This window comes from Bacillus swezeyi (assembly GCF_001969815.1).
GTDB lineage: Bacteria > Bacillota > Bacilli > Bacillales > Bacillaceae > Bacillus > Bacillus swezeyi.
Genome location: NZ_MRBK01000019.1, coordinates 57,672 through 138,786, shown reverse-complemented (window position 1 = coordinate 138,786; position 81,115 = coordinate 57,672). Strand labels below are relative to the sequence as shown.

General features: G+C 46.3%; 79 protein-coding genes, 1 pseudogene, 3 riboswitches and 1 other annotated feature (1 of these 84 running past the window's edge). Of the genes and pseudogenes, 17 read left to right on the top strand and 63 right to left on the bottom strand.

Annotated elements, in window-relative coordinates; genetic code table 11:
• Positions 1 to 73: 73 nt before the first annotated feature.
• Entirely contained in the window at positions 74 to 247 is a 174-nt protein-coding gene (fbpA, locus tag BTA30_RS16295; protein WP_076762357.1) for a Fur-regulated basic protein FbpA, read from the bottom strand.
• Between the two features lie 109 nt (positions 248 to 356).
• Entirely contained in the window at positions 357 to 512 is a 156-nt protein-coding gene (locus BTA30_RS22795) for a hypothetical protein (protein WP_094777347.1), read from the bottom strand.
• A 191-nt stretch (positions 513 to 703) separates the two neighbouring features.
• Between BTA30_RS22795 and BTA30_RS16290 the strand changes: the two genes are divergently transcribed.
• Positions 704 to 1,036 (top strand): MerR family transcriptional regulator, encoded by a 333-nt coding sequence (locus BTA30_RS16290; RefSeq protein ID WP_076762356.1) that lies wholly within the window; start codon positions 704 to 706, stop codon positions 1,034 to 1,036.
• 31 nt (positions 1,037 to 1,067) lie between these two features.
• Here BTA30_RS16290 and BTA30_RS16285 read toward each other — a convergent pair whose 3' ends face one another.
• The 3 genes from BTA30_RS16285 to BTA30_RS23080 form a co-directional block, all read right to left on the bottom strand.
• Positions 1,068 to 1,457 (bottom strand): hypothetical protein, encoded by a 390-nt coding sequence (locus tag BTA30_RS16285; protein ID WP_076762355.1) that lies wholly within the window; start codon positions 1,455 to 1,457, stop codon positions 1,068 to 1,070.
• Positions 1,458 to 1,547: 90 nt separating this feature from the next.
• Entirely contained in the window at positions 1,548 to 2,903 is a 1,356-nt protein-coding gene (mgtE, locus tag BTA30_RS16280) for a magnesium transporter (RefSeq protein WP_076762354.1), read from the bottom strand.
• Positions 2,904 to 3,154: 251 nt separating this feature from the next.
• A riboswitch (M-box (ykoK) riboswitch) is annotated at positions 3,155 to 3,319 on the bottom strand.
• A gap of 138 nt (positions 3,320 to 3,457) precedes the next feature.
• Positions 3,458 to 3,616, bottom strand: coding sequence for a transcriptional regulator SplA domain-containing protein (locus BTA30_RS23080; protein ID WP_239693555.1), 159 nt, complete (start codon positions 3,614 to 3,616; stop codon positions 3,458 to 3,460).
• A 290-nt stretch (positions 3,617 to 3,906) separates the two neighbouring features.
• On the opposite strand from BTA30_RS23080, the gene BTA30_RS16275 reads away from it, so the two are divergent.
• The 4 genes from BTA30_RS16275 to BTA30_RS16260 all read left to right on the top strand — a co-directional run bounded on the left by BTA30_RS16275 (position 3,907) and on the right by BTA30_RS16260 (position 8,891).
• A complete protein-coding gene (locus tag BTA30_RS16275) occupies positions 3,907 to 4,860 on the top strand; it encodes a S8 family peptidase (RefSeq protein WP_076762353.1) in 954 nt (317 codons plus the stop codon).
• Positions 4,861 to 5,000: 140 nt separating this feature from the next.
• A riboswitch (cobalamin riboswitch) is annotated at positions 5,001 to 5,190 on the top strand.
• Between the two features lie 150 nt (positions 5,191 to 5,340).
• Positions 5,341 to 7,629: a 5-methyltetrahydropteroyltriglutamate--homocysteine S-methyltransferase gene (gene metE, locus BTA30_RS16270; RefSeq protein ID WP_076762352.1), complete on the top strand. Its 2,289-nt coding sequence runs from the start codon at positions 5,341 to 5,343 to the stop codon at positions 7,627 to 7,629.
• Positions 7,630 to 7,836: 207 nt separating this feature from the next.
• Positions 7,837 to 8,151, top strand: coding sequence for a DUF5082 domain-containing protein (locus BTA30_RS16265; RefSeq protein ID WP_076762351.1), 315 nt, complete (start codon positions 7,837 to 7,839; stop codon positions 8,149 to 8,151).
• Entirely contained in the window at positions 8,148 to 8,891 is a 744-nt protein-coding gene (locus BTA30_RS16260; RefSeq protein WP_076762350.1) for a hypothetical protein, read from the top strand. Before BTA30_RS16265 ends, BTA30_RS16260 begins: the two co-directional genes overlap by 4 nt.
• 62 nt (positions 8,892 to 8,953) lie before the next feature.
• Here BTA30_RS16260 and BTA30_RS16255 read toward each other — a convergent pair whose 3' ends face one another.
• Entirely contained in the window at positions 8,954 to 9,586 is a 633-nt protein-coding gene (locus BTA30_RS16255) for a histidine phosphatase family protein (protein WP_076762349.1), read from the bottom strand.
• Positions 9,587 to 9,734: 148 nt separating this feature from the next.
• Here BTA30_RS16255 and guaD point away from each other — a divergent pair, with 148 nt between their 5' ends.
• Positions 9,735 to 10,205 carry a guanine deaminase gene (guaD, locus tag BTA30_RS16250; RefSeq protein WP_076762348.1) on the top strand — a complete coding sequence of 157 codons (471 nt, stop codon included), beginning with the start codon at positions 9,735 to 9,737 and terminating at the stop codon, positions 10,203 to 10,205.
• A 58-nt stretch (positions 10,206 to 10,263) separates the two neighbouring features.
• Here guaD and BTA30_RS16245 read toward each other — a convergent pair whose 3' ends face one another.
• Positions 10,264 to 10,914, bottom strand: coding sequence for a hypothetical protein (locus BTA30_RS16245; RefSeq protein WP_076762347.1), 651 nt, complete (start codon positions 10,912 to 10,914; stop codon positions 10,264 to 10,266).
• A gap of 94 nt (positions 10,915 to 11,008) precedes the next feature.
• On the bottom strand, positions 11,009 to 11,422 hold the full coding sequence (gene ohrB, locus BTA30_RS16240) for an organic hydroperoxide resistance protein OhrB (protein WP_076762346.1): 414 nt from the start codon (positions 11,420 to 11,422) through the stop codon (positions 11,009 to 11,011).
• 174 nt (positions 11,423 to 11,596) lie between these two features.
• Between ohrB and BTA30_RS16235 the strand changes: the two genes are divergently transcribed.
• On the top strand, positions 11,597 to 12,043 hold the full coding sequence (locus tag BTA30_RS16235) for a MarR family winged helix-turn-helix transcriptional regulator (RefSeq protein WP_076762345.1): 447 nt from the start codon (positions 11,597 to 11,599) through the stop codon (positions 12,041 to 12,043).
• A 58-nt stretch (positions 12,044 to 12,101) separates the two neighbouring features.
• Here BTA30_RS16235 and BTA30_RS16230 read toward each other — a convergent pair whose 3' ends face one another.
• From BTA30_RS16230 to BTA30_RS16170, 13 genes are all read right to left on the bottom strand, one after another.
• A complete protein-coding gene (locus BTA30_RS16230; protein WP_076762344.1) occupies positions 12,102 to 12,527 on the bottom strand; it encodes an organic hydroperoxide resistance protein in 426 nt (141 codons plus the stop codon).
• 107 nt (positions 12,528 to 12,634) lie between these two features.
• Positions 12,635 to 13,882 carry a glutamate-5-semialdehyde dehydrogenase gene (locus BTA30_RS16225; RefSeq protein WP_076762343.1) on the bottom strand — a complete coding sequence of 416 codons (1,248 nt, stop codon included), beginning with the start codon at positions 13,880 to 13,882 and terminating at the stop codon, positions 12,635 to 12,637.
• 14 nt (positions 13,883 to 13,896) lie between these two features.
• Positions 13,897 to 14,994: a glutamate 5-kinase gene (gene proB, locus BTA30_RS16220; protein ID WP_076762372.1), complete on the bottom strand. Its 1,098-nt coding sequence runs from the start codon at positions 14,992 to 14,994 to the stop codon at positions 13,897 to 13,899.
• 60 nt (positions 14,995 to 15,054) lie between these two features.
• Positions 15,055 to 15,270: a binding site (T-box leader), on the bottom strand.
• A gap of 66 nt (positions 15,271 to 15,336) precedes the next feature.
• Positions 15,337 to 16,239, bottom strand: coding sequence for a formyltetrahydrofolate deformylase (gene purU, locus BTA30_RS16215; RefSeq protein WP_076762342.1), 903 nt, complete (start codon positions 16,237 to 16,239; stop codon positions 15,337 to 15,339).
• Positions 16,240 to 16,356: 117 nt separating this feature from the next.
• The gene (locus tag BTA30_RS16210; protein WP_076762341.1) at positions 16,357 to 16,671 is read right to left on the bottom strand and encodes a DMT family transporter; all 315 of its coding nucleotides are present in this window, start codon (positions 16,669 to 16,671) and stop codon (positions 16,357 to 16,359) included.
• A complete protein-coding gene (locus BTA30_RS16205; protein WP_076762340.1) occupies positions 16,671 to 17,000 on the bottom strand; it encodes a DMT family transporter in 330 nt (109 codons plus the stop codon). Before BTA30_RS16205 ends, BTA30_RS16210 begins: the two co-directional genes overlap by 1 nt.
• A 59-nt stretch (positions 17,001 to 17,059) precedes the next feature.
• Positions 17,060 to 17,159: riboswitch (guanidine-I (ykkC/yxkD leader) on the bottom strand.
• Positions 17,160 to 17,206: 47 nt separating this feature from the next.
• On the bottom strand, positions 17,207 to 17,728 hold the full coding sequence (locus BTA30_RS16200) for a DinB family protein (RefSeq protein ID WP_076762339.1): 522 nt from the start codon (positions 17,726 to 17,728) through the stop codon (positions 17,207 to 17,209).
• A gap of 4 nt (positions 17,729 to 17,732) precedes the next feature.
• Positions 17,733 to 18,230 (bottom strand): small multi-drug export protein, encoded by a 498-nt coding sequence (locus tag BTA30_RS16195; protein WP_076762338.1) that lies wholly within the window; start codon positions 18,228 to 18,230, stop codon positions 17,733 to 17,735.
• 79 nt (positions 18,231 to 18,309) lie between these two features.
• Complete coding sequence (locus BTA30_RS16190; RefSeq protein ID WP_076762337.1) at positions 18,310 to 19,059, bottom strand: HAAS domain-containing protein; 750 nt, start codon at positions 19,057 to 19,059, stop codon at positions 18,310 to 18,312.
• Positions 19,060 to 19,064: 5 nt separating this feature from the next.
• Positions 19,065 to 19,397 (bottom strand): PadR family transcriptional regulator, encoded by a 333-nt coding sequence (locus tag BTA30_RS16185; RefSeq protein ID WP_076762336.1) that lies wholly within the window; start codon positions 19,395 to 19,397, stop codon positions 19,065 to 19,067.
• Positions 19,398 to 19,516: 119 nt separating this feature from the next.
• The gene (locus BTA30_RS16180; RefSeq protein WP_076762335.1) at positions 19,517 to 20,824 is read right to left on the bottom strand and encodes a pectate lyase family protein; all 1,308 of its coding nucleotides are present in this window, start codon (positions 20,822 to 20,824) and stop codon (positions 19,517 to 19,519) included.
• A gap of 257 nt (positions 20,825 to 21,081) precedes the next feature.
• On the bottom strand, positions 21,082 to 21,819 hold the full coding sequence (locus tag BTA30_RS16175) for a DUF421 domain-containing protein (protein ID WP_076762334.1): 738 nt from the start codon (positions 21,817 to 21,819) through the stop codon (positions 21,082 to 21,084).
• A 131-nt stretch (positions 21,820 to 21,950) separates the two neighbouring features.
• Positions 21,951 to 22,469 (bottom strand): acyl-CoA thioesterase, encoded by a 519-nt coding sequence (locus BTA30_RS16170; RefSeq protein WP_076762333.1) that lies wholly within the window; start codon positions 22,467 to 22,469, stop codon positions 21,951 to 21,953.
• Between the two features lie 187 nt (positions 22,470 to 22,656).
• On the opposite strand from BTA30_RS16170, the gene BTA30_RS16165 reads away from it, so the two are divergent.
• Positions 22,657 to 23,523 carry a dimethylarginine dimethylaminohydrolase family protein gene (locus tag BTA30_RS16165; protein ID WP_076762332.1) on the top strand — a complete coding sequence of 289 codons (867 nt, stop codon included), beginning with the start codon at positions 22,657 to 22,659 and terminating at the stop codon, positions 23,521 to 23,523.
• An 81-nt stretch (positions 23,524 to 23,604) separates the two neighbouring features.
• Here BTA30_RS16165 and BTA30_RS16160 read toward each other — a convergent pair whose 3' ends face one another.
• The 10 genes from BTA30_RS16160 to proG all read right to left on the bottom strand — a co-directional run bounded on the left by BTA30_RS16160 (position 23,605) and on the right by proG (position 34,043).
• Positions 23,605 to 24,618: an ABC transporter ATP-binding protein gene (locus tag BTA30_RS16160; protein ID WP_094777346.1), complete on the bottom strand. Its 1,014-nt coding sequence runs from the start codon at positions 24,616 to 24,618 to the stop codon at positions 23,605 to 23,607.
• 21 nt (positions 24,619 to 24,639) lie between these two features.
• On the bottom strand, positions 24,640 to 25,527 hold the full coding sequence (locus tag BTA30_RS16155) for a C40 family peptidase (protein WP_076762331.1): 888 nt from the start codon (positions 25,525 to 25,527) through the stop codon (positions 24,640 to 24,642).
• Positions 25,524 to 26,621, bottom strand: a complete 1,098-nt coding sequence (locus BTA30_RS16150; RefSeq protein WP_076762330.1) for a mandelate racemase/muconate lactonizing enzyme family protein — start codon at positions 26,619 to 26,621, stop codon at positions 25,524 to 25,526. Before BTA30_RS16150 ends, BTA30_RS16155 begins: the two co-directional genes overlap by 4 nt.
• 19 nt (positions 26,622 to 26,640) lie before the next feature.
• Positions 26,641 to 27,564: a S66 peptidase family protein gene (locus BTA30_RS16145; protein WP_076762370.1), complete on the bottom strand. Its 924-nt coding sequence runs from the start codon at positions 27,562 to 27,564 to the stop codon at positions 26,641 to 26,643.
• Between the two features lie 89 nt (positions 27,565 to 27,653).
• On the bottom strand, positions 27,654 to 29,276 hold the full coding sequence (locus tag BTA30_RS16140) for a peptide ABC transporter substrate-binding protein (RefSeq protein WP_076762329.1): 1,623 nt from the start codon (positions 29,274 to 29,276) through the stop codon (positions 27,654 to 27,656).
• Between the two features lie 30 nt (positions 29,277 to 29,306).
• On the bottom strand, positions 29,307 to 30,305 hold the full coding sequence (locus BTA30_RS16135) for an ABC transporter ATP-binding protein (RefSeq protein ID WP_076762328.1): 999 nt from the start codon (positions 30,303 to 30,305) through the stop codon (positions 29,307 to 29,309).
• A 3-nt stretch (positions 30,306 to 30,308) separates the two neighbouring features.
• On the bottom strand, positions 30,309 to 31,271 hold the full coding sequence (locus tag BTA30_RS16130) for an ABC transporter permease (protein ID WP_076762327.1): 963 nt from the start codon (positions 31,269 to 31,271) through the stop codon (positions 30,309 to 30,311).
• Between the two features lie 5 nt (positions 31,272 to 31,276).
• Entirely contained in the window at positions 31,277 to 32,203 is a 927-nt protein-coding gene (locus BTA30_RS16125; RefSeq protein WP_076762326.1) for an ABC transporter permease, read from the bottom strand.
• Between the two features lie 16 nt (positions 32,204 to 32,219).
• Positions 32,220 to 33,044 carry a D-aminopeptidase DppA gene (gene dppA, locus BTA30_RS16120; RefSeq protein WP_076762325.1) on the bottom strand — a complete coding sequence of 275 codons (825 nt, stop codon included), beginning with the start codon at positions 33,042 to 33,044 and terminating at the stop codon, positions 32,220 to 32,222.
• 186 nt (positions 33,045 to 33,230) lie between these two features.
• Entirely contained in the window at positions 33,231 to 34,043 is an 813-nt protein-coding gene (gene proG, locus BTA30_RS16115; RefSeq protein ID WP_076762369.1) for a pyrroline-5-carboxylate reductase ProG, read from the bottom strand.
• Between the two features lie 169 nt (positions 34,044 to 34,212).
• On the opposite strand from proG, the gene BTA30_RS16110 reads away from it, so the two are divergent.
• Positions 34,213 to 35,514: a S1C family serine protease gene (locus BTA30_RS16110; RefSeq protein WP_076762324.1), complete on the top strand. Its 1,302-nt coding sequence runs from the start codon at positions 34,213 to 34,215 to the stop codon at positions 35,512 to 35,514.
• A 94-nt stretch (positions 35,515 to 35,608) separates the two neighbouring features.
• On the opposite strand, the gene BTA30_RS16105 is transcribed toward BTA30_RS16110, so the two are convergent.
• Positions 35,609 to 36,562 carry a ring-cleaving dioxygenase gene (locus BTA30_RS16105; RefSeq protein ID WP_076762323.1) on the bottom strand — a complete coding sequence of 318 codons (954 nt, stop codon included), beginning with the start codon at positions 36,560 to 36,562 and terminating at the stop codon, positions 35,609 to 35,611.
• A 378-nt stretch (positions 36,563 to 36,940) separates the two neighbouring features.
• On the opposite strand from BTA30_RS16105, the gene BTA30_RS16100 reads away from it, so the two are divergent.
• Positions 36,941 to 38,266, top strand: a complete 1,326-nt coding sequence (locus tag BTA30_RS16100; RefSeq protein ID WP_076762322.1) for an APC family permease — start codon at positions 36,941 to 36,943, stop codon at positions 38,264 to 38,266.
• Between the two features lie 38 nt (positions 38,267 to 38,304).
• Here BTA30_RS16100 and BTA30_RS16095 read toward each other — a convergent pair whose 3' ends face one another.
• From BTA30_RS16095 to ggt, 22 genes are all read right to left on the bottom strand, one after another.
• Positions 38,305 to 39,192, bottom strand: coding sequence for a carbohydrate ABC transporter permease (locus BTA30_RS16095; RefSeq protein WP_076762321.1), 888 nt, complete (start codon positions 39,190 to 39,192; stop codon positions 38,305 to 38,307).
• A gap of 18 nt (positions 39,193 to 39,210) precedes the next feature.
• Positions 39,211 to 40,164 carry an ABC transporter permease gene (locus tag BTA30_RS16090; protein WP_076762320.1) on the bottom strand — a complete coding sequence of 318 codons (954 nt, stop codon included), beginning with the start codon at positions 40,162 to 40,164 and terminating at the stop codon, positions 39,211 to 39,213.
• Positions 40,165 to 40,202: 38 nt separating this feature from the next.
• Positions 40,203 to 41,663 carry an extracellular solute-binding protein gene (locus BTA30_RS16085; protein ID WP_411813165.1) on the bottom strand — a complete coding sequence of 487 codons (1,461 nt, stop codon included), beginning with the start codon at positions 41,661 to 41,663 and terminating at the stop codon, positions 40,203 to 40,205.
• A gap of 144 nt (positions 41,664 to 41,807) precedes the next feature.
• A complete protein-coding gene (locus BTA30_RS16080) occupies positions 41,808 to 44,414 on the bottom strand; it encodes an exo-rhamnogalacturonan lyase family protein (RefSeq protein ID WP_076762318.1) in 2,607 nt (868 codons plus the stop codon).
• A 187-nt stretch (positions 44,415 to 44,601) separates the two neighbouring features.
• Positions 44,602 to 46,587, bottom strand: a complete 1,986-nt coding sequence (locus BTA30_RS16075) for a beta-galactosidase (RefSeq protein ID WP_076762317.1) — start codon at positions 46,585 to 46,587, stop codon at positions 44,602 to 44,604.
• Between the two features lie 2 nt (positions 46,588 to 46,589).
• Positions 46,590 to 47,234 carry a rhamnogalacturonan acetylesterase gene (locus tag BTA30_RS16070; protein ID WP_076762316.1) on the bottom strand — a complete coding sequence of 215 codons (645 nt, stop codon included), beginning with the start codon at positions 47,232 to 47,234 and terminating at the stop codon, positions 46,590 to 46,592.
• A gap of 376 nt (positions 47,235 to 47,610) precedes the next feature.
• Entirely contained in the window at positions 47,611 to 48,348 is a 738-nt protein-coding gene (locus BTA30_RS16065; RefSeq protein ID WP_076762315.1) for an MBL fold metallo-hydrolase, read from the bottom strand.
• A gap of 115 nt (positions 48,349 to 48,463) precedes the next feature.
• Positions 48,464 to 50,380 (bottom strand): rhamnogalacturonan lyase, encoded by a 1,917-nt coding sequence (locus BTA30_RS16060; RefSeq protein WP_076762314.1) that lies wholly within the window; start codon positions 50,378 to 50,380, stop codon positions 48,464 to 48,466.
• A gap of 69 nt (positions 50,381 to 50,449) precedes the next feature.
• Positions 50,450 to 52,081 carry a GDSL-type esterase/lipase family protein gene (locus BTA30_RS16055; RefSeq protein WP_239693556.1) on the bottom strand — a complete coding sequence of 544 codons (1,632 nt, stop codon included), beginning with the start codon at positions 52,079 to 52,081 and terminating at the stop codon, positions 50,450 to 50,452.
• Positions 52,078 to 53,973, bottom strand: coding sequence for a rhamnogalacturonan lyase (locus BTA30_RS16050; RefSeq protein ID WP_076762313.1), 1,896 nt, complete (start codon positions 53,971 to 53,973; stop codon positions 52,078 to 52,080). The genes BTA30_RS16055 and BTA30_RS16050 overlap by 4 nt, the downstream gene beginning before the upstream one ends.
• A 192-nt stretch (positions 53,974 to 54,165) precedes the next feature.
• Positions 54,166 to 54,777 (bottom strand): YesL family protein, encoded by a 612-nt coding sequence (locus BTA30_RS16045; RefSeq protein WP_076762312.1) that lies wholly within the window; start codon positions 54,775 to 54,777, stop codon positions 54,166 to 54,168.
• A 20-nt stretch (positions 54,778 to 54,797) separates the two neighbouring features.
• Positions 54,798 to 55,490: a DUF1961 family protein gene (locus tag BTA30_RS16040; protein WP_076762311.1), complete on the bottom strand. Its 693-nt coding sequence runs from the start codon at positions 55,488 to 55,490 to the stop codon at positions 54,798 to 54,800.
• On the bottom strand, positions 55,483 to 56,193 hold the full coding sequence (locus tag BTA30_RS16035; RefSeq protein WP_076762310.1) for a rhamnogalacturonan acetylesterase: 711 nt from the start codon (positions 56,191 to 56,193) through the stop codon (positions 55,483 to 55,485). The genes BTA30_RS16040 and BTA30_RS16035 overlap by 8 nt, the downstream gene beginning before the upstream one ends.
• A 14-nt stretch (positions 56,194 to 56,207) precedes the next feature.
• On the bottom strand, positions 56,208 to 58,514 hold the full coding sequence (locus BTA30_RS16030; RefSeq protein WP_076762309.1) for a helix-turn-helix domain-containing protein: 2,307 nt from the start codon (positions 58,512 to 58,514) through the stop codon (positions 56,208 to 56,210).
• Between the two features lie 46 nt (positions 58,515 to 58,560).
• Positions 58,561 to 59,595: a glycoside hydrolase family 88/105 protein gene (locus BTA30_RS16025; RefSeq protein WP_076762308.1), complete on the bottom strand. Its 1,035-nt coding sequence runs from the start codon at positions 59,593 to 59,595 to the stop codon at positions 58,561 to 58,563.
• Between the two features lie 16 nt (positions 59,596 to 59,611).
• The gene (locus BTA30_RS16020) at positions 59,612 to 60,505 is read right to left on the bottom strand and encodes a carbohydrate ABC transporter permease (protein ID WP_076762307.1); all 894 of its coding nucleotides are present in this window, start codon (positions 60,503 to 60,505) and stop codon (positions 59,612 to 59,614) included.
• Positions 60,506 to 60,508: 3 nt separating this feature from the next.
• The gene (locus BTA30_RS16015; RefSeq protein ID WP_192855958.1) at positions 60,509 to 61,432 is read right to left on the bottom strand and encodes a carbohydrate ABC transporter permease; all 924 of its coding nucleotides are present in this window, start codon (positions 61,430 to 61,432) and stop codon (positions 60,509 to 60,511) included.
• Between the two features lie 24 nt (positions 61,433 to 61,456).
• The gene (locus BTA30_RS16010; protein ID WP_083696824.1) at positions 61,457 to 62,761 is read right to left on the bottom strand and encodes an ABC transporter substrate-binding protein; all 1,305 of its coding nucleotides are present in this window, start codon (positions 62,759 to 62,761) and stop codon (positions 61,457 to 61,459) included.
• 146 nt (positions 62,762 to 62,907) lie between these two features.
• On the bottom strand, positions 62,908 to 64,086 hold the full coding sequence (locus tag BTA30_RS16005; protein WP_076762304.1) for a response regulator transcription factor: 1,179 nt from the start codon (positions 64,084 to 64,086) through the stop codon (positions 62,908 to 62,910).
• Positions 64,086 to 65,825, bottom strand: coding sequence for a cache domain-containing sensor histidine kinase (locus BTA30_RS16000; protein WP_076762303.1), 1,740 nt, complete (start codon positions 65,823 to 65,825; stop codon positions 64,086 to 64,088). The genes BTA30_RS16005 and BTA30_RS16000 overlap by 1 nt, the downstream gene beginning before the upstream one ends.
• Before the next feature lie 13 nt (positions 65,826 to 65,838).
• Positions 65,839 to 66,483, bottom strand: a complete 645-nt coding sequence (locus BTA30_RS15995) for a YesL family protein (protein WP_076762302.1) — start codon at positions 66,481 to 66,483, stop codon at positions 65,839 to 65,841.
• Between the two features lie 129 nt (positions 66,484 to 66,612).
• A complete protein-coding gene (ggt, locus tag BTA30_RS15990) occupies positions 66,613 to 68,364 on the bottom strand; it encodes a gamma-glutamyltransferase (protein WP_076762301.1) in 1,752 nt (583 codons plus the stop codon).
• A 331-nt stretch (positions 68,365 to 68,695) separates the two neighbouring features.
• On the opposite strand from ggt, the gene BTA30_RS15985 reads away from it, so the two are divergent.
• The 4 genes from BTA30_RS15985 to BTA30_RS15970 all read left to right on the top strand — a co-directional run bounded on the left by BTA30_RS15985 (position 68,696) and on the right by BTA30_RS15970 (position 71,351).
• Positions 68,696 to 69,313, top strand: coding sequence for a DUF47 domain-containing protein (locus tag BTA30_RS15985; RefSeq protein ID WP_076762300.1), 618 nt, complete (start codon positions 68,696 to 68,698; stop codon positions 69,311 to 69,313).
• Positions 69,314 to 69,325: 12 nt separating this feature from the next.
• Positions 69,326 to 70,324, top strand: coding sequence for an inorganic phosphate transporter (locus tag BTA30_RS15980; protein WP_076762299.1), 999 nt, complete (start codon positions 69,326 to 69,328; stop codon positions 70,322 to 70,324).
• A 106-nt stretch (positions 70,325 to 70,430) separates the two neighbouring features.
• Positions 70,431 to 71,177, top strand: coding sequence for a type II toxin-antitoxin system SpoIISA family toxin (locus tag BTA30_RS15975; RefSeq protein WP_076762298.1), 747 nt, complete (start codon positions 70,431 to 70,433; stop codon positions 71,175 to 71,177).
• Positions 71,178 to 71,351 carry a type II toxin-antitoxin system SpoIISB family antitoxin gene (locus BTA30_RS15970; protein WP_076762297.1) on the top strand — a complete coding sequence of 58 codons (174 nt, stop codon included), beginning with the start codon at positions 71,178 to 71,180 and terminating at the stop codon, positions 71,349 to 71,351.
• A gap of 578 nt (positions 71,352 to 71,929) precedes the next feature.
• Here BTA30_RS15970 and BTA30_RS15965 read toward each other — a convergent pair.
• The 6 genes from BTA30_RS15965 to BTA30_RS15940 are packed head-to-tail and all read right to left on the bottom strand — an operon-like array spanning position 71,930 to position 77,953.
• On the bottom strand, positions 71,930 to 73,204 hold the full coding sequence (locus BTA30_RS15965) for an MFS transporter (protein WP_076762296.1): 1,275 nt from the start codon (positions 73,202 to 73,204) through the stop codon (positions 71,930 to 71,932).
• Positions 73,205 to 73,256: 52 nt separating this feature from the next.
• Positions 73,257 to 74,270 (bottom strand): zinc-binding alcohol dehydrogenase family protein, encoded by a 1,014-nt coding sequence (locus tag BTA30_RS15960; RefSeq protein WP_076762295.1) that lies wholly within the window; start codon positions 74,268 to 74,270, stop codon positions 73,257 to 73,259.
• Positions 74,271 to 74,291: 21 nt separating this feature from the next.
• On the bottom strand, positions 74,292 to 75,140 hold the full coding sequence (locus tag BTA30_RS15955) for an SDR family oxidoreductase (RefSeq protein ID WP_076762367.1): 849 nt from the start codon (positions 75,138 to 75,140) through the stop codon (positions 74,292 to 74,294).
• Positions 75,116 to 76,213, bottom strand: coding sequence for a mannonate dehydratase (gene uxuA, locus BTA30_RS15950; RefSeq protein ID WP_076762294.1), 1,098 nt, complete (start codon positions 76,211 to 76,213; stop codon positions 75,116 to 75,118). Before uxuA ends, BTA30_RS15955 begins: the two co-directional genes overlap by 25 nt.
• Positions 76,214 to 76,234: 21 nt before the next feature.
• The gene (locus tag BTA30_RS15945; protein ID WP_076762293.1) at positions 76,235 to 77,251 is read right to left on the bottom strand and encodes a zinc-binding alcohol dehydrogenase family protein; all 1,017 of its coding nucleotides are present in this window, start codon (positions 77,249 to 77,251) and stop codon (positions 76,235 to 76,237) included.
• A gap of 24 nt (positions 77,252 to 77,275) precedes the next feature.
• A complete protein-coding gene (locus tag BTA30_RS15940; protein WP_076762292.1) occupies positions 77,276 to 77,953 on the bottom strand; it encodes a GntR family transcriptional regulator in 678 nt (225 codons plus the stop codon).
• Positions 77,954 to 78,395: 442 nt separating this feature from the next.
• Here BTA30_RS15940 and BTA30_RS24150 point away from each other — a divergent pair.
• The 3 genes and pseudogenes from BTA30_RS24150 to BTA30_RS15925 form a co-directional block, all read left to right on the top strand.
• A pseudogene (locus BTA30_RS24150) lies at positions 78,396 to 78,506 on the top strand (YolD-like family protein); the annotation flags it as partial.
• Between the two features lie 232 nt (positions 78,507 to 78,738).
• Positions 78,739 to 79,251: a hypothetical protein gene (locus BTA30_RS15930; protein WP_076762291.1), complete on the top strand. Its 513-nt coding sequence runs from the start codon at positions 78,739 to 78,741 to the stop codon at positions 79,249 to 79,251.
• 19 nt (positions 79,252 to 79,270) lie between these two features.
• Positions 79,271 to 79,465 carry a hypothetical protein gene (locus BTA30_RS15925; protein WP_076762290.1) on the top strand — a complete coding sequence of 65 codons (195 nt, stop codon included), beginning with the start codon at positions 79,271 to 79,273 and terminating at the stop codon, positions 79,463 to 79,465.
• A gap of 35 nt (positions 79,466 to 79,500) precedes the next feature.
• Here the strand turns inward: BTA30_RS15925 and BTA30_RS15920 are convergent, their stop codons facing one another.
• The 3 genes in view from BTA30_RS15920 to BTA30_RS15910 are tightly spaced (at most 47 nt apart) and all read right to left on the bottom strand, a layout consistent with a single transcriptional unit that may run on beyond the window.
• Positions 79,501 to 80,559: a peptidoglycan recognition protein family protein gene (locus BTA30_RS15920; protein ID WP_076762366.1), complete on the bottom strand. Its 1,059-nt coding sequence runs from the start codon at positions 80,557 to 80,559 to the stop codon at positions 79,501 to 79,503.
• Between the two features lie 47 nt (positions 80,560 to 80,606).
• A complete protein-coding gene (locus tag BTA30_RS15915; protein WP_076762289.1) occupies positions 80,607 to 80,870 on the bottom strand; it encodes a phage holin in 264 nt (87 codons plus the stop codon).
• Positions 80,871 to 80,884: 14 nt separating this feature from the next.
• Positions 80,885 to 81,115 carry the 3' portion of a hemolysin XhlA family protein gene (locus BTA30_RS15910; RefSeq protein WP_076762288.1) on the bottom strand. 39 nt of this gene lie beyond the right edge of the window, so only the last 231 of its 270 coding nucleotides appear in the window; the start codon falls outside the window, past its right edge; the stop codon is at positions 80,885 to 80,887.

Below are 81,115 nucleotides of genomic sequence, written 5' to 3'. Positions count from 1 at the left end.
TCGTTATACGAAAGAAAACTCCTGCTTATTTTTTTTAAGATATGAAAAAGAAGCCCGCATTTTTCAAAATGGCTTATTTTGAAAACGGGCGGGCTTTATGTTTTTGAAAAAAATAAAAATATTCGTTTCTGAGCTCTGTAATCGTCATCCTCTGTAAATGTTCCTGATGATAGACGCCAAGGGAAATCAGTTTTTTCGAATAGTGATTTCTCTCTTTTTCCAATGCGTTTTTTAATAATTTGCTCATAGCTTCTCCCTTCCTTTGTGTATCCTGTTATTCAAGAATACGACTTTTTTGTTAACTGAAAATAAAGGTCATGTAAAAATTGCACTTCTTTTCGCTCCCCTTTCCTGATTTAAGAGGATTTCTGATAAAAGCCGTTCTGCACCGCCCGCAGGAGCGGAAATGCATCCTTTCCGGCAAGCTTCATTAATGTCTCGAACAGTTCATCCCTTTTATTGTCTAACGCCACGATTTCTTTTGCGAGTGAGACAGCTTGGTGTTCCTTCATCATAAATTCCTCCTAATCTGCTCTGTTACCACAGCATACAAGACATATCTTCCCGCTGCACCTTTTCTGTAAACTTTTCTTCCGTATTTTTTTAAAAAATATTTAATTCATGTTAGATTTTCTTACAATCGCCAGGTTTTTTCTCGCATTTTCTTATATAATACAAAAAAAGTCATCTTAGGGGTGGGAAAATGACAGTCGAAGACCTTTCTTATAAAGATAAAAAGGTGATATCAATTGGCATCGTCAGCGAGCTCACAGGCTTATCAGTCAGGCAGATCCGCTACTATGAAGAACGGAAGCTGATCTATCCGCAGCGCTCTTCAAGAGGCACGCGAAAGTACTCCTTTGCCGATGTAGAACGGCTGATGGATATTGCAAACAAGCGCGAAGACGGCGTTCAAACGGCAGAAATTCTCAAGGACATGCGCAAAAAAGAACAAAGCAAAAAAAACGATCAGCAGCTGAGGAAAAAAATGCTCGAAGGGCAGCTTAACGCTCACTTTAAATACAGAAACCGCTAAAAAACGAATCATTCCCGCCGAATGATTCGCCTCATGATTTACTGCTGATTTGTCCGATAAAATCAATCATGATGCCTTTGTCGGGATCATCGCGAATCCGAAACGCGACCCTTCCGGACTCTCCGCTGTTTTCCATCTTGTAAGCGGCATGAAAAACGTGGATGCTTGCTTCAGATATTTGAAAATCATCGGCGTTAAGTCCGGAAATCCCCCATTTTTGCTTTTCTTTAAGGATCGTTTCCGGAGAAGGAACGGCTCCCTCAACGTACAACCGCTTCATTTCAGACAGGTCTTCCTTCAATATGGCCTCCAGCATGTTTTCAACGGCGGCCAGCCGCCGGTCTTTCCCCTCATCCTCATTCTGGCACCCGGTGATCACCGTAAAAGCCAAACATATCACAATCGCTGCTATCCTTTGCATGCCTCAACCTCCCTGATCTCTGCCTAAAATATATAAACTTTCAGGGCGGCTGGCAAGCAAAAACCCTCCTTTATGAGGAGGGCGGCTGTTTTATAATGCATGAATAAAAGCAGTTGCAATACCGAAGTAGATCAAAAGAGACAGGATGTCATTTAAGGTTGTGATCAGCGGTCCTGAAGCGATCGCAGGGTCGACATTGCATTTGTGGAGAATAATCGGGACGACCGTGCCGGCCATCGTTCCGATGATCAGCGTGGCAAAAAGCGAAGTTCCTACCACAAATCCTAGCAGCAAATTCCCCTGCCAGACAACCGCGATTCCTGTAATCACCACCGCACACACCAGACCGATAATGATGCCGGCTCTCAGCTCGCGGAAAATCAGACGAAAAATCGTTTTTTTGTTCAGTTCTTCTTTTGAAAGGCCTCTGATGACAACGGCTAAAGACTGGGTTCCTGTATTCCCTGTCATCCCGGCGATCATCGGCATAAAGAAGGCAAGCGCGACGACCCGCTGCAGCGTGTCTTCAAAATAGCTCATGATGCTTCCGGAGATCAAACCGATAAACAGAAGCAATATCAGCCAAGGCAGGCGCCGGTATGCGGCGACAAATGATTTTGTATCAAACGTGATCGCTTTACCTGAAGCTGCGAATTTTTCATAGTCTTCATTCGCTTCTTGGATAACGATGTCGATGATGTCATCCACCGTTACGATTCCGACAAGCTCGTGGTTTTTTTCCACCACGGGAATTGCCAGAAAATCATATCGTTCAATAAGCCTTGCGACCTCTTCCTGATCTTGGAGCGCCTCTGCCGAAATGACTCTCGTAAACATGAGATCCTGAACCTTTTCATCAGGTTCAGCTAAAATCAAATCGCGGTAGGATAAAACGCCGACGAGCTGTTTGTTCTCATTGATGACGTACAAATAGTTGATCGATTCGGCGATTTCGGCGAAGCTTTTCAGCTTTACAACGGCTTCTTTGACCGTATAATGTTGCGGAATCCACACATAGCGGTTTGTCATGATTCTTCCCGCCGTTTCCGGCGGATAATTCATCAGCACGCGGACCGCTTCTGATTCTTCCGCTTCCATGCTTGAAAGAAGCTGATCTTTGAGCTTCGGATCCATCTCCTCTAAGAGGGCGGCAAGATCGTCATTGTCCATCTTGTTCATCACATGGATCGCTTTTTCTTTGCCGACTTTGTTTAAAACGGACAGCTGCTCCTCTTTATCAAGCTCACCCATTAAATCGGTGATGTCTTCAACTGTTAAAAAAGACAGATACCGTCCGCGGTGTTTTTCAGGCATTTCCTTGAACAAAATCGCCATATCATACGGCTGCAGTTCTTCTAAAACGCTTTGAAACTCTTTTCGTTTTCCATCTCTAAGCAAAATAATAATTCGTAAAATCAGTTCATCATATGTCATGTTTTGTACCATGGCAATCTGTACCTCCTTTTTAGGAGATCCCTATACCACCATAGCAAAAGGGGTGATATGTATGGATCTCCTCACCGTGAATCAGTGTTTTGTGCCAAATAATGTTTCTCGTATGTTTAAACCGCCTCGAATGGGGAGAATCCATACTCACACCTCCTTGTATGATCCGGAAAGATTGACTTTCCTTAAAAAATAAAAAAACACCTATTTCATTAAATGAAGGTGTTAAAAGCCATACAAAAATAAAACCCTAACGCCTTCAATCGTAGAGCTTTAGCACTGTATGGCATAGGCAGCATGCCAGCTGCGTTAAAAACCACCTTATGTCGATGGTTCTTGTTGACCCATTGGCGTCTTTGGACATTTTTGGGCAGCAGCATATCTCCATACAGGAGCCTCACCTAACGAAGAGCTGTATTTACCGGACACAATGAGATTACAGAAAAAAAGGGTGACTGTCAATAAAAAAAACAACTTTAATACGTTCTTGGTCACGTTAATTCCCTTTTTCGTCAAAAATAAACCGGTTCTTCGTCAAGTGCAGCATTTTCCCGCTATTCTTCGCTTAGCTTTGGAATGTCTTCCTCTGACAGCAAATGATAGTTTTCATGCAGCAAAAGCGCATATTCTTCGTCAAATTTCGGATGGGGTACATATTGGGCTTGTTCGATTGAAAGCTCTTGCCTTTGGTGTTCTTCTTTTTCTTTCATCATCAGCCACCTCCTTTTTTCAATAGGATGGCCTTTTGCTCCCGATAATATGAGGAAATCAACTCTCATGGATCTAGTTATTCTTTCATCTCTTTTACCATTCGGCTCAGGTCTTATTGCTTACAATAACAGCATCATTTCCTATTATTCGACTTTCCTCACCTATTCTCTATTTTTAGATTTTTCATAAAATTCATACAAATGAACCTTTTTTTAGCAAAATAAATGTTTTAAAATATAATCACGCACCTTGTAACCCATCTAAAGCAACACAAAACAGGGAGGGCTTTGAAATGCAAATGCGATTAATTCCTTATGTCACTGACGCGAAGCTGATGGACGTGAATGAACTGCCGGAAGGAATCGATGCGATTAAGGCACCGGAGCTGTGGTCACAAGGTTTTAAAGGAAAAGATGTCACTGTCGCAGTGCTTGATACAGGCTGTGACGCAACCCATCCTGATTTAGCGGATAGAATTATCGGAGGCAAAAACTTCACTGACGATGACAACGGAAAAGAAGATCAGTTTAATGATTATAATGGACATGGCACCCATGTTGCGGGTACGATTGCTGCCAATGACAAAAACGGCGGGATTTCCGGTGTTGCCCCTGAGGCAAACCTTTTAATCGTTAAGGTGCTAGGCGGAGAAGACGGAAGCGGTGCATATGAATGGATTATCAACGGCATCAATTATGCCGTTGAACAAAAAGCGGACATTATTTCAATGTCGCTTGGCGGACCGGCCGATGTTCCCGAATTGAAAGAAGCTGTGGCAAATGCCGTCAATAGCGGTGTTCTCGTCGTCTGTGCAGCCGGAAATGAAGGCGACGGAAATGACCGTACAGAGGAATATTCATATCCGGCCGCGTACAATGAAGTGATTGCTGTCGGCTCTGTATCGCTGACGCGAGAATCGTCTGAATTTTCAAATGCTAATAAGGAAATAGATCTCGTCGCACCAGGCGAAGAAATCTTATCAACATTGCCTGGTCAGCAATACGGGAAGTTAACCGGAACGTCGATGGCCACTCCTCATGCCAGCGGCGCGCTTGCTCTTATAAAATCAATGGAAGAGGACGCATTTAAACGGAAACTGACAGAGCCGGAACTATACGCTCAGCTGATCCGCAGGACTCTTCCTCTCGATTATTCAAAGGCGCTGATCGGAAACGGATTTTTATATTTGACAGCTCCTGAGATTTTAGCTGAAAAGGCTGGCGAAACAAAACTTCTTTCCCTTTAACAACCGAGCCGCCGACATTGGTCGGCGGCTTTTTCATGATGTCGGATAATTCCCGGGCGATAATGAAGAATCTTTTTAATAGTAAGAATTCAAAAATTATTTTGACTAAAAGAACATGAGGGTATATAATCTACTAAACAATTTCAACACTAGGAACACGGTAATCTAATGCGAGGTTAGATTTTAAAAGGGAAGATTGGTGAAAATCCAACGCGGTCCCGCCACTGTAAATGAGTAGGTTATTTCAAAAAACCCACTGTTTCTATATGGGAAGGGTGAAATAACTGTTGATCCACGAGCCAGGAGAACTGCCTGTTCTGATGCACCATATACCTACGGTCGATAGGAGGTGTTCGAGTTGACGTAACAATAGGCTACGTTTATTTCTCGTTCGCAAAAATGCTGTATTAGGCATTCACCTTCAATCTGTCCGGAGAGTGAGTGTCTTTTTTTATTGAACATTAAAAGGAGGATACCTGAATGACAAATGTGAAAACAAGCAGCTTGGGATTTCCAAGAATCGGCTTGAACAGGGAATGGAAAAAATCGCTTGAGGCTTATTGGAAAGGAAAAACAGATCGCGAGACCTTTCTGAAAGAAATCGACGAACAATTTTTTGCAGCGCTCAAAACTCAGCTTGATCAGCAAATCGATATCATACCGGTTTCAGACTTTACGTTCTATGACCATGTTCTTGACACGGCGATTATGTTCAACTGGATTCCTGAAAGATTCAAGGATTTAAACGACCCGTTGGATACTTATTTTGCAATGGCAAGAGGAACAAAAGAAGCTGTATCGTGCGAAATGACGAAATGGTTCAACACAAACTATCACTACATCGTGCCTGAATACGAAAAAAATGCACAATACCGCTTAACAAAAAACAAACCGCTTGAAGATTATAAGAAAGCAAAAACGGCATTGGGCGTGGAAACGAAGCCCGTCATTCTTGGGCTCTACACTTTTGTAGCGCTGGCAAAAGGCTACGAGACACAAGACATCAAAGACATTTATCAGCAAATGATCCCGCTTTACACCCAACTTCTAAAAGAGCTTGAACAGGAAGGCGTCAAATGGGTGCAAATTGACGAACCCGCTCTTGTCACGGCTTCACCTGCTGAAGCAGCCGCTGCAAAAGAAATCTATGAGAAGATTAAAGATAACGTGTCAGGGCTGAATGTACTTCTGCAAACATACTTTGATTCAGTCGATGCCTATAAAGAACTGATTTCGTTTCCTGTTGAAGGAATCGGACTTGATTTCGTTCATGACAAAGGCAAAAACCTCGAGCACCTGAAAGCGCACGGCTTCCCGAAAGATAAAGTGCTTGCCGCGGGCATTTTAGACGGACGAAACATTTGGAAAGCCAATCTTGAAGAGCGTCTTGATTGGACGGCAGAGCTGATAAGCGGACTCGGGGCCAGCGAAATCTGGATTCAGCCTTCAAACAGCCTGCTCCATGTCCCGGTAGCAAAACACCCTGAAGAACAGCTTGCCGATGATTTGATCAACGGTTTATCCTTCGCTAAGGAAAAGCTTTCAGAACTTACGCTTCTGAAGGAAGGCTTAGTTTCCGGGAAAGCGGCCGTACAAAGCCAGATCAATGATGCAAACGAACACCTTCAAGCTCTAAAACGATACGGCGCCGCAACCAATACAGCTTTTGCCGAGGAACGAGACAAACTGACTGAGGAAGACTTTGCCCGTCCGACGGCATTTGAAGAAAGACTGCGGATTCAAAATGAATCTCTCGGCCTTCCTGTTCTGCCGACAACGACGATCGGAAGCTTCCCGCAAACTGCTGAAGTGCGAAGCGCCCGGCAAAAGTGGCGGAAACAAGAATGGTCAGACGAACAATACGGGTCGTTTATTAAAGAGGAAACAAAAAGATGGATTGACATTCAGGAAGACATCGGGCTTGATGTCCTTGTGCACGGAGAATTCGAACGGACTGACATGGTTGAATATTTCGGTGAAAAGCTTGGAGGATTCGCTTTTACCAAATACGCCTGGGTTCAGTCTTACGGCTCCCGCTGCGTCCGTCCGCCTGTGATTTATGGGGATGTTGAATTTAAAGAGCCGATGACGGTAAAAGAAACGGTTTATGCGCAGTCATTGACTTCTAAAAAAGTAAAGGGCATGCTGACAGGACCTGTGACGATTTTAAACTGGTCATTTGCCCGCTATGATCTGCCGAGAAAAGAAATCGCCTTCCAAATCGCGCATGCCCTTCGCAAAGAGGTCGAAGCGCTTGAAAAAGCCGGAATCCAAATCATCCAAGTCGATGAGCCTGCATTAAGGGAAGGTCTTCCGCTGAAAGAACGGGATTGGAATGAGTATCTCACATGGGCTGCCGAAGCTTTCAGACTGTCCACTTCATCTGTTCAAGACACAACGCAGATTCACACACATATGTGCTACAGCAACTTTGAAGATATCGTGGATACAATTGAAGACTTGGACGCAGACGTCATTACGATCGAACACAGCAGAAGCCACGGCGGATTCCTTGATTATCTTGAACAGCATCCTTATTTAAAAGGGCTCGGGCTCGGCGTTTATGATATTCACAGTCCGCGCGTCCCTCCTACAGAAGAAATGCTGACAATCATTGAGGATGCGCTGAAAGTTTGCCCGGCTGACCGTTTTTGGGTCAATCCTGATTGCGGATTAAAAACGAGACAGCCTGAAGAAACGATCGCCGCATTGAAAAACATGGTCGAAGCCGCTAAACAAGCAAGGGATAAACTGGCTCAGACTGTTTAATTTCACAAAAAATTCAGGAGGGAACCATCCGAATGAACGGATGGTTCTTTTTCTTGCCTGCCGCCCTGTTTAGATCAAAAGAACCATTATCCAAAGTCTGTTCAGCGAAAAAACATTAAGACTTTTGATTCATTCGTACGATTTTCTTCCGGATTCTTTTCTTTTAACATATTCATAGTAGATGATGGAAGGGAAGGAAAATATGTAGTGATTGACGATGGAAATGCCCAAGAACGGGAATTAAGAAGAAAAGCATACCAAGAAGACATTCATTCTCTTCAACATTATGTGAGAGATTTGAATTCTGCCATAGCTGAGCTGAGACAGGAAAGCTCCTGCATTCTCAAAGCTCATCAAATGTATATCAATGGCTGGCGGGGGCAGGCACGGAAAATGTATGATGCACTTTTGGATGATCTTGACCGCGCGGAATCTCGTGTGTATGACAAGCTGAGAATCATTAAACAGCAAGCCGCCGAGGAGATCGAACGGCTTCAGCTGGAAGCCGAGAAGCTGATATGAGCATTCGACTGAATGTAAATGATTTACATGCTCTCACCCGCCAATTTCGCCATTCTCATCAGAAAATCAGTGATCTGATGCATCTTTTGCATCGTCACCTTCATGTCCTGCTCTCAAGTGTGAAAGCAGCGAAAACAAGTGATATCGATCAGGCTCAAACCGAAATGGAATATGAACTGAAAGGATTTTTGCATACGCTTGATGACCTGGAGCATTTGCTCCGCTATACTGAAACCCATATGAAAAAAACAGATCAAATGCTTGCCGACCGGCTTTTTCAGAATGGAGGGCACCTTGCCGGCTACCCGCCCATCATGTCGTTTTTGGCGGCTTCCAAAAGCTCCGCTGACGGCTTCAAAATGACGGCGTCGCTTTTGTCTGAACCGCTGATTTTAATGAAACAATTGAAAGAAAACGGGCTGTCAGGCCTGTTCACGGGAAACAGGACGGCCTTATATATCCAGTTTGATGATCATGGAAAAGAGCGGCTGTGGTCTGTACGGCGCCTGTTAAGCCGCAACATCGCGGGGAACCTTTGCCTTTTGGCTTATCAGCAGGTTGCAAAAGGCCCTCTCTCCTATACGGCTTTCACGTTTGCCAAAAAAGCTGCCGTAACGGCCCTGTCCGATCTAAAAACCGTATGTCTTCACGAAAACCAAAAAAACGCCGCCGCCATCCTGGCAAGCTTCAGCGAAAAAGCAAAACAGGAGCAGAATGGCGTCAATCATCCCCATACATAATAAAAGCCTGACCCTGGGGTCAGGCTTTATGTCTTTATCCATCCACAGGAGCAAGTACAGCACTACCAAATGACATTCGTCTGTTTGATTCGATGCTCCCCGTCTCCTTCTTTTAAAATGACTGCACTTCCTTCTTCAGATATGCTGACAACTGCAAGCGCTGTATCATGGACATAGCTTGAGTTCCATAATTCACGAATCGGCCGCTTCTTAACAATATTCAAGAGCATCAAGATAAAAACAGAATGGCTGACAAGGAGAACATTCCCTTCCTTGTGCTTCTGGAGAATGAGGGTAAGCGCTTGTCTGACCCGCCTTTCAAAGTCCTGAAAACTCTCCCCTCCATTCGGCATGTACTGTTCAGGCGTTTGAAAATAGGCTTCCAGCATGGCAGGATCATGTTGTTTGATTTCGTCATATGTTTTTCCTTCCCAAGAGCCTAGGCCGATTTCTTTAAAGATATCGTCTTGAACGAAGGAAATGGAGCGGCCCTTTAGAATCGCCCGGGCAGAATCAACGGCGCGCCCGCTTGTGCTGACATAAGCCGCTTGAAATTGAACATCTTTCAGCTTTTCGCCGAGCGCCTTCGCATTTGCTAAACCGAGCGCTGTTAGATCGGAATTCTCCCAGCCTTGCATTCTCTTTTCAATATTCCACTCCGTCTGGCCGTGTCTTGCAATGTACAAGGTAAGCAAACAATCCTCTCCCGTCCTTATGATTCTAGCATTTATTGTATTCGATCAACGTCTTCGGATCAAATATAAAGAATATTCTGAACAATGTTTGTTTTACGGGAACCATCAGCTATAATAAAAAGGCAAGACAACCAAGGAGGATACAGACATGAATCACGAAACATTCTTACAGCGCGCAATCGACCTTGCAGTTGAAAGCGTGAAATCAGGAACAGGGGGGCCTTTTGGCGCTGTGATTGTCAAGGACGGCAAAATCATTGCCGAAGGAAAAAACAATGTGACAACCAGCAATGATCCAACTGCACATGCAGAAGTGACAGCCATTCGGCTTGCCTGTGAAGCACTTGGCGATTACCAGCTTGACGACTGCATTTTGTATACAAGCTGTGAACCTTGTCCGATGTGTTTAGGGGCGATATACTGGGCGAGGCCGAAAGAAGTATATTTTGCCGCAAAGCATTCTGATGCAGCATCAGCAGGCTTTGACGATACTTTTATTTATGAAGAAATCATGAAAAAACGAAGCGAACGAAACATTCCTTTTTATAAAATGGAGCTTCAGGATAAACTGGAGCCTTTCCTCACGTGGGAAAACACGGATAATAAAATAGAGTATTGATAAAGGAGCTTCCTTTTTTCGGGAAGCTCCTTTCAATTTACAAAGTTTCCGATACCGATCATTCTTTATACCAATCAAGTTTTTGATCTTCGGCTTCAAAATCCAGACTTTCCACTTTCCCATCCTTTTGGATCTCAAGCCTTACGGTTCTGCCTTTCAATTTTTCGGGCGCCTCGGCTATATCTCTTTCATAACCGGATGCTTTCTGATACGTTTTATCCCCCGCTTCGGTTTGGATCGTTACATCATGATCAGACTCACTGACAAGCGTTCCGATGACCTTTTGGCCGCCGTCAGCCTCCCGCTCATAGACGCCGTTTTCGTCAGCTTTCGCCTGGGGCATCAGCTCTGCCTCTTCCGCTTCCTGCGTCTTTCCGTCCACTTCTACTTGAATAAGCTTCCCTATTAAATCATCGTGATCTTCTTCACTTTTAAAATGCTTGCTTTTTGGAATAATCAATTCCCGATCTTTGATCTTGAGTGTCATTTGGTCATCTTCAGCATGAATAAGCTTTCCTATAAGATCAAAATCGTCTTCTGTACGGCTGTCTTGATCAAGAGAGTATTTTCTCAAATCAACTTTTTTGCGATCCGCTGTTTCTGCTGTTTTTTGATTCCCGCCATCCTCCTGTGCACCGCTTCCACAGGCTGTGATCATCGAGAACACAGCCAGACCGCAGAGCACGATCGCTGTTTTGAAATGTTTCATATGCTGCTCCTTTCAGGGCTTTGTTTTTTGCTGTCTCGTTTTAAAAAAGAAAGCAAACAAGCTTTTGTTTGCTTTCTCGGAATTAAGCTCGGGTTTATTTTACTTCAAGATCGACATCTATATTTCCTCTCGTCGCTTTGGAATATGGGCAAAAATCATGCGCGGCCTTGACAAGTTCCAGCGCCTTTTCTTTTTCAAGCCCGCCTGTGGAGACGAGCAGCTGAACGCCAAGCTTAAAGCCGCCGTCATTTTCATCTTTCAACAAACTGACGCGTCCTTCCACCTCAGAGTCAATCTCGATCCCTTGTTCTTTGGCGACATGCTCCAAAGCTCCGCCGAAGCATGCCGCATATCCTGCGGCAAACAGCTGTTCAGGATTTGTTCCCGATTCGCCCCCTGTTTTTTCATTCGGCATGACAATGTTGTGATCGAGCACACCGTCATCTGATTTAACATGTCCGCTTCTTCCGCCTTTTGCCGTTACTTTCGCTGTGAATAATGCAGTCATCATTTTTTCCTCCTTACGTTTTTTCCTTATTCTTTATATTTCACAAAATAAGCATTTTAAACATCGGCTTATGCATTTTAAGAAAACCCTTGCCCATTGTTTTTGTGCAAAGAATAGGAAAAGGGGAAAAAATCTTATACAATAAAAAAGAACAAAAAAAGAGTTGGTGAACTGATGGCAAATGAATTTGAACATATGAAGCTTGAACGGCAGCTGTGTTTTCTGCTTTATGCAAGCTCGCGCGAAATGACGAAACTGTACAAGCCGCTGCTTGACGAATTGAATATTACGTACCCCCAGTACCTAGCACTTCTTTTATTATGGGAACACGGAGAATTGAGCGTGAAAAAAATGGGGAAGCTCCTTTATCTCGATTCAGGAACGCTGACCCCGATGCTGAAAAGAATGGAACAGGGCGGACTGCTTACAAGAGAGCGGTCTCCTGAAGATGAACGGTCTGTGGTCGTGAAGCTTTCAGCAAGCGGCAAGTCGCTTCAACAAAAAGCAAGCCGCATTCCCGCTGATATGCTGAAGCAGACAGACTTGACGGATGAAGAGCTAAAAGATTTAAAACACTCGCTCCATTCTCTCCTTGCATCATTGACGAAAGAAAACAGCTGAACTGCGCAGTTCTTTAAAGAAATCAAGGCGCCTTCAATTGATATGAAGGCGCCTCTTTTTATGAAATGACTTCAAGACTCACGTCTAGATTACCGGAAATTGCTTTTGAATACGGGCAGACTGTGTGTGCTTTGTGAACGAGTTTTTCCAATTCGGCTTTTTCAATATCTGTGCCCTTCACTTGAAGTGCGACGCCAAGCTCATATCCCCCGTCAGCTTCATCTTTTAGAAGGCTCACATTTGCCGTTACCTCTGTTTCAATATGAAGGCGTGCTTTTTTGGCGGTCAATTGCAACGCACTGTCAAAGCATGCCGCATATCCTGCCGCAAACAGCTGTTCAGGATTGGTCGTTTTTTCTTGTTCTTTTGCTTTCGGTGTTCCTGGCATAGCAAGCTCCAATGCCAATACGCGATCTGAAGAGGTCACTTGTCCGTCTCTGCCTCCTTTGGCGGTTGCTTGAGCGGTAAGAAGCGGTTTAGTCATGATCATTCTCCTTTATTTTTAATTGTGCACAATTAAATTTTATACAAAATAAATAAATGTTGCAACAAAAAAACATCCTGCCCTTCTATAGGCAGGATGTCCGCTTTTCAACTGCGAATTTGTCCGTTCCCTTTAATGATGTATTTTGAGGAAGTCAGCGCCTCAAGACCCATCGGGCCTCTGGCGTGAAGCTTTTGCGTGCTGATGCCGATTTCGGCTCCGTATCCAAATTCAAACCCGTCGGTAAACCGGGTGGAAGCATTATGGTAAACCGCAGCCGCATCTACAGATGTTAAGAAAAAGCGGGCGTTTTCCTCATTTTCGGTCAGAATCGCTTCTGAATGCCTTGTTCCGTATCGGTGGATATGGCGGATTGCTTCATCAAGACTCTTGACGGTTTTAATGCTGATGAGAGGGGCTAAAAACTCTGTCTCCCAGTCAAGCTCTTCAGCAGGCTCCGCTGAAGGAAGCAGCTCGCAAACCGTCTGGTCTCCTTTGATTTTGACGCCTGCCTCCTCAAGCTTTTGAAGGAGATCTTTCGTATGCTGATCCGCCCAGTTTTCATGAATGAGCACCGTTTCGATCGCGTTGCAGACTGACGGCCGCTGTGTCTTCGCATTGATGACAACCTGCTGCGCCATAGCGGACTGTGCCGATTCATCAATAAAGAGATGGCAGTTCCCCGCTCCTGTCTCAAGCACCGGAACCGTCGATTCCCGGACAACCATATTGATGAGGTTTTTTCCGCCCCTTGGAATTAACACATCCAAACCATCATTTAAAGTAAACAGCTGTTTAGCCGTTTCTTTGCTCGTATCTTCGATCAGCTGGACGGCATCCTTTGGCAGCACCGAATTGTCCAGCGCTGCACGAATCACGCGGACGAGCGCTTTATTGCTGTTGATCGCAGATGAACTGCCGCGGAGCACACAAGCGTTTCCCGTTTTCAAACAAAGTGTGGCAGCATCAACCGTTACATTCGGACGAGCCTCATAGATCATCCCGACAACACCGAGCGGCACACGAACTTTTTCGATCAAAAGTCCGTTTTCTTTGCGAATGGTTTCAAGGCTGTCTCCCACGGGATCATTAAGCTTGATGAGAAGAGTGATGGCATCTGCGATATCATTCAGCCTTTCAGGACTTAAGGAAAGCCGGTCCAACAGCGCGGGTGAAAACCCCTTTTCTTTGCCCATTTCAATGTCTTTGCGGTTTTCCTCCAATATATCATCTTGATGGGAACGAAGCGCTTCGGCAATCAAGGAAAGCGCCTCGTTTTTATTTTCCGTCGTTTGGTGAACAAACTCTTCTTTTGCGGCATTCGCCTTTTTTGCTTTTTCAATCACTTCACTCATTATTGTTCAGCCCCTTATTCTTTTATGCTAATCCAGTCGTTTCGATGGATAACTTCAATTCCTTTTTCATAATGAAACTCATCACTTCGTTTTCCTTTCACCTGGAGAAGCTCTCGAGCGGAATAAAGCGTCTGGCCCTTCCCGGCCAATCCATTCGGACCGTACACTTCAACGACTGCATCCTTTGAAAAGTCCCCGCGTACATCCGTCACTCCCGCCGGCAGCAGGCTGCTTCCGTTCTCCGTAATCGCCAGTTCCGCTCCTTCATCAACGATGATTTTTCCTGAAACAGGCGAATGAAAGGCGATCCACTGCCTGTGATTATTGACAGAAGACAGGTCAGACTGGCCGATATATGTTCCGTCACCGTTCCCCTTTAATATCTGTATCAGCTTGTCTTCACCCGCTCCTGTACCGATGAAAACATTGACGCCTAACGAAAGAGCGGTTTTTGAAGCTAAAAGCTTTGATTTCATTCCGCCCGTTCCGACTTTTGAGCCGATGGAAGTCGCATAGTTTAAAAGATCGTCTGTTATTTCAGCGATATAATCAAAGCGCCGGGCATCCGGATGTTCAGCGGGATTCGCATCATAAAGGCCGTTAATGTCCGTTAAAATGATTAATTTGTCAGCATGTATCAATCCGCTCACTAAGGCGGAGAGCATATCATTATCACCGAATGTCAATTCTTCAACAGAAACCGAATCGTTTTCATTAATAATGGGAACAAGTCCTCTTTCAATCAATTCCGTGACGGTCGCATATGCATTTCGATACCGTTCTCTTTTGGCAAAGTCATTTCTAGTCAATAAGATTTGCGCAGGTATTAAATCGTGTTCTGCAAAATGCTGAATATATTGCTGCATTAAAAGGCTTTGTCCGACGGCAGCCGCAGCCTGTTTTCCTTTTAATGTGACCGGCCTTGCGGGATAGCCGAGCTGAAAAAAGCCGGCGGCGACAGCGCCGGAAGAAATAAAAATCACGTCGTGGCCTTCTTTTTTCAAAGCGGCAATCGCCCGGACATGGTCATTGACTTTTGCCTCGTCAATGCCGCCTTTTGAGTCCGTTAATGAACTGCTTCCGATTTTAATGACAATCCGTTGTTTTTTCACGTTTTTCCCCTCCGAGATGATCAGGCAGAAGCCAATAAAAAAAGCCCTTTTCGTCAAATAGAAAAGGACGAAAAGGGCTTTCCGCGGTACCACCTTCATTGAATGCGCAAAAAAAAGCACATTCCGCTTTCCCTGTAACGCAGGGTATGCGCCTAGGTTTTCCCCCTAAGACTCTGAGGCAGGTTCGGCAGGTTTCTTGTGGTGAAATGTTTCAGCATGCCATTTCACTCTCTTTCACAGAAAGATCTGCTTACTGGTCCTCTTCAACGCTCGCTGATTTTTTATTATTATGCCTAGGAAAAACACCGCTGTCAAGCACTTTTCTTTGATCGGCAGCAATTTTTAATTGAAGACGATGGTCTTGTTTTCATGCACGATAATCCGGTCTTCCAGATGCCATTTGACCGCTCTTGCAAGAACGCTTCTTTCAATCGTCCGGCCGATGTTTTTCAACGCCTCCACATGATCTCTGTGGTCAACGCGTTCAATGTCCTGCTCGATAATCGGACCTTCATCCAGTTCATTTGTTACATAGTGAGATGTCGCCCCGATCAATTTGACGCCTCTTTCGTATGCGCGCTTATATGGGTTGGCTCCGATAAATGCAGGCAGAAACGAGTGGTGGATATTGATGATTTTGTGCGGGTGCGCCGCAACAAAGTCAGGCGTTAAAATCTGCATATAGCGGGCAAGGACGATGACATCTACGCGATATTCTTCAAGCCACTCAAGCTGCTGTTTTTCAACTTCTTTGCGGATGTCTTTGTTTGCTTTCAAATAGAGAAACGGGATGTTCAGCGATTCAACGATTTCTCTGGCGTCTTCATGATTGCTGATAACCGCAGCAATTTCCGCCATCAAATTGCCGCTCTGCCATTCCCACAACAGCTCATGCAGACAGTGCAGTTCTTTTGAAACGAAGATGGCGACCCGTTTTAATTCACTTGCAGGTGTGATGCTCCACGTCATTTGGAAAGACTCCGCGACAGACGCGAATGTTTCTTTCATCTGTCCGATTTTTTCACGAATTCCTGCAGCTTCGAACTCGATTCTGAGAAAGAACCGGCCTCCTTCAGGATCTGTTGTATACTGGCTGGATTCAATAATGTTCGCGCCACTTTCAAATAAAAACGCGGAAACGGCTGCGACAATTCCCGGCTGATCCGGACAGCTGACGAGCAGTCGAGCCTTTTCATTATTGATGTCCTGATATTGCTTTAACTGTTGTTTCATATATGCTTTCATTTCGTAAAAACCCTCTTTGCTTGTAATTCGTAAACTATCTCTTCATTATACTTGAGTTCATTGAAAAATCAATTTGTGTACACCTATTTTATCAAAGACGGACGGGAGACCTTCCATTCAGCTCAGCAGCTTTAATCCGACGGCAGATCCCAATATAAGCGCGATAAAAAAGATGCGTTTTCCGTCTTTTGGTTCTTCGTAAAAAAGAATGCCGATAAGCGCGCCGCCGACGGTGCCGATTCCGGTCCATACCGCATAGGCCGTCCCCATCGGCAAAGCTTCCATGGCAAGGGAAAGCAAGAAAAATGAAGCGGCAAACCCAGCCATCAGCAAAAAGATCCATTTCAGCCGCTTATCTTTATGAAATTGGTTCATCATCGTCACACCGAGCATTTCCAGCAATCCGGCGGCAATTAAATAGATCCATTCCATTATGAAGCCTCCCCTTTCTCCTCATTTGTCACAAGCTTCAGTCCGATCACACCGGACAGCAAAACGCCAATCAGCACAAGCTTGGCAATATCTGCCGGTTCATGAAACAAAATGATTTCGCACAGAACCGTGCCCGCTGTACCGAGGCCGGTAAACACGGCATAAACGGTGCCGACCGGGAGCTTCTCGCCCGCTTTCACCAATATATAGAAGCTGGCCGCGACGGCAATCGCCGTTCCGATCCATTCAATAGCTGAATCGGCGTGTTTCAGCCCCATCACCCAAAAAATTTCAAACAAGGCTGCGAGTACAACACTGCCCCATCTCATATGCATTCCCTCCATTCATTTTCAGCCACAGAAAAAACCCGGGTTATCGATGGCAACGATACTCCCGGGCTTTTGTCCCTCCGTGTGCATATGAACTTCATATGTGTTTTCTCTCGGACCAGACCACATCCAATGCGCGGAACCCTAGAAAACTTTAACGATATGAAATTTGTTAACTAATATTATATCAAATTTTATGCAAAATATCAACTATCCTGTTTGCGGAATTCTTTGAGCAATGCCTGAATATGCGCCTGATGATAGCGGTTATGGTCTGACATATGCCAAATCCCCCAGCGGATTGTCGCAGTACCGTCTTCATACGGAACCTTCTTCAGCAAGTCGGTTTCCGAAAGCTTTTTAACGGTATGTTTCAAGAGCTCCAGCACATTGTCATAAAGTTCGATTAAAACGGAAAGAGGCACCCCTTTCACTTCAGGCAGAAGTCCGTCTTCATCCGTCATCGGCCCGTAGCTTTCTTCGAGTTCTCTTGGAAACTCTTCTTCTTTCAGCCTGTAAACCCAGCGAATGTCCACATTGATTAAATGATAGATCAGCTGCGCGATGCTGTTTTCACTGCCATACTCGCCTTTATACTCGAGCGCCTCTTGGCTGACGCCGGAGACGATCGACTTCAGGCGCTCGATATTTTCGTTGACCGCTGAAAAAAGAACAGCGACGGCAGGCGCCATTTCTTCATCGGTATGCAGATCTTTAACAAATGACATCCCTTCACTCCTCTTGTTTAAAGATATTTTTCAGGACTCCTTCATGCTCAGGAGCGAGAAAGCTGAATCCATAATAGGCGGCGATCGCGGATGCCGTCGTCCACAAAGCAAGACTTCCCGTCATCCACCAGGCGGTTCTCCTCCGTCCTGCCCCAAATCCCATGCACATAAAAGCGGTCAGGTGGGAGCCGATAAAAAAAGGGCCGATGAAGGAGAGGCCTGGCAGTCCATAAGTGTGCCAAATCTTCTTTGCCCTGCTTTTCCGCTTTGACAGCTTATCTTTCTGCACACTCTCCTTTCTTCTTCCGTTCAGCCACCGCTTCACTTTGTCAATCAACACAATGAGCATCAAAACGGTCAACAGATTTCCAAACAGAGCGATGACAGCGGAGGGAACGGGTTTGAGCCCGGCAATAATCGCCAGCGGAACGACTCCGATCACCTCAAACCAGGGAATCGCCGCTAAAATAAAGACGAGAATGTATCCCCATAAAATGTCCATTTATCAGTCACCTTTCATATTTTGATAGATTCAAACTGCTAAAAAAGCTCCTTTTAAAAATTTAAAGATTTCCGGTATTTCATTCATATTCAGCCGTTTTTTTGGAACGCTTGGCTTCAAAGGCCATAAGTACAATCAAGCCGATATAAGGGATATACGCTTCTGCAATCCCCCATGCCTCCGAATCCCATCCAAGGACTTGAAACATGACATGAACGCCGGCCAAAAGAACAGGCAGTGCGGCCAAAACTTTTACTTTCGCCCAGAAAGAAACAAGAACAATGCAGATGAAAGAAAGCCCCATAATCAGCCAGCGTCCCGCCCCGTCAATCGACAGAACCGGGGTGCCATATACGCGGTCGGCAAAGATGATGGCCAAGATGGAAGAAAACATAAAGATGGAGTAAATCGACATATACAAAACAGCGGTTTTCTTTGCTTTAAATGCTGAAATCCGGCCTAAAAAAGAAGTCAAAACAGCTCCCAGCAAAAGATAAATCGGATAGCCCGCCAGCACATAAAGCGAATATTCGAGGCTGTCATGAACAGCATCATTGAAAATAAAATAAGATACAGCGCCAAGAAAAATGATAAACACGATCTGCGCAATCTCCATCGGTCTTGATGAAAGCTCTTTTGAAATCTCTTGAACATATGCCTTTGGAGAGTCTCCGAAAATTTGCCGAACACTTTTTCCGTCCCTTTCGCCTTCCTCGGCATGAACCGTCAATTCATCCATGATCCCTTCAATTTCCCTGTCGCTTTTTCCTGCGGACATTAAGTATATTCTCATATCGTCTAAAACTTGCTGCATATCTTTAGACAGCACATGCTTCACTCCTCATCAACTGTTTTATCGAGCAATGCGTCTACGCTTTCAGACAACGTTTTCCACCGCGTAATGAAGGTGTGAAGCTCTTCTTCACCGCGGGGGGCAAGCGTATAATATTTTCTCTTCGGCCCGTTCGGCGACGCCTTCAGCTCTGTATTGACCCATTTCTCCTTTTGCATGCGCAAAAGTATCGGATATATGCTCCCTTCGCTAATATCCGAAAAACCGTATTTCGCAAGCACCTTTGTCATTTCATAGCCATAGATCTCCCCTTCCGAGATGACGGCCAGCAGACATCCTTCTAAGATTCCCTTCAGCATTTGTGTCGAACTCATCACAATCTCCTTCTTTCATTATCTTGCAATACAAGATACCTGAATCGTACCACACACTATTTTGCATTGCAAGATACCCAAAATAAAAAAACGGACATGCAAGCATGTCCGCCTTCCAGCTATTGCAATTTTCCCGCGCCGGCCTGTTCTTCGACAATTTCCGGAACATCTTCTGCGTCATCGATTTTTTCATACAGCTTAGGCGTCCAGCCCACTGATTTATTTATCGACGCATTTTTTTCTTTATTATATGTGCTGACAACATCAATCTTTGACACGCTTTGTTGATCATTCACCAGTGTGTCTTTTTCATATAATGCGTCACCTTTAAAGACTTTCATCAATTTGTAAGTCTTCGTTTCTTCCGGGAGATCAAAGTAATTGTCTTCAGCATAAATTTTTGAAGAATACCCTACACCCCATGAATAGTTGTAGCTTTCTTTCGTGCTTTTAAAATAGTTATTGTAAATGTGCACTTTGCCGTAACGTACACGCGGAGCGCGCTCCTTAATATTTTCGTACATATTATGGTGGAATGTCACTCTCAGATGCCCGTTGTCGGCTTTATAACTGTCGCTTGATCCGACAATCGTGTTTTTAGAGTGGCCTGAAAATACATTATAGGAAACAGTGATGAAGTCGGACTGCTTTTTAATATCCAGCAATCCGTCATGATGCTGGAATTCGCGTCCGAAATAAGTCTCGGTCTTTTCATCAGACTCGCTTCCGTCATTGAATGTGCAATGGTCGATCCAGATATGCTTAGATGATTCAATTAAGAGATTATCAAATTCCGAATTCCAGTTTCCGCTGCTTCCATCGGTCGGATCCCAGCCTGGGAAGAAATCGTAGGCATTTTCAAATTCGATGTTGCGGATAATGACATTTTCGGCGCCTTTGATATATAGACCGCCGCCGACGATTTTCGCATCTTCTCCAGCTCCAATGATGGTCGTATTTGAACCGACTCTAATGATCACGCGCTCTTTCTCGTTCTTTTCAGACCGGAGTCTTGCTTCTTCAAGCTTTCCTGACGGCTCTTTTTTTCCCCATTTCTTTGGATCATAAGTTTTTAAATACTTCTCAATGCTGTATTCAGAATCTTTATAGTTATCATAGCCTAAAGGCTTGTTTTTATCATCAACGCTAAGATCAATCGTTCCCTTCACATAGATGATTTTCGGCGTCTCATTGGTGCTGTTTTTGCTGTTATTTCCTCCCAATGCTTCAACAAGCTGCTTACGGTTTTCAGCTGTATAGACGTGGTCAGAGGAAGCGTCGGCTCCTCCGGTTGTTCCTTCTCCATAAGCGCCCCAGCCGTCTTTTGAGCCCAGGGTTTCACGTCCGTAGTCTTTCGCTTGGACGGACAAAGAAGAGCTGAGCAGCAGCATGGCAGACAGCATCATGAATCCAAAAAACTTTTTCATTATACTTGCTCCTTCTATCAAAATTTTTTCACAAAAACTAATATATTCTATTAAAATACAAAAAACAACATATTTTCCTCCTATCTTTTTTGTCATACTTCTGTCGATCAATGACATATTCCCCATCAAACACGAGGCATAACTTCCCGATAAACGGAGGTGAAGTGGCTGAAAACAAAGGATGAGGAAGAAGGGTAATATCGGATAAAATTGTCCGAAATAATAAAATAAAAAAAATCGCCTATTCGGCGATAGTTTTACTTGTCCCGGCCGGGTTTATAAAGATAAGGGCTGTTCGATAACGGAGCGCCGGTTTTTTCCATATCAATCATGAGTTCATTGTTTTCGTTTAAGGTTCCAAGTGTAACGGATGACAACTTAGCTTGCGATACTCCTTTTTCATCCAATTTTTCGAACAGCCATTCTTTCGTTCTTTTCAAATATTTTAAATTGTGTTCGATGATTTCACCGTCTAAAATCAGGGGAATCGGTACGAAGTTTCGTTCAGTCCTGATATTTAAATCACGCGGCTGAACCGGCCTCGCTTCAGATTTTGGGATGACGCTGATTTGACCTGATTCTTCGATCAATGCAAGATCGATGTCACTGGGATCGGCATATCCTTTTTCGCGCAGCTTGCCGAGCAGTTCATTAACGGTAAGCCGCTCCTTTTTCAAGCCCTTTTCATCAATATCCCCGTTTCTGATCAGAACGGTCGGGCTGACAACAAGAAACCACCTCCATTTATTGTGCAGTGACAGCTTTTCAACAGCCAAATAAAAGATAAGAAAAGTAAGTGCGTAATAAATGGACATCGAAATTTTAGAAGTAAGAATCGGTTCGCTGATAATCGTTCCGATGGCGAAGGTCAGCAAAAGATCAAAATTCGTCATTTGGGAAACGGCTTTCTTTCCTGCTATCCGAAAAAGAATATAGGCAATGGTGAACACTAAAGCCGGCTTGATCAAAAATATCCAAAAATGCCCAAAATTCATATTACATTTCTTCTTCCCTTTTTTGTCATTTCTTTTATGTTCAACTTTATTTGCGTGATATATTCAAAAAGCTGCTGAAACCGCAGTCCCTAGATAAGAGGGATGAGTTACAGCAGCTTACATTCAAATGTTTACCAAGGCTTGTCTACGGCAAGCGCCTGGGCAAGTGCTTTACTGTGTTTTCGATGACTTTTGCGTTCTTCCGCGCGCTGTTGGGCTGTTTGATGAAGCATGATTTCTTCTTCCGTCTCCGGCTCAACTTGCGGAACAGCCTGAGGATTTCCGTCTTTGTCAAGGGCCACGAATGTTAAAAAGGATGTGGCGGCAAGCTTTCGTTCGCCTGATAGTAAATGTTCTTTAATCACCTTCACAAATACCTCCATCGATGTTCTCCCGACCCAAGTCACATAAGATTCGAGGCAAACGGAATCTTCCTGGCGGATCGGCTCGAGAAAATCGACGGAATCCATTGAAGCTGTAACCGTTTCACACCTGGAATGGCGCGCCGCAGAAATCGAAGCAATATCGTCAATATAGCTCATCAGCTTTCCGCCGAACAAGGTGTTGTGATTGTTTGTATCGAGCGGAAATACGCGGCTTGTTTTGACAACTTTTGATTCCCGGCAGTATCTTTTTTCTGGTCCCTTCATATCCATTACTCCTTTGATGTCTGTGTCCTGTGTTTGTAAAGTGGAATTTTCTTTATTAAACACTATTAGAATTCATTTGTCTAAAGTTTTTTATCCGGATCACTTGTGAGATTTTCTTGCTAAAACGTTTATTTCCTTTGCTGGGAAGGGAATAATGAAAATATTAAAGAGAGACGGGAGAGAGAACATGGATTCAGCCGTACCGAAAAAAGACCATAAAGCAAACTGTACGAGCGAATATGACATTTTAGAAAAAGTTGTGCTATGCAGGCCGGAGTATATGGAAATTGCAGAAGTCATCAATGAAACGCAAAAATACTTCCATAAAGAAAATATCGATAAAACACTTGCTGTCCGCCAGCATGAAACACTGATTCAAGAACTGGAAAAACAACATGTTGAAGTGGTGCTGCTGCCGCCGTTGAGCCAATTTCCAGAGCAAGTATTCACCCGGGATATCGGGTTTATCGTCGGCGAAACCGTTTTTTCCTCTCGGCTATCAGCAGATATCCGCCAAGGCGAAGAAAATGTTCTGCAGGAATGGCTAGCAAAGGAAAGCATCACCTGCACCACCTTTAATCAGGGATATAAGATTGAAGGCGGGGACATTCTTATTGACCAAAACACGGTTTATGCCGGAATCAGCCATAGGACAACGTTTTCAGCGGTTCAAGAGCTGAAGCGACAGCTTCCTTCATATGAAGTGATTCCTGTGCCGTTTGAAGAAACATTTCTCCATTTGGATTGCGTCTTTAATATACTTTCTCCAACCGAAGCGCTCGTCTACCCAAAAGCCTTGGGAGAAAAAGAGTATCAGATGCTCAGCAAGCGCTACGATATGATTGAAATAACTGACGATGAACAGTTCACTCTCGGAACGAATGTGCTGTCCATCGGTCATAAAACCGTGATCAGCCTTCCCGATAATCAAGATGTCAACAAACAGCTCAGGAGACGAGGCTATACAGTCATTGAAATCGACCTGTCAGAGATTATAAAATCCGGCGGCTCTTTTAGATGCTGTGCAATGCCGATTGTCAGGAGCTGCAGGTGAGGGAGCCCGATAAGGCTCCTTTTTTATGTGAAATCAGACGGCCGATATCTTCCTTTATTCTTTCACACCACGGGTCGCGTTTTATCTGGCCTGCAGCGTCACCTTCATGCCGTCCGCTTCTTTCCCCACGTCTCCGTCATATAAATGACAGGCGACGAAATGGCCTTTGTCCGCTTCTTTTAACTCAGGCTTTTGCGCCGCGCAAATGTCCATGGCGGCCGGGCATCTCGTTCTGAAGACACAGCCGCTCGGCGGGTCGATCGGACTCGGAAGCTCGCCTTTTAAAATGATTCGCTTCCGTTTGTCTTCGATGTCGGGATCGGGAATCGGAATGGCCGATAAAAGGGCTTGCGTATACGGATGAAGCGGCTCTTTATAGAGCCGGGCGCTGTCTGTGATTTCAGCCATGTGTCCGAGGTACATGACGCCGATGCGGTCGCTGATATGCTTGACCATTGAGAGATCGTGGGCGATAAACAAAAAGGTGAGCCCTTTTTCTTTTTGCAATGTTTTCAGGAGATTAACGACTTGAGCCTGTACGGATACGTCAAGGGCTGAAATCGGCTCGTCCGCGATGATGAACTCCGGTTCAAGCGTGAGCGCCCTGGCAATGCCGATCCGCTGCCTTTGGCCGCCGCTGAATTCGTGCGGATAGCGATTGGCAAAACTCCTGTGCAAGCCGACTGCTTCCAAAAGCTCGTCCGCTTTTTCGAGACGCGCTCTTCTTCCCCCGTACAGATCGTGGATTTCCATCGGCTCCAGCATGATGTCCCTGACCGTTAGCCTCGGATTTAATGAAGCGTACGGGTCCTGAAAAATCATTTGGATTTTGCGTTTGTACTGAAACGCCTCTCTGTCATTCAAGTTGTGAATGTTGATCCCCCGGTATGTCACCTCACCTTCAGTCGGTTCGTAAAGGTGCATCAATACGCGGCCGGTTGTCGATTTACCGCACCCTGATTCACCGACAAGCCCGAATGTTTCCCCTTCTTTTATGTGAAAAGAAATGCCGTCAACCGCTTTAACTGTTTTGCCTTTTCCGACGTCAAAATGCATTTTCAGCCGGCTGACTTTTAATAAAGTGTCTCTGTTCAAGCCGATCTCCCCCGTTTTTGGTTAAAAGTAGCGCCTTATTGCGCACAATTCTTTTTCATATATCGTGTCTTTGAGAGATATGATTTCAATTGATTTTCCTGTTTTCGGAGAGTGCAGCATTTGGCCGTTTCCGCAGTAAATGCCGACATGGTGAACCCGTCCTTTGCCTTCTTCATATGCAAAAAACAGCAAATCCCCCTGCTCGGGACTGCTGAAGGAAATTTCTTTTCCTCCTTGCGCCTGGTCACCGGCATCCCGCGGCGCGTGATATCCGTTTGCTTTCAGCATATTGAAGGCAAAGCCTGAACAGTCATAGCCGAACCCGCTCATTCCTCCCCAAAGATACGGCAGGTTTAAGAAAGTTTTTCCTGTTTGAACAATGTCTTTTCCGGAGCCTTTGGCGCTTGCCGAGATTCTCGCATCTTCTTTTTTCAGCCATTTGCGGCCGAGTGGTGTAGCGACTTCAAACCAGGCTCTGTCTTCGGATAACATCGAAAGCTTTGTGAGAAAGCTCAATTCGAACTCTTTTGTTTTTTCTTCGTCATATAAAAAAGCTGTCGGTTTTTGAATGACGGCGAATGCTTCCGTCTGCGGTTCATGTGTTCTTGCCAGACAGTTTTTTGGAATCCAGCCCGGATAACCGCGCTTATCTTTTGCAGACGGCTGCCCGGGAATGACGACAGAGGCCCAGCCATCCTTTTCATCAAGCACCACTACTTTTTCGCCGAATAACACTTGTGTTTGAATAAGATTTTCCGTACAGAGCTCAAGACGGTCCTCATATGTTAACGAGTCAAGCCAGCTTCTGATTCGAACAGGCTGTGACAGCATCATTTCATCAACCTTGCGCGGCGCTCCCCGATGCGTCCAGACATTAGCCACTGATACAGCGGCTGTATAAACATTCACCCGTCATCCCCCCTTAACATTTTGATATGGTCAATCCCAAGTCCCGGAGCATCAGGCAATGTCATTTTTCTGCCTTCATAGCTGATACCGCCTTCAACGATATCTTCTTTCAGCATAAGCGGGGCATCAAAGTCACATCTTGTTACATTTTTTTGGCTTGCAGCAAAATGGGCTGCTGCTGTAATGCCGAGCCTCGTTTCGATCATGCTTCCGGTCATGCATTCCACCCCGCAGGCTTCTGCAATGGCATTGATCTTCAGCGCCTGCCGGATGCCGCCCGCTTTCATCAGCTTAATATTGATGAGATCAGCGCTTCTTGTTTTAAGCACTTGAAAAGCCTCTTCTGGGGTAAAGACGCTTTCGTCCGCCATAATCGGTGTATCTACTGCATCTGTTACTTGTTTTAAGCCTTCAAGATCATGCTTAGGGACAGGCTGTTCAACAAGCTCAATATCAAGGCCCTCATCCTCCATTTTCCGAATGGCTCTGACGGCCTGCTTTGCCGTCCAGCCTTGATTGGCATCAAGCCGAATTCGAATGTCGTTCCCCGCTTGTTTGCGGACTTCGCGGATGCGGACGAGATCTGTATGAATGTCGTCTTTTCCAACCTTTATTTTTAAAATACGAAACCCTTCTTTGATATAGCGGGCGGCATCTTCCGCCATTTCTTCAGGTGGATTGACGCTGACGGTAAAGTCCGTCTCAATTTCCCGCCTGTAACCTCCTAAAAATTGATACAAGGGCAGCCCGCACATCTGCGCTAAACAATCGTAAACGGCCATTTCTACAGCTGCCTTTGCGCTTGTATTGCCGATCATCAGCTTTTCGATGTCATGAAAAATCGCTTCCGCCCTTAATAAACTGCGGCCGATCAGCGCCGGGGCGAGCACCTCTTTGATCGCACCTTCGATACTGTCAAGGGTTTCACCGGTGATGACGGCGGTCGGGGGCGCTTCCCCCCAGCCCGCCGCCGCGTTCTCAGCCGACATTTTGACAATGACGGCCTCCAGTGTATGTACAGTTCTAAGCGCGGTTTTAAAAGGTTTTTTTAATGGAACAGCGATACGGTATGTGTTGATATCGGTAATTTTCATGCCGGCCTCCTTTTATGTTTCAAGAAATACCCGGTTCGATCGTCAGCTGTTTTTGATCGGCATCCAATACGGCTTCCGCTCCGAGCGGCACAGCGATGTTCGGTGATGAATGGCCGATTTTAAAGCCCGACAGCGACGGTTTTCCCTCAGAAACGATGTAGTCTTGGAAAATGTTTTGCAGTGTCAGTGATTCTTCGCGTTTTTTCGGTGTGCAATTGTGGAAATCACAAACCAGAATCCCGGCCGCCTCAGAAAATTTCCCGGCCATTTTCAGATGATTAAGCATCCGGTCAATTCGGTAAGGCTCCTCATCGACATCTTCAATCAATAACAGCTTCCCTCTCGTATCAATTTCAAACGGCGTACCGAGCGTTGTCACCAGGATGGCGAGATTTCCGCCGGTCAGCTCCCCTTTCACTTTTCCTTCCACAACCGTCTCTAAAGGCGTGATCTCATCTGTAAGGGTGAGCGTCATCTGTTGAAACAGCTGCTGAAAAGAGTATTTTGTCAGCGGGTGGACATCATCCCGTCCGATATCAGAGCTGAGCATTGGTCCGTGAAAGGTGATGAGACCGGTGTTCTGCCGGATGGCTGTATGTAAAAACGTAATATCTGAGTAGCCCCAGAATATTTTCGGGTTGTTTTTCAGCATCCGATAATCGATTTGCTGGGCGATTCTTGCCGTGCCATATCCTCCGCACGCGCAGATCACCGCTTTAATAGAAGGATCTTCAAACATATCATGCAAATCGCGCAGACGGTCTTCATCCTTTCCGGCCAAATAGCCGTGTTTTTTTGCAACGGCACGGCCCATTTTGACATGGAGCCCCAGGTTTTTTAAAAACCGGACGGCTGCATCAAGCTTCCCGGGATCAGGCGGACTGGCGGGTGCGATCACTCCGACCGCATCTCCTCTTTTTAATCCTTGAGGCGCAATTTTCAACACAGATTACCCCCTTTTGTGAAAAATCCGCCCGGCTCTTGTGCTAAAAGGTGCACAGAAGACCACAGGCGGACAAGGTTTCTTGCAGATTATTGCTTCTCGGCCCATTTCAACTCGATATAGCCGACCGGGTGGCGGATAATGCCTTTTACATTCTCCTTTTCCAAATGGACTTGATTATAGAAGTGGACCGGAATGATCGGCATTCCTGCAAATAACAGCTTTTCAGCCTGATGCATCAGCTCATGCCGTTTTTCTTCATCAGCTTCATTTTTCGCCGCATTGATCAGCTGATCATACTCTTTGCTGCTCCACCCGGTTCTGTTCATCGAATTATCGGTTTGAAAGCTTTCCAGAAAGTTGATTGGGTCTGCGTAATCCGGCAAAAAAGAACTTTGGGAAAATTGAAATTTCAGCGCCTTTTGCTGTTCAAGAAATGTGTTCCACTCCATATTTGCGAGTTTCACATTGACGTCAAGCGTACTTTTCAGCTTTTGCTGAATCGCTTCTGCCATTTTTTTATGCTCAGGCTTTGTGCTGTATGTCAATGTAACCGCAGGAAGCTTTTGATAATTTTCTTCCTTCATGCCTTTTTCCAACAGTTTTTTTGCTTCATCTGCATCGTATTTAACCAAATCGCCGCCTTCCTCGCGAAAGTCCTTGCCGTTCGGCCCCTTCATCCCGGGAGAAACAAAGCCATGCGCAGCTTTTTCCCCGTTTTTCGTGACATAATCAACGATTTCCTCCTGGTCAACGGCCATCGCGAACGCTGTTCTGATCTTTTCATTTTGGAACGGCTCCATATTGACATTGAACCTATAAAAATAAATCCCTGCCTGCTCGAAGACTTTCACCTGATCAGAGCCCATCAGCTTCTCGCTCATTTCTGCCGGTACATAGGATGTATCAAGCTCATTCGACTGGAACATTTGATAGTCGGTATTTCTGTCATCGACCATCGCCCATGTGACTTGATCAAGCTTTACAGTATCCTGATCCCAATACGTACCGCTTTTTTCCATTGTCAGGCTTTCATCATGCTTCCACTCTGTCAGCTTAAACGGTCCGTTCCCGACAAAAGTCTCGGCTTCCTCATGCCATTTTGGATTTTCTTCGGCGACTTTTTGATTGACAGGAAAGAACGCCGGATTGGCCACAATGTTTAAAAACGCTTTTTGCGGGCTTGTCAATGTGACTTTAAGTGTTTTTTCATCCAATGCTTCAACTTTCACATCATCTTTTGTGCCTTTTCCGCTGTTAAACGCTTCACCGCCCTCGATAACATAGCCTAAGAATGCGGCGGACGAACCTGTTTTCGGATCAAGCAGCCGCTTCCACGCATATTCGAAATCACCCGCTGTCAACGGGTCTTCATTGGACCATTTCGCTTGCTCGCGAATTGTAAAAGTATATGTTTTCCCATCTTCAGAAATGTCCCATTTTTCCGCTGAAGCCGCCAGAGGCTCATGGTCTGAGCCAAGCCTTGTCAATCCCTCCATCAAGTTGTTGAGCGCCTGCCATGACACATTATTAAAGCCGATTGGCGGATCGAATGAAGTCGGTTCATTTTCATTATTCAGCCTCAGTATTTGTTCTTTTTCTGCTTCTTTCCCCTTCTTTTCCGCTTCCTGTCCAGCCTGTTCATTTGCCGTGCATCCGAACAGCATCACGAAAAGCACCGCGATGACCAAAGTACGCCACAACCTTTTCATCAAATCCCCCCATTTCATATGATCCAACACTTATATCGATAATACAGTCCGCTTTGCCCGATCATCCTGAAGCCAACAGCACACATCATGCCCCGCTGAGACTTCCGTTTTCACAGGATACAGCCTTTCACACACCTCCATTGCAAATGAACAGCGGGCTGTAAACGGACAGCCTGCGGGAGGTGAAAACAAATCCGGCGGCGTCCCGTCAATCGGGACAAGCTCCGCTTCTTCAAGATCAAGCCTTGGAACGGATTTCAGCAGCCCCTTTGTGTACGGATGCTGAGGATGATAAAAAATGTCTTTCCGCGGTCCCGCCTCCGCGATTTTTCCGGCGTACATCACCGCGATTCTGTCGGCCGTCTGTGCGACGACCCCTAAATCATGGGTAATTAAAATAATCGAGACTCCGGTTTTTCGCTGAATATCCTTAAACAGCTCAAGGATCTGCGCTTGAATGGTGACATCAAGCGCTGTTGTCGGTTCGTCGGCAATCAGGACCTCCGGTTCGCAGATCAGCGCCATCGCAATAACGATCCGCTGTCTCATCCCGCCGCTGAATTGATGCGGATACTGCCTCAAACGCTCTCTCGGATTCGGGATGCCGACGAGCTCAAGCATGGAAAGCACGGCTTTTTCCGCCGCATCCTTGGAGATCGTCCGATGCTCCAGCAGCGCTTCTCTCAGCTGATCGCCGACGGTTAAAGTCGGATTCAGCGCAGTCATCGGATCTTGAAAAATCATCGAGATCTCGGCGCCGCGGATCGACCTCATCTCCTTTTCAGTCAAATGGCGCATATCCTTTCCTTTAAAGCGGATCGAACCGTCTGTAATGGTTGCGGAAAACTTCGGAAGCAGCTTCATGATGCTTTGTGAAGTCACGCTTTTTCCGCAGCCTGACTCGCCGACAATCGCAAATGTTTCCCCTTCATATAAATCAAAACTGACGCCGCGGACGGCTTTGACGGTCCCTCCGTATGTCGCAAATGAAACATGCAGATTCTCGACTTCCAGTACTTTTTTTCGCAAACATCATGACCTCCTCAGCTTTGGATCTAACGCATCCTGCAGACCGTCTCCAAGAACGTTAAAGGCGAACATCGTTAATGAAATAAAGAAAGCTGGAAAAAACAGCCGCCACCAGTGCCCTGACAAAATAACAGGCAGACCGTCGTTCGCCATCACGCCCCAGCTGGCAAAGGGGGCTTGAATCCCCAAGCCAAGGAAGCTCAAGAAGGCTTCGGCAAATATGGCTGACGGCACTGTCAGCGTCATCTGGACGATGATCGCCCCCATCATGTTCGGAAGCAGATTCCGTCTGATAATCCGCCCCGTATTGGCACCGAAGGTTTGAGAAGCGAGAACATGTTCGTCATGCTTTACTTTTAAAACCTGCCCCCTGACGATGCGCGCCATGCCGACCCACCCGGTGACCGTCAGCGCAACGATAATCGTCCCCAGTCCGGGACCCATCAGCACCATGAGAAGAATGACGACCAATAAGTATGGGAGTCCGTGCAAGACCTCGATGATCCGCATCATGACATAATCGGTTTTGCCGCCTTTATAGCCGGCAATGCCGCCATAGAGAACACCGATTGCAAAATCGATCAAAGCTGCCATCACGCCGACAAAAAGAGAAATCCTTGCCCCATACCACGTTCTTGTAAAAACATCGCGGCCAAGCTCGTCCGTTCCGAACCAATGCTGCGGGGACGGCGGCAGGTTTTGCTGGGAGAGCGTCTGATGTGTGACGCTGTGGGGAGAAAAAATCGGACCGAGTACTGCCATGGCGAAGAGGAAGATCAAAATGCTTAAACCGGCCATCGCCAGCCTGTTCTTTCGTAAAATCCGCCAGGCATTCTGCCAGTATGAAAGGCTTGGCCTTACAACAGATTCGCTTTCACCCCTTTCCTGCTTCTTAGGCGAAAACCATTCATTCGGGATATGCCCGCCCGGCGGTGTGTCATTTTCCGTACGAACTGGGAGGCTCATATATCTCACCCTTTCTTATGCAGTTTAATGCGCGGATCTAGGATTCCGTAGGCCATATCGACTAAAAATAGCATAACGATGAGGATGATGCTGTAAAAGACGGTGGTCCCCATGATGACGGGATAATCGCGGGAATTGATGCTTTCAACAAAATATTTTCCCATTCCGGGAATGGCGAAGATTTTTTCTATAACGAAGCTTCCCGTTAAAATGGAAGCGGTTAGTGTCCCGAGAATCGTGATAATGGGCATCAACGCGTTTTTCAGCGCATGCTTCATGACGATTTTAAATGGAGAAAGCCCCTTTGCCCGCGCCGTCCGGATATAATCCTGGCTCAGCACTTCAATCATGCTGGAGCGGGTCAGCCGCGCGATAATCGCCATCGGTCCCATCGCCAAAGCGGCTGTCGGGAGCACCATATGCATCGGGCTCGTCCATGTCGAAGGCGGGAAGATGTTCCAGTTGACGGCAAACTGCTGAATGAGCAGAGTGGCCATAATGAAGTTCGGAACCGAAATGCCGAGCACCGCTATTGTCATCGCCAAATAATCGATGATGCCATTTTGGCGGAGAGCTGCGAAAATGCCGAGGGCTATTCCCGAAAAAACCGCGAGCACAAGCGCTGTCATCCCCAATTCAAATGAGACGGGAAAACCTCTTGACAACATATCGTTCACACTTTGTGAAGGCTGTTTAATCGACGGGCCGAAATCGAAAGCAATGATCGATTTCAAATAAATCAAATATTGCACAAAGAGAGGCTCATCTAAATGATAATAAGCCTCAAGGTTTCGCTGAACCGCTTCATTGGTATTTCGCTCCTCATTAAAAGGAGAGCCCGGAATCACTTTCATCATCACAAAGGTCAATGTCGTAATCACTAAAATGGTCACAAGCATCGAGAAAAACCGCTTCATGATGTAACCCGCCATTTTTCATCACACCTTCCTAGGAAAATGTCGTCCGCATCGCAAGTTCTGTCATGACAAGCATCGCTTGATAGGCTTCCAATATGTCTTTTGCTTGATAGCGGACAATCGTCGTTCCCGGTTTGATTTCAGTGCCCGGCATGAGATTCGCCCACTCCGCCTGGCCGTAGTTGGCAAATTCGATGCTCAGCACAGGTCTGTCCGGCGGTGTGAGCGGTCTGACCTTGTCCCTGTTTTGAATCGCATAAGCCGTCCGTTCCTTTAAAAGCCGCCCCGCTTTTTCCGGTGTCAGACATTTGACCGCCGATCGGGAAATTGTTTCTTTGACGGCTGCCGTCGTGACGTGCGGAATCAGCTCCTCCGCTTCTGCCGCCGCCTGACAGTCGCCGGCAACCATGATGACCGGAACGCCGTAATACCCGGCAACATAAGCGTTAAAACCCAGCTCTCCGACCGCTTGATCGTTTATGTAAAAATGTCTGACGCCGAAAATCATGCTATGCGACATCACACCTCTCATCGACGCTCTCGCATGATAACCGAGAAAAACCGCTCCCCCATATGTATCATCAAGCCCCTGAACCATCGAAAACGGCTTGACATCCCCTGAAATCAGCTGTGCCTCCGGGTGGAGACGCTCTATTAAAAGATTGTTCATTTTTGAATGGCTGTCATTGACAAGCACTTCCGAACAGCCGCTTTTAAATGCTTCTTCAATCACATAATTGGCCTCATCCGTCATGATCACCCGGCCCCGCTCATAATTGAGCTTGCTCGAATCGACAAACGTATCATCAGGAAGCCCGGAAATCCCCTCCATATCAACTGACATATACAGTTTCATAGAACCCCCCTTATGAAAAAACATCTCAAATTTTTTATTATTTTAAGAATATTCTAACAAATTATATTAGAATTTTAATAGGATTGCAATAACTCTTGGGAAATTTAGAAAATAAAGATAAGGATGGAAATGTAAAGAAATTTGTCGAGCGCACAAAAAAGGCTGCCCGGCCAGGCAGCCTCATGTCTAAGGCCGGACAGCTTCTTTTATTTCTGCGTACTTCTTCCCCGTACGTGCAAACAGCTCATCAAAAACCCCGGGCATGGCATTTTGAATGACCTCCGCCCCTTCGGCAGTGATGCCTCCTTTTGTCGCCACCCTTTGCAGCGTTTCTTCAAAAGTCATTTGCTTTTCCAATAAAAGTTTTCCCGTGCCAAGCAAAGAATGAATCAAGAATTCAAACGCTTCTTCTTTCGTCAGGCTGCTGTTTCTGACTGCGGATTGAGCGAATTCTTCAAATATCGCGGCGATAAAACCCGGGGACGAACTTGTTAAATTGCTCGCGGCATCAATATCACTCTCACAGATGTTTTTCACTTTGCTGAAAGCGGAGAGGTATCCTTCAAGCCGCTTCTTGCTGTCTTCCGCAACCCGTTCGCTATGTACGACAAGTGAAATGCCGATGCCCGTTTCAGATGTCAATGTCGGGATGTATCTCGTTATTTGCCGGTTTGTCCATGCGTGAAGCCGGTCAAGCGTCATTCCCGCGGCGATCGAAACAACGTGCGCATTTTCCTGAAGAAAGGGATTAATTTTCGTAAGCGTTTCTTTTACCGCCATAGGCGGAACACAGATGAAGATGAGCCCGCATTGTTTTGCGAGTTCCTCAGGCGATTGAAAGGAAACGTTTGGATAACGTTTTCTTAAAGTTTCCGTTTTTTCTCCGTTTGTCCTGGTGCTGACCAGCACCATTTCGTCAGCGATTTTTTCTTGTTCAAGGAGCTTGTCCGCAATCATGCGCGACATGCTCCCGTATCCGATGAAACCGATCTTTTTCAATGTTTTTAACACCTCTGTCATGTCGTATTGTAAAAATGCATAGGGTAGCACCCTATTTATTCTATCCTTTTTCTTTGACAATTTCCCACAATGTTTTCATGTTTATCCCACAGTCTTTGTTTATGATGGGTACATCAAAGGATATGATAACAATAGGAGCGTGGAGCATATGGAATATAACAGGGAACATCAACATGAAACCAAAAACGAAATCATCGTCTCTGATAAAAAGCCGAATCAAGCGTTAAAACAGGCGGAACAACAAAAACGAAAGCTTTCATGGATGACGCCGATCATCAGCGGCATCATTGGAGGAAGCCTCGTCCTCGGTGTAACGGCTTATCAGCACAGCAATGATGAAGCGGTTAATTCGTCCGTTCAGACCGAAACAAATCAAGCGGCCAATTCTTCTTCGACTGAGAACGCGGCAAAAACTGAAAACTTATCAAGCACAAGCTCTTCAGATGTTTCAGCAATGGTTGAGAATCTATCGCCGGCCATCGTCGGCATCTCGAATTACCAAAAACATACAGAAAACGATATGTTCGGCTTTGAAAGCAGCAGCAATAACGGCTCAGAAGAGGAAGAAACAGGAACGGGTTCGGGCGTCATTTATAAAAAAGCGAATGGAAAAGCATATATCATAACAAACAACCATGTCGTCGAAGGCGCCAATAAGCTGACGGTTTCCCTTTCAAACGGAAAAGAAGTGGAAGGCAAATTGGTAGGCAGCGACTCCTTGACAGACCTTGCCGTTGTCGAAATTTCCGCGGATCACGTTGAAAAAGTCGCCTCTTTCGGAGACTCGTCAAGCCTAAAGACAGGCGAATCAGTGGTTGCGATCGGCAACCCGCTCGGCAAAGACCTTTCCCGCACCGTCACACAAGGAATCATCAGCGGTGTTGACCGGACCGTTTCCGTCAATACGTCTGCCGGCGAAACCGAAATGAACGTCATTCAAACGGACGCGGCGATCAATCCCGGCAACAGCGGGGGCGCTCTTTTAAATACGAAAGGCGAGGTGATCGGCATCAACAGCATGAAGATCAGCGAATCCGGCGTAGAGGGCATAGGTTTTGCGATCCCAAGCGATGATGTCAAACCGATCGCCGAAGAACTGTTGTCAAAAGGAAAAATCGAACGCCCATTTATCGGTATCGGCATGATGGATCTTGAACAGGTTCCTGAAAACTATCAAACTGGAACGCTTGGATTAAGCAGCAGCCAATTGAACAAAGGCGTCTACATTCGCCAAGTCGCTTCAGGATCTCCGGCTGAAAAAGCGGGCCTTAAACAGGATGATGTCATCGTTAGCCTGAATGGAAAAGATACCGATACAGGAAGTACACTGCGCAACTTCCTTTACAAAAATACGAAAATCGGAGACACAGTAAAGGTGACCATCATCAGAAACGGCAAAACAATGACAAAACAAGTGACGCTTGACCAAAAAGAGGAAACAGCTTCTTAATGGAATCCCCCTTAAGGCTGTCGGCTTTGCCGATGGCCTCTTTTACATTTCAAAAAAAACCAAGGCCCGCCAAAGGCCTTGATCAGCTTTGTTTTTATTGAATCGGTTTAAGACGGGCTTCAATTTCTTTTCGTCTGTTTTCAAGGTATGGAGGCAGTGCAAGGCTTTGGCCCAGCTCATCAATTCCTTCATCAACGGCAAATCCCGGTCCGTCGGTTGAAAGCTCAAAGAGGATGCCGTTCGGTTCTCTGAAATAGAGCGCTTTAAAATAATAGCGTTCAACAATGCCGGAATTTGTGAAACCGTGTGAACTGATTTTTTCATACCATTTTTGCAGTTCTTCTTCATCTTTGACGCGGAATGCGACATGGTGGACGCTTCCTTTTCCGGGCCGCTCTCTTCTGAGACCCTTCGTTTCCGCAACATGGACCTCTGTCGCAGCTCCGCCTACTCCCGATTCAAAAATGATCAGCTCTTGATCGGTTCCTTCAAGCTTCTCTTCCGCGATTCGTTTAAAGCCAAGAATATCCGTCAGCACATCCGCCGTCGGCTGTGCATCAGGTACAGACAGTTCGACAGGACCAAGGCCTCTGATGGCATATTCCTCTGGGATGGCGCTGTTTTTCACAGGCACCCCATCGTCTTTTCCTTTTTCATCTGCGGCAAGAATGATATTTTGCCCTTCATGATCTAAAAAGCGGAGAATGCTCCGTCCCGCGCGCTGCGTAATCCTGCTTTGAACAACACCGAGTTCATCAAGCCGCTTTTGCCAAAAACCGAGCGCATCCTCGCCAGGCACCCGGAGTGATACAGATGAAATGCAGTTTGTTCCTTCCACACGGCGGGCAAGCATCGGAATCTCGAAAAACGTCAGATCTGAACCAGGTGTCGCTACCTCATCGCCGTAAAACAAATGGTACATCGTCGGATCATCCTGATTGACCGATTTCTTGATCAGTTTCATGCCGAGGCCTTTCACATAAAAATCGACATTTTTTTGAGCATTGGCTGTTAAAGCGGATACGTGGTGAATGCCATTCACTTTCATATCAAATCATCTCCTATTGATAACAGTGTGTGATTTCCCGAAGTCCTTTATGTGGATGATCACTATATATCTCGAATTCGAGATATTTCTCTTTATCAAAATAGGTGATTTCAATTGAAAAGTCAAACAAACCGTCTTTTCATCCGCCTTCTTGCGCTAAAAAAGCAGCACCACCAAAAACCTAACAATACGAATCGAAATAACCATTAAAGTTCGTATATAAACATCCATTCTCGAACTTTCAGCAATAAAACACACTGACAATGACAGGAAATACGAAAATCAGAAAATTTATTTTATTTTCGTTTTGAAAAAAAGGTATTACAATATAGAAATAGTTTTTTATAAAAAGATTATGAAGCAATGGGAGGCGGACAAATGAATGCAGAAACAAACGGACTAAAAAAAGAGATTGGCTTATTATTTGCGCTTTCTCTTGTCATAGGAACGATCATCGGCTCAGGTGTGTTTATGAAGCCCGGCAGTGTTCTTTCTTATTCTGGAAACGCCCAGATTGCGCTTTTCGCCTGGATTCTCGGAGGATTTTTGACGCTTGCGGGCGGATTGACCATCGCCGAGCTCGGGACACAAATTCCAAAAACAGGCGGACTGTACACGTATCTTGAAGAAATATACGGGGAATTTTGGGGCTTTTTGTGCGGCTGGGTTCAGATCATCATTTACGGACCGGCGATCATCGGCGCACTCGGATTATATTTCGGTTCGCTCATGGCCAACCTGTTTTCCTGGGACAAATCATGGGCCGCGCTTATCGGCATCGTTTCCGTCGCTTTTTTGTGCATCGTCAACATTATCGGAACAAAGTACGGCGGAGCGGTTCAGACGATCACAACGGTCGGAAAGCTGATTCCCATTGTATTTATTATCGTCTTTGGGTTATGGCAAGGCGATGAACATATTTTCAGCGCCGTCAGCAGCAGTATCGGCGGGCAGAATTTCGGCGCGGCTGTTTTGGCGACATTGTTTGCCTATGACGGCTGGATTCTCCTCGCAGCGCTAGGAGGGGAGATGAAAAACCCTGAAAAACTCCTGCCGAAAGCGATGAGCGGGGGCATATTGATTGTAACGGCCTGCTACCTGTTTATCAATCTGGCGCTGCTTCACATTTTACCGGCAGACCAAATCGTTAAGCTCGGTGAGAATGCGACAAGCACCGCGGCTTCGATGCTGTTTGGACCGCTTGGCGGAAAACTGATCTCCATCGGAATTATCGTCAGTATTTTTGGATGTTTAAACGGAAAGGTGCTGTCTTTTCCCCGCGTCATCTTTGCGATGGCCGAAAAAAATCAGCTCCCGTTTTCACGCTGGATCTCACATGTCCATCCGACATTCCATACGCCTTGGATTGCCGTGATCGTCCAGATCATGATTGCCGTTGTTTTAATGCTGATCAGCAATCCTGAAAAACTGTCAGAGGTTTCGATTTTTATGATCTACATCTTTTATGTCATGGCATTTTTCGCGGTGTTTATTTTGCGGAGGCGAAACAGCGGGATGGAGAGATCATACAGTGTGCCGCTTTACCCTTACCTGCCGATTGCGGCTATTGCGGGATCCTTGTTTGTCCTTTTAAGCACGCTGATAACAGACTTTTACAGCTGTCTGTGGTCAATTTTGATCGGCCTTGTAGGACTCCCGGTTTATGTTTGGATGAAAAAAAGAAATAGCGGCTCAGTCAGCTAAAGCCGCCCTGGGCTGCCGGAGACCTTCCGGCAGCCTTTTTATCCTTTTACAGATCCGATCAATATCCCTTTGGCAAAATGCTTCTGCAGAAATGGGTAAACCGCTAAAATCGGAAGTGTTGCAATGACGATGACGGCCAATTTGATCGACTGTTCCGGCGGCACCGTGCTTTCCATCATGTCATTCGTCGTCCCGGTCAGATCGGAAAGAATTGTGACCTGGCGCAGCACCATCTGCAGCGGCCATTTGGCGCTGTCATTTATATAAAGCAAGGCATGAAAAAAGTCGTTCCAGATGCCGACTGCATAAAACAGTGCGAAGGTTGCAATGATCGGCTTTGAAAGCGGAAGCGCGATTCTGAGAAATACGCCGATCTCCGAACAGCCGTCAATTTTGGCGGATTCTTCGAGCTCTTTCGGCAGCTGCTGAAAAAAATTTTTAATAATGATGAGATTGAACGGATTGATGGCCATCGGTAAAATCAAAGCCCAATAGGAATCAAGAAGTCCGAGCGATTTGACGACGATGTACGTCGGAATCATCCCGCCGCTGAACAGCATCGCAAAAATGACGAGATTCAGCAGTACGTTCCTCCCCTTGATATGCCGTTTGGCAAGTGGATATGCCATCGTAAACGTAAAAAAGAGCTGGACTACCGTTCCTACGACGGTAATTAACACGGATACCCCCATGCTTTTGATAAATGTCGGTGTTGAAAAAATATAGCGGTACGCATCCAGTGAGAATGTTTCAGGAAAGATAAAAAAGCTTCGTTCCGAAAGCTCGGCTTCTGTTGCAAAAGATCCGGCGATAATATAAAGAAAAGGCAAAACCGTCACAAGCCCCAAGCAGCCGAGAAACAACATATTAAACAAGTCGAACACCCGCCCGGCTTTCGTGTTATGGATCGATTCTGAACCGGTCATTCCACCCACCTCCATTTATTAAAACAGACCGTCCTGGTCAAATTTTTTCGCAATATAGTTGGCGCCGAAAATCAGGATGATGCCGACGACTGATTTAAAAAGACCGACTGCCGTACTGTAGCTGTAAGCCCCTTGGGTAATTCCGACAATATACACATACGTGTCAAAAATCTCCGCCACGCTTCGATTTAAAGAGTTGGTCATTAAAAAAATCTGCTCAAAACCGATGTTCAAAAAGCTTCCGATTCTTAAGATGAGGAGTACGACAATCGTGCTTCTGATGGCCGGCAGCGTAATGTGCCACATTCTTCTGAAGCGCCCGGCACCATCCATCACGGCTGCTTCATATTGCTCCTGATCAACCGCAGCAAGCGCTGCCAAAAACAAAATCGTTCCCCACCCCGTCTCCTTCCATATGCTTTGCAGCACGATCATCGGCCTGAACCATTCGGGATCAGAGAGAAAGGAAATCTCTCCGCCCGTTATATTCTGAAGCATTTTATTGATCACGCCGGTATCAACTGTAAAAAAGACAAATGTCATGCTGACGACGATCGTCCATGATACAAAGTGCGGTACGTAAATAAATGTCTGAATACATCTTTTGTAAATGGCATGCCTCAATTCATTCAGGAGAAGCGCGACAATCAGCGGCGCCGGAAACGCAAAAATCAAATCGAGTGCGGCCAGCATAAGCGTATTGTACAGCAGGCGGAAGAAATCGGGATTCATAAAAAAGTCCTTAAAATACTCGAATCCGACCCAATCGCTCTGCCAAAAGCCGAGATATGGAGAGTAATCTTTGAAAGCGATCAATACGCCCCACATCGGCCAATATTTAAAAATGAGAAAATATAAAACACCTGGAACAAGCAGAAGGTAAAGCCATTTATCCCGTCTTACGGCTGTCAGCCAATTTGTTTTCCTTTCTGTCTTTACAGCGGCCTTCTCCGTTTTTGTGACGATTTCCATATGCTGCATCCCCCTTTCATCTCATCCTCGGAGATGGCCTATTTAGTCTGCTGATACAGTTGATTAAGCTCTTTAATCAGCTCTTCGCCGCCGCTTTTATACCAAAGCTGGACGGCATCCTGAAAACCTTTTTCATCAATGTCTCCAATAATAAACTGTGTTTTCGCGTCAAGAATGATATTGTCGAGCTGTGCGCCTTTTTGGGTGTATACATCTGAAACGAGCGATTCAGCAGGATTGAAGACGGCGATTTTTTCCCCTTCTTTGATGATTTGTTCACGGTGCTGGAACAGCTTGGACGTTTGTTCTTCAATATAGTACCTTCGTTCCGGAATACCCATGCTGAATTGAGCCAGCCCTTCATGCTCGTAAAGGAGTTTTTTATTATTTTTTTCATAGGATGTGAATGTTCCGTCATCAAGCTTATAATTGCGCCCTTCCACTCCGTTGTTGACAATGATCTGCGCCTCTTCATCATTCATTTGGTCAAGGAAGCTCAAAACCTTCTTCAGTTCTTTTTCCGTTTTGACGCTCTGTTTCGGGATCGCGATCATACCCGCATAGCCGGACGTCGGGAACGTATAGGTTCCCTTCGGCCCTTCAACCGTTCCGATGACATCGATCACATCTTTATTTGCAGGATCAGCTTCCTCCAATGCGCTTTGGATTTGCGAGGCTCTTGAACCCGTATCGACGATCACGCCCGCTTTTCCTTTGACGACTGGATCATTCCACTTTGCCGAATCCATCACAGCAAAATCTTTATTGATCAGCCGTTCATCATAAAGCTTTTTAAAGAACCGCAATGCCTCCATATATTCGTCTGTTGTAAAGTCGGGGACGAGCTCTCCATTCTCATCTACGCCATAGCGGTTCGGCGCGCCGAACCAAGTCTGCATGATATCCCACGGACTTCCGTTGCCGAGCCCCATCCATTTTGGCACAACCATCCCGTACGTATCATCTTTGCCATTCCCGTCAGGATCTTTTTCTTTAAACGCTTTCAGCACTTCATAAAAATCATCGATCGTTTTCGGCATGTCGAGCCCGACATGTTTAAGCCAGTCGGTTCTGATGATGATGGAGGCTCTGATCAGATCTCTTGCCCTGTATATGCCGTAAACCTTACCGTTGATTGAGCTGTTCTTCATGACTTTTTCATCAGCCTTGCCGAGGTTTGGATAATCTTTTAAGTATGGGGTAAGCTCCCAGAACGCTCCGGATTTGACTGACTTGATAAATCCGGGCGACTTATCCGTCACGACGATGGCGTGCGGCAAATCTCCTGACGCCATGACAATGTTAAATTTATCGTTATAGGAAGAGTTAGGAACCCATGTCACGTTAATTTGTTTTTTCGTATATTTTTCGAGCGCTTTTAACGATGGGCTGTTTTCTCCCGGACTTTCCGGCGAAAGGAGCGGCGCCATAATGCGGATGGCGTCCTTTTCCTTCTCATTGCCATTTTGTTTAGATGTTTCGTTCGAACTGCATCCCATGAGAAGAAAAAAGACGGCGGACGAGACCAGCCACTTTTTTCCCCCGTATTTCAGCTTCGGCATTTTATGATTCCCCCTTTATTATTTAAACTAAATTTAAAGCGCTTACATTTTTCCGGCAATCTTCATTTTTTGCCTGCCGTTTCACCGCACTGCTCCTGATTTGCAAGCGATCACCTTTTCTTGCATCTCTTGACTCGGCAGCATATCGCCGAGCAGCTCCAGCACCGCAATTGTGTTTAAACACCATTGTGATATGCAGTTCGTCGTCACCCAGGGAATTTCCGCTAGACTCTTCCAGCAGTCCGCCTGTTTCGGTGCAATCGGCAGCGGTGTATGGCTTTGTTTTTCATCAAGCAACAGGCGCCACGCTTTTTCGGCGAGCTCCCGGTCTTGATTCCGATGTGCTGCATATGCGGCCATTAGAGCGGCAAACATCGGCCAATGGAACAAATCATCATGGAGCTTCCCTCCGCTTCTGCGGCGCTTCTCTTCATCGCTGAGCAAATAAAATTCGCCAAATTCGCCAAGCATCTCATTCCATTCTTCATCTTCCAAGAGCCCGGACAGCTCCATCCACACTTGCGGAGCACCGAAAGCGATGACCATGTGATATCCGCCCTCATTTCCGTCCCCCATATGAAACAGATGTGCATTTGCCGGATCATAGCCAAACGTCGGGCCTGATAATAAACGAAGCGGCAGCGCTTTAAGCTGGCTGATCCCCTTCTCGATTTTTGCCAAATATGCCGTGTCACCCGTCCGTTCCCATTGTGTCAGCCAGTTGGAACAAAATGCCGTCCAATCTGGACCGACTCTTGCGTGCGTTGGAAACGCACCTTTTGGATAATACGCTCTCATCGGGTCCAGCCGCTTTAGAGCTGTGTCAGCATCCTTCACTTCGGTTAAAATGTCGCCGATGCGTTCATCCGCCGTCAAAAAATAATACGTTTTATGGAGTCCGGCCATACTGATTCTCGCTTCTTTGCAGCCGCAGCCCCAGTGAAGGACATTGTGCCTTGATCCGAGCCCTTTGTATTCCCCGAAATGGTAGCAGTCAACCTCGCTTGTATGACGCGTCATCGCTTCTGCCATTCGAAAAACATCTTCCCTTCCCGACCTGAGAAACGTCTGCCAAAGCCATAGATTCGGGACGAGTTCCGTGTTTTGCCAGGCATAGCCGCCGAGGTCATACCGCCACACATGCCGGACGGAGTCATACGTATGCATTACATCTCCGTAATGCCAATACCCGTACCAGCTGCGCTGATCAACTTCGTTTTTATAAAATTGGAAAGCCTCGTCAAGCTGTTCTTCAAGCACCGCTTGAAATGGTCCGCTTTTATCTTTCAAACTCCACATCCCTAAAGCGCGGGTTTTGTAATAATAATCAGGATCGCAAATTAAAAGCGGGGGATTTTGCCATTCATCCGCCAATACATCCAGTTCTTCATGGCTTGGCGGCTTTGTAAAACATTTGAGATTGACTTCGCTTGTATTGGCGATACCGAAGGCTGTTGAGCGCATTTCCGAAAAGCCTTCATAGGCGCTTTCAACATGGCTCTCCTTTGAATAGTGGCGGAAATCCATCGCTTCAGCTTCAGGAGGCCAAAACCATACCGTCAATTTCGTTTCATCAGCAGCAAGTCCTGACGTTTCAAGTGAAGACGGATATTTTTCAAAAAAATCCCTTAGCCCCAAGGCGATTCCGCCGTTTTCTCCTCCCGCATACATCAGCCCGTTCGCTCTCCCGCCATGAATCGCATCGACCCAAGCGCAATCCCGATCAGTCCGTTTCTTTACACTGTAGTGAAGAGGAGAATCTTGAACAAGCTTAAAATCATTCCAAACGGCATTGCGACTGGCATCGCGAATCAATGCAGAGGAATCGGCATCTTCCCTTACCGGCTGTCCGGCAATTTGTTTTTCATAAAACCCGTTTGCTTCGTTAAACCTTCTTGTAACAAGCAGCTGAGCCGGCTCACTATAAATCCCGCTGTCCGCTGCATACCGTATGTGCCGATTCCGCGGCTCTCCCTTGAAAACGGCGAAACATTCAAGGCCGAGCCCTCTCACCCATTCATGTTCGGCATCACTGTCGATGAAAACCGTGTGCATGATCCTGATAGCCGATACACCGGCATAAAATGAAATCCTGACGGCAAACGGCAGCCATGTCTTCTCCCGGCCACCGCCCCGGTGAACCCCCTCAGCCTTGATGACCGCTTTAACCGGACCGTTTTGTTCAACTGTCACCTTATTGATCATGCTCTCAAACCGTTCAATTTGATATGTCCTGTGTGAATCTGTACCGGTCCTTTTTTCTATCAGAGCGATGAGCCGTCCGGTTTTCGCCATCATTTCCCCGGAAATGGAAATCGAGCTGAACAATGAGGAGCCTGTTTTCTCCAGTTTGCAGACCATCTCCCCGGTGTTGACTGTTATGCTGTCTTCCTCCTCTGTTATGTGAAGGGTGTGTTCAGTTGTTTGAAGCTTTCCTTTATGCAGAGAAAAACGGCTCCCGCTTTCTTCTGTGAAAACAGCGGCATGCCCCGTCCATTTCACAGAGCCGTCCGGCCAATATCCCAGCGGCCATGTCTGTAAAAGCGGAGCGCTGTTGTTCGAATCGGTGATGGTGATCTCATCTTCTTTTTGCAGCACGCCTTTTCCCCAAGGAACTCCCCATGTTACGCCGCCCGAGGCAGGCGGTGATTTCAGCCATTTTACTTCAGCCTGTGCCTTCACAAGCATTCCTCCTTTCCCTTTAAAGCTTTTGTCAGTCTGTATTTTCCCTTTCCGGCATTTTGACCGTCAATGGTCTTTTTTTGCCCGAGACAGGCAGTGTATTTTCTCCTTTTTTGCGAAATAGCCCTTCTTTTGTTTCTTTAAAGGAAGCAAAAGAAAAGCCGCCGACAATGTCAGCGGCTTTGCGCTCTATTTATTTCGGAAACTGAATCACACGGTATTCATACGGTGTGAGCTTCAAGCGGTTTGCCGACCGCTCGCCTGATATCAGGTCGGTGCCATCCTCAGGAAGCGTCACTTCTCCTCCTTTGCCGTCCATATTGACGACCACCCAGACAATGCCGTCCGGCCCTCTCCGCGGAGCGACGATCGTACCGGGCGTAGCATCCGTTCCCTGTGTGACACCGGCTTCTTCGGCATAATGGCTGATCAGCTTTTTCAGCATGATATCTCCGGCTTCCCCTGCAGGCATGGAGCCGAGCATGACGATTTTTCCTTTTCCGCGTTTATGCTCTGTTATGAATGCCTTGCCGGGCGCCGCCCCTTTTTCGATGATACCGACCGCCTCAGCATGACCGGATTCAAAAACAGCGCTCCATAGGCTCAGCGGCGCCTTGACACCAAAAGCTTTTCCGATTGTGTTCCGTTCATCCATCGGATAAGTAAAGAGTGTTTTTACACCGGCGCATTTTTCTAAATCCCCCAACCCGCAATCTGTGTGAATCGTATGATGTTCCGTTCTCCCTCCTGTCAAAGGGCCCGCTATCCAGATTCCGCCGTTTTCTGTAAATGCTGATGCCTTTTCGATAAATTCAGGCGGCAAATAATGAATAAATGGCGTAAACAGCAGTTTATATCCGTCAAGCGGGCTCCCTTCCAAAATGACGTCCCTGTGGATGCCCAATGATAAAAACCGTTCATAAAATTCGGTAATAAGCGCCCTGTAATGGAGGCGGCGGTGGGGCTCCGTTTTTAATAACACCTTCGCACGGTCTGAATAGACGACAGCCGTTTCTGCCTGGACGGGAACAGTCGCCAGCATGATGTTCTCGATCTCTTTTCTGGCGCGCTCGACTTCAAGTACGTTCCGATACCCTACATCCGGCTCCCCCCATGCGCTGAGGACGGCACCGTGCGGCTGTTCAGAACCCGCTCTCTGCTGCCGCCACAGCCAATAGCAGAAGGCGGCTCCTCCCAGGGCATAGGATGACACTGCTTCGGCTTTCAAATAGCCGTTTTCATGCGGCAGAGCATAGCTTTCAAGTGAAGCGCTGTAAGAAGGGCTTGTTTCCATAATCCAAAAAGCCCGCCCTTTTTTTATGTTTCTCCATAAATCACAGTTAAACAAAAAGGCAGCGCTGTTCTCTTGGGTGGCATACGTATCAAAAGATGCAAAGTCAAGGCCTCTGAACAGTTCTTCATTATTCACGCCGAACATAACACTGCTGTTATGGGTGATCGGCGCATCAGAGTAAGACCTGATGACTGCTGCTTGTTCACATGCAAACTCGGCGATTTTTTCCATTGAAAACAGCTGATACATCGTCCTTAAAGAAGAGTTGTGTAAAAACGGTGTCAGACCGGGCTGCGGGACTTGATCAAAGCGCTGGTATGTTTCACTCCAAATATCAGTTCCCCACGCTTCGTTGAGGCGGTCAATCGACTGATAACGCTCCTTTAGCCATTTGTGCCACAATGTTTTGCACGTTTCACACATGCATTCTGTGACATGGCATTTGAATTCATTGTCAAGCTGCCAGCCGGCAAGTCCAGGCAGACCGCCGATTTCTTTGGCAATGTGCTCGGTGATCAGCCGGGCCCGCTCTCTGAAATATGGATGGTTTGTACAGACATGCTGTCTAGAACCATGCCCCATCGTCTCCCCTTTTTCATTCACATGCAGTCTTTCCGGGTGTCCGTGGGTAAGCCAAATCGGCGGAGTCGGGGTCGGTGTGCACATCACGGTTTCAATTTGATTATCATAAAGCTTTTTGATCACGTTCACAAAAAAGCCGACATCGATTTCCCCTTCCTCAGGCTCCATTTTCGACCAGGCAAACTCTCCGATTCTGACGACATTGATCCCCGTTTCTTTCATCATTCTGATATCTTCTTCAAGAACCGATTCATCCCATAATTCGGGATAAAAGCAGGCGCCGTGATACAGTTTTCTGTTCATTTTCACACCGTCTTTTTTACAAATGGCAGACTGAGCTCCTGAATGCCGGCTGACACGAGCTTCGCCATTTTCCGGGCGCCTTTTTTGGTGAAATGGGTGTAATCGTTGACATTTTCTGAAATCATGAAATATTTAAAAATCTCACTGTAGCCTTTTTCGGCAAAATGCTGGAGGCTTTTATCCATCAAATCGATTAAGCGGACATTTTCTTCATCCGCCACCTGTTTCATGGCAATGCAATAGTCGGGAAAATCGTTCAAAAAGACGCCGTCCTTGTAATGAAGCCTTGCCACAGGGGTTATGAGAAGCGGTTCGGCACCTTTTTGGCGCGCCCCTTCGACATACATTTTTAAGTATTGTTTATAAGTCGTATACGGCTCAGTATAACGCTCAGGTTTATCTTTCGATGCATCATTGTGCCCCATTTGTACGAACAGCCAGTCGCCTTTTTTGATCACATCTAAAATCGAGGCGAGCCTTCCTTCTTCAACAAAGGTTTTTGAACTCCGGCCTCCGATCGCCCGATTGATCACCTGTACATCTCCCGTCAAATAGGATTGGAGAAATTCACCCCAGCCTCCCTGCGGCGAGTCTGCCTGATAATTTTGCACTGTCGAATCACCGGCCAAATAAATGCTGATTGTCAATATGACCACTCCTTTTCATAAAAAATCTTTTCTATCCTGCCGAGTTTCATTTGAAAAACCAGGTGACCCTATCGCAACAACATTTTCTTCGATCTGCTCGGCTTTGCTTGCCCCGATTCAAACTGAAGTGACTCGGGGATCTTTTAAAAGCCAGGCTATGCTTCAGCCCCGAACGTCCGCAGCGGTTATATACCAAATTTTTATAACGGTTGCCATTTACCTGATACTCCATATTCGTCCCCTTTTCCCCTGGAATGAAATCGCTTACCATTCATTTTATGGGAGCAGGTTTCAGTTCACAATCATACTTTTTTGCTTTACATAGAAAGATAGCGGCTAACAGCCGCTCCATCCATCTTTTTATTTTTACAGTAGGTTACGAGTTTGCCTGATTCATGATCTCCCTGATCCGTTCTTTAGGGTCTCCTTCAACAGCTCCGCCGTGATAACAGATCACCCTGTTGATATCGAATGGCAAAAGTTTCTCAAGCGATTGGACCGCCTGCTTCATATCGGGTGTCACCTTAGGAATGGGCGGCTGTAAAATGCCTTCGGAACAAACCAATGCATCGCCCGTAATTAATGTTTTGCTTTTTTTCAAATAAAGGCTGATATGACCGTCTGTATGCCCAGGTGTAGCGATGACCTGAATGCCGCCGCAAAACGGCAGCTCCATTCCGTCTTCCAAAAGGCGGTCAATTTTTGCCTTCGGCGGATTTTCATATATAGTGAGAAGATCTTTCGGCAATGCTTGTTTTGTCTCATCGTCTATCTTCCCCGGATCTGTTTTCAGCAGTGGACGCTCGCCTTCAATATACGGCTTTTCAAGCTTATGGGCATAGCTTTTCGCCCGTCCGTCCGCTTCCTGTAAAAGATCAGGAAGATTGCCGATGTGGTCAATATCTTGATGCGTCAAAACAACCGCCTTCAGCATCCCTAAGGAGATTCCCGTGCCGCTCAGCCCCTTAAGGATTTGGTCAAGTTGCCCCGGCATGCCGGTGTCAATTAAAACGGCGTCTTCCTCATCCCATACAAGCACCGGATTCAGTACAATTTTATGGCCAAAAGCTTCGCTGCCCAATTCAAGCATCTCAAGCCCATCTGATAGTCTCATCGGTTCATCCGCTCCTTACGCTAAAATGGCATACAGCTTTACTGTACATCAAATAGATTAATAGCGGATTTATATTTTGTCAAATAAATATTTTATTATACCACACTTTATAATTTTAGTCAATATATTTTTGTTCACCATCATTAAATGTGGATTTTCCATTAGCAGAAACTGTATAAATATTCGGCTGGGGCGGTTTTTTCATCCCTGTCCCCAAATAAAAGCCCGGGTGCGGCGGCTGATTGTAAGCAACATTTTGCCAGGCGACCGCCAAACGATAGACAGGATCATGCATGAACGTATAAAAACGGTGTTCAGTCAATTCAGTTGTTGTATAAATTCGCAACGCATCGCTTTCTGCCGTTCTGAACATCACGTCTTCCCGCCAATCGCCAAATATATTCGCCTGAAGAACAGGCGTCCCTTTCGTCCAGTTGTTGGAAAGCGTTCCTTCAGCTGTGAGAAGATTGATCAGCCTGCCGCAGTGATAGTCCCACTTATCAATTTTCGGCACGCCTTCGGGCTCTTTCCAATCGTGGTCAAGCAGTTCACGGAGCAGATCCCCGTCCCACCAAATCGCAAAATTGGCTGAGACCGGGGGCGCATCGCTGATTTTTTCTCCCTTACACGTATATAGGCCGTATGAATGTCCTTCACTTCCAGGAGGATCGATCGCCCAAACAAGTGCGCCTTGATAGCGGGGATCGATATGCGCCGCCATTCCCCGTCCGACATCAGTATCGGCAGGGATGCCCCAAAGAACCTCACCTGTTTCCGCATCGCGGAAAGACAGGCCGTAAGGAAGGCGCGGATCTTCATGAACTTGAAAAACTTCAAGCCCCGGCCTATCAGGGTCAAGGTCGCTCAGGTGCATCGCATCCCCGTGTCCAAGCCCGGTCGTATAAAGTCCTGTTCCGTCATGATCGACGGCCATTGCACCGTAGATGACTTCATCCTTCCCATCGCCATCCACATCGGCAACGCTGAGGCTGTGATTCCCCTGTCCGGCATATGCGGCATATTCAGGCTTGTCACTGTCAAAGGTCCATAGCTTGGTTAGCCGGCCGCCGCGGAAGTTATAAGCAGCAAGCACTGTTCTTGTGTAATAGCCGCGTGCCATCACCAAACTCGGCCTTTCTCCATCCAAATAGGCAATACCGGCAAGAAACCGGTCCATTCGGTTGCCGTAGCCGTCTCCCCAGTCTTCAAGCCTGCCGCGCGGCGGATCATAATCGACGGTCACCAATTCCTCGCCCGTTTCACCAGCAAAAATGGACAAGTATTCAGGGCCTGATAAAATCCTCCCTTGCTCATTTCTGTAATCAGCATTATGATCACCGATTACCCTGCCTGTCCCGTCCATCGTCCCGTCAGCCGTTTTCATGGCGATTTCCGCTTTTCCGTCACCGTCAAGATCATAGACCATAAACTGGGTATAATGGGCGCCAGCGCGGATGTTTTTCCCGAGGTTGATTCTCCATAAAAATGTGCCGTCAAGCTTATAGGCGTCTATGAACACTTCACCGGTATAGCCGTTATGGGCATTGTCTTTTGAATTGGACGGATCCCATTTGAGCACGATTTCATATTCGCCGTCACCGTCAAGATCGCCGATGCTGGCGTCATTAGCGCTGTATGTGTAAGCTTTGCCGTCAGGGGCCGTCCCGCCTAACGGCTTATTGAGCGGAACATCCATATACGGCTTCTTCCAGACGGACGTTTCTTTTGATTTCGCGCACTCTTTCCCACGAAGAATCGATTTGACGAAATAGACGGATTTTTCATCGCCGTGTTCGTCGAGATAATTGGTTGATGATGAAATGGGGCTGGCATTGATTCGCGTTCCATCGCGATAAATGTTAAAGGCTGTTTCATGAGGATCTGTCCCCAGCAATCTCCAGCTGATGAAAACGCCTCTTTCTGTTTTCACTGCAATAAGACCTCGGTTTAAGCACTCCATTTGCCTCGGCTTAGCCGCTGTTTTGTCTTGGTGAAAGCCTTCGGCAGCCAGGCTGTCTTCTGCACTCTTCATCGCCAGCTCTCCTTTCGGTTTTGGCTGATCGGGAGAATCATTTGTATGATTCCCCCGACGGCTGTCTGCTTATTTCCTTAACGCGCGTTTAAGCGGATAAAGGTTCAGATCCGAAATCTCTTCTGTGACGAGCCTTGCCAATTGATTGGCTCCGTACTCCTGAAAATGCACTCTGTCCTGCGCACCGTCCGGATAATTCGGGCTCTCGCCTGGCTCTAAAAACATAAACACTTTTTTAGTCGCTTCAATACCGATCGTATTGTAAAAAGCGAGGCTTTTTCTGTTCAGATCGATGACAGGCACATTCATCTCCCGGCCGAGCTGCTTCATCGCATTCGGATACTCTCCGATGCTGTTGTAAAAAACGCCGTTTTCATCGAACGTCCGCTTGCTTTGGGAAGTGACGAGCACGGGATGTCCTCCTTTTTCCTGGGCACTTGCAATGTACATTCTCAAATAGTCCTGAAATGTCGTATAAGGATCTGTATGGCGGGCCGGGTCCGGTCCTGCATCATTTATGCCGAACTGAATAAACAGATAGTCCCCCTGTTTCATGCGATTCAAGATCGTATCAAGGGATCGTTCATCAACAAAGCTTTTCGCGCTCCTTGCCCGTTTCGCCTGGTTGTCAATGACAATCTCATTGGTAAAATAACCGCCTAAAAACTGCCCCCAGCCGGCCATCGGCGCATATCCGGGTTCATAGTCGGATACCGTGGAGTCACCGGCCAGAAAAACCGTCGTTTTGTCATCGGTTCTATGATAAGCCGTTTTCGTGATGACCACTGCATTGACACGGGGCAGCGTTCTTGCCGTCATGCATTGAATGGAGAGGCGGCCGTCAGAAATCGTAATCGGAAAGGTTTTTTCATTGTATCCGCCCGCTCCTGCTCCAAACGAATAAAGCTGAAGCATCCCGTTTGCCCGTACATCCATATTCGTTTTTTGCAGCGCATCCCCGGTGATGATCTTTACTTCATACGTACCGTTCGGCAGATCGAGGGAAAACGAGGTGCCGTCGGAGGTGCAAAAATCTGAGCGAAGCGGATCATCCGTGCCGCGGTCTGTACAGGACACCTTGGATGCGTCGTCAAATCCGTAGCCTTTGTCAGGATCATAGCCAGCTCTGGCAGAAACCGGCGTAAATCCGGGTGCTGCCGGCCCATCCCCGAAATCAAATTGATGGATTTTCGAAATTTCAACGGCATACACCTTTGGTGATGCTCCGCGCCACTCAAGATCAAGCCTTCCATCTTCAATTGAAACCGTGAAGGCTTTTTCCGCCTCACTTCCCTTTGCTCCTGCCGGAATCGATCCCACTGCTTCGCCTTCTGCAAAAAGTGCCACTTCTTCAGCTGATGAGGCAAATACTGTAACTTGGTATGTTCCATTTTCAAGATCTGTTAAAAATGCAGACTGATTTACAAAGCAGTAGTCTTTGCGCAATGCTTCCTTTTTTTCTGTCCGTTTGCATTTGATTCCGTCCAAATGGGAAAACCCATACCCCTTATCCTTTTTGTAAGCGGATGTCTCCTCCACTTTCATATAATCTTTTTCTGCCGGGCCCGCTCCAAAGTCAAAAAGGAAGAGTTGCCGACCGGTTTCAGCAGCAGCTTTTTGCGGATCTGCCAGGCCTCCGAACCCCGCCAAGAGGAGGAAGAGCAAGGAAATCATTCTGATAAAACGAAGATGTGTCTTCATTTTTCCAGCTCTCCTTTTTGATCAGCGCGTGTATAAATATTCGGCTTCTCTTGAGCCGGCATGCCTTCTCCCAAATAGAAACTAGTGTGCGGCGGCTGATTGTAGCCGACGTTTTGCCAGGCTATTCCGAGACGATAGACAGCGTCATGCATCAGCGTATAAATACGGTGGTTTGTCACGGCAGTTGTCGTGTAGATGCGCAATGAACTGCTGTCAGCGGTGCGCCATATCACTTCTTCGCGCCAGTCGCCGAGAATGTCAGCCTGCAAAGCGGGCGTTGCTTTTGTACCGTTGTTTGAAGAAGCTCCCGCAGCTGTCAGCAAATTGATCGTTCTCGCATTTTGATAGTCCCATTTATCAATTCTGTTGCTGTCAAGAAGCTCCCGCTGAAGATCTCCGTCCCACCAGATGCCAAAGTTCGTTGAAGAAGGCAGAGCGCTGCCGATCTTTACGCCTTTTGCCGTGTACAGACCGCCATTTGCCCATACTTCTGCTCCCTCATGGCGCGGATCAATGTCAGCCGCCATCCCGCGTCCGACATCCTTTCCGGCGTGGACGCCCCAAATCAGTTTTCCGGTTGCCGCATCGCGGAATGACAACCCGTAAGGAGAGTGGCTGTTTTCATGAACTTGAAATACTTCCAATCCCGCTCTTGACTGATCAAGGTTTCCGGCATGCATGGCATCTCCATGCCCCCATCCCGTTGAATACATCCCTTTGCCGTCATGATCGACCGCCATTGCACCGTATAAAATTTCATCTTTCCCATCGCCGTCAACATCTGCCACACTCAAACTGTGGTTGCCCTGTCCTGCATATGCCTCATTTCCAGGTGTGTTTGAATCAAACGTCCACCGTTTTGTCAGCTTTCCATCTCTCCAGTTATAAGCGACAAGCACCGTCCTCGTGTAATAGCCGCGCGCCATCACAATGCTTGGCCGTTCTCCGTCAAGATATGCGACACCGGCGAGAAAACGGTCAACCCTGTTGCCGTAGCTGTCTCCCCAATCGGCTACATTTCCGCGCGCAGGTTCGTAGTCTACCGTTGCAAGCTCGCCGCCCGTATCACCTTTAAAAATCGTCAAATATTCAGGTCCTGACAAAACCCGGCCTTGGGCATTCCGATAGTCGGCATTGGCGCTGCCGATCACCTTTCCTTTTCCATCTTTTGTTCCGTCAGCCGTCTTCATCGCGATTTCCGCTTTTCCGTCGCCGTCGAAATCATAAACGAGGAACTGCGTATAATGGGCGCCGGCGCGGATGTTTTTGCCAAGGCCGATTCTCCACATTCTCGTGCCGTCAAGCTTATAAGCGTCGATAAACACTTCTCCTGTATAACCGTCCTGCGAATTGTCCTTTGAGTTGGATGGATCCCATTTAAGAATCATCTCGTATTCGCCGTCACCATCAAGGTCACCGACGCTTGCATCATTGGCGCTGTAAGTGTATGACACGCCATCAGGGGTTTTCCCGCCGGCCGGCTTCTGCAGCGGGATCGATTTGTAATTCTTCCCCCAGACACCGACTGTTTCAGAAGGCGCCTGCTCCCTGCCGTTTAATACGGCGCGTACGTAATAGGAAGCATTTGTATCTCCCCCCGCATCCTGATAATTTGTACTGGACGTAATCGGGGAATTGTTCAGTTTCCGTCCGTTTCGATACACATTAAATGAAACAGAAGACGGCTCTGTCCCGAGCAGCCGCCAGCTCACAAAAACGCCGTTTCCAGTTTTGACAGCGACAAGCCCCCGTGCCAGCGACTCCATTTGTCTGGCTTGCGCCGCTTGCGTTCCGCCTGCTTCCGCTTGTTCCGAAACCGCCGGAACAAGGGTGAGCAATAATAGAGATGAAGCCGCCAACAGTTTCCTCCACCTTTTCCTGCCTTTGTTCATAATCGTCTCCCTTCAAGATTTTTGTAAGCGCTTACTTAAATGGGATTCTATTATGACTTCCATTTTTATTCAATCGCACTTTTTTGCATGGACAATGAATATGAAATGGCAAAGACAGACCGTGATATCACGGCATAAACTATGAAATTGACACTTTTTTGCCTTTCTTTCTCTTTTTTTGCCCGAAATCGGTCACACTTCCAAGCGCAAAAAACAGCGATGTGCGATAAACATAAATACAAGAGCAAATAAGCTGACACCATAAAACGGAATCAGTCCCGGTAAAGTCAACAAAACATAGACGACCACCGCGCCCGCTGCGGCCATCCCGGCCGTAGTCAAAGGGCGAAGCAGACCGATCAGTACAGCCTGGGAAAAATAGCGGACAAAGGGCAGCTGAAAATGAACATAAAGCGGAAAAATATAAACGACAATCACCAAGTATGCCAGTCCGGCCAGCAATGTCACATAACTGATCATGATCGAAAACAAGTCTGCGCGAGCATGAAAAAATTGATAGTTGACGATTAAAATATATCCGGCAGCTGCAAGTATGAGGCCCAGTCCGTTTGTTTTGATAAACTCCTTTTTGTACGTTTGATAAAAGATTGTCAAAATCGGCAGATCTGTATAACCGAGCAGCCACTTGCGGACAATCGCGAACATTGCGGCCGTGCTCGGAGCCCAGCCGAAAACGATGCCTCCGCCCACCGTAAACAAAAGCCACAGCCCGTTCAGCAAGGCGATCTTCATGACCGCTTCACAGCCGCCGTAAATCATCGCCATCACGCCATTTTCCCGCATGATGATCCTCCCTTCTTCCTCTAGACGCGCAGCAGCTGGCGCACCTCAAAATGACCGTATGCCGCTTTCAGCGGCGCCATTTGTCTGAAACCGATTTTTCCTCCGCCATAAACCGGGCCAAAGCGGCTGCCGTCATCCGTCCATTCCAGAATGGTCAGCCCGTTGATCGAAAAATGAACGTATGCCCCGTCTTTCACGAGTCTCATCCGATAAGGCGGAAGAGCATCAGCAGCGGGCGGAAGCGGGTCGGCTCCCTCCTGCACAAGATGAAAACCGTGGCTTTTCCGGAGATTGCATGTTCTGAACGCTCTCTCATTATCATGCTTATGCCTGAAATAGGATAGATGCAGGGCATTGATATCACCTGAATGGTATTCCGGATACTTTCCGGTTCTCTCTGCCAGCTTCCGGTCAAACAGATCTTCTCCATTCCGTCCGGAAGCCGCGAAAAATATCATGCACAATCCGGGCTCTCTCACGGGATAGAAGTCCCATTTCACAATCATTTCATCCGGAAATGTCTCCGGGCACCAGTAGACAAAGTGTGCATCATCTCCGTAATCTTCCGGATCAAGTTTGTTTTCCAGATGCAGTCTGCCAAACGGAAAACTGATCTTGCCTTCCCCTTCCATGACCCAGCCGCGAAGATCTTCGGCAGATGCCAAACAATTTTGATAGATGACGCTTCCTTCCCGCCTGTTATTGTTAGACATTGCAGTTTCTCCTTTCCGTCTGAAGATAAGCCGAAAGAGGAAGACAAAGCTCCCTGATGCCTTCTGTGACAAGCTTTGCAATCTGACGGGCTCCGTTTTCAGAAAAATGGGTGTTGTCTTCGATCCCGTCAGGATAATGGGGATGCTCATTCGGCAGAAAGTGAACGAACAGCCGCTTTGAGCCTTCGATTCCGAAAGATTCATAGAGGGCCTTCGTTTTTGACCATAAATCGATGAGCGGAACATCGAGGTTTTCTGCAAGCTCAATCATCGCTTTCGGAAAGTCGCCGAGCGTGTTGACGACGCTTCCATTCTCATCAAAATAACGCCTGTGGACAGGTGTAACAAAAACCGGAAACGCCTGTTTTGCCCGAACGGCTTTCACATAGCGGGCAAGATGCGCCTGATACGATGTGAACGGATCTGTGCCGTACGCCTTTTGATCATTGTGACCGAATTGAATCAGTACATAATCCCCTTCCGCCAGCCGGCCGGCGATGTCATCAAGACGCCCCTCTGTGATGAAGCGGTTGGAGCTTGCCCCGCCTTTCGCCAGATTGACGATTTTGGCCTCGCTTGTAAAATACAGCGGGAGCAGCTGGCCCCAGCCGGCCATCGGAGCTTCATGAGGAGGACAGTCGGCTGCGGTCGAATCCCCCGCCAAATACACGGCTACTTTTGGTTTTTCATTCGTTTTCTTCATGATTCCTCTCCTTTTCATGATGGTTCCTGATGAATTTGTCTGTAGCGGCTCGGCGGTATCCCGACCTGTTTTTTAAAAATCCGGTTGAAATAGCTGTGTCTGTAGCCGACTTCCTCTGAAACGTCATGTATTTTCTTATTCGTTTCAAGGAGCAGCTCTTTTGCTTTTTCAATCCGCATGCGCGTCACATAATCGATAAAATTAATACCGGTTACCTGCTTAAACGCCTTGCTTAGCGTATATGAATTCGTTCCCGCTTCATCAGCGCAACTTTCAAGTGAAAGATCATTCATATAATTTTCATGAATCATCCCAAGCACCTGTTCGACAAGCAGCTTTTGCCGCCTGTTGTTTCTGCCTTCAAGTTCTTTGAGATATGGGCCGACGACACGTTCCATCATCCACACGACGGCATGCGATGGCTCTCTGAGCTCCGCCAGTTCCCGCATCAGATCTTTTTGATCAAATAATTCATACGGATGAAGACCGGAATGAAAAATCTCCTCCTGAATTCTTGCAAACAGCTGAATCATCCCCGGCTGGATGCGAATCTCCGTTTTCCCTTTTTCCGCAAGCTCTTGAATAAAAAGCTTGATCAAACTTTCGGCTTGATCTTTTTCTTCAAGACGAATCGCTTGAATCACCTTTTTTTCAAGGGCAAACGGATAATAAGATTCCGATGGCGCCTTCTCTTCCAGCTGATTTAAATCGATCAGCTGGCTCGAATTTTCAAATTGCCTGTAAAGCTTTCCTGCCTTCACCTCTTCATAAATGACAGGAATGTCCTTTACCAAACTGACCGGTATAGAGAGCGTAGCCGTGATATGAAGCCTGCAAAATGTGTGGATCATTTCCGTCAGCTCGCGGACAAATTGTGCGATTTCTTCCTTCAATGCCGTTTTCCGGCTGCTCATCAGCAATATCGCAAGCGATAAAGAGCGAACATCGGTGATATACATCTGTTTAAATGTTTTGCCGGCCAGCTCACGGGTGATATTGTCAAGCATGAAATTGACCAAGCCTTCATCTTCATTGGCAAAAGAACCGGCTCTCTCATGGAGGCCTGTCACCTGGATATCAATGATGATGAATATCTTGTCTTTTGCTTCCCAGCCCCATCCCTTCAGACGGTTCCTCAAGTTTTGCTCTGATTCATCGGCAAAAGATCCTTGGAGGAGCCGCTGAAAAAATCCGCTTGTCACTTGGGACATTTGGGTCATCATCTGCTTTTTCAGCTTCCCGCTCTCTTTTGACATGTCTTCCCAGCGCTGTTCAAGCCAACGAAATTCATCGCGTCCTAGAGCGGAGACGGTTTTCTTTTCTTCTCCTGAGCAAAGCTGGATAAGCTTTGCGACAGGCGAGTAGATTTTATGTGAGGCATACCATGTGAGAATGACAGCCAACATGATCCCGGCCATGCTGACTGCTGCGACTAGTTTAGATAAAAACAGCACCGGGGCTGTAATGGACGACATCGGCGAAGCAGAAGCATAGGTCCATTCCTGGCCGAGCCTGTCCATCTGACCGTAGGAAACCGAATAATTCTCCCCTTTCCACTTCATGAAGAAGGAACCGTCTTTATTCGGCTTTTTTTTGACTCGATTTTTTAAAGCGCTTTCAAAATTACCTTTGCCACCCTCGTTTGCAGAAGAAACGGCCCGCTGATCCCGGCTGAGAAGCAGAGCCGTTCCTTTTGAATAAGGTGACAGGCTTTCCAGCAAATGCTTCATTTCTCTTTTGTTAACGGTTAAAATCAGGGCGCCGAACGGCTCGGAAATGCCGCCCGGGATTTTATGAATAAGAGCCATGTCTCCAGAGCTGCCGCGCCATTTTTTCCAATAGACGTTTTTTTTGCCGGAAAGCAGTGAATCATACACTTTCAGGGCATTTCTATCGGTCATTCCGCTGTATTCGGGATTTAGCAGCTGCGGCTGTTCATCATGAATGAATAATTCAACCTGCTTTATGAGCGGATTTTGGTCCTGAAGCATAAACAGTGATTTTGACAATCGGTATGTCGTGTGAAAGTCTGTCTTTAAGTCTGTATGAGCAAGGCCGTTCATCAGCCGCGTATCATATGCCAGCTGGGAGAGCATGATCTCAAGCCCTTCCAGCTTGTCATCGATCTGGCTGATTTGGCGTCCGACTTGGCTTTTATGCAGATGCTGAAGCTCATTTTCAATTTTTGCGGCTGAGAAAAAATAGATGCCTGCGCCTGTTAATAAACCGGGTATACACGCGATCAGCAATATCAACACAAAGCTTTTCTTAAAATAGGTCCCCTTCCGCCGTGAAACATGTCTTTGATGCAGCTTTTTCATTCCTCTCCCCCCACTGCAAATGAAAAGAATGTTTCTTTTTCAATTTTTATTGAAATGCGCGGGATTTAGAGCGGACGACATCTGCCAAAAAAGTCAGCGCAAGCCCTTGTCCCCAGCCTTGAATCCGTTTATACGGCACATCCTTATAGCCCTGAACATCCCTCATGACAGCCGTTCCCGCGGAAACGCGCTCAACCCTGCCATCCGGTACAACTGCATCTGTGATGGCAGTCAGTGTTTTCTGAATGGATTTGTGGTATAAAGAGCCTCTCGACAAAAGGCCGGCCGCAATTCCGGCAGAACCGGAGACCTCTAGATATGAATCAGAATCTGTCAGGACCGTATGCCATAACCCTGAAGAGTGCTGGAGCCTGACCAGCGCGCTCAGCAGATCTCTCAATGAGCCGTCAATAATCATAAAAGACGGATGTGTCACATCAATCAATGGCAGCGCTTTAGCCATTGTCAAAGCGGCCCAGCCATTTCCCCTCGCCCAAAATATGCCTGACATATGGTTTTTCGCCACATTGTCCCAGGCGTGGTAATACAGATTGGTATCCATATCCTGCAAAAACTCCTCATGGCCGTGATACTGCCGCAGTCCATCTTCAAAATATTCTTCACTGCCGACAAGTTTCCCAATGCGGAGGAGAAACAAGCCGGCCATCATCATCGTATCGACCCATGCCTGTTCCGGAAACATGTTCTTCTCTGAATTGACGGTGTGCTGAAGGATGCCGTCTGCAAACCGCGGCGCATCATGCAGCACATAGTCTGCCATTTGACTTGCTGTATCAAGATAGCGGTCATCACCTGTTGCCTGATAGAGCGACAAAAGGGTATGGCCGATGGATACACCGTTGATCGAAAGCTTAGGCAAACCGTCTTCAAGCTTTTCATCCGTCCAGTTTTTCAAAAGCTGGAGGTATTCTTCATTTTCCGTGGCTTCATAAGCTTCTGCCACCCCGTAAAACGCCACACCTCCCGGCCAATCCCATTCAAAATCCATTTCAAAGGTCCGTTTGACGATTCTGTCAATCACTTCTTTTAGTTTTTCTTCATCAAAAACAAGCTTTGTCATACACCTTCTCCCCTTTTTATTTTAATCCGCTCATGCTGATTCCTTGAACGATCGATTTTTGAAAGGCAAAAAACACGATCATCACCGGCAGCAGCGAAATGACGGACATCGCAAACATCGCGCCCCAATTTGAGGCGGTTTCCGTATCTAAAAACAGCTTCAGCGCAAGAGAAACCGGATAAAGCTCAGGTTTGTTCAAATAAAGGAGCGGATTGATCAGCTCTTCCCATTTCCAGTAAAATGAAAAGATTGCAGATGTGGCAAGCGCCGGGGCAATCAGCGGCAGGATCACCCTGAAGAAGATGCCGAGCCGGCTGCAGCCGTCAATCTTTGCCGCTTCATCGAGTTCTACCGGAATCGTCCGGATAAACTGGATCATCAAAAAAATAAAAAACGCGTGCCCAAAAAACTGAGGAACGACAATCGGCTTGAAGGAATTCAGCCAATCCAGCTTGGCGAAAATGATGTATTGCGGAATCATCAGCACTTCGTGAGGCAGCATCATCGTCACCATCATACAGGCAAACCAAAACGCCTTTCCTTTGAACGGAATCCGCGCGAACCCATAAGCGATTAATGCGGAAGACAGGACGGCTCCGACAGTCGAAAAACCGACAATGATCAGCGAATTTTTGATGAATGTGATAAACGGCTGTCCTGCGATTCCCTTCCAGCCTTCAGCATAATTGGATATGACAAAAGGATCGGGAATTAACGAATGGGACGTCGTGAAAATACTCGCGCTTTCTTTAAATGAGCTGACCATCAGCCATATGACGGGATACAGAAGAATGATCGCAAGACCAGTCGTTGCAGCATGGAAGACGATCTGTCCCGTTTTGCTTTTTCCGCTCCTTGCGGCAAGCGGTACAGCCCCCGTCCTCCCGGGAGTTTCCTTTACCGGCTCCATCTGTTATTCCTCCTTTGATTCGTAATGCACCCACAAGGATGATGTTTTAAATAAAATGAATGTCACAAGGCCGATCAAAATGAGCATCACCCACGCCATAGCAGAGGCATAGCCCATTTGGAAAAAGTTGAAGGCACGCTGGAATAAATAAAGCGAATACAAAAGCGTCCCATCAAGCGGACCGCCCTCTCCTTTAGAAATAATATAAGCGGGCGTAAAGGTCATAAACGCGGAAATCGTCTGCATCACCAAGTTAAAAAAGATCATCGGACTAAGCAGCGGAAGTGTAATCATAAAAAATCGCTGCACCCTGTTTGCGCCATCGACGCTTGCCGCTTCCTGATACATCGGCGGAATATTTTTCAATCCGGCCAGAAAGATCAGCATTGAAGAGCCGAATTGCCATACCGACAGAAGGATCAAGGTCCACAATGCACTTGTCGGGTCCTGGTACCAAAGAATCTTTTGATCGATGCCGATAAAAAACAGGAGCGCATTGATGACACCGTCGTTTCCAAACACATTGCGCCACATAATCGCGACGGCCACACTTCCGCCGATGATAGACGGAAGATAAAAGAGCGTCCGATAAATTCCGACTCCTTTTTCTGCCCTGTTCAAAATCACCGCGATGAAAAGCGCGAAGGCCAGCCTGAGCGGCACGCCGGCAAGCACGTAATAAAACGTCACTTTCAATGAACCCCAGTACTTCTCATCATCTGTCAGCATCGTTTTGTAGTTGTCCAAGCCGATCCACTGGGGCGTTGTAAACAGATCATAATTGGTAAAAGACAGCAGCAGCGAGGCCCCCATTGGAATCACGGTAAAGCAGAGAAAGCCGATAATAAACGGAGAAATAAACGCATAACCCGCCAGGTTGTCATTTCGTAATTTTCGCTTCACTTTCACATCCTCCTGGACTTGCAGGCCGAGCTGCTTTCTTTGCCCGGCTTACCTTTGTTCATTTCGTTTCAGTATGGCGTCCGCTTCTTTTCTGAAGTTGACGGCTCCCTGTTCAGGTGTGATTTTTTTAAATAAAATTTGGTCTGAAGTATCCTTCAACAATTTGATAATCTCAGCGCTGCCTATCGGTTCGGGCGGATCTGATTCACCTGCATGTTTAGAAGCCCGTTCGACATATTCAAAAATCTTTTTTTCCTCTTCATTCAGTTCTGACTTCACCGCTTCAGCCGCTTTGGAAGAGACCGGAACCCCCCGTTCGCCTTTAATCAGCGTATTGGCTTTTTCATTATTGATGAAGAAATCGATAAATTTAGCCGCCTCTTTTTTATGTTTTGAACTCTTTGGAATGGAAAACAGCATGCTCGGCTTTAAAAACAGCGCTTTTTCTTTCGTCTGCTCGGGCGGCAGATGCAATGAAAGAGGCGCATCCGTCAGCTGGGCAAACGCCGAATATTGATTGGAGTAATTCCAGGTCGCAGCCGTTCTTCCTTTTACAATAAAATCGTCTTCCATTCCTCTAATTTGCGCACTTTCATCAGGCGTCGGAGAAGCCTTCCCATCAACAAGCTTCACCTGCCTTTTAAAGTAATCGACAAACAGCTTGTCATCTGTATAGGCGAGGCCCGTTCCGTCCTCTTTATATAAACGCTCCCCTTTCGTTCTGAGATAATATGGAAAAAAGACGTCAGGCGGATGCATTCCGTTTGACCCGTATTGGCCGGTCTTTTCCCTCACTTTGAGCGCAAGGTTTTCAAAATCGTTCCATGTCCAGCTTTCATCATCAATCGTCGCGCCGGCGTCTTTTAGAAGGTCATCATTTGTAATGACTGACAGCACATTGACCCCGAGCGGAAAACCATACAGCTTGCCGCCGATGTCACCTCCCTTGATTGTCTTATCATCGACTGCATCGGTGTTGATCGTACCATCTTCCACATAAGCTGAGAGATCTTCAAGCTGCCCTTTTTCCCCGTATTGCGATAAATAGGCGGTATCCATTTGGATGACATCCGGCAGCTGGTTGGCCGCTGACATCGGAGCGAGCTTTTTCCAATAGTCGTCCCAATTTGCAAACTCCGCTTCGATTTTGACATGCGGATTTTCCTTTTCATACATGTCAATGACTTTCGTTGTATAATCATGCCGCGGCTGTCCGCCCCACCAGGCGACCCTCAAGGTGATCGTTTTTTTGCCGTCTGCGCCCGCTGTTTCTTCACTGTTGGAGCTGCACCCGTAAAGGCCAAGCATCAAGAAAGCGCATAAAGAGAAAAGCACGAATCTTTTCATCAACATCCTCCTCTTTTTGTAAGTGCTTACATTTTATTTTAATGACATCATCCCGTCCCAAAAACTCAAAAAACAGAGAAGAATGTTAAAAAAACAGAGATCCCGTCAGTTCTGTTTCCATATAAAAAAGCCATCGGACTGTGCCGGCAGCTTTAGATCGGATTTTCTTCTCTTTTTCGGTACTCAGACGGTGTATAGCCCGTATACTTTTTAAAGACGAGACTGAAGTATTTCGGGTTGTTGCCAAATCCCAATTCCTCTGCCAATGTTCCGATCGTGATAGCGCTTGTCTGCTCCATTTTTGCCATTGCTTTTTCAATCCTGACTTTCGTCACATAGCTTGAAAATTTTTCACCTGTTTCCTGTTTAAACAGCTTGCCGAGATAATCCGGGTTCATATACAGCATGTTTCGAGCCGCCCATTTTAGTGAAAGCTTCGGGTTGGCGGCTTCCTGTTGAATCAGGTCAAGCATTTTCCGGATTAATGCCGATGATTGCCCTTCTGCTTCACTGGTCTGTTTATGCAGTTTAGATCGCGCATGTTCATATAGAACGGGCGCTTTGGCGATTTCGCCGCTTCCGCTCAAAGCGGCCGCCGGTTCAAACTGAAATTGCTCGTATGAGCGCCTTATAATGCCGTCGATTTTTTTCTCGAGCCTTTTATCATCCCCTTCTGCTCTAACAGCGAATACAAGTGCATCTTTGAGCCGGACGGAAGTGATCACAGAGCACTTGAGGATATCACCGGCTATCTTTTCCAAGTCTGAAACATGACGCCTCTCCACTTCGCTTCGAACTGAAAACAAGATAAGCTTTATATTCTTTGGCTCCGCAAAAAAACGCGAGCACGCATCAGCTTCGATGTTCTCGCCTGTGATCAGCTCTTTTAACACTTGTTTTTTAAGGTGCGGCCTGATCCTCTCCAAATCTGTTTTTACCTGTTTGGCCGACTCTTCTTTTTTCAACTCGCTGATCACGCTCTTGAGCGAGTCTGTTATATGACTTTCATTGCAAGGTTTGAGCAAATAGTGCCTGACACCGAATGTCATCGCTTTTTTCGCGTATTCAAACTGGCCGAAACCGGTTAGCAGAATAAACCGGGTCGACGGATATTCGCGTGACACTTTCTCAATCAGCTCCAGTCCCCCCATTCCCGGCATTTTAATGTCGCTGATCACAATATGAGGCCGCTCGCGCAATATCAGCTGATAGGCATCTGTTCCGTTTTGTACTGCGCCAACTAATGACGCGCCGAATGAATGCCACTCAATCATGTTTGAGATGCCCTCTAGAATAATCCGCTCGTCGTCGGCCAAAAGCACTTTATACATCATAACACCCCGCTTTGAAATGGTATTTTTATGCTCACTGTTGTTCCCTTGTTTTTTTCGCTTGAAATGTTTAAGCCATACCTTTGGCCAAACATCAGCTTGATCCGCTCATCAATATTTTGCAGGCCGATGCCTCTGCCTCTTGTCTGAACGAGCCCCTTTCGCGCTTTTTCTAAAAAACCTTCATCCATTCCCGGGCCGTTGTCAGCAACCGTTAAATAAACGAATTCTCCCTCTTTGCACGCTTTGATCTTGATTTGGCAAGGTTCAATGACCGGCTCAAGACAATAGGAAATCGCATTTTCAGCCAGCGGCTGCAGGACCAGCTTCGGTACGGGACACGTTTTGACGAGAGGATCGATCTCAACGTCAAACATAAGCCTTTCTTCAAAACGAAACCGCTGAATCGTAAAGTAATGAAGCAAGATCTCGGCTTCTTCCTCAATCGTCAAGACATCGGTTTTCATATTGATGGCATTCCGCAGCAAAAATCCGAGAGATTCGGTCATCTTTGAAATTTGCGGCTGCCGGTTTGTCTTGGCCAGCCAATTGATCGACTCTAATGTGTTGTATAAAAAATGGGGGTTGATTTGCGCCTGGAGCGCTTTAAATTCTGTTTCTTTGAGCATCAGCTGCTTCTCATAGTTATCCGCTATTAATTCATTGATTCGCTCAATCATCGTGATAAAATTGCGGTTCAGCACACTGACCTCGTCTTGATGCTCAGGTGAAGCCACAAAAAGCGGCTTTGTTTTGAAATCGCCGTTTTGCACATTTTTCATGGCCGCTACCAGTTTCTCAATGGGACTCGTAATGCCCCTGGCCATTTTTCTTCCAAAGAGGACGGCAGTCAAAAAGAAGAGAATAAAAAGGGAGATGAGTATGGATTTCATCGCTGATATTTTCGAAAACATGGTGTCAAAAGGAATCAGACTCCAATACGTCCAATTTTCATACGAGGACTTGACATATGAGATGAAAAAGCGCTGGCCGTTTTCTTCGACAATGTCGTATCCGTTTTGATCAGGAGATGATAAGCGGAGCTCTTCCATCCGGCTCAAAGGGCTTTCTGAAAAAAAGGCATTCCGGCCGTCAGACATTGCGATCTTCCCCGCCCCTTCCCCCAAGTCCTTCGGAAGGTCGGCGACAATGCTTTGCAAATCGGTCACAATCAGAACGATTCCAAGATGATCGAGGTTTAAGTTTTGATAGGAACGGATTTCCCTGACGGATAAAATCTCGCCGTTTGCGCCAGGCATTGTCACCCACACGTTTCCGCCTTTTTGGCGCGACGCTTTTTCAGCCAGCATGTTTCGCCGCTCTTTTAATGCCTCGGCAGAGCTTGCTCCTGCTGAATATTCCGTCCCGAAAGCATCGAATAAATGAATCGATTTAATATATCGCTTCGACCCGGTAAATTCGGCAAGCTGATCCCAAATTTCTCTTTTCATCCGATACCGGCCGTATTTGTTTTGATCGCGGCCAGCTTTTAAGAGGTTGGCTTGAATGTTTTGATCAGTCGTAATTTGATATGAGACATCTTCAATTTTTTTCAGTTCGTCTTCAATGCTTTTTGACGACATCATCAGCACTTGCGACGATTTTCTGTATATCTGCTGATCATACACGCGAAATGCGTATTGAACCCCGCTGAAAATCAAAATCAGTGAAACAGCCATAATGAGCGAAATCAAAATAAACAGTTGATCTTTAATTTTTAAATGCTGATACCTGTTCACTGAAAAAACACCTTCATTTCATACGCGTGAAGGCAGCCTGTTTGTCTTTATGACGTCCGTCAATTGATCGAAAAGCGCGAAACGCCAATTTTGTTAAAATCAAGCTTAATGCGCTGCCGCTGAAAAATAAAAGAAATGTGACGTGAAATAAAGTAAGCAGCGCCATTCCAAGTGCGCTGAATATCATCAAAAAGGTGATGAGCGGACGGGAGAAGCCGATCATAAAGCTGTATTTCAGGACTTCGATTCTTTTCATCTCAAAGTGGACATCAATTGGAAAAGTGTATAAGAGGATAATGGCATAAATGATAAATAAACTGATAAATATGCTGAATACGGCGGGCTGATCGTGAAAATAAACGGCTGCAATGTTAAAATCAACATATAAAAGAAGGGCGATAGACGATAAAATAAGGCCGAGAACACTTGACTTTGCCCATTCTTTTTTAAACGTCTGAAAAAACGTCTGAAAAACAGGGATATCTGTATTGCCCATGACCCATTGTCTCGTCACGGCAAACATGGCGGCAGTCGCCGGCGCTAATCCAAAGACGACCGCTCCAGCCAAAGAAAAGCCGATCCAAAGCAAATTAAGGTATGCAAGCCTCATCACCCACTCACAAAAGCGGTAAAATCCGTTTGACAACGCGTGAATCATGATAAATCCCCTCCACATTCAGTAAACGCTTACAAAAGATATATTTCTCCTCTTTTCAAAAAAATCCTCTTTTAAAGAGGACAGAGAAGAGGGCTTGATCTAAACCTTTTAGACCAAGCCCATCCTCCGTTATTTCGCCGAATGTTTAATATTCACGCCGACCGCGGTCCCGCTCCTGCTTGAATCGGCAACACCCATAAAGGATTTATTCTCCCGATCAATGAAAATACTCTGCACATTTCCGATATCAACGGGGTTCGACCCGAATTTATGGCCGAATTCATTAAGCTTGAGTCTCACATCTTTCGGCATTCCGGATTCATAGCGGTATGAAGACAGGCTGTTCGTATAAATCCGCGGCTCTTCAATTGCATCCTGCAAGCTCATGTCGTATTCAAAGTAATTCAAAATCGTTTGGAAAACGGATGCAATAATCGTTTTTCCGCCAGGCGAACCAACAGTCAGCACAGGCTTGTCATCTTTAAAGACGATCGTCGGCGTCATGCTTGACAGCGGCCTTTTATTCGGCTGCACTTCATTGGCGCCGCCAGGGACCGCATCAAAATCAGTCAGTTCATTATTTAAAAACAAGCCGTACTCTGGAACTAAAATCCCTGTTCCGAAGAGCTGCTCAATCGTCGTTGTATAGGAGACTACATTCCCCCATTGATCTGCAACAGTAAAATGGGTTGTTTCCCCGGTTTCATTATCATCGGCCTGCGGCACGATTTGATAGTTCGGCTCACCTTCTTCATATTTCCACGGGTCGCCCTCCTTGACATCGCGGTTGACCTCGTCAAGGCTGATTAATTTTTGCCGTTCTTTAATATACTCCGGATCAAGCAGCCCTTTTAACGGAACATCGACAAACTCAGGATCACCGGCATATGCCGCTCGATCCGCATAAGACAGGTGCATCGTTTCCGCTAATAAATGATATTTTTCAAATGACTTCGGATCATATTGTGATAGATGAAAATCATCGATCAACTTCAGCATTTGCAGCATGAAAACCCCGCCTGAGCTTGGAGGAGGCATGCTTGCAATGTCATAGCCGTGGTATTCTCCCCAGATCGGCTTGTCTGTTGTAACACCATAGCGCGACAGATCATCAGCTGTCATTGAACCGCCGAAATCCTGCACCGTGTCCGCGATCGCACTGCCGATTTCTCCATCATAAAAGGCTTTTGAACCCTCTTTCCGAATCAATTTAAACGTTTTGGCCAAATCTTTTTGAACGAGCTCATCCCCTTCTTTCAAAGGTTCACCGTCCGGCAGAAAAATATCTTTCGCAGCCGTTTTGCTCAGTTTGTCCTGATGATCCTCAATCGCATCCGCTAAAACTGAATCGATCGGAAATCCATCTTCCGCAAGCTTGATGGAAGGAGTGATCAAGTCTTGCATTCTCTTCGTTCCCCACTTTTTATGCGCTGCTTCCAGTCCCTTTAGCGTACCCGGAACACCTACTGCATTACCGTGTGTCGACCTTTTGGAAAAAGGAATGACATCTCCGTCCCCATCCAAAAACATATCAGGTGTAGCCCCTTGAGGAGCCCGCTCCCGGCTGTTGATAATCGAGGTTTCCTTCGTTTCGCCGTCATAGACCATCATAAAACCGCCGCCGCCGATTCCCGACATCATCGGCTCTGTTACATTGAGGGCAAATTGAATCGCAATTGATGCATCAATCGCATTCCCGCCCTTTCTCAAAACCTCGGCGCCGATTTTTGATGCCAGCGGATGAGCCGTTGCCACCATCCCGTCTTTTCCGACAGCGACTTTTTCCCCGCTGCTCTCTACACCTTCCGCTTTCGACACTGGACTAAAAAAGCAACCAACCGTCAAACAAAAAACAAAAAACAAGGAAGTTAACCGTTTCATCAGCTCACTCTCCTTTCCAGTTTATTACTACTATAACAGGAAAATGAACTGAAAATAAGAAAAAATCACAATTTTCGGGATTTTTAAATCAAAACACCCATTTCAAGAAAAAAAATTCGATAAATCATTCTTTAGACGCAAATACAGTTAAGCAAAACCGACTATTCTCTATAAAACAGCACATTTGTCATAGTGTGCTTACTCCCTCACCAAAAAGTGACAGCCGCCTGAAAATTAAATTGTTTTTCGACTGCACCTGTTTTTTTTCGACAAAAAGTTATATAATATTTTGATGTGTGCATTGTCTCATTTAAACAATGGAGGGTTACAAATGTTAAAAAGAAAAAAAGACAAGTTTTCCGTGCTCTTGACGGAAATCGCAAAAAATTTAGATGAAACAGCTGAGTATTTTGTTAACTATAAAGTGACGAATCAAACAACCCTTAAGGAATTCGCAGATACCTTAAAAGAGTATGAGACAAAAGGAGATACTTATGTACATACGATGATTAAGGAGCTGAACAAAGCTTTTATCACACCGATCGAACGCGAAGATATCCTTCAGCTGACAAACAGTCTTGACGATGTTCTCGACGGCATCGAACATTTCTCTGCCATGATGGAAATCTTCTCGATTACCTCTTCAGATGAGCACATTGATAAATTCAGCGGCTATGTCAGAGAATGCGCAAAAGAAATTTTGATTACGATTGAACTCCTGGCTGAAAACCGTCTGACAGAAATTCAGCCGCATGCGATCAAAATTAAGGAATACGAACACAATTGCGATAATCTGCACCGCAAATCACTGAAAAATCTTTTCGGCACGCAAACTGACCCAATCAAAGTGATCCAATACCGGGAAATTTATGAAACGCTTGAAGAAATCGCGGACTCCTGCCAAAGTGTAGCCAACAATTTAGAAACCATCATAATGAAAAATGCGTAACGAGGGATTATAATGGACCTTTTATTTGTATTAACCATATTGATTGTCATCTTTGCTTTGGCATTTGACTTTATTAACGGATTCCACGATACAGCAAATGCGATCGCCACCTCGGTATCGACAAAAGCTTTAAAACCAAGGCATGCCATCATCATGGCCGCTGCCATGAACTTCGCCGGCGCCATGACCTTCACTGGCGTAGCGAAAACAATTACGAGCGACATCGCCGACCCTTTTAAATTAGAAAATGGTTCTGTTGTGATTTTAGCCGCCCTCATTGCGGGAATTACGTGGAACCTTTTGACCTGGTATTTCGGGATTCCGAGCAGCTCCTCCCATGCGATTATCGGAGCCATCGCGGGAACCGTTATCGCATCAGAAGGTTTCGGAGCGATTAAATACAGCGGATTTATCAAAATTATCGAAGCACTTATATTATCGCCGATTTTAGCGTTTGTTTTAGGTTATATCATCTACAGCATCATCAAAGTCATTTTTAAAAACAGCAATCTCGCCAAAACGAATAAGCGTTTCCGCCGGGTTCAAATCGCAACAGCAGCCATTCAGTCGTATACCCACGGGACGAACGACGCCCAAAAAGCGATGGGAATCATTACGATGGCTTTAATCGCGGGTAACTTGCACAGTACAACCGACATCCCGTTCTGGGTGCAATTCGCATGCGCCACGGCCATGGGGATCGGAACATCTGTCGGCGGCTGGAAGATCATTAAAACGGTCGGCGGAAAAATCATGAAAATCCGTCCTGTCAACGGTGTTTCCGCCGACTTGACAGGTGCTGCCATCATCTTCGGCGCAACGGTTGTTCACCTGCCAGTCAGCACGACACACGTTATTTCTTCATCGATTTTAGGTGTTGGCGCTTCCCACAGGGTGAAAGGCGTGAACTGGGGTACAGCAAAACGAATGATCATCACATGGGTCATTACCCTGCCCATTTCAGCAACCCTCGGCGCATTTGCCTATTTTATATTGGAATTATTTTTTTAATCAGCAGCTCCCGTTCGATTCCTGGACGGGAGTTTTCATGTTTCCGTCATTTCCGGCATAAAAATAAAGCAGGACAGCACTTATTTTCGGGAAGAGGGAGCAAGTTATGCTGCTATTTTATCAATTCTTCGTTTGGATCATCGTTCTGACCCTGGCTTTGTACGTTTTTGCCGTCTGGCGCTTTGAAAAGAAGCTGACAGAAAAAACGATTGCCATTCGGAAAACGTGGTACCTGCTTTATGTCATCGGAGCCGTCACATATTGGACGCAGCATCCTCAGTCCATTTTCACAGACCCGCTTCACTATCTGATCGTCGCCGTTTTTTTCACGCTGACTGATGCCTTTATTTTCTTAAACGCCTATTTCAAAAAACTTGGCAGCCATGAACTCGCAACAGATACAAGGATGCTTCTCGAAGAAAACAATGATCTTCTCCACACATATCAAAATAGGCTGAAAACGTTTCAATACCTATTGAAAAACGAGCCGATCCATATATATTATGGAAATATAGAAGCTTATGCCGAAGGTATTGAAGAGCTGATCAGCCGGTTTGGCGAAAAAATGAATATATCTGCTGCATTATGTGAATATAATGCAAAGCAGAGCAAAGATCATTTGCTTGAACACATGGAAAACCGTTTCGCTGTTCAGGAAAAGTTGGATCGAAAAGACGTATATTACGAAGAAAATGGAAAAATGGTCCTGATCCCATTTTCGATCCATGATTTTGACTATGTCATAAAATTAACCTCAGACGATCTAGTCACAGAATTCGATTATCTCCTGTTTACTTCTTTAACCAGCATCTATGATCTCCTGCTACCAAACGAAGAGGAAGGTGACGATTAAATGGAACCTGCTTTTCTGCAAGACCAAGAAAGCTCAAAGAAGCGCCTCTCATTTAAAGTGTTTAAAAAGCAATCTAACACAAGCATTGCAAAATATGAAGTCAGCCCCCATACCGAACGGATTTTCAAACAAAACGAACGGCTGATTGGCGAGTATAAAAGAAAAAAAGCGTGACTTTGAGGACGGGAAAAAACTCTCCCGTCCTTATTCCGTTTTCCCAGCTGATACATACAATAAACCAATCAATGCTGATAAGGTGATACTGTGAAAAAGCTCAAAAAACATGTGAAATATGTTGATTTCGCAAAATTCGGCCTGTCGAACTATACGGCCCTCCTCAGAAAAAGAAGCGAGAAAATGATTAAGGTGTTAAACAAGAGGAAAAAGAAGCAGTGAGCTGCCGGCCCGGTCGCCAATCCTTCTCAAGATGAGAAGGGCTCAAATTGTTGACAAAAACCTAAAACGGTTTAAAGTTTTAGGTTTTTGCCATCCTTTTCAGCGTGTCCCGAAACCCTTGCAGACTGGGAAAGACGAGCATCGGACTTTCACAGGACGTCCGCACAACTCCTTACTTTTAGATGTGATGAGGGCGATGTTCAGGCAGGACGCCTGAGCGATTTGCCGCCGTTCCTTACGTGAGCACCGACTCAGCAGGCCTGACAACGAATGCGATGGTTTGTCGACACGCTGAAGCCTTCTCAAGATGAGAAGCGTTTTTATATTGATATACTTGCCGTCCCCCCAGCGTGTCGTCATGATAAAAAGCGGCCCTGTTCATCACCTGTGACGGATTGCGGCAGCTTATCGGACTGAATCGGTTTTACAAAACATGCAACACAAAGGGAGCCTGCCACCGCCAGCCCTCCTGCAAGCAAAAATGCGCTTGTAAAGGAGCCGCTGTATTCTACGATGAATCCCGTGGCAGTCGGACCGATAATCCCTGACGTATTTGCCAGAAAATGCATGAATCCGCTGACGCCTCCGACCCGGTCTGGGTGAACGATATCCTGAATAATCGCCCAGTAGGTGATGCCTGTCAAATACAAAAAGAAAACCGATAAAGCGACTAATGCGACCGCTCCGAAAGCGGTGGCGACCATTCCGGCAAATCCTATACATACAGCCGCAGCCAAAAGACAAACGACAAGGACCGCTTTTCTTGAAAACATCTCCTTGCCTGTAATCCTGAAGATGTAATCAGAAATAAATCCCCCCAGTGCAAGACCGATAAATCCAACAACCCACGGAATGATCGTGGCAATGCTCATATCGTGTATACTCAATCCGCGGGCCGTCGTTAAATAGCTTGGAAACCACGTTAAGAAAAAAAACAGAATATAATTGTATGAGAAAAAAGCGAAAGCGGTAAAAAGGACCGTCGGCTGTTTTAAATAAAAAGACAGCGGTATATCAGCGGTTTTTTTCGAATGCTCTTCTTTCTCATGAGCGGCACCGTGGGATTGGTCGGGTCTTTCTTTCGAATACTTGATCCAAAACCAAACCCAAATCAGCCCGATCAGCATAATGAGAACAAAAGAAGCCTTCCAGCCCCAATGGATGGCGATCAGTCCGACGATCGGACCCGAAATCGCCCCGCCGAGCGGAGTGCCGCACATCGTCATTCCCAGCGCCCTTGCCCTTTCTTTTTTCGGGAACCAGTTGTTGACCGCCTTGCTTGTTGATGCTGAAAGAGGCCCCTCTCCCATACCAAAGATGACACGGATGATAAACAGTGAAACAAAATTGTACGTAAGTGCGATCGCTCCGCTGAACACCGACCAGACGACCATTGCCGCCGACAGCGTATTTTTTGCGCCGTATTTGTCTGATGCCCAGCCGCCAATGAAATTAAATATCGCATACCCGATGAAAAAGCTGCTGAACAGCATCCCCATTTGAGCGGGCCGGATGTTCAGATCTTCCTGAATGAACGGAGCAGCAACAGAAAGAGCCGAACGATCCAAATAATTAATCACCCCTGCCAAAAAGAGCATCACGATCACAAATCCCCGGCCGTTTGAAAACATGGGCAACCCCTCTTTCTATATTTTTGTAAGCGTTTACTTTTTTGGTGAAGCCTTACAAACCGATTAACACCTTCAACGGCTTTTCTTCTGAATCAAGCGCTGATTCAAACCCATCAACTACCGCACTGAACGGAATATGTTCAGTAATCAATTGTTTTGCATCGGCATCGCCTTCCTTAATGGCTTCCATGACCGTCTCAAAATCACTTTTTAATGCATTGCGGCTGAATAGAATGGCCAGTTCTCTCTTGTGGCATTCAGGGTCCGGTAACGTAAGGCGATCTTTAACAAGTCCGACATATATGATCCGCCCTCCGTGAGCAGTATACCGATAAGCCTGATTCATGGAAGCGGAATGTCCGGTCGCGTCGAAAACCGCTCCAGGAAAGTCCCCTTCCGTTATTTGTTTGATCTCATCAGCTGCTTTTTCCCCAGCGATGACCGTTTCATCGACAGCCGCCCACATCCGGCTGAATGCAAGACGCTCCTCTCGGACATCCATTGCAATCACCATTGCCCCCTTCAATTTCGCGAATTTCATCACGCTGAGTCCGATGGGCCCCGCTCCAATCACGAGCACCGGCTCCCCTTTTTTAATATCCGCCCTGCTGACAGCATGAGCGCCGATGCTTAAACACTCAACGACAGCCGCTTCACTGTATGTCAAATCCTCTGTCTTGATCAAGTGGTCTGCCGGGATTGTGATATACTCCTGCATGCCTCCGTCTGTATGAACGCCCAGCACTTTCAGGTTCACACAGCAATTGGGCCGGCCGATCCGGCAGGCGGCACACTCTCCGCATTCCAAATAAGGAATGACTGCAGCCGGATCGCCCGTCTTCAAAAGTTCGCGGGGATCATCAATACTGACAATCTCTCCCGCCAGTTCATGTCCGAGCACCCTTGGATATGAAAAAAATGGCTGTCTGCCGCAATAAGCGTGAAAGTCCGTGCCGCAAATCCCGATGCGCTTCACCTTAAGGAGCGCTTCTCCCCGTTTCGGTTCAGGTGCTTCTACTTCCGTCATTTTAAATCGGTAAGGCTTTTCACACACAATTTGCTTCATCCGTATGCCCCCTTACATGATTCAAACTCCTGAGTATGCCATAAATCCTCCATCTACAGGCACAGTAATGCCTGTGACAAACTCGGACATGTTCTCATCCGCCAGCCAAAGCAGAGTTCCCAATAAATCTTCCGGTCTTCCAAACCGTTTCATCGGAGTGTGAGAGATGATTTTCTCCGCTCTTTGTGTCCATCCTCCGTTTTGATCAAGAAGAAGCCGTTGGTTTTGATTCGTCAAGAAAAAGCCGGGTGCAATCGCATTGACGCGGATCCCCGTTTCAGCCATGTAAACGGCGAGCCATTTTGTGAAATTTTCGATGCCCGCTTTCGCGGCGCTGTATGCAGGCACTTTTGTCATTGGGGTTTGTGCGCTCATTGAAGAGATGTTGATCACTGAAGCCCCCTTTTTGTTCAGCATCTGTTTCGTAAATATTTGGGTTGGTATGAAAGATCCGAGAAAATTTATATTCAGCACAGATCCGACATCATCGCTGTTAAGATGAAAAAATGTGGTTTCGCTTTCATTTGCGAGGTGGTCAGGATGCAGGGTTTCATTCGATGTCGTGCCATTTGGATGGTTGCCGCCGGCTCCGTTGATCAAAAGATCGCAGCCGCCAAGAAGACGCGTGACCACGTCATTCGCCCGTTCAACACTTGTTCGATCCAGTACATCGCACTCGACTGCAATCGCCGATCCTCCGGCCTTTCGTATATCTTCAGCTACAAGTTCTCCATTTTTAACGTTCCGGTTTAAGACGGCCACTTTCATGCCCTGACGTCCGAGTTCCCTCGCCATTGCCCCGCAGAGCACGCCGCTGCCGCCTGTGATGACCGCCGTTTTTCCAGCTAAATGTTCATGGATTTCAAGCATGGTGAAGCCCCCCGTTTTTCTCTTTCAAGTGAATCCCAAATGCCCCATAAATACATGATTCCCAGCGCCCTGTCATACAGGCCGTACCCTGGTCTGCATTTTTCATCCCATATGTGGCGCCCATGATCTGGGCGTACATAACCTGAAAATCCTGTTTCATGATACGCTTTGACAATTCCGCAAATATCAACGGAGCCATCTGCCATTCTGTGTGACGTTTCGATAAAATCCCGATTTTCATAGACTTTGATATTTCGTATGTGGGCGAACGGAATCCGTTCTGCATACGCTTTGATCATGCCTGTGATATCATTTTTAGGATTGGCGCCCAATGAGCCGCTGCAAAGAGTGATGCCGTTGGAAGGATGATCTACGAGACGAAGCAGGCGCCCGATGTTTTCGCCCGAGGTGATCATGCGCGGGAGTCCGAAAACCGGCCATGGCGGATCATCCGGATGGATCGCCATTTTGATCCCGCAGCGTGCGGCGGTTGGAATGATCTGCTCCAGAAAATATTGAAGATTGCTCCACAAGTCTTCTTCTGTCACGTTTTGATACGCTTCAAAAAGCCTTGTCAGATGCTCCAGCCTTTCAGGTTCCCAGCCGGGCATTGTATACTCAAGGTTGTTGGCGATTTGATCGACAAGCTCAAAAGGATTGATATGATGCACTTTTGCATGCTCATAAAACAAAGCGGTCGAACCATCTGCAGCTTCTTTATATAAATCCGTGCGAAGCCAGTCAAATACCGGCATAAAATTATAGCAGATCACTTTCACACCGGCTTTGCCCAAGTTTTCAATCGTTCGTTTGTATCTTTCAATATAAAGATCTCTCGTCGGCAGCCCCAGTTTAATATCCTCGTGAATGTTAACGCTTTCAACCACCTCAATGTGAAACCCGTTTCGCTCGCAAACCTGTTTGACTTCCATGATATCTTCCAGCGGCCATTCTTCACCGGCAGGAAGATGATGAAGCGCCCAAACAATGCCTTCAACGCCCGGTATTTGCTTAATCTGCTCAAGGGTGACGGTGTCATTTCCTTCTCCGTACCATCTGAAAACCATTTTCATCATGGCATCCTCCAGTCCAATTTAATAGGATAATATGATTTTAGTTACCTGTTCTGGACAGTTTTTCGCCTTTTTCAGCGCCTCTTCTATTTCCATAAACGGCATAATTTCAGTGACGAAAGATTGTGCCAGCTGTGGATTTTCATTTAAAAATTCAATGACGCGGGGAAACTGATTAACGCTGTGCTTTGTTCCATGAATCTCAATATCTTTTTTTGTCAAAAGAAGCCCGGGGATCGTCACATCCTCCCCTGTCAAGCCGACGATGACAATCCGCCCCCCTGGTGCTGCGATACGGACCGATTGTTCAATCGTCGCGGGGATGCCCGCCGCTTCGAAAACAATTCCGGCACCTTCCCCGTTTGTCAGTTTGGAGATGGTTTTTTCTGCATGTTCCTCAACAGGATGGATGACGGAATCTGCGCCGAACATTCTCGCAAGCTCCAGCCTTTCCCGTACGGGATCAACGGCGATCACATCAGCTTGAAACCGCTTTTTAACCTGAGCCAAAATCGTTAATCCGATCGGCCCCATTCCCAATATGACAATCGTTTCGCCATGTTGTATGCTTGCGCGCTTTATCGCTTGAGCGCCGATTGCAAATGGCTCGCATAATGCGCCTGTCACAAAGTCCATATGGTCGGGAATGGGATGGACATGCGTTTCCGGAACGGCTAAAAAGTCCGCGAACCCTCCTCTCCGCACCGATCCGATCATATCAATATTTACACAGGCATTCGTCTTCCCTTTCCTGCAAGGATAACAGCTCCCGCACGAAATGGCCGGTTCAATGACGACGCGTTCTCCCAGCGATCTTTTCTTTACCCCTGCACCCGTTTTTTCGATAATGCCTGACAGCTCGTGTCCAAAGATCTGCGGATAACGTCCATAAGGATTTGAACCGTCATAAAAATGGACATCACTCCCGCAAATGCCGGCGGCCTTTACTCTGACGAGGACTTCATGAGCATCGGGCTCAGGACAGGGGATATCTTGAAAATTGATTGAAAAAGGTTTTGTCATCACCGCAGCTTTCACATCACCACTCCTTTTTAAAAGCGCTTACTTTTTAAAGTAGCCGGGAAATTCCTTAATCAGTATTTCCTTATCAACGATCACGAGTTTTAAATGCTCCTCGGCGATCCTGCGGGCTTCTGTCGGCTGTTTTGACTTGATGGCTTCCGCTATGGCGGCATGCTGCTGATAAATCGTATTCCAGTTGAAGTCGGCAGCAAGCCTTAGAAAACGGATTCTCCGAAATGGAACATTCATTTGCTGAATCACCGACCAAATATTAGATTTTCGGCAGCCCTCGAAAATCGTTGTGTGAAATGCTTCATCCAAATCAAATAAGCTTTCGTAATTTTTTTGTTCAATCGACATTTCCTGCATCTTCAAATTTCGCTCCAGTTCAAACATCGCCTCATCTGAGAATTCTTCACATGCCAGTTCGGCTACGGCCTTTTCGAGATTTTCCCTCATAAACCTCGCTTCCTCCACCAAGTTAAGGTCGATTAAAGATACACGAGTCCCTTTTTGCGGATAGATTTCGAGCAGCCCCTCTTTTGATAGCTGCAAAAAAGCCTCTCTGACCGGCGTTCGGCTGACTTCATACCGTTCTGAAATCTCCTTTTCCGATATGTGCGTCCCCGGAACGAGCCGAAACTTCATGATGTCTTCCATAAGGAAATAGTAAATCTGGTCTCTGACAGATCGTAAGTTTGATTGTTTAACATTCATGTTTAGGCCCCCTTATCTGACATACTACCATACAAGAGTGGTAGTATGGTAATTGTTTTTTGAAAATTTGAAATAAAAAAAGAGAGACACGAGCCCTTTCACAGCTTCCTGTCCATTTTGCATTCGGCCGTTGATCCCGTTCAAAAGTGGGAATCGTTCGACAGCGCCCGCATTTGGGAAAAAGCTTCTTAAATCCGCCGCACGGCTGGCCGACGGCTTAGAAGGCCCGTTGACCCTTAGAGACACTATGGGCCATCACTTAACCAAAAACCCGTCGTATCAAGGCTCTTTGCTCTTTTTTGCTGTCTGTAGGAACTAAATATACCTAATTGGGAGTGAATCCGCTCCCCGCTCGCTCCCAATTTGTATTCATCTGCTTGAAAATAGGACATTCGCTTCCATATAAGAAGATAAGATCGGGGAATTAATTAAATGGACAGCTATGATGCTGCCGGAGCATGTCAGCTTGCTTCGAGAGTTAGAAAGCAACCGCAACAGAGTGAAAAGGCCGGTGCTTGACATAGCCCAAACAGAAGACATGGAAATGATCATACACCTATAAACAATTGTATAGAGTTTTTGCATAAAAAAATGCTCCCCCCATTAAAAAAGAGAGGATTTTTAGTCTATATGTCACTTTCAAGCTTATAAGAACACAACTAAAGAAGTTCCTGTGCTCAAAATCACCGGTCCCTTATTACCATTTTTATTATAACTGTGGAAAATTATGTTATGTGGTGGTATGCTCTAATTGCTTCACAATTGAAGGGAAGGAGAATCGTATAATGAACAGTGTAGGCGGGAGTTTTAAGGCCTGGTTCGTGATTGTTTTGGGGTTGAGTTTAACATTAGGCTTTGCATCAATTTTTGGCACTCCGCAAGCTCAAGCTGCACAGGTAAATAGTGATTATCAAGATAAAAAAGCAGCTGAACAGTTGGCATTAGCTTTTTATGAAGCATCTACCTTTGACAAAGATACAAATAAGTACAGTTTTGATGTTGAAAAGGCTACTGCATCAGGAATTACATTGGCTGATGCTGTCCAAATGAAAAACTATTTAGAATCTTTGTCACCAGAACAAGCCAAGGAGACTCATGATCAACAAATAAGCGCAATTAAAGAAATGAAAAACAATCTAACAGTTTTACCTATTATTGCGTGGGCTCTTAAAATTCTAGCCGGTGCTGGGTTAGCTTGGTTAGGTAAAAAACTTTTAGATATGGGTTCATATGAGTTCTGTAAAAGATGGGGAAATTACAACGGAACTACAAAGTATATTTGTAAATTTATAGGATAACATCTAGGAGTGATCTACAGTGAAAGAATGGTTTATTTATGTGTTTATTGCGACATTGATTTCAATGTTCATTCAAACAGGATTAGATAAAGTTGGATTGCTGAATCTAAACAATATGTGGGCTGATTTCATAAGTTGGCTCGTTATTTTCTTTGTTGTCTATGTTTTAATCGATTTGGCTGGAAGGGCTTTGATTGGGTCCAAAAATAGTTAACCCCCCTCATTAATAGAGAGGGGTTTCTTATTCCTTCAATTCAATAATGCTTCAAGTTTCGCCCGCGTATCCGGTCCGTAAATCCCATCAGCAGACAGCCCATTCATTAGCTGGAATCGTCGGACGGCATCCGCTGTGTCTGGGCCGTAATAGCCATCAATCCCGTGATTCTTGGCATTCCTGTTCGGGTAGAAATGAAGAGCAGCCAGCGCCTCCTGGATCTGCCGGACGGCTGTTCCTTTCATCATCGGACTTTTCACTTTATAGATGTCGGACGGCAGCTTGTAAGATGATTTTTTCTTTTTCGCCTCAATAGCCTGCAATGCTTTTTCTGTTGCCGGTCCGTAAATTCCGTCAACCGCAATTCCGGCTTTCTTTTGAAGAGATTTGACAGCTTGTACGGTTTCATTTCCGTAAGAGCCGTCAGCCCCGTACTTCGGCAGCGAAAAGCCTGCGGCAATCAGGCGTTTTTGTAGCGCCTTTACTTTTGAGCCTGACGAACCTTTTTTCAGGATAGTTCCGGTCGATTTGCTCGGCTGGCTCGTGGATGCCGTTGTTTTAGAGATTGTTTTATTACCAAGCAGGCTGTCAACTTTTTTCCTGAAGGCCGTCAGCTGGCTTGAATCGCTTACCCACGGTGCAGGACAGTTTTTGTTTGTCACATCGTAATGACGGACGATTTTGTCAGTTGACAGCCCGTAGCGCTTGCACAAATCGGCGACCAATTCAGCAGCATTTTGAAGGGTTTCGCTGTGAATCTTGCCGTTTTTTTCAACACACAATTCAACGCCGATAGCCTTCGTGTTGGCATTCGGCTTTAGAAAGCTGACATAGCAGCGATTTCTGTCATGTGCATGGTATGCGACTTCATTTTCAGGAATAATCTGCTGTGCCTCTTTCCGGTCCACAAAGTAATGAGCAGACGCATATCGTTTATCAGCAATACAAGTGCCGTTAAAATAATTCCGTTCATTCAGCGCCGGTGCACCCGGTGTTGCCGTCCAATGCATCACAATCCCTTTTACGCCTGACAACTTAAGACCGGGCCGGGTGTATTGATTGATTTTTACAAAGTTCTTTACTACCTTAACCAACCTCATCATCCCTTTCTTTTTAATAAAAAAGCCACCCTTAGGCAGCATCATTTCGTTAAGCCTTTTTGCTGTAAAACGTCTTTTTGTTGCTTGCCTTTCTCCGTGACATAGTTGTTTTTAAACCAGGCGATAAGCGATGTGACGATCGTAAAAGCCGCAGATCCCGCCATATACAGAGCGTCCGCCAATGTATTGATCTGATCTTCGCTGATCGGCAAAACCGATTTCCCGCACATCATCAACGTCTGGTTTACCAATGCAATAAAAAGAAGCACCGTCCGTACGACTGTGCCTTTGTCCACATTCTTCATCTGATTTTCCTCCCTTATTTTTGCAGCAGGCTATAAAAAACAGCGATCGCTCCGCCGATGAGGCCGGTGCTGACCGCTGTGATGATGGCGCCTGTGATGCTGCGCTTGATCCAAGTTGTGTTTTCTTCAATCTTATTCAGCTTGTCATTGATCGACATGATTTGCTGATCGTGGCGTTCAGACGTTCTTTCAAGTGTGCTGACGCGCTTTTCAAGCGTTTTTTGATCTGATTTAATTTCTGTCAT

What these genes read in the sequence shown, in the direction of transcription:
- fbpA (WP_076762357.1), bottom strand. Translation starts at nt 247, where the DNA reads ATGAGCAAATTATTAAAAAACGCATTGGAAAAAGAGAGAAATCACTAT.
- BTA30_RS22795 (WP_094777347.1), bottom strand. Translation starts at nt 512, where the DNA reads ATGAAGGAACACCAAGCTGTCTCACTCGCAAAAGAAATCGTGGCGTTA.
- BTA30_RS16290 (WP_076762356.1), top strand. Translation starts at nt 704, where the DNA reads ATGACAGTCGAAGACCTTTCTTATAAAGATAAAAAGGTGATATCAATT.
- BTA30_RS16285 (WP_076762355.1), bottom strand. Translation starts at nt 1,457, where the DNA reads ATGCAAAGGATAGCAGCGATTGTGATATGTTTGGCTTTTACGGTGATC.
- mgtE (WP_076762354.1), bottom strand. Translation starts at nt 2,903, where the DNA reads ATGGTACAAAACATGACATATGATGAACTGATTTTACGAATTATTATT.
- BTA30_RS23080 (WP_239693555.1), bottom strand. Translation starts at nt 3,616, where the DNA reads ATGATGAAAGAAAAAGAAGAACACCAAAGGCAAGAGCTTTCAATCGAA.
- BTA30_RS16275 (WP_076762353.1), top strand. Translation starts at nt 3,907, where the DNA reads ATGCAAATGCGATTAATTCCTTATGTCACTGACGCGAAGCTGATGGAC.
- metE (WP_076762352.1), top strand. Translation starts at nt 5,341, where the DNA reads ATGACAAATGTGAAAACAAGCAGCTTGGGATTTCCAAGAATCGGCTTG.
- BTA30_RS16260 (WP_076762350.1), top strand. Translation starts at nt 8,148, where the DNA reads ATGAGCATTCGACTGAATGTAAATGATTTACATGCTCTCACCCGCCAA.
- guaD (WP_076762348.1), top strand. Translation starts at nt 9,735, where the DNA reads ATGAATCACGAAACATTCTTACAGCGCGCAATCGACCTTGCAGTTGAA.
- BTA30_RS16245 (WP_076762347.1), bottom strand. Translation starts at nt 10,914, where the DNA reads ATGAAACATTTCAAAACAGCGATCGTGCTCTGCGGTCTGGCTGTGTTC.
- ohrB (WP_076762346.1), bottom strand. Translation starts at nt 11,422, where the DNA reads ATGACTGCATTATTCACAGCGAAAGTAACGGCAAAAGGCGGAAGAAGC.
- BTA30_RS16235 (WP_076762345.1), top strand. Translation starts at nt 11,597, where the DNA reads ATGGCAAATGAATTTGAACATATGAAGCTTGAACGGCAGCTGTGTTTT.
- BTA30_RS16230 (WP_076762344.1), bottom strand. Translation starts at nt 12,527, where the DNA reads ATGACTAAACCGCTTCTTACCGCTCAAGCAACCGCCAAAGGAGGCAGA.
- BTA30_RS16225 (WP_076762343.1), bottom strand. Translation starts at nt 13,882, where the DNA reads ATGAGTGAAGTGATTGAAAAAGCAAAAAAGGCGAATGCCGCAAAAGAA.
- purU (WP_076762342.1), bottom strand. Translation starts at nt 16,239, where the DNA reads ATGAAAGCATATATGAAACAACAGTTAAAGCAATATCAGGACATCAAT.
- BTA30_RS16210 (WP_076762341.1), bottom strand. Translation starts at nt 16,671, where the DNA reads ATGGAATGGATCTATTTAATTGCCGCCGGATTGCTGGAAATGCTCGGT.
- BTA30_RS16205 (WP_076762340.1), bottom strand. Translation starts at nt 17,000, where the DNA reads ATGAGATGGGGCAGTGTTGTACTCGCAGCCTTGTTTGAAATTTTTTGG.
- BTA30_RS16200 (WP_076762339.1), bottom strand. Translation starts at nt 17,728, where the DNA reads ATGTCATTTGTTAAAGATCTGCATACCGATGAAGAAATGGCGCCTGCC.
- BTA30_RS16195 (WP_076762338.1), bottom strand. Translation starts at nt 18,230, where the DNA reads ATGGACATTTTATGGGGATACATTCTCGTCTTTATTTTAGCGGCGATT.
- BTA30_RS16185 (WP_076762336.1), bottom strand. Translation starts at nt 19,397, where the DNA reads ATGAGTTCGACACAAATGCTGAAGGGAATCTTAGAAGGATGTCTGCTG.
- BTA30_RS16180 (WP_076762335.1), bottom strand. Translation starts at nt 20,824, where the DNA reads ATGAAAAAGTTTTTTGGATTCATGATGCTGTCTGCCATGCTGCTGCTC.
- BTA30_RS16175 (WP_076762334.1), bottom strand. Translation starts at nt 21,819, where the DNA reads ATGAATTTTGGGCATTTTTGGATATTTTTGATCAAGCCGGCTTTAGTG.
- BTA30_RS16170 (WP_076762333.1), bottom strand. Translation starts at nt 22,469, where the DNA reads ATGAAGGGACCAGAAAAAAGATACTGCCGGGAATCAAAAGTTGTCAAA.
- BTA30_RS16165 (WP_076762332.1), top strand. Translation starts at nt 22,657, where the DNA reads ATGGATTCAGCCGTACCGAAAAAAGACCATAAAGCAAACTGTACGAGC.
- BTA30_RS16150 (WP_076762330.1), bottom strand. Translation starts at nt 26,621, where the DNA reads ATGAAAATTACCGATATCAACACATACCGTATCGCTGTTCCATTAAAA.
- BTA30_RS16140 (WP_076762329.1), bottom strand. Translation starts at nt 29,276, where the DNA reads ATGAAAAGGTTGTGGCGTACTTTGGTCATCGCGGTGCTTTTCGTGATG.
- BTA30_RS16130 (WP_076762327.1), bottom strand. Translation starts at nt 31,271, where the DNA reads ATGAGCCTCCCAGTTCGTACGGAAAATGACACACCGCCGGGCGGGCAT.
- BTA30_RS16125 (WP_076762326.1), bottom strand. Translation starts at nt 32,203, where the DNA reads ATGGCGGGTTACATCATGAAGCGGTTTTTCTCGATGCTTGTGACCATT.
- dppA (WP_076762325.1), bottom strand. Translation starts at nt 33,044, where the DNA reads ATGAAACTGTATATGTCAGTTGATATGGAGGGGATTTCCGGGCTTCCT.
- BTA30_RS16110 (WP_076762324.1), top strand. Translation starts at nt 34,213, where the DNA reads ATGGAATATAACAGGGAACATCAACATGAAACCAAAAACGAAATCATC.
- BTA30_RS16105 (WP_076762323.1), bottom strand. Translation starts at nt 36,562, where the DNA reads ATGAAAGTGAATGGCATTCACCACGTATCCGCTTTAACAGCCAATGCT.
- BTA30_RS16100 (WP_076762322.1), top strand. Translation starts at nt 36,941, where the DNA reads ATGAATGCAGAAACAAACGGACTAAAAAAAGAGATTGGCTTATTATTT.
- BTA30_RS16095 (WP_076762321.1), bottom strand. Translation starts at nt 39,192, where the DNA reads ATGACCGGTTCAGAATCGATCCATAACACGAAAGCCGGGCGGGTGTTC.
- BTA30_RS16090 (WP_076762320.1), bottom strand. Translation starts at nt 40,164, where the DNA reads ATGGAAATCGTCACAAAAACGGAGAAGGCCGCTGTAAAGACAGAAAGG.
- BTA30_RS16085 (WP_411813165.1), bottom strand. Translation starts at nt 41,663, where the DNA reads ATGGGATGCAGTTCGAACGAAACATCTAAACAAAATGGCAATGAGAAG.
- BTA30_RS16080 (WP_076762318.1), bottom strand. Translation starts at nt 44,414, where the DNA reads ATGCTTGTGAAGGCACAGGCTGAAGTAAAATGGCTGAAATCACCGCCT.
- BTA30_RS16075 (WP_076762317.1), bottom strand. Translation starts at nt 46,587, where the DNA reads ATGAACAGAAAACTGTATCACGGCGCCTGCTTTTATCCCGAATTATGG.
- BTA30_RS16065 (WP_076762315.1), bottom strand. Translation starts at nt 48,348, where the DNA reads ATGAGACTATCAGATGGGCTTGAGATGCTTGAATTGGGCAGCGAAGCT.
- BTA30_RS16060 (WP_076762314.1), bottom strand. Translation starts at nt 50,380, where the DNA reads ATGAAGAGTGCAGAAGACAGCCTGGCTGCCGAAGGCTTTCACCAAGAC.
- BTA30_RS16055 (WP_239693556.1), bottom strand. Translation starts at nt 52,081, where the DNA reads ATGAAGACACATCTTCGTTTTATCAGAATGATTTCCTTGCTCTTCCTC.
- BTA30_RS16050 (WP_076762313.1), bottom strand. Translation starts at nt 53,973, where the DNA reads ATGAACAAAGGCAGGAAAAGGTGGAGGAAACTGTTGGCGGCTTCATCT.
- BTA30_RS16045 (WP_076762312.1), bottom strand. Translation starts at nt 54,777, where the DNA reads ATGCGGGAAAATGGCGTGATGGCGATGATTTACGGCGGCTGTGAAGCG.
- BTA30_RS16040 (WP_076762311.1), bottom strand. Translation starts at nt 55,490, where the DNA reads ATGTCTAACAATAACAGGCGGGAAGGAAGCGTCATCTATCAAAATTGT.
- BTA30_RS16035 (WP_076762310.1), bottom strand. Translation starts at nt 56,193, where the DNA reads ATGAAGAAAACGAATGAAAAACCAAAAGTAGCCGTGTATTTGGCGGGG.
- BTA30_RS16030 (WP_076762309.1), bottom strand. Translation starts at nt 58,514, where the DNA reads ATGAAAAAGCTGCATCAAAGACATGTTTCACGGCGGAAGGGGACCTAT.
- BTA30_RS16025 (WP_076762308.1), bottom strand. Translation starts at nt 59,595, where the DNA reads ATGACAAAGCTTGTTTTTGATGAAGAAAAACTAAAAGAAGTGATTGAC.
- BTA30_RS16020 (WP_076762307.1), bottom strand. Translation starts at nt 60,505, where the DNA reads ATGGAGCCGGTAAAGGAAACTCCCGGGAGGACGGGGGCTGTACCGCTT.
- BTA30_RS16010 (WP_083696824.1), bottom strand. Translation starts at nt 62,761, where the DNA reads ATGTTGATGAAAAGATTCGTGCTTTTCTCTTTATGCGCTTTCTTGATG.
- BTA30_RS16005 (WP_076762304.1), bottom strand. Translation starts at nt 64,086, where the DNA reads ATGTATAAAGTGCTTTTGGCCGACGACGAGCGGATTATTCTAGAGGGC.
- BTA30_RS15995 (WP_076762302.1), bottom strand. Translation starts at nt 66,483, where the DNA reads ATGATTCACGCGTTGTCAAACGGATTTTACCGCTTTTGTGAGTGGGTG.
- ggt (WP_076762301.1), bottom strand. Translation starts at nt 68,364, where the DNA reads ATGAAACGGTTAACTTCCTTGTTTTTTGTTTTTTGTTTGACGGTTGGT.
- BTA30_RS15985 (WP_076762300.1), top strand. Translation starts at nt 68,696, where the DNA reads ATGTTAAAAAGAAAAAAAGACAAGTTTTCCGTGCTCTTGACGGAAATC.
- BTA30_RS15980 (WP_076762299.1), top strand. Translation starts at nt 69,326, where the DNA reads ATGGACCTTTTATTTGTATTAACCATATTGATTGTCATCTTTGCTTTG.
- BTA30_RS15975 (WP_076762298.1), top strand. Translation starts at nt 70,431, where the DNA reads ATGCTGCTATTTTATCAATTCTTCGTTTGGATCATCGTTCTGACCCTG.
- BTA30_RS15970 (WP_076762297.1), top strand. Translation starts at nt 71,178, where the DNA reads ATGGAACCTGCTTTTCTGCAAGACCAAGAAAGCTCAAAGAAGCGCCTC.
- BTA30_RS15965 (WP_076762296.1), bottom strand. Translation starts at nt 73,204, where the DNA reads ATGTTTTCAAACGGCCGGGGATTTGTGATCGTGATGCTCTTTTTGGCA.
- BTA30_RS15960 (WP_076762295.1), bottom strand. Translation starts at nt 74,270, where the DNA reads ATGAAGCAAATTGTGTGTGAAAAGCCTTACCGATTTAAAATGACGGAA.
- BTA30_RS15955 (WP_076762367.1), bottom strand. Translation starts at nt 75,140, where the DNA reads ATGCTTGAAATCCATGAACATTTAGCTGGAAAAACGGCGGTCATCACA.
- uxuA (WP_076762294.1), bottom strand. Translation starts at nt 76,213, where the DNA reads ATGAAAATGGTTTTCAGATGGTACGGAGAAGGAAATGACACCGTCACC.
- BTA30_RS15940 (WP_076762292.1), bottom strand. Translation starts at nt 77,953, where the DNA reads ATGAATGTTAAACAATCAAACTTACGATCTGTCAGAGACCAGATTTAC.
- BTA30_RS15930 (WP_076762291.1), top strand. Translation starts at nt 78,739, where the DNA reads ATGAACAGTGTAGGCGGGAGTTTTAAGGCCTGGTTCGTGATTGTTTTG.
- BTA30_RS15915 (WP_076762289.1), bottom strand. Translation starts at nt 80,870, where the DNA reads ATGAAGAATGTGGACAAAGGCACAGTCGTACGGACGGTGCTTCTTTTT.